Annotated in this window: 99 protein-coding genes and 1 pseudogene (2 of these 100 running past the window's edge); 42 read left to right on the plus strand and 58 right to left on the minus strand. The window is 62.2% G+C overall.

The genetic code is table 11. The features are described 5' to 3' along the window. A protein-coding gene (locus tag J3D60_RS01125; protein WP_253488877.1) for an alginate export family protein crosses the window boundary here: on the minus strand, window positions 1–243 show its start. Its footprint begins 1086 nt before the window's first position; only the first 243 of its 1329 coding nucleotides appear in the window; it begins with the start codon at window positions 241–243; its stop codon lies beyond the left edge, outside the window. A 291-nt stretch (window positions 244–534) separates the two neighbouring features. Between J3D60_RS01125 and J3D60_RS01130 the strand changes: the two genes are divergently transcribed. From J3D60_RS01130 to J3D60_RS01145, 4 genes are all read left to right on the plus strand, one after another. Further along, entirely contained in the window at window positions 535–2034 is a 1500-nt protein-coding gene (locus tag J3D60_RS01130; protein ID WP_253488880.1) for an APC family permease, read from the plus strand. After that, on the plus strand, window positions 1979–2599 hold the full coding sequence (locus tag J3D60_RS01135) for a DUF3156 family protein (protein ID WP_253488882.1): 621 nt from the start codon (window positions 1979–1981) through the stop codon (window positions 2597–2599). The genes J3D60_RS01130 and J3D60_RS01135 overlap by 56 nt, the downstream gene beginning before the upstream one ends. Window positions 2600–2715: 116 nt before the next feature. Further along, entirely contained in the window at window positions 2716–3678 is a 963-nt protein-coding gene (gene feaR / locus J3D60_RS01140; protein ID WP_065939648.1) for a transcriptional regulator FeaR, read from the plus strand. 15 nt (window positions 3679–3693) lie between these two features. Next, window positions 3694–4323, plus strand: a complete 630-nt coding sequence (locus tag J3D60_RS01145) for a TetR/AcrR family transcriptional regulator (RefSeq protein WP_253488885.1) — start codon at window positions 3694–3696, stop codon at window positions 4321–4323. A gap of 23 nt (window positions 4324–4346) precedes the next feature. Here J3D60_RS01145 and J3D60_RS01150 read toward each other — a convergent pair whose 3' ends face one another. The 6 genes from J3D60_RS01150 to J3D60_RS01175 form a co-directional block, all read right to left on the minus strand. Then, window positions 4347–5117 (minus strand): SDR family oxidoreductase, encoded by a 771-nt coding sequence (locus J3D60_RS01150; protein ID WP_253488901.1) that lies wholly within the window; start codon window positions 5115–5117, stop codon window positions 4347–4349. Beyond that, entirely contained in the window at window positions 5110–5910 is an 801-nt protein-coding gene (locus J3D60_RS01155; protein ID WP_253488904.1) for an SDR family NAD(P)-dependent oxidoreductase, read from the minus strand. The genes J3D60_RS01150 and J3D60_RS01155 overlap by 8 nt, the downstream gene beginning before the upstream one ends. After that, window positions 5903–6724 (minus strand): molybdenum cofactor biosynthesis F family protein, encoded by an 822-nt coding sequence (locus J3D60_RS01160; protein ID WP_065923951.1) that lies wholly within the window; start codon window positions 6722–6724, stop codon window positions 5903–5905. Before J3D60_RS01160 ends, J3D60_RS01155 begins: the two co-directional genes overlap by 8 nt. Before the next feature lie 85 nt (window positions 6725–6809). Further along, on the minus strand, window positions 6810–7469 hold the full coding sequence (locus tag J3D60_RS01165; RefSeq protein WP_027603484.1) for a LuxR C-terminal-related transcriptional regulator: 660 nt from the start codon (window positions 7467–7469) through the stop codon (window positions 6810–6812). A gap of 57 nt (window positions 7470–7526) precedes the next feature. Beyond that, the gene (locus J3D60_RS01170) at window positions 7527–7892 is read right to left on the minus strand and encodes a cupin domain-containing protein (protein ID WP_253488906.1); all 366 of its coding nucleotides are present in this window, start codon (window positions 7890–7892) and stop codon (window positions 7527–7529) included. Window positions 7893–7923: 31 nt separating this feature from the next. Then, entirely contained in the window at window positions 7924–9222 is a 1299-nt protein-coding gene (locus tag J3D60_RS01175) for an FAD-binding oxidoreductase (protein WP_027603486.1), read from the minus strand. Window positions 9223–9461: 239 nt separating this feature from the next. Here J3D60_RS01175 and hpaR (J3D60_RS01180) point away from each other — a divergent pair, with 239 nt between their 5' ends. Beyond that, entirely contained in the window at window positions 9462–9884 is a 423-nt protein-coding gene (hpaR, locus tag J3D60_RS01180) for a homoprotocatechuate degradation operon regulator HpaR (protein WP_027603487.1), read from the plus strand. A gap of 41 nt (window positions 9885–9925) precedes the next feature. Here hpaR (J3D60_RS01180) and hpaI read toward each other — a convergent pair whose 3' ends face one another. From hpaI to J3D60_RS01220, 8 genes are all read right to left on the minus strand, one after another. Further along, the gene (gene hpaI, locus J3D60_RS01185) at window positions 9926–10729 is read right to left on the minus strand and encodes a 4-hydroxy-2-oxoheptanedioate aldolase (protein WP_253488920.1); all 804 of its coding nucleotides are present in this window, start codon (window positions 10727–10729) and stop codon (window positions 9926–9928) included. Window positions 10730–10742: 13 nt separating this feature from the next. Then, entirely contained in the window at window positions 10743–11546 is an 804-nt protein-coding gene (gene hpaH, locus J3D60_RS01190) for a 2-oxo-hept-4-ene-1,7-dioate hydratase (protein WP_053139661.1), read from the minus strand. 12 nt (window positions 11547–11558) lie between these two features. After that, window positions 11559–12863, minus strand: a complete 1305-nt coding sequence (locus J3D60_RS01195; RefSeq protein ID WP_253488923.1) for an MFS transporter — start codon at window positions 12861–12863, stop codon at window positions 11559–11561. 51 nt (window positions 12864–12914) lie between these two features. Further along, complete coding sequence (locus tag J3D60_RS01200; RefSeq protein ID WP_253488926.1) at window positions 12915–13307, minus strand: 5-carboxymethyl-2-hydroxymuconate isomerase; 393 nt, start codon at window positions 13305–13307, stop codon at window positions 12915–12917. A 45-nt stretch (window positions 13308–13352) separates the two neighbouring features. Beyond that, the gene (gene hpaD, locus J3D60_RS01205; RefSeq protein WP_074845900.1) at window positions 13353–14210 is read right to left on the minus strand and encodes a 3,4-dihydroxyphenylacetate 2,3-dioxygenase; all 858 of its coding nucleotides are present in this window, start codon (window positions 14208–14210) and stop codon (window positions 13353–13355) included. A 148-nt stretch (window positions 14211–14358) separates the two neighbouring features. Beyond that, window positions 14359–15819 carry a 5-carboxymethyl-2-hydroxymuconate semialdehyde dehydrogenase gene (gene hpaE, locus J3D60_RS01210; protein WP_253488928.1) on the minus strand — a complete coding sequence of 487 codons (1461 nt, stop codon included), beginning with the start codon at window positions 15817–15819 and terminating at the stop codon, window positions 14359–14361. A gap of 5 nt (window positions 15820–15824) precedes the next feature. Further along, window positions 15825–16595: a fumarylacetoacetate hydrolase family protein gene (locus J3D60_RS01215; RefSeq protein ID WP_253488937.1), complete on the minus strand. Its 771-nt coding sequence runs from the start codon at window positions 16593–16595 to the stop codon at window positions 15825–15827. Next, on the minus strand, window positions 16592–17260 hold the full coding sequence (locus tag J3D60_RS01220) for a fumarylacetoacetate hydrolase family protein (protein WP_065939659.1): 669 nt from the start codon (window positions 17258–17260) through the stop codon (window positions 16592–16594). The genes J3D60_RS01215 and J3D60_RS01220 overlap by 4 nt, the downstream gene beginning before the upstream one ends. Before the next feature lie 161 nt (window positions 17261–17421). On the opposite strand from J3D60_RS01220, the gene hpaA reads away from it, so the two are divergent. The 6 genes from hpaA (at window position 17422) to J3D60_RS01250 (ending at window position 23780) form a co-directional block, all read left to right on the plus strand. Further along, on the plus strand, window positions 17422–18327 hold the full coding sequence (gene hpaA / locus J3D60_RS01225) for a 4-hydroxyphenylacetate catabolism regulatory protein HpaA (RefSeq protein ID WP_027603496.1): 906 nt from the start codon (window positions 17422–17424) through the stop codon (window positions 18325–18327). Window positions 18328–18500: 173 nt separating this feature from the next. Continuing rightward, on the plus strand, window positions 18501–18923 hold the full coding sequence (hpaR, locus tag J3D60_RS01230) for a homoprotocatechuate degradation operon regulator HpaR (protein WP_027603497.1): 423 nt from the start codon (window positions 18501–18503) through the stop codon (window positions 18921–18923). A 167-nt stretch (window positions 18924–19090) separates the two neighbouring features. Then, complete coding sequence (locus tag J3D60_RS01235) at window positions 19091–20071, plus strand: helix-turn-helix domain-containing protein (protein WP_065939661.1); 981 nt, start codon at window positions 19091–19093, stop codon at window positions 20069–20071. Between the two features lie 68 nt (window positions 20072–20139). Further along, window positions 20140–21072, plus strand: coding sequence for a transporter (locus J3D60_RS01240; protein ID WP_065939662.1), 933 nt, complete (start codon window positions 20140–20142; stop codon window positions 21070–21072). A gap of 10 nt (window positions 21073–21082) precedes the next feature. Then, window positions 21083–22315 (plus strand): MFS transporter, encoded by a 1233-nt coding sequence (locus tag J3D60_RS01245; RefSeq protein ID WP_098479849.1) that lies wholly within the window; start codon window positions 21083–21085, stop codon window positions 22313–22315. 16 nt (window positions 22316–22331) lie between these two features. Beyond that, a complete protein-coding gene (locus J3D60_RS01250; protein WP_065939664.1) occupies window positions 22332–23780 on the plus strand; it encodes an amidase in 1449 nt (482 codons plus the stop codon). A gap of 62 nt (window positions 23781–23842) precedes the next feature. Here J3D60_RS01250 and J3D60_RS01255 read toward each other — a convergent pair whose 3' ends face one another. Beyond that, the gene (locus tag J3D60_RS01255) at window positions 23843–24706 is read right to left on the minus strand and encodes a sensor domain-containing diguanylate cyclase (protein WP_253493933.1); all 864 of its coding nucleotides are present in this window, start codon (window positions 24704–24706) and stop codon (window positions 23843–23845) included. Window positions 24707–24926: 220 nt separating this feature from the next. Here J3D60_RS01255 and J3D60_RS01260 point away from each other — a divergent pair, with 220 nt between their 5' ends. Then, window positions 24927–25706: a FadR/GntR family transcriptional regulator gene (locus J3D60_RS01260; RefSeq protein WP_253488940.1), complete on the plus strand. Its 780-nt coding sequence runs from the start codon at window positions 24927–24929 to the stop codon at window positions 25704–25706. Here J3D60_RS01260 and J3D60_RS01265 read toward each other — a convergent pair. After that, the gene (locus J3D60_RS01265) at window positions 25646–26479 is read right to left on the minus strand and encodes an NAD(P)-dependent oxidoreductase (RefSeq protein WP_253488942.1); all 834 of its coding nucleotides are present in this window, start codon (window positions 26477–26479) and stop codon (window positions 25646–25648) included. The two genes, J3D60_RS01260 and J3D60_RS01265, sit on opposite strands and share 61 nt — an antisense overlap. An 81-nt stretch (window positions 26480–26560) precedes the next feature. Beyond that, window positions 26561–27286, minus strand: a complete 726-nt coding sequence (locus tag J3D60_RS01270; protein ID WP_065939666.1) for an oligogalacturonate-specific porin KdgM family protein — start codon at window positions 27284–27286, stop codon at window positions 26561–26563. Between the two features lie 359 nt (window positions 27287–27645). Here J3D60_RS01270 and J3D60_RS01275 point away from each other — a divergent pair, with 359 nt between their 5' ends. The 9 genes from J3D60_RS01275 to J3D60_RS01315 all read left to right on the plus strand — a co-directional run bounded on the left by J3D60_RS01275 (window position 27646) and on the right by J3D60_RS01315 (window position 38899). Then, window positions 27646–28800, plus strand: coding sequence for a mandelate racemase family protein (locus tag J3D60_RS01275; protein WP_253488946.1), 1155 nt, complete (start codon window positions 27646–27648; stop codon window positions 28798–28800). Between the two features lie 72 nt (window positions 28801–28872). Continuing rightward, a complete protein-coding gene (locus tag J3D60_RS01280) occupies window positions 28873–30483 on the plus strand; it encodes an ABC transporter substrate-binding protein (protein WP_253488950.1) in 1611 nt (536 codons plus the stop codon). A gap of 20 nt (window positions 30484–30503) precedes the next feature. After that, entirely contained in the window at window positions 30504–31541 is a 1038-nt protein-coding gene (locus tag J3D60_RS01285) for an ABC transporter permease (RefSeq protein ID WP_027603508.1), read from the plus strand. A gap of 45 nt (window positions 31542–31586) precedes the next feature. Continuing rightward, window positions 31587–33197, plus strand: a complete 1611-nt coding sequence (locus tag J3D60_RS01290; RefSeq protein WP_253488960.1) for an ABC transporter substrate-binding protein — start codon at window positions 31587–31589, stop codon at window positions 33195–33197. Window positions 33198–33239: 42 nt separating this feature from the next. Next, window positions 33240–34157, plus strand: a complete 918-nt coding sequence (locus J3D60_RS01295; protein ID WP_027603510.1) for an ABC transporter permease — start codon at window positions 33240–33242, stop codon at window positions 34155–34157. Window positions 34158–34171: 14 nt separating this feature from the next. Beyond that, window positions 34172–35011 (plus strand): ABC transporter ATP-binding protein, encoded by an 840-nt coding sequence (locus J3D60_RS01300; protein ID WP_253488963.1) that lies wholly within the window; start codon window positions 34172–34174, stop codon window positions 35009–35011. Between the two features lie 11 nt (window positions 35012–35022). Beyond that, window positions 35023–35799 (plus strand): ABC transporter ATP-binding protein, encoded by a 777-nt coding sequence (locus J3D60_RS01305; RefSeq protein WP_065939670.1) that lies wholly within the window; start codon window positions 35023–35025, stop codon window positions 35797–35799. Between the two features lie 197 nt (window positions 35800–35996). Then, complete coding sequence (gene kdgD / locus J3D60_RS01310) at window positions 35997–36908, plus strand: 5-dehydro-4-deoxyglucarate dehydratase (protein ID WP_146477549.1); 912 nt, start codon at window positions 35997–35999, stop codon at window positions 36906–36908. Between the two features lie 191 nt (window positions 36909–37099). Further along, entirely contained in the window at window positions 37100–38899 is a 1800-nt protein-coding gene (locus tag J3D60_RS01315) for a glycosyl hydrolase family 28 protein (protein ID WP_253488965.1), read from the plus strand. 1254 nt (window positions 38900–40153) lie between these two features. Here J3D60_RS01315 and ppk2 read toward each other — a convergent pair. Then, window positions 40154–41071 (minus strand): polyphosphate kinase 2, encoded by a 918-nt coding sequence (gene ppk2, locus J3D60_RS01320; RefSeq protein WP_065928085.1) that lies wholly within the window; start codon window positions 41069–41071, stop codon window positions 40154–40156. Between the two features lie 188 nt (window positions 41072–41259). On the opposite strand from ppk2, the gene pstS reads away from it, so the two are divergent. The 6 genes from pstS (at window position 41260) to J3D60_RS01350 (ending at window position 46439) form a co-directional block, all read left to right on the plus strand. Continuing rightward, on the plus strand, window positions 41260–42288 hold the full coding sequence (pstS, locus tag J3D60_RS01325) for a phosphate ABC transporter substrate-binding protein PstS (protein WP_027603516.1): 1029 nt from the start codon (window positions 41260–41262) through the stop codon (window positions 42286–42288). A 74-nt stretch (window positions 42289–42362) separates the two neighbouring features. After that, window positions 42363–43328 carry a phosphate ABC transporter permease subunit PstC gene (gene pstC / locus J3D60_RS01330; RefSeq protein WP_027603517.1) on the plus strand — a complete coding sequence of 322 codons (966 nt, stop codon included), beginning with the start codon at window positions 42363–42365 and terminating at the stop codon, window positions 43326–43328. Further along, a complete protein-coding gene (gene pstA, locus J3D60_RS01335) occupies window positions 43328–44239 on the plus strand; it encodes a phosphate ABC transporter permease PstA (RefSeq protein ID WP_027603518.1) in 912 nt (303 codons plus the stop codon). The genes pstC and pstA overlap by 1 nt, the downstream gene beginning before the upstream one ends. 76 nt (window positions 44240–44315) lie before the next feature. After that, window positions 44316–45077: a phosphate ABC transporter ATP-binding protein PstB gene (gene pstB, locus J3D60_RS01340; RefSeq protein WP_010210300.1), complete on the plus strand. Its 762-nt coding sequence runs from the start codon at window positions 44316–44318 to the stop codon at window positions 45075–45077. Between the two features lie 55 nt (window positions 45078–45132). Continuing rightward, window positions 45133–45831: a hypothetical protein gene (locus tag J3D60_RS01345; protein WP_253488968.1), complete on the plus strand. Its 699-nt coding sequence runs from the start codon at window positions 45133–45135 to the stop codon at window positions 45829–45831. Beyond that, window positions 45831–46439: a hypothetical protein gene (locus J3D60_RS01350; protein WP_253488971.1), complete on the plus strand. Its 609-nt coding sequence runs from the start codon at window positions 45831–45833 to the stop codon at window positions 46437–46439. The genes J3D60_RS01345 and J3D60_RS01350 overlap by 1 nt, the downstream gene beginning before the upstream one ends. Before the next feature lie 72 nt (window positions 46440–46511). On the opposite strand, the gene J3D60_RS01355 is transcribed toward J3D60_RS01350, so the two are convergent. After that, complete coding sequence (locus tag J3D60_RS01355) at window positions 46512–46763, minus strand: hypothetical protein (RefSeq protein ID WP_141157346.1); 252 nt, start codon at window positions 46761–46763, stop codon at window positions 46512–46514. A gap of 173 nt (window positions 46764–46936) precedes the next feature. On the opposite strand from J3D60_RS01355, the pseudogene J3D60_RS01360 reads away from it, so the two are divergent. Further along, a pseudogene (locus J3D60_RS01360) lies at window positions 46937–47092 on the plus strand (C4-dicarboxylate transporter DctA); the annotation flags it as partial. A gap of 41 nt (window positions 47093–47133) precedes the next feature. Here the strand turns inward: J3D60_RS01360 and J3D60_RS01365 are convergent. The 5 genes from J3D60_RS01365 to J3D60_RS01385 form a co-directional block, all read right to left on the minus strand. Beyond that, on the minus strand, window positions 47134–47481 hold the full coding sequence (locus J3D60_RS01365) for a BrnA antitoxin family protein (protein ID WP_027603523.1): 348 nt from the start codon (window positions 47479–47481) through the stop codon (window positions 47134–47136). A 3-nt stretch (window positions 47482–47484) separates the two neighbouring features. Further along, window positions 47485–47766 (minus strand): BrnT family toxin, encoded by a 282-nt coding sequence (locus tag J3D60_RS01370; RefSeq protein ID WP_027603524.1) that lies wholly within the window; start codon window positions 47764–47766, stop codon window positions 47485–47487. 339 nt (window positions 47767–48105) lie between these two features. Next, window positions 48106–49446: a cytochrome c gene (locus J3D60_RS01375; RefSeq protein ID WP_253488973.1), complete on the minus strand. Its 1341-nt coding sequence runs from the start codon at window positions 49444–49446 to the stop codon at window positions 48106–48108. A gap of 16 nt (window positions 49447–49462) precedes the next feature. Beyond that, window positions 49463–51694 (minus strand): molybdopterin cofactor-binding domain-containing protein, encoded by a 2232-nt coding sequence (locus J3D60_RS01380; RefSeq protein ID WP_253488975.1) that lies wholly within the window; start codon window positions 51692–51694, stop codon window positions 49463–49465. Next, complete coding sequence (locus tag J3D60_RS01385) at window positions 51694–52152, minus strand: (2Fe-2S)-binding protein (protein ID WP_092488307.1); 459 nt, start codon at window positions 52150–52152, stop codon at window positions 51694–51696. Before J3D60_RS01385 ends, J3D60_RS01380 begins: the two co-directional genes overlap by 1 nt. Before the next feature lie 357 nt (window positions 52153–52509). Between J3D60_RS01385 and J3D60_RS01390 the strand changes: the two genes are divergently transcribed. Beyond that, window positions 52510–54471, plus strand: coding sequence for a methyl-accepting chemotaxis protein (locus J3D60_RS01390; protein ID WP_253488985.1), 1962 nt, complete (start codon window positions 52510–52512; stop codon window positions 54469–54471). A gap of 146 nt (window positions 54472–54617) precedes the next feature. Here the strand turns inward: J3D60_RS01390 and J3D60_RS01395 are convergent, their stop codons facing one another. Continuing rightward, complete coding sequence (locus J3D60_RS01395; RefSeq protein ID WP_027603529.1) at window positions 54618–55520, minus strand: LysR family transcriptional regulator; 903 nt, start codon at window positions 55518–55520, stop codon at window positions 54618–54620. 107 nt (window positions 55521–55627) lie between these two features. Here J3D60_RS01395 and J3D60_RS01400 point away from each other — a divergent pair, with 107 nt between their 5' ends. Together J3D60_RS01400 and J3D60_RS01405 are read left to right on the plus strand one after the other, a co-directional pair. After that, the gene (locus J3D60_RS01400; RefSeq protein WP_065939758.1) at window positions 55628–56995 is read left to right on the plus strand and encodes an MFS transporter; all 1368 of its coding nucleotides are present in this window, start codon (window positions 55628–55630) and stop codon (window positions 56993–56995) included. Next, window positions 56992–58266: a glucarate dehydratase family protein gene (locus J3D60_RS01405; protein WP_253488987.1), complete on the plus strand. Its 1275-nt coding sequence runs from the start codon at window positions 56992–56994 to the stop codon at window positions 58264–58266. Before J3D60_RS01400 ends, J3D60_RS01405 begins: the two co-directional genes overlap by 4 nt. Window positions 58267–58313: 47 nt before the next feature. On the opposite strand, the gene J3D60_RS01410 is transcribed toward J3D60_RS01405, so the two are convergent. Continuing rightward, window positions 58314–59996 carry an AMP-binding protein gene (locus J3D60_RS01410; RefSeq protein WP_253488989.1) on the minus strand — a complete coding sequence of 561 codons (1683 nt, stop codon included), beginning with the start codon at window positions 59994–59996 and terminating at the stop codon, window positions 58314–58316. 264 nt (window positions 59997–60260) lie between these two features. On the opposite strand from J3D60_RS01410, the gene J3D60_RS01415 reads away from it, so the two are divergent. Further along, window positions 60261–61037 (plus strand): ABC transporter substrate-binding protein, encoded by a 777-nt coding sequence (locus J3D60_RS01415; protein ID WP_253488991.1) that lies wholly within the window; start codon window positions 60261–60263, stop codon window positions 61035–61037. Between the two features lie 55 nt (window positions 61038–61092). On the opposite strand, the gene J3D60_RS01420 is transcribed toward J3D60_RS01415, so the two are convergent. The 6 genes from J3D60_RS01420 to J3D60_RS01445 all read right to left on the minus strand — a co-directional run bounded on the left by J3D60_RS01420 (window position 61093) and on the right by J3D60_RS01445 (window position 69741). After that, window positions 61093–61719: a transcriptional regulator gene (locus J3D60_RS01420; RefSeq protein ID WP_027603534.1), complete on the minus strand. Its 627-nt coding sequence runs from the start codon at window positions 61717–61719 to the stop codon at window positions 61093–61095. Further along, window positions 61719–62852, minus strand: coding sequence for an FAD-binding oxidoreductase (locus J3D60_RS01425; RefSeq protein ID WP_253489002.1), 1134 nt, complete (start codon window positions 62850–62852; stop codon window positions 61719–61721). Before J3D60_RS01425 ends, J3D60_RS01420 begins: the two co-directional genes overlap by 1 nt. Next, on the minus strand, window positions 62849–63784 hold the full coding sequence (locus J3D60_RS01430) for an ornithine cyclodeaminase family protein (RefSeq protein WP_253489004.1): 936 nt from the start codon (window positions 63782–63784) through the stop codon (window positions 62849–62851). Before J3D60_RS01430 ends, J3D60_RS01425 begins: the two co-directional genes overlap by 4 nt. 112 nt (window positions 63785–63896) lie before the next feature. Further along, window positions 63897–65348 carry an AdeC/AdeK/OprM family multidrug efflux complex outer membrane factor gene (gene adeC / locus J3D60_RS01435; RefSeq protein ID WP_065939687.1) on the minus strand — a complete coding sequence of 484 codons (1452 nt, stop codon included), beginning with the start codon at window positions 65346–65348 and terminating at the stop codon, window positions 63897–63899. Between the two features lies 1 nt (window position 65349). Continuing rightward, window positions 65350–68511, minus strand: coding sequence for an efflux RND transporter permease subunit (locus J3D60_RS01440; RefSeq protein ID WP_253489015.1), 3162 nt, complete (start codon window positions 68509–68511; stop codon window positions 65350–65352). An 18-nt stretch (window positions 68512–68529) separates the two neighbouring features. Then, a complete protein-coding gene (locus J3D60_RS01445) occupies window positions 68530–69741 on the minus strand; it encodes an efflux RND transporter periplasmic adaptor subunit (protein WP_253489018.1) in 1212 nt (403 codons plus the stop codon). Window positions 69742–69891: 150 nt separating this feature from the next. Between J3D60_RS01445 and J3D60_RS01450 the strand changes: the two genes are divergently transcribed. Continuing rightward, window positions 69892–70515, plus strand: a complete 624-nt coding sequence (locus J3D60_RS01450) for a TetR/AcrR family transcriptional regulator (RefSeq protein WP_253489021.1) — start codon at window positions 69892–69894, stop codon at window positions 70513–70515. 16 nt (window positions 70516–70531) lie between these two features. Here J3D60_RS01450 and J3D60_RS01455 read toward each other — a convergent pair whose 3' ends face one another. The 10 genes from J3D60_RS01455 to J3D60_RS01500 all read right to left on the minus strand — a co-directional run bounded on the left by J3D60_RS01455 (window position 70532) and on the right by J3D60_RS01500 (window position 82280). After that, complete coding sequence (locus J3D60_RS01455) at window positions 70532–71512, minus strand: helix-turn-helix domain-containing protein (RefSeq protein ID WP_253489024.1); 981 nt, start codon at window positions 71510–71512, stop codon at window positions 70532–70534. Between the two features lie 58 nt (window positions 71513–71570). Further along, window positions 71571–73049 (minus strand): aldehyde dehydrogenase family protein, encoded by a 1479-nt coding sequence (locus J3D60_RS01460; RefSeq protein WP_098479826.1) that lies wholly within the window; start codon window positions 73047–73049, stop codon window positions 71571–71573. Window positions 73050–73098: 49 nt separating this feature from the next. Beyond that, entirely contained in the window at window positions 73099–73947 is an 849-nt protein-coding gene (locus J3D60_RS01465) for a VOC family protein (protein WP_131698813.1), read from the minus strand. Then, entirely contained in the window at window positions 73944–75605 is a 1662-nt protein-coding gene (locus tag J3D60_RS01470; RefSeq protein WP_253489027.1) for a bifunctional 3-(3-hydroxy-phenyl)propionate/3-hydroxycinnamic acid hydroxylase, read from the minus strand. The genes J3D60_RS01465 and J3D60_RS01470 overlap by 4 nt, the downstream gene beginning before the upstream one ends. Before the next feature lie 21 nt (window positions 75606–75626). Beyond that, complete coding sequence (locus J3D60_RS01475) at window positions 75627–76454, minus strand: IclR family transcriptional regulator (RefSeq protein ID WP_253489029.1); 828 nt, start codon at window positions 76452–76454, stop codon at window positions 75627–75629. A gap of 3 nt (window positions 76455–76457) precedes the next feature. After that, the gene (locus J3D60_RS01480; RefSeq protein WP_027603546.1) at window positions 76458–77309 is read right to left on the minus strand and encodes a fumarylacetoacetate hydrolase family protein; all 852 of its coding nucleotides are present in this window, start codon (window positions 77307–77309) and stop codon (window positions 76458–76460) included. 191 nt (window positions 77310–77500) lie between these two features. After that, entirely contained in the window at window positions 77501–78946 is a 1446-nt protein-coding gene (locus J3D60_RS01485) for a carotenoid oxygenase family protein (RefSeq protein ID WP_253489033.1), read from the minus strand. A gap of 25 nt (window positions 78947–78971) precedes the next feature. After that, window positions 78972–80168 carry an MFS transporter gene (locus tag J3D60_RS01490; RefSeq protein ID WP_253489035.1) on the minus strand — a complete coding sequence of 399 codons (1197 nt, stop codon included), beginning with the start codon at window positions 80166–80168 and terminating at the stop codon, window positions 78972–78974. A gap of 39 nt (window positions 80169–80207) precedes the next feature. Beyond that, window positions 80208–81200 (minus strand): transporter, encoded by a 993-nt coding sequence (locus J3D60_RS01495; protein WP_065939694.1) that lies wholly within the window; start codon window positions 81198–81200, stop codon window positions 80208–80210. 141 nt (window positions 81201–81341) lie between these two features. Continuing rightward, on the minus strand, window positions 81342–82280 hold the full coding sequence (locus tag J3D60_RS01500; RefSeq protein ID WP_253489038.1) for a LysR family transcriptional regulator: 939 nt from the start codon (window positions 82278–82280) through the stop codon (window positions 81342–81344). A 109-nt stretch (window positions 82281–82389) separates the two neighbouring features. On the opposite strand from J3D60_RS01500, the gene J3D60_RS01505 reads away from it, so the two are divergent. The 5 genes from J3D60_RS01505 (at window position 82390) to J3D60_RS01525 (ending at window position 89781) form a co-directional block, all read left to right on the plus strand. Further along, on the plus strand, window positions 82390–83889 hold the full coding sequence (locus J3D60_RS01505; RefSeq protein ID WP_253489041.1) for a CoA-acylating methylmalonate-semialdehyde dehydrogenase: 1500 nt from the start codon (window positions 82390–82392) through the stop codon (window positions 83887–83889). 242 nt (window positions 83890–84131) lie between these two features. Next, complete coding sequence (locus J3D60_RS01510; protein WP_253489044.1) at window positions 84132–85070, plus strand: pectate lyase; 939 nt, start codon at window positions 84132–84134, stop codon at window positions 85068–85070. 251 nt (window positions 85071–85321) lie between these two features. Beyond that, window positions 85322–86572 carry a glycoside hydrolase family 68 protein gene (locus J3D60_RS01515; protein ID WP_253489047.1) on the plus strand — a complete coding sequence of 417 codons (1251 nt, stop codon included), beginning with the start codon at window positions 85322–85324 and terminating at the stop codon, window positions 86570–86572. 285 nt (window positions 86573–86857) lie between these two features. Continuing rightward, a complete protein-coding gene (locus J3D60_RS01520) occupies window positions 86858–88843 on the plus strand; it encodes a methyl-accepting chemotaxis protein (protein ID WP_253489049.1) in 1986 nt (661 codons plus the stop codon). Window positions 88844–88860: 17 nt separating this feature from the next. Then, on the plus strand, window positions 88861–89781 hold the full coding sequence (locus J3D60_RS01525) for a substrate-binding domain-containing protein (RefSeq protein ID WP_027603555.1): 921 nt from the start codon (window positions 88861–88863) through the stop codon (window positions 89779–89781). Window positions 89782–89854: 73 nt separating this feature from the next. Here J3D60_RS01525 and J3D60_RS01530 read toward each other — a convergent pair whose 3' ends face one another. Then, window positions 89855–91273 carry an MFS transporter gene (locus J3D60_RS01530; RefSeq protein WP_253489052.1) on the minus strand — a complete coding sequence of 473 codons (1419 nt, stop codon included), beginning with the start codon at window positions 91271–91273 and terminating at the stop codon, window positions 89855–89857. Window positions 91274–91361: 88 nt separating this feature from the next. Here J3D60_RS01530 and soxR point away from each other — a divergent pair, with 88 nt between their 5' ends. Continuing rightward, complete coding sequence (gene soxR, locus J3D60_RS01535; protein WP_065939702.1) at window positions 91362–91814, plus strand: redox-sensitive transcriptional activator SoxR; 453 nt, start codon at window positions 91362–91364, stop codon at window positions 91812–91814. A gap of 5 nt (window positions 91815–91819) precedes the next feature. Here the strand turns inward: soxR and J3D60_RS01540 are convergent, their stop codons facing one another. The 4 genes from J3D60_RS01540 to xylA all read right to left on the minus strand — a co-directional run bounded on the left by J3D60_RS01540 (window position 91820) and on the right by xylA (window position 97208). Then, window positions 91820–92956 (minus strand): sugar ABC transporter permease, encoded by a 1137-nt coding sequence (locus J3D60_RS01540; protein WP_253489054.1) that lies wholly within the window; start codon window positions 92954–92956, stop codon window positions 91820–91822. Continuing rightward, window positions 92957–94501, minus strand: a complete 1545-nt coding sequence (gene xylG, locus J3D60_RS01545; protein ID WP_253489056.1) for a D-xylose ABC transporter ATP-binding protein — start codon at window positions 94499–94501, stop codon at window positions 92957–92959. 5 nt (window positions 94502–94506) lie between these two features. Beyond that, window positions 94507–95508: a D-xylose ABC transporter substrate-binding protein gene (gene xylF / locus J3D60_RS01550; RefSeq protein ID WP_092488287.1), complete on the minus strand. Its 1002-nt coding sequence runs from the start codon at window positions 95506–95508 to the stop codon at window positions 94507–94509. Window positions 95509–95891: 383 nt separating this feature from the next. After that, window positions 95892–97208 (minus strand): xylose isomerase, encoded by a 1317-nt coding sequence (xylA, locus tag J3D60_RS01555; RefSeq protein ID WP_253489058.1) that lies wholly within the window; start codon window positions 97206–97208, stop codon window positions 95892–95894. A gap of 139 nt (window positions 97209–97347) precedes the next feature. On the opposite strand from xylA, the gene J3D60_RS01560 reads away from it, so the two are divergent. After that, window positions 97348–98517 carry a XylR family transcriptional regulator gene (locus J3D60_RS01560; RefSeq protein ID WP_253489060.1) on the plus strand — a complete coding sequence of 390 codons (1170 nt, stop codon included), beginning with the start codon at window positions 97348–97350 and terminating at the stop codon, window positions 98515–98517. A gap of 74 nt (window positions 98518–98591) precedes the next feature. On the opposite strand, the gene J3D60_RS01565 is transcribed toward J3D60_RS01560, so the two are convergent. Both J3D60_RS01565 and J3D60_RS01570 read right to left on the minus strand, forming a co-directional pair. Further along, entirely contained in the window at window positions 98592–99857 is a 1266-nt protein-coding gene (locus J3D60_RS01565; protein WP_253489062.1) for a carbohydrate porin, read from the minus strand. Window positions 99858–99911: 54 nt separating this feature from the next. Beyond that, window positions 99912–102320 carry a glucose/quinate/shikimate family membrane-bound PQQ-dependent dehydrogenase gene (locus J3D60_RS01570; RefSeq protein ID WP_253489065.1) on the minus strand — a complete coding sequence of 803 codons (2409 nt, stop codon included), beginning with the start codon at window positions 102318–102320 and terminating at the stop codon, window positions 99912–99914. Window positions 102321–102562: 242 nt separating this feature from the next. Here J3D60_RS01570 and J3D60_RS01575 point away from each other — a divergent pair, with 242 nt between their 5' ends. Then, window positions 102563–103864 (plus strand): Nramp family divalent metal transporter, encoded by a 1302-nt coding sequence (locus J3D60_RS01575; RefSeq protein WP_065925518.1) that lies wholly within the window; start codon window positions 102563–102565, stop codon window positions 103862–103864. Window positions 103865–103914: 50 nt separating this feature from the next. On the opposite strand, the gene J3D60_RS01580 is transcribed toward J3D60_RS01575, so the two are convergent. Continuing rightward, window positions 103915–104958, minus strand: coding sequence for an LLM class flavin-dependent oxidoreductase (locus tag J3D60_RS01580; protein ID WP_092488280.1), 1044 nt, complete (start codon window positions 104956–104958; stop codon window positions 103915–103917). Between the two features lie 194 nt (window positions 104959–105152). Beyond that, entirely contained in the window at window positions 105153–105638 is a 486-nt protein-coding gene (locus tag J3D60_RS01585) for a flavin reductase family protein (RefSeq protein ID WP_092359108.1), read from the minus strand. A gap of 322 nt (window positions 105639–105960) precedes the next feature. On the opposite strand from J3D60_RS01585, the gene J3D60_RS01590 reads away from it, so the two are divergent. Then, window positions 105961–107367 (plus strand): cytosine permease, encoded by a 1407-nt coding sequence (locus J3D60_RS01590; protein ID WP_092488279.1) that lies wholly within the window; start codon window positions 105961–105963, stop codon window positions 107365–107367. Here the strand turns inward: J3D60_RS01590 and J3D60_RS01595 are convergent. The 6 genes in view from J3D60_RS01595 to purU are tightly spaced (at most 13 nt apart) and all read right to left on the minus strand, a layout consistent with a single transcriptional unit that may run on beyond the window. Next, window positions 107355–107921, minus strand: coding sequence for a sarcosine oxidase subunit gamma (locus tag J3D60_RS01595; RefSeq protein WP_065939713.1), 567 nt, complete (start codon window positions 107919–107921; stop codon window positions 107355–107357). The genes J3D60_RS01590 and J3D60_RS01595 overlap by 13 nt on opposite strands. Window positions 107922–107924: 3 nt before the next feature. Next, window positions 107925–110822 carry a 2Fe-2S iron-sulfur cluster-binding protein gene (locus J3D60_RS01600; protein ID WP_253489068.1) on the minus strand — a complete coding sequence of 966 codons (2898 nt, stop codon included), beginning with the start codon at window positions 110820–110822 and terminating at the stop codon, window positions 107925–107927. After that, the gene (locus tag J3D60_RS01605) at window positions 110819–111118 is read right to left on the minus strand and encodes a sarcosine oxidase subunit delta (protein WP_012723544.1); all 300 of its coding nucleotides are present in this window, start codon (window positions 111116–111118) and stop codon (window positions 110819–110821) included. The genes J3D60_RS01600 and J3D60_RS01605 overlap by 4 nt, the downstream gene beginning before the upstream one ends. A 13-nt stretch (window positions 111119–111131) precedes the next feature. Next, window positions 111132–112373 carry an FAD-dependent oxidoreductase gene (locus J3D60_RS01610; protein ID WP_065925511.1) on the minus strand — a complete coding sequence of 414 codons (1242 nt, stop codon included), beginning with the start codon at window positions 112371–112373 and terminating at the stop codon, window positions 111132–111134. Then, window positions 112355–113260: a bifunctional methylenetetrahydrofolate dehydrogenase/methenyltetrahydrofolate cyclohydrolase FolD gene (gene folD, locus J3D60_RS01615; RefSeq protein WP_253489071.1), complete on the minus strand. Its 906-nt coding sequence runs from the start codon at window positions 113258–113260 to the stop codon at window positions 112355–112357. Before folD ends, J3D60_RS01610 begins: the two co-directional genes overlap by 19 nt. Continuing rightward, a protein-coding gene (purU, locus tag J3D60_RS01620; protein WP_027603576.1) for a formyltetrahydrofolate deformylase crosses the window boundary here: on the minus strand, window positions 113257–113518 show its 3' portion. It continues 605 nt past the right edge of the window; 262 of the gene's 867 nt are visible here — the last part of the coding sequence; the start codon falls outside the window, past its right edge; the stop codon is at window positions 113257–113259. The genes folD and purU overlap by 4 nt, the downstream gene beginning before the upstream one ends.

Here is a 113518-nt window from a genome sequence, read left to right on the forward strand (position 1 = left end):
CAGGCCCTGGTCGCCGCTCACCCCGTACTTGATGAAACCCTCGCGCCAGGTCGAGCCGCCCGCTGTGCCGTCGTAGTTGTGACGGCTGTTGAACAGGCCGTAGACCGCCAGGAAGTCCGCATTCAGGTGGGTGTCCTCGTCGGCGTACAGCTCATAGGCCTGGGCCGGTGAATGGCCGATCAACAGCGCGATACCCAGGCCGACGGCCAAGGATTGCGTGCGTATTTTCAAGGTGTGCTCCATTGTTATAGTCCCCAGCTTGGTTAAGTCGAGGGCGCATTAAGATGACCTCAGGCGGAGGAAGTCTTTCACCTGCCTGCCACGCAATTGATCCTGCCCGCCAAGCCGCATGCCTTGGCAGGCAGCAACAAAAGCCACGGCAGACATGGGCAAGACGCTCGGTGCTCGGGAAGTGCACAGTGATTTTGCGCACGATGCCGTTTCGATCAGGGACTGGCTGGGGAGGGCTTTATCGCCGGCTCCTTGAACGGCTCGATGCATCCACTCAGAAATCCGCTTTCGAGGATCCGCACCATGTCGATCAATGACCGGCTCACACAGCATTTGAAACGCGGCAGCGTCGGGTTTCCGACCGCGCTGGCCAGCACCATTGGCCTGATCATGGCCAGCCCGGTGATTCTCACCGCGACCATGGGCTTCGGTATCGGCGGCAGCGCCTTCGCGGTGGCCATGCTGATTGCGGTGGTAATGATGCTGGCCCAGGCGACCACCTTCGCCGAGGCCGCCTCGATCCTGCCGACCACCGGCTCGGTCTACGACTACATCAATTGCGGCATGGGCCGTTTCTTTGCGATCACCGGCACCCTGTCGGCGTACCTGATCGTGCACGTGTTCGCCGGCACGGCCGAGACGATTCTGTCCGGGGTCATGGCCCTGGTGAACTTCGAACACCTCAATACCCTGGCGGAGTCCGCCGGTGGCTCCTGGTTGCTGGGGGTGGGGTTTGTCGTGGTGTTCGGCATTCTCAATGCCTTTGGCGTCAGCGCCTTCGGCAGGGCCGAGATCATCCTGACTTTCGGCATGTGGACCACCCTGATGGTGTTCGGCGTGCTCGGCCTGATCGCCGCACCGGCGGTGCAGCTGGAGGGCTGGTTCGGCGTATCGCTGGTGGGTACCGACCTGGTCACCATTCTGTCGCTGGTGGGCATGGCCATGTTCATGTTCGTCGGTTGCGAGTTCGTCACGCCGTTGGCCCCGGACCTGCGCAATTCGGCCAAGGTCATGCCCAAGGCCATGATTTTCGGCTTGATGAGCGTGGCGACCTGCATGTTTATCTACGGCGCGGCGATGAAGCGCCAGGTGGAAAACGTGGTGCTGGATGCCGCCACCGGCGTGCACCTGCTCGACACGCCCATGGCAATCCCACGCTTTGCCCAGCAGGTCATGGGGGATATTGGCCCGTTGTGGCTGGGGATCGGCTTCCTGTTCGCCGGTGCCGCCACCATCAATACGCTGATGGCGGGCGTGCCGAGGATTCTCTACGGCATGGCGGTGGACGGCGCGTTGCCCAAGGTCTTCACTTATTTGCACCCGCGCTTCAAGACGCCGCTGCTGTGCATCCTGGTGGCGATGCTGATTCCGTGCCTGTATGCCCTGTGGTTGGGCGGTAACACTGACAACATCATGCATCTGGTGCTGGCGGCGGTGTGTGCGTGGAGTTTCTCTTACCTGCTGGTGACGCTGTCGGTGGTGATCCTGCGCATTCGTCGTCCGGACCTGCCACGGGCCTATCGCTCGCCGTTCTTCCCGTTGCCACAGATTCTTTCCAGCGTCGGCATCTTGCTGGGCATGTGGTTCATTACCCCGCCGGGCATGAACCCTGCGGACATCTATGTGCCGTTCGGGGTGATGCTCGGGATCACGGCTTCATACGCGCTGTTCTGGACACTGGTGGTACAGAAGGTCAATCCATTCAAGCCGGCTTCGGTAGAAGAAGTGCTGGCCAAGGAGTTTTCCCATGAGCCTGGCAACCCTCACGACCCTTATCTCGAGCAGGCTGCAAAAGCTGTCTGAGCTGTTCAGCGCCCAACGGGCCCCGTCCGGTTACCGGCCTGGGGTCACGCTTGAGTACGTGCGGCGCAACCTCGGGCTGGCGAGTTTCACCTCGACGGGGCCCGCCCAGGCAAGATTTTGCCTGGATGATATCGGCCTTCAGGTGGACGTGGCCGAGCGCACCGAAGCGCAATTGCTGATGCACCTGGTCATGACCGAATTCAGGTTCACGGTGCCTGCCTCAGAGCAGGGCAGTGCGCGCTTTGAACTGCACCACAGCGGGTCGATCCGGCGCACGGGACTGGCCTGCCGGCAACGGGCGGGCGCGCCGGATTTACGGGCCAGGCTCCAGGCGGCCTTGAACGATGACCCCGACCTGCATCAAGCGTTGATGGGGCTGGACTTCAAGCGCCTGCACCTCGATTTGAGCGAGCAGCAATGGCACGTACGGCTTGAACACATGGGCGGCAGCGAGGTGGTCAACCGCATGCCGGCGTTCCGGCGCTACATCCCCTTGAGCGGCGCGCAACGTGCTGGGCTGTTGACGGTGCTGGCGGGTTTGCAGCGGGTATTGGGCGCGCTCTGAGTCGAGGAATTGGCATCATTAGTGCTTCTACAGTCGGTATCACGGACTTGTTGCGCCTATATAGATAACATGTTAACTATTAGCCAACAAAAACAAGAAACCATTGTGGAGATGCCATGAGCACCTATCAGTCTGCGCACTATGGGTTGGAAACCTGGACTCGGGATCTGCGAGCGGCCTGCGGCCATTTCGACACGGAACTGGCCTTCAACCGCTCACTGTTCATCGGTGAGGTGTCCAAGCACTCCCGGGGCGGCCTGTCACTGGCCAACCTGCGCACCAACGCCGGCCTGATCAAACGCGAGCGGCCCAATGCCGATCACGATATGGACCAGCATTGCTTCCTGGTCAGCCAGCGCAGTGGCTATTGCCAGATCACCCAGAACGGCCAGGTCATTCAGTTGGCCCCCGGCGATATGTTGCTGATGGACTCCACGGGTTCGATCGAGATCAGCCCCTTTGGCCTTATCGAACATGCCTCGCTGTCACTCTCGCGCAACGAAGTGTGCAAGCAACTGGGCAGCGCCTCGAAAACCTTCGGCAAGATCTCTTCGAGCAAGGCCTGCGGGCGCATGCTCCACGTGTTGATGGACCAGCTGTGCCGCGAGGGCCTGGAGGGGCAGGATTCGATTGAAGAGGCCGAGGCGCTGCAAGCGGCGTTTGTTTCCCTGCTCGGTTCAGCCTTTGAACTGCATGACGCTCCAGGCGACAGCGCCACATCCTTGCACGGCAGTAACCTGCGCAGTTATGTACAGAAAGTCATCGACGAGTCCCTGACCCAACCCGGCCTGAGTCCGGTGGGCCTGGCCAGCCGCCTGAACATCTCGGTGCGGCATTTGTACCGTTTGTTTGAAGAGCAGGACGACAGCGTCTGCCGCTACATCCAGCGTGCGCGGCTTAAGCGCAGCGCGGACGATCTGACCAACCCGTTCCTCAAGAGCGAGTCGATCACCTCGATTGCCTACAAGTGGGGCTTCACCGATTCCGCGCACTTCAGCCGCTCGTTCAAGAAGCAATTCGAACTGTCGCCCAAGGATTTTCGTTCCACTCATCTGCAGCAAGCGGTCGGTGCGGCGTAGGGTATCGATGGATCAATGAAACCGCTCACCCTGTCGGCCCATAACATTTGCGCAGTTGCGGTCGAACACTTTGCCGCTTATGGCTACGACGCTTCATCGCTGAACGAAATCGCGGTCGGGGCGGGCATGCGCAAGGCCTCGCTGTACGCGCACTTTGTCAGTAAGGACGCGCTGTTTCAGACAGTCTTCGAGATTGCCCTGGCCCATGAACACCAGTACATCGCGCAGTGCTTCAAGGAAGAGGCCGGGCACCCCGGCGTGCCTGGGCAATTACACCTTGAGCGATTGCGCGGGCGCTATGCAGGGTCGGCGCACCTGCGCTTCCTGTTGCGCACGGCCTACTTTCCGCCGGCGGATATTCGCAGGGTCATTACGGCAGGATTTGAGGGGTACCTGGCGAGCATTCGCGAGGATTTCCGGCGTGCCGCGCAAGGGCGGTACAGGATGGTACGGCCCGAGGCGCTTGAGGTGTTTTGTGACGCTTACCTGGGTATCGTCGACAGCCTGCATGTGGAGCTGATCTATTCGACGCCCCAGGGTTACGTCAAACGGCTTGCAGCGTTGTCGCGGGTGTTCAGTGATTCACTGTCGCTGCTTGAAGGGGCGAGCGCTATTCAACGGATACACCGCCCCTCCCAGATTTGATCCGGTTTACATCCCGACAGAGGTCATTTCACCTCAGGCAGCGTCGACCCGCCGTCCACCACGATGGTCTGCCCGGTGATGTAGGTCGCCAGGTCGGAGGCCAGGAACAGCATGGCCCCGGCAATATCCTGAGCGGCACCGAGGCGTCCCAGGGGCACGCGGCTGGCGATGTCGGCATTGACCTGGCTGTCGCCCAGGTTATCCATGGCCGGCGTGGCAATCATCCCTGGCTCGACGCCGTTGACGCGCACCTGGTAAGTCGCCAGCTCCAGCGCGGCATTGCGGATAAAACCGTTGACCCCGGCCTTGGACGCCGCGTAGTGGCTGAGCCCCGCATAGGCGACCCGTGGCCCGGTGACCGATGAGGTGACCAGCACGCAGCCACCGCCCTGGCGTTGAAACATCGGCAAGGCGGCCTGGGTCAGCCAGAACAGGGCCGAGAGATTCACCGCCAGCGTGCGTTCAAGCATGGCCGGGGTGATCTGCGCGAACGCTGTCAACGGAAAGTAGCCGGCGTTGTGCACCAGGATATCCAGGCGGCCCCAGGCCAGCTCTATGCCCTTGATGCCTTCGAACACCGCCGTCGCCTCGGCCAGGTCCAGCGCGATGGCCTCGACCCGGCAGCCGCGCGCACGCAAGCCCTCGGCCAATGCCTGGGCTTGTGCCAGGCGCAGGTCGGCGATCATGACGCGGGCGCCACGCCAGGCGAACGCCTCGACGATGGCCTGGCCGATACCCTGGGCGCCGCCGGTGACCAGCACGGTCTTGCCGCTGAAATCCAAGTCTTCAGGCATGTGCACGCTCCATATGGACGTAAGCCAGCGTGGGTACATCGACAATGCTCGAACCGCCATCGGCGACCACGCTGGCGCCGGTGATGATCGCGGCATCCGGGCTGGCCAGGAAGCGGCACACCTTGGCGATTTCCTCGGCGCTGGCGGGGCGCCGTAACGGCACGTCGGCGCATACGCGGGCATAGGCTTGCGGCAGGGTGTCGCCATGGAAGCTCATCAACGGCTGCATTTCCACGTCGGCCATGGGCGTGGTAACCCAGCCGGGACACACCGCGTTCACGCGCACGCCGCGTGGGCCGTAATCCCGCGCCAGGGAGCGATTGAGCCCGAGCAGCGCATGCTTGGCGGTGGTGTAGCCGCATACGTCGGGCCCGGCGGCCAGCGAGGCGATGGAGCCGAGCAGCACGATATTGCCGGCGCTTTCGATCAGCAGCGGCAGGCAGGCGCGGGCGCTGTAGAACGCACTGTCCAGATTGCTGCGCAAGGCCGCCTCCCAGGTGTGCGGGCTGGTCTGGGTGGCGCTGCCCACGCCATGCCCGCCGGCGCAGGCCAGCAGCACATCGAGGCGGCCGTAGCGCTCACCGATCTGCGCAACGAAACCCTCCCAGGTGGCCGGGCAGGCCGCATCGCCGACCAGCATCAGGCCGCCGGTGTCTTGCGCAACCTGCTCCAGCGGCTCGCGGCGACGGCCGATGAGCACCAGGTTGGCGCCTTCGGCGGCGTATAAGCGCGCGCAGGCGGCACCGATGCCCGTGCCGGCACCGGTGATGACAACGGTGCGTGGATCAGGCATCGGGATACTCCGTGCGGTTGAGCACTTGGCAGTAGGAGCTGACTGGAAAGTTCGACAGCTCATCGAACGACGCGCCGGCATAGCCGAAGATCTTGCCGTCGCTGCGGTGCTGTTGCAGGTCGATCAGCACCAGGCCGAGGGTCGGGATGATTTTTTCGCGCCAGACGAACAGGTACAGCTGATCGGCGATCTTGTAGTAGTGGCAGCGATCTGTATCGCACAGGCCTTGCTCCACGCCCTTGAGGCATTGCCAGGCATAGAACTGATCGTTCAGGTAGATGTGCTCGTAGACTTCGCTGGGGCTGTAGCGATACAGGTTGCGCAGGCCGGTCAGTTCCTGGGTGGGCGCGTGCGGGCATTGGCCCGGCTGCCAGGGTTGATCCAGGCTGCCGTGCAGGAAGTCCACGTCCACCGAGGTCAGGGCCTTGCCGGCCAGGGCGCGGCTGTAGAGGCCTTGCTCGGTTTGTTCGCGGTCCGGCATGCGCCCGATCACGGCGGTGAACGACGACGTGGTGGTGTCCAGCACCAGGCTGATCGACCAAGCCTGGCCGGCTTCATGCTTGATGAAGTCGACCAGGTACAGGCCCGGGCGGACCGAGGTGGCGCGGTAGGCGGCCGAACCGCTGGAGTGACCGTCGGCGGCGTGCCAGTGCAACTGCTCGGTGTCGAAGCGATGCTCGATCTGCCAGCCGTTGGCGAAGTGCAGGGTGAAGGCCTTGCCGTTGAGGTCGGCAAGGTTGGGCAGGATAAACGCGTCGGGGGCAAACCCGTCGGCGAGAGCGCCTACGGTGATCCAGTCGGATGAAGTGGTCATTGCATGGCTCCGGTTGAGGGAATGGACACCCCGGATCATGCGGTTGGCAACCTGGCGTGCCTATCAACCAAAGGGTTGAGGCAACTTAAAGAAACAGCGCGGCGACCAGTTCGGTACGGCTGCTCACACCGGTTTTGCGAAACAGGTGGATCAAGTGCGTCTTGATGGTCGGCAGGCCGACATCCAGCTCCAGGGCCAGTTGCTTGTTGCTCGCACCCTGGCGTAATAACCAGGCAATCTCGCGCTCTTTGGGCGTGAGCCCGGCCAATGCATCGTCGCAGGGCTGCATATTGGCCACGGCCATTTGCAGCAACGCCTGCAAGGCATTGAGCTGAGCCAGTTGGTCGGGGGTAAACACCCCTTGCTCCGCCGTGCGCAGCAAGGAGATGGCCGCCTGGGGCTGGTCGGCGCGATGGGCGACGATCTCCACCACATCGACCACACCATAGCGTTGCAGGAAGTCTTGATAGCGGCGGCTGTCACGCAGGGGCTGGCGGGCCATGGCGAACCCCAGCGGCACCACCGCCAGCCCGCTGGACAGGCAATTGCGCGGTTGCAACGGGTCGAATTGGCGGTAGTTGTCGAGGTAGTCGCGGTGCATCTCACCGCTCATGCCTTGCAGCCTGAAATCACGGGCCTGCAACTGGCGGTCGACACAATAGAACGCTGCCTGGCTGGCGGGCACCAGTTGAGTGAAAGCCTGCAGGCAATGGCCGGCGACTTCCTGAGCGGGGATGGCGTGCATGGTCAGTCACCTGCGCCGGAACAAACGCTGCCGGCCGAAGCCGGCAGAGGGGAGCGATCAGACTACCGCGAAATAGTGCTTCACAAAACTCTCGCTTACCACCTCCCACAGCACCGGCGTGCCCTGGGTCACGAACCAGCTGTCGCCGGCTTTGTAGCGGGTACTCTGGCCAGTACTTTCGTCGGTCAGCACCACTTCACCGGTGACCACCGTGGCCTGTTCGGCGAACGGGTAGACCATGCGGAACTTGCCTTGGGTGGTGCCGAAATAGGCGCTGCTGATGGCGTCGGTCGGGGCGCCGAAGGTCATTTTGCCAAAGGCTTTGACTTCGCCCTCGAGGATCTCGGAACCGAGGTCGGCAACGGTGCCCCAGGCATCGAGGTCCGATAATTGGATGTCTTTCTTCAGGGTGGTAACGGGCATGGCAGTTCTCCTGTGAATGAAACAGCGGGGCTCAACGGCGACCGTTGAAGTAGCCCGAAAGTTGATGAAGGCTTTTGCCGGCCGTGAGCAGCAGCGGGCGGATATGGTCCTTGCCCAGGATCTGCGCATGCTTGACCGCGCTGATCAGGTCGTAGCGCGACGAGCCTTCGCTCATGCCTTCGGCCAGGACCTTGCAGATGATGTGGCTGGGCGTGACCCCGAAGCCGGCGTAGCCCTGCACATAAAAGGCATTCGGGCGCCCGCTGAGCGTGCCGATCTGCGGGAACAGGTTGGCCCCGGTCGCCATCGGCCCGCCCCACGCCAGGTCGATCTTCACGTCCTTGAGGTAGGGGAAAATCTTCAGCATCAGGTTGCGGTTCCAGGCCTTGAGGTCCAGCGGGATGTGCTCGACGAAAGGCGTGGCGGCACCGAACAGCAAACGGTTTTCGTTGGTGACCCGGTAGTAGTCGATCACCGGGCGGATATCGCTGTAGGCGCCGCGTATCGGGCTGATGCGGTTGATCAGCTCGTCGGATAGCGGTTCGGTCATCAACTGAAAGGCGTAGGTATTGACCGTGGTCTTGTGCAGTTCCGGTTCCAGCTTGTTGAGAAAACTGTCGCAGGCCCACAGCAACTTGGAGGCTTTGACCGAGCCTCGGCCGGTGCGCACGGTGATGCGTTCGCCATAACTGACTTCCAGGGCCGGGCTGTGCTCAAAAATGCGCACGCCGTGGCCGGCCAGGGCCTTGGCTTCGCCCAGCAGCAGGTTCAGCGAGTGCACGTGCCCGCCGCCCATGTGCAGCAGCGCGCTGGTGTAGGCGTCGGAACCGATGATCTGCTTGACCTCGGACCCCGCCATAAAGCGGATTTCGTCCTTGGTGTTGATTGACTTGAAGTCCTTCTCCCAGGCGCGCAGGGTTTTTTCCTGGCGGGCGTTGAAGCCCATGTAGCCGTAGCCGTGGCAGAAGTCGGCGTCGATCGCGTACTTGGCGATGCGATCCTTGATGATGCCGGCGCCCAGCTCGCTGATTTCAAAGATCTGGCGCAGGCCTTCGTCGCCGACCTGGTTCTTGATTTTCTCCAGGTCATGGCCGATCCCCGCCATGATCTGCCCGCCATTGCGGCCCGTGCCGCCGAAGCCCAGGTAGCGCGCTTCGAGCACCACAATATTGGTGATGCCTTTTTCGGCGAGTTCCAGTGCGGTGTTGATGCCGGAGAAACCGCCGCCAATCACCACCACATCGGCTTCCACGTCCTGTTCGAGGGTGGGGAAGCTGAGGTTGTATTTCTTGGTTGCCGAGTAGTAGGTCGGCGTTTCGATATTGATCATGGCGCAGCCTGGAAAAGTGAAGGGAAACTCACTGCAGAGCCGACACGAAGCTCTGTGCCTGTTGGGGTGTATTAGGTGCCTTCCGAGCGGTAGGTGTCTTGATTCTGTGTGCCGCCGCTCTTGACCGTGGCTGCCAATCATCAACCTTGAATCCGGCCGCGCGGTAAAGCCGCACACGGGCAACAATCGCCAATGCTAGAATGTTGTTAATCTGTTAACCAATTGCGACGCCGCCATCCATGTCCAAACCGCGCCAATCCCTGACCCTCACTTTGCTCCATGCGCGTGAAGCCGCCATGGGGTTTTTTCGCCCTTCGCTCAATCAACACGGACTGACCGAGCAGCAATGGCGGGTCATTCGGATCCTCAGCCAGCATGAGGAGCTTGAGATCAATCGCCTGGCCGAGCTGGCGTGCATCCTCAAGCCGAGCATGACCGGAGTGCTGGTGCGCATGGAAGCGGCAGGCATGGTTGAGCGGCGCAAGGCGCAACAGGACCAACGCCGCGTGCTGGTGCGGCTGGCCGAGAAGGGCCAAGCCTGTTTCGACTCCATGAGCCAGAGCATGGAAGCCAATTACCAGCGCTTGCAGGCGGGGTTTGGCGAAGAGAAGTTGCAGACCTTGCTGACCTTGCTCAACGAACTGAAAACCCTCAAGCGCTAGTTAAGCTAGCCCCACAGCTGCCGCGCGCAAGCGAGGCTGCGTCAGTAGACGCCGCCGGCCGCGCTGGCAGGCGCCGGTGAGTCCTTGAAGGCCGCCGCCAGGCTTTGCAGCCCGCGCATCAGCACCGTGGTGTCCACGCCCACCGCCACGAACGCCGCGCCCAGTTCGATGTAGCGCCGCGCCAGTGCCTGGTCGGCGCTGAGAATGCCGGCGGCTTTGCCGGCGTTGCGGATGCGCGCGATGGCGTCTTCGATGGCGGCCTGCACCTCGGGGTGGCCGGGGTTGCCGCGATGGCCCATCGACGCGCTCAGGTCCGCCGGCCCGATAAACACCCCGTCGACGCCTTCCACCGCCGCAATCGCCTCCAGGTTGGCCAGGCCCTCGCGGTTTTCGATCTGCACCAGCAGGCACATCTGCTCATCGGCGTGGTCGAGGTAACCGGCAATGCTGTTCCAGCGTGAAGCCCTGGCCAGCGCACTGCCGACGCCGCGCACGCCCTTGGGCGGATAATGGATGGCTTTCACCAGCGTACGCGCCTGTTCTGCGCTCTCCACCATGGGCACCAGCAAGGTCTGTACGCCAATGTCGAGGACTTGCTTGATCAACGCGGTGTCGCCGATCACCGGGCGAATCACCGGCTGGCTGGGGTAGGGCGCCACGGCCTGGAGCTGGCCGAGCAGGCCGCGCAGGTCGTTGGGCGCATGTTCGCCGTCGATCAGCAGCCAATCGAAACCGGCGTTGGCGGCCAGTTCCGCGCAATAGGCATCGGCCAGGCCCAGCCACAGGCCGATCTGGGTTTCACCGCTGCGCAGGCGATGTTTGAAGGTGTTGACAGGCATGTCCATGAGCACTCTCCCGTTAAACGAATCGGCAGGCAATCGAACCCAGCATGTCGTAGTCGACATGGAAGGTATCGCCAGGGTTGGCCGCCACCGGGCGGGTGAAGGAGCCACCCAGGATGATTTGCCCGGGTTGCAGGGTGACGTCATAGGCGGCCAGTTTATTCGCGAGCCAGGCCACGCCCTTGGCCGGGTGATTGAGCACGGCGGCGGAGACGCCGGACTCTTCGATCACACCATTGCGGTAAAGCACCGCCGGCACCTTGCGCAAGTCGATCTCGGTGGGCCGCACGGCCCGCCCGCCCATGACCACGCCGGCGTTGGCGGCGTTGTCGGAGATGGTGTCGAACACCTTGCGGGTCGCCTTGGTGTGCGGGTCGACCTGCTGGATGCGCGCATCGATGATCTCCAGCGCCGGGATCACCCATTCGGTGGCGTCGAGTACGTCGAACACCGTCACGTTCGGGCCTTTCAGCGGTTTGCCCAGGATAAACGCCAGCTCCACCTCGACGCGCGGCACGATAAAGCGCTCGAAGGGGATGTCGGTGCCTTCATCGAAGAACATGTCGTCCAGCAACGCGCCGTAATCCGGCTCGGTGATATTGGACGAGACCTGCATGGCCCGGGAGGTCAGGCCGATCTTGTGGCCGACCAGCTTGCGCCCGTCCTTGATTTTTTGCGCGACCCAGGCGCGCTGGATGGCATAGGCGTCGTCGAGGGTGATCGCCGGGTGATCGAGGGAAAACTGACGCACCTGTTCGCGTGAACGTTCGGCCTGGTCGAGGCGCGCGGCGGCTTGCAAAATGAGCGATTGATCAAGCATGGCAAGAGTCTCTTATTGAGGGTTGACGATGGCCGCCCGGGTGCGCAGCACCAGCAGGCCGCCGAGAGCAATCAGCAGCGCCAGGACGTACAGGGCCAGGCTGGCGCTCTGGGTGGTGTCGCGCATCCAGCCGATCAGGTAGGGCGCGAAGAATGACGCGATGCTGCCGAACGAGCTGATCAGGGCGATCCCGGCGGCCTGGGTGTTATTGGAGAGGAACGCGGGAGGCAGTTGCCAGAACATCGGCAACGCCGCGCTGGCGCCCATGCCGGCGACGATCAGGCCGCCCAGCACCACGGCCGGGTTGGCGGGGGCGAGCCCGGCGATGGCAATGCCGGCGGCCGACATCAGCAAGGGCACGCACAGGTGCCAGCGGCGTTCACGCTGGCGGTCGGATGAACGCCCGCAGCCGATCATGAAAAAACACCCGGCCAGGTACGGCACCGCACTCAGCAGGCCGACCTTGCCGTCGCTGCCGATGCCGGCGCCGTGGATCAGCGTCGGCATCCAGAACGCCAGGGTGTTGACCGCCAGCATCACCGCGAAGTACACCGCCACCAGCAGCCACACCTGTGGGTTGCTGAGAATGGCGGAAAACGAGGTGATCGATTTGCGGTGTTCTTCCCGGTGCAGTTGCTCGCGCAGGTGTTGCTTCTGTTCCGGCGCCAGCCACTTGACCGTCTCGAAGCTGTCCGGCAGGCACTTGAGCACCACCAGCCCGAGCAGAATCACGGGGGCGCCTTCGATGACGAACATCCATTGCCAGCCGCGCAGGCCGCCCAGGTCGTGGAAGTGTTCAAGGATGCCGCCGGAAAGCGGGCCGCCGATCACCCCGGCCATCGGCACTGCGATGGCAAACAGGGCGGTGACTTGCGCGCGACGCCCGGCCGGGTACCAGCGGTTCAGAAACACCAGGATGCCCGGGAAGAAACCGGCCTCGGCCACCCCCAGCAAAAAGCGCAGCACATAGAAGCCCATGGCGCTGTCGATCAGGAACATGCAGGTCGACAGCACGCCCCACACCACCATCAGCGTGGCAATCCAACGTCTTGGGCCGACACGGTCCAGGGCCATGTTGCTGGGCACGCCGAACAGCGCGTAGGCCACGAAGAACAGGCCGGCGCCGAAGCCATAGACCGTGTCGCTGAAGTTCAAGTCCGCGCTCATCTGCATCTTGGCGAAGCCGATGTTGATGCGGTCGAGATGGGCGAAGAGGTAGCAGATCAGCAACAACGGCATCAGCCGCCAGGTGATGGTGCTGTGGGTACGGTCGCGTGCGACCTGGCCGAGGTTGTCGGCGGTATGGGCTGTGCTCATGGTTTTATACTTTTTATCTGAGAGGCCGAGGGTGTGAACGGGCAGGGTGCTTTAGCCGACCTGCGCCTTGAGGAACGCATGCACGTTGTTCTGCTTGAAATTGAGCTGCTCGTGCAGTTCGAGCATTTCAAACGACAAGGCCAGCAGGCGCCGGGCCTGAAGCGCGGCGAAGTGCTGGGTGATGACCTCGAACAGGCGCTCGGCGACTTGCTGGCGTGTGGTCAGGTCGCGGCCATGGCCGACCTTCAACGTCATGTGCACGAACGCGTAGTCATGCTTGCCATCGGCCATGCGCCAGGTGTCCAGGCGCACGCCACGGCTGCGGATGCCGCCCAGGGGAAACACGCCGCTGTCGCCCAGGCTGGCGTGGACTTTTTCAAACAGGCCCGGCAGGTCTGCCTGCTGTTCGATGTTGTCGGTGTATTCAGCGATGAAGTGGGGCATGAACGGCTCCTTCAGGCCGCGCGGGGATGCCGCGCGGCCATGCGGTCAAACAGGGAAAATGGCGTTGATCTGCCCGGTGCCCGAGCTGCCGAAGGGTTCGGTGATGATCTCGGCCGGCTTGTCGTAGTCCGGCCCGCCGAGCAAACCGAGAAGCATGGCGGTGTCGTGCATCTTGCCTTCGCCAAAGCAATGCTCGGCGTAGTCCGGGAGCATGGCGCAGAACTCTTTCCAGCGGCCCTGGCGCCACAGTTCCACCACATGCAGGTCGACCTGCTTGTCGAATTCACGGGTCCAGTTATGAATATTGGCTTCGGCATTGCGGTCGTCGGAGAAGCGGTGCGACAGCGACCCCGAGGCCAGCACCACGACTTTGCGATCGCTCTTCTCGATGGCCCGGCGCACGGCGGCGCCGAAGGTGAAGCTGTCTTGCAGGCGATGCCAGGCACACCAGGCGGCAATCGAAACGACGTTGAAGGTCTGCTCGTCCGGTACGCCCATGTGCATGTAGCGCATCGGCACCAGGGTGCCGTACTCCAGCTCCAGGCTCGGGATGTTGTGGGCCAGGGTGCGCACGTCGGCGGCGTTGGCCTCGGCGGCGATCAGCTCGCCCAGCTCCGGGCAGCCGGGGTATTCGTAGGCCATGTTCTTGATGAAGTGCGGCAGTTCGTTACTGGTGTAGATGCCCTTGAAGTGCTCGCCGCTGTTGACGTGATAGGCGCTGTTGACCAGCCAGTGCACGTCGAACACCACGGCGGTATCGGCGCCCAGCTCGCGGGCGCGCCGACCGATTTCCTTGTGCCCGGCAATCGCCGCTTCGCGGCAGCCATGGTGCTTGCCAGGCAGCTCCGACAAGTACATCGAGGGTACGTGGCAGATCTTTGCTGCCAGAACTACTTCGCCCATGATCATTCTCCTGAGTATTTATTCTTTTGTAGGAGCGAGCTTGCTCGCGAAAAACATCAACGATAACGCAGCATTTCCGTTAGCCGGCGGCGCCTGCGGATTCTTCGCGAGCAAGCTCGCTCCTACAGGACGCGTTGTTGTGTCCGGCTTACACGCCCCAGCGCGGGATGTGATGACTTCCCATGGAAATGCACACGTTCTTGATCTCGGCGAACACTTCGAAGCTGTACTGGCCGCCTTCACGGCCGGTGCCGGAGCCCTTCACGCCGCCGAACGGTTGGCGCAGGTCGCGCACGTTCTGGCTGTTGATGAACACCATGCCCGCTTCGATGCCATAGGCCAGACGATGCGCCTTGCCGATGTCCTGGGTCCAGATGTAAGACGCCAGGCCGTATTCGGTATCGTTGGCCAGTTTCAAGGCTTCGGCTTCGTCCTTGAACGGAATCAGGCACACCACCGGGCCGAAGATTTCTTCCTGGGCGATACGCATATTGTTGTTCACGTCAGCGAACACCGTGGGCTGGATGAACTGGCCCTTGCTCAGGTGCGCCGCCAGGTTGGCCGGGCGCTCCAGGCCACCGGCGAGGAGGGTGGCGCCTTCTTCCATACCGATCTTGATGTAGCCGGTGACCTTGTCGTAGTGGGCCTGGGTGATCATCGAGCCGACCTGGGTTTTCGGGTCTTGTGGGTCGCCGACGATCAGGCGCTTGGCGCGCGCGGCAAACTCGGCGACGAACTGCGGGTACACGCTTTCCTGGATAAAGATCCGGCTGCCGGCGGTGCAGCGTTCGCCGTTGAGCGAGAAGATGGTGAACAGCGCGGCGTCGAGGGCGCGTTCCAGGTCGGCATCTTCGAAGATCAGCACCGGCGACTTGCCGCCCAGTTCCATGGAGTACTTTTTCAGCCCGGCGGTCTGCATGATTTTCTTGCCGGTGGCGGTGCCGCCGGTGAAGGAAATCGCGCGGACATCGGGGTGACGCACCAGGGCATCGCCAGCGGTGGCGCCGTAACCCTGGATGACATTGAGCACGCCCTTTGGAATCCCGGCCTCCACCGCCAGGCGCCCCAGTTCGTTGGCGGTCAGCGGCGACAGCTCGGACATTTTCAGCACCGCGGTATTGCCCAGGGCCAGGCACGGCGCGGTCTTCCAGGTGGCCGTCATGAACGGCACGTTCCACGGCGACACCAGCGCGCAGACACCCACCGGCTGGTACAGGGTGTAGTTGAGCATCTGGTCATCGACCGGGTAGCTATGGCCGTCCATGCGCGTGCAGACTTCGGCGAAAAAGTCGAAGTTGTGCGAGGCGCGGGGAATCAATACGTTTTTGGTCTGGTGAATCGGCAGGCCGGTGTCGAGGGTTTCCAGTTCGGCCAGGTGCGGCACGTTCTGTTCGATCAGTTCGCCGAGCTTGCGCATCAAGCGCGCCCGTTCCTTGGCCGGGGTGCCCGCCCATTTCGGGAAGGCTTCCTTGGCCGCCGCCACGGCTTGCGCGACTTCCTCGGCGCCGCCGCTGGCGACTTCACCGATGGCTTCGCCGGTGGCCGGGTTGTAGTTGACGAACACGTCTTTGCTTTCGACCTCACGGCCATTGATCCAATGTTTGATCATGCTGCTCAAGCCTCTTTACGGGCGTTGAAGAACGCCGCTTCGCTGACAATTCGGTTAACCAGGCGGCCTACGCCTTCGACTTCCACAATCACTTCATCGCCCGGCACGACGTCGGCCAGGCCTTCGGGCGTGCCGGTGGCGATCATGTCGCCGGGTTGCAGGGTCATGAAGCTGGACAGGTATTCGATCAGGTAGGGAATGTCGAAAATCATGTCCCTGGTGCTGCCTTCCTGGCGCAACTCGCCGTTGATCCAGGTGCGCAGTTTCAGGTTGCTCGGGTCCGGCACATCGGCCACATCGACGATCCATGGGCCGACGGGCGTGGTGGCGTCGCGGTTCTTCACGCGCAGGTTGGGGCGGTAGTAGTTTTCCAGGTAGTCGCGAATCGCGTAGTCGTTGCACACCGTGTAGCCCGCCAGGTAATCCAGGGCGTCTTCGCGCTTGACGTTGCGCGCCGGCTTGCCGATGACGGCCACCAGTTCGCACTCGTAGTGCATGTAGGCGACGTTATCCGGGCGCCAGGTCACCTGGTTGTGGCCGGTGTAGGTGCCCACGGACTTGATAAACGCCAGGGGTTCGGTCGGCGGCTTGAACGCCAGTTCAGCGGCGTGGTCGGCATAGTTCAGGCCCAGGGCGAACATGCTGCCGGTGGCCGGTGGCAGCCATTGCACCTGGTCTTCGGCCAACAGGCGACCGTCGGCCAGGCGCACGGCGTTTTCAGCTTCGACCTGTACCGAATGGACTTCACCTTCAAAGCGAATACGGGCGTGTTTCATGGGAGCTCCTCTGCCTTGATGTGGTTGACCAGGCGGCCGAGGCCGCTGATCTCGACCTCCACGGTGTCGCCGGGCTGCACATCCACCCGGCCTTCAGGCGTGCCGGTGATCAGCACGTCGCCTGCGTGCAGGGTCATGAATTCGCTGATCTCGGCGATCAACAATGGAATGTTGCGCACGAAGTTGGCCGTGGTGTTGTGCTGGCGAACCTCGCCGTTGACGTACAGCGTGATCGCGAGATTGTGCGGGTTCGAGACCTGTGCGGTGGGTATCAGCTCGGGCCCGATGGCACAGAACCCATCGCGGCATTTGGCTTTGACGGCGGGGCGGTAGTAGCTGTCTTCCGGCAGGCTGAACTCATTGACCAGGGTGTAGCCGGCCACGTAGTCGAGGGCTTCGGCCGCGCTGACGCGACTGGCGCTCTTGCCCATCACCACCCCCAATGCCGGCCCAGGTTGCAGGCGCTCGCCCTGGCCGGGATGCACCACCTCGGCGCCGTGCTGGTTGCGGGTGTTGGGCGTCTTGATGAACAGCACCGGCTTGACCGGCGGTTTCTGGTACGGCGGCTGTTCGAATTCGGCGAGGCGCTGCTTGAGCAACCCCTGGTAGTTCAGCGCGACACCGAAAAGGGTGCCGGTCGCGATGTCATGCAAGGCACGGCTCATGGGTTCTCCTGGCAGGGCCATGGCGGCCTTGCATTTAGTTAATGTGTTAACAGTTATAATTAAGATGTTAACTATCGTCAAGGGTGTAGACTGTCCACGGGGTGCTTGCAGGGTGAGCACCGCTGCATCAGGGCAATCACAATAAAAACGAGTAGCGTGCGATGAGCGACCGTCAACCCATCCCGAACATCAACATTGGCCAGGTGTACGACCAGCGCTACAGCGACGCCGAAGTCCATTACGACAAGCTGGCCAACCTGGCGGATTTCTTCGGGCGCAACATGCCCGTTCACCGGCATGACCGGTTCTTCCAGGTTCACTACGTAAAAAGCGGCACCGTGCGCGTGTACCTGGACGACCAGCAATACGTCGAGTCCGGGCCGATGTTCTTCCTCACGCCACCCACGGTGCCGCACTCGTTTGTGACCGAGGCCGACAGTGACGGGCATGTGCTCACGGTGCGTCAGCAATTGGTGTGGCAACTGATCGAAGCCGACGCCAGCCTGGCGCCGGCCGGTGTGCAATTGCCGGCCGCGTGTGTCGCCCTGACGCAGTTGGCGCCGCAATACGCGGGCGATATCCGCCGCCTGGATTATCTGTTCGAGGAACTGCGCGAAGAGGTAAAAGCCCAGCGTTCCGGGCGCAGCGCAGCCCTGGACAGCCTGACGCGGTTGATCATGATCAGCCTGTTGCGGCTGTGTTCGAACTCGTTGAAAGCCACGCCCGCCCGTCACGAAGACTTGAAAATCTTCCACCGCTTCAACGAGCTGATCGAAGCGCACTACCAGCAACACTGGCCGTTGTCGCGGTATGCCCAGGGCATTGGGGTGACAGAAGCACGGCTCAACGACGTGTGCCGGCGTATTGCCGACCTGCCGTCCAAGCGCCTGATCCTGGAGCGCCTGATGCAGGAAGCCAAGCGCCTGCTGCTGTTTACCGGCAGCTCGGCCAACGAGATCTGCTATCAGCTGGGGTTCAAGGACCCGGCCTATTTCAGTCGTTTTTTCCAGCGTTACGCCCAGCTCACTCCGGGGGAGTACCGCCAGCGCCAATCGGGATTGCGTTGAGCCAGGCATAAGGGGGGTCTTGTTGATCTTGTGCGGATCATCATGAGCATCGCCACGGTGCAACAGAATGGCTTTTACGCCGAACCGATTGTACTTTTCACAGCCCCCAGGCCGCTTGCAGCGGTTGGCCGGCGACACTAAGCTGCCGACTCGCCCATCCAATTGGTGCCGATATGGCCAACCCCAGACCTTCGCTGACCCTGACCCTGCTGCAAGCCCGTGAAGCCGCAATGGCGTTCTTCCGCCCGGCACTGAACAAGCATGCACTGACCGAGCAACAGTGGCGGGTCATTCGGATCCTGCGCCAGCAGGGCGAACTCGAAAGCCATCAACTCGCCCAGCAGGCCTGCATCCTGAAACCGAGCATGACCGGAGTGTTGACCCGCCTGGAGCGCGACGGCCTGGTGCGCCGGCAGAAGTCCAGCCAGGATCAGCGCCGGGTGTTCGTGGGCCTCACCGAGCGCGGCCAGCAGTGTTTCGTCTCCATGAGCGAGGGCATGGAAAGCAACTACCAGAAAATCGAAGCGCAGTTTGGCGCGGAGAAAATGCAGCAGTTGCTGGACTTGCTCAATGAGCTGAAAAACATCAAGCCTTGAAGGTGAAAAAATTCATTAACAGGTGAACGTTTTTGCCCGAGGCTGGCATCGCGGGCGCACATCCTCACTATCCATTTTCGGCACACATGCACGCGCTGCCCCGGGTTCGGAATGGAACTTGCGTGCGATACGACCTGTAAGCCTTGCAACTGAAAAAGGTTAGGTCAATGAACAATAATAATGTGCAGATGCCTGCGGCCTCGGTGGTGCTTCCACCGGCGTTACCCCTCCAGCGTTTCCTGACCAGCGACATCGACGAGCACGCTCGCAATATGGGCGGCTGGCAGGTTCGCTACGATCAGTTGTCACCCGGCTCCTTTGCCGGTGAGTTGCTGGAGTTCCGCTCGGACTGGATGCAACTGGTGCGCGACCGCTCTAATCAGGCCATGGTCAAGAGTGGTGTGGCCTGGAAAGGTGCGATCACCTTCAGCATTCCCTTGAGTGCCGACGGCCCGGTGTATTGCTCGGGGCATCCGATCCACGAGCCCAGCCTGTTGGTGGCCCACGGTGAAAACCTGCCCGAGCTGCACACTCCACAGCACCTGGACCTGCTCGGCGTGGCCATCGAAGAGCACGCCCTGGAACATGTGCTGGAGTGCCAGGGCATTCAATTTCGAATTACCGATCTTCCCAGGTGTTACCGCTTGGGTGATTCATCCGTGCAACGTGACCTCGCGGCGTTGTTCGACGAGCTGGCGGGCTGTGATGCCGTGCTCGGGCATGACTCGATCCGCCGCGGCATCCGCGATGCGGTGATGCTGCATATGCTGGAGTTGATCGCCCCGGACCAGGCGCCACCCCTCAACCCCACGGCGCGCAAAAGGATGGTCGATCGCGCCCGCGAATATGCGTTGAGTCACCTCGACGAGCCGCTGTCGATCCTCGACCTGTGCAACCACATCGGCGCCAGCCGGCGCAAACTCCAGTACTGTTTTCAGGAGACCCTGGGCATCAACCCGGTGGCCTATCTGCGGGCACTGCGCCTCAATGCGGTGCGCCGCGAACTGCGAACCAGCACCCAAGCCCACGGCGTACAGGAAGTCGCGGCGCGCTGGGGCTTCTGGCATTTGAGCCGGTTCGCAAGCGATTACCGCACCATGTTTGGCGAAAGCCCTTCCCAGACCCTGCGTCGCACACAACTCTGCTGAAAACGGATAACCGCCGCACTCTGCGCGTTACTAGGATGGCCCACACCACTTGATGGGAGGGGCATTCGATGATTCACCACAATAATGCAAGCGCCACACGCATGACGCTGTTCACCCTGGGGCTGCTGGGTTGCTGCGCCAGTGTCCAGGCCACCGAGAACGGTGCGCCGACCACCGCTGTCGGCGTTTACGATTTCGGCGCGGGGATGATGCCGCCGGCCACGCCGTTCGGGACCGTAGGGCTGCGCACGGCGTTTTACTCGGCCAATGTGCAGAAGGACCGTAACGGTCGCTCCGTCGACAACCGCTTCTCACTGGATGTGTTGTCCATCGGCGTCGCCTACATGCGCATGACCGATCACACGGTGCTGGGCGCCAACTATGGTTTCGGCGTGGTGGTACCGTTCTTCAAGATGGACGCTTCCGTCAAGGTACCGACCCCGGCCGGCCCGCTGAGCCTGGAGGCCGATCCGTTTCGAATGGCCGACATGCAGTTTCTGCCGGTGATCCTGCAATGGAACCTGTCGCCGAACCTGTTTATCAACACGCAGTTGCAGATCCAGGCGCCCACCGGTGACTACGACAAGAATCGTTTGATCTCCCCAGGGCTCAATCACTGGACGTTCTCGCCGATCGTCAACGCCACCTACATCACCGACGGTGGCTTCGAGGTTTCCTCAAGCGTTGAGGTGGACGTCAATACCCGCAACCCCGCGACCGACTACAAGAACGGTGTCGAGTACCGCCACGAATTTGCCGTGGGCCAGCATGTAGGGCCGTGGACCCTGGGCCTGGGGGGTTACTACTACCGCCAGTTCAGCGATGACGACGCGCCCGGCCTGCAATCGGGCAACCGGGCGCGGGTGCTGGCTGTCGGGCCGGCCGTGAGTTACTTCAAGCCCGGTCTGCCGCCCATTTGGCTGCACGCCTACAAGGAAACCGATGCCCGCAACCGTGCCGAGGGTTACACCGTGGCACTGCGCATTTCTCAAAGTTTCTAAGGGGCTGGCCATGAACTCATCACATTCCGATTCCCCCTCGCCGCGGCAAGCCACCGGGCGCCGTGAAGGGCTGGTGCTGATGCTGGGCAGCAGCCTGACCATCATGGGCGCGGCCATGGTCGCGCCGATCCTGCCCAAGCTGGGAGCCGAGTTCGGTGCGCTGGAACCGCGCGCCGCCCTGCTGGTGCCCTTGGCGGTCACCGGGCCGGCACTCGCGATTGCGCTGTGCGCCCCCCTGGCCGGCTGGTTGGCCGACCGGGTCGGGCGCAAGGCGTTGCTGGTAATCGCCACGCTGTTGTATGCCGTGCTCGGGGCCATCCCGGCGCTGCTGGATAACTTGCCCGCCATCGTCGGTGTACGCCTGCTGTTCGGCGCGGCGGAGGCGGCGGTGATGACCTGTTGCGCGACGCTGATTGCCGACTATTGGCACGGCGAGGAACGGCTGCGCTACATCAATCGGCAAGTGGTCACCATCGGTTTGGTCGGCTCGCTGTTCTATGTCGTGGGCGGCGCGTTGGGCGAACACTCCTGGCGCCTGCCATTCCTGCTGTACCTGCTGCCACTGCTGTTGGTGCCGATGATGATCAAGGTGCTGTGGGAACCCGCCGCCGCCCGCCAGCCCGTCGAGGTGGCTGAACAGGGCAGGGTGGCCGTGCTGCCGTTGGTGCTCGGTTATCTGCTGATCCTCAGTGGGATGGTGCTGAGTTTTATCGTGCCGATCCAGGCGCCGGTTTTACTCGTCAGCCTCGGCATCACTTCAAGCACGATGATCGGGCTGTCGGCGGGGGGCAGTCTGCTGGCGACCCTGGGCGGTTCGTTAGCCTGGCCGCTGCTGCGCCGGCGCATCGGCATCCCCGGTTGCAATGCGCTGTTGCTGAGCCTGCTGGGCTTGGGGTTGTGGCTGCTGATGCGCGCACCGAGCTACAGCATGGTGCTGGTGGCCGTGCTGATCCATGGCCTGGGCGCCGGGCTGCTGGTGCCCAACGCGATGGCGCCGGTGATGAATGCCCTGAGCGCGAAAACCCGCGGGCGCGGCTTGGGTGGGTTCACGGCGTTTCTGTATTTCGGTCAATTTGTCAGCCCGCTGGTGGTGGCCGTGCTCAGCGTTTACTCGGGTGACGTGCGTCGTTCAATCCTGTGGCTGGCCTGTGCCAGTTTTGCCTCGGCCCTGGCCTGGGCACTGGCAGGCCTGCAAGCACGGCGCAAAGCGCTGACCCAGGCATTCGGATCAAGTCATTCGTAATCAAGAGGAGATAAGCATGGACATCCACAACCTGCTGGACAGCGAAGACGCCACCGGTTTGGCCGAATGGGTCAGGCGCGGTGAGGTGCAGCCCGGCGAGCTGCTGGAAGCGGTGATCGAGCGTATCGAACGGGTCGAACCGCAGCTGAATGCGGTGGCCGAGCGGCTTTACGATTCGGCCCGCCACTCGGTGCGCGCGTCGCGCCCCGGCCACGCTGTGTTTGCCGGGGTGCCGACCCTGATCAAGGACCTGTTTTCGCCGGTCAACGGCGCGGCGATGACCAATGGCTCGCAGGCGTTGGGAGGCGCTCGCGCTGACGTTGAAGCCGAACACGTCAGCCGTATCCGCCGTGCCGGGTGCGTGATTGTCGGTACCAGCACCTCACCCGAATTCGGCACCTCGTATTCCACCGAGTCCAACCGCTTTGGCGCCACGCGCAACCCCTGGAACATCGCCCACAGTGCCGGCGGCTCCAGTGGCGGCGCGGCAGCCTTGGTGGCGGCGCGCGTCGTACCGTTTGCCCATGGCAACGATGGCGGCGGTTCCTTGCGTGTGCCGGCGTCCTGCTGTGGGGTGTTCGGCCTCAAGCCCAGCCGTGGGCTGTTGCCTTCCGGGCCGATGATCGGCGAGGGCTGGGCCGGGATGGGCAGCCCCCATGCGATTACCTTGTCGGTACGTGACAGCGCCGCGCTGCTGGATGCCACGGCCGGGATCGACCTGGGCGCACCCTATGCCGCGCCGCTGCAGGCGCAGCCCTATGTCACCGCGCTGCAGCAGGACCCTCGGCCGCTGCGGATCGCCCTGGTCGAGCAGCTCGGGCCTTGGCCGACCTCCGGCGAAAGTGTGCAAGCCGTACGCCAGGCCGCCAGGTTGTGCGAATCCCTGGGCCACCGCGTTGAACCGGTCAATTTGCCGGTGGCGCTGCCGGCATTTCTCGATCAGGTCTTCACCATCATCGGTGCGAGCACGCGTCACTACGTCGATGTGTTGGGGCAGATGCGCGGTTCCGCCGTGCAGCCTGAGGAGCTGGAAGCCCGCACCCGCATTATCCTGCGCTGCAAAGGGGCTGTCAGCGGTGCGCAGTACGCCGGTGCCGTGGAATGGATTCATGCCTTGGGCCGGCAGTTGGCGGTATTCATGCAGGATTACGACCTGATCCTCACGCCGACCCTGGCCCGCGAGCCGGTACCGATCGGGGAGCTGGACCTGCAAGACGACCGCTTGAGCCTGGAGGAACTGATCGAACGGTTCCACAGCTACTCACCGTTCACGGCGCTGTTCAATGCCAGCGGGCAACCGGCGATGTCGGTACCGTTGTACTGGAGCGCTGCCGGCCTGCCGATGGGCGCCCACTTCGCCGCGCGCTTTGGCGAAGAAAGTACCCTGCTGGCCCTTGCGGGGCAGTTGGAGCGGGCCCAGCCCTGGCGCGGTCGGGTTCCGCCGGTCAACGCCTGTCGGTTGTGAGCGTCTGAGGGCTTCTGCATCGGGCGGGTGGACCGACCTGCCTGATGCAAAACGCCTTCTGGTCATTCAGCCGCGAATCGCTGCCTTTTTATCCGGTACATATCACCGTCCGCATGGCTGAGCAGGGTATCGGCATCTTCCCCGTCCTGGGGATAAACCGCCACGCCGATGCTGCAGGACGGCATCCTTACCCCACCAAACTCGGGCCCCAGCGGCTCGGCCATGACCGCGAGTATCTGCACCACCCTGGCAGAAATAGCCTCCCGCGACGGGATGTCGGTCAACAGCACCGTGAACTCATCACCGCCCATCCGCGCCACCAGGTCGCTGTCGAGTACGCAGCGTTCCAGGCGTCGGGCGATCGCACACAGCACGCGATCGCCCATGGCATGGCCATGTACATCGTTGATGCCCTTGAAGTCATTGATGTCCAGGAACAGCAACGCCAGGCCGCGGTTGTGGGACTGCGCACTGTGCAGGGCCTGGTCCAGCCGATCATTGAACAGTGAGCGGTTGGTCAGGCCCGTCAGCGGATCATGGTGGGCAAGGAAGCGCAGTTCTTCTTCGGCCTGGGTAAGCGCCGTCACGTCCCGTGCGACGCCGATTCGTGCGCCCACCTCTTTGGACCAGAAGGCCGCCCACAGGATGTGCACCACACTGCCGTCCTTGCGTAGATAGCGGTTGCGGAAGTCGACATGGGATTGGCCATTCATGACCCGCACAATCGAGGCTCGGGTGCGCGCCAGGTCTTCCGGGTGCATGTAGTGGGTGATCAGGGTGCCGACCAGTTCGTCGGCCCGGTAGCCGAGCAGGGCCTCGCAGCCATCGCTGACGAAGACAATCTGGCTGTCGCCGTCGACGACAAATACCGTATCCAGCATCAGGTGGATCAGTTTCGGGTACAGCGCTTGCAGGTCAACGGGCATGGGGTATCGGGCGTCCGGTTCATATCGGTCGATCATAGCCCGATCATGAGCAGGGGCGTCGAGCAATCCTGCACATTTTTAGTCCGCTCGGCAGCCGCTGAGAGCGGCCTGGCAGAGGCTTTTCGCGTAGGGGGAGGCGCTGGGAGCCACAGGGAGGGTTGTCGTACAACCGAATGCGCTATGATGCGCGTTCCTCCGCCAACCGAGATACACGTTCTTGATGGACAACCCGAACGTCCAGCCCACCGTTCGCCGCCGGCACCGCAGCCTGGCCGAAGAACTGGTCACCGAGCTTTCCCGGCGCATCTGTTCCGGTGAGCTGCCGCGTGCCACCAAGCTGCCCACCGAATCCGAAGTGATGGCCGAACATGGGGTGAGCCGCACGGTGGTGCGCGAGGCCATTTCGCGCCTGCAGGCCTCGGGCCTGGTGGAAACCCGGCACGGCGTCGGCACCTTTGTGAAGGATATCCCGAGCCCCAGCGGGTTTCGCATCGACCCGGACAGCATCGTGACCTTGCAGGATGTGCTGGCCGTGCTGGAATTGCGCATCAGCCTGGAGGTGGAGGCTGCCGGCCTGGCGTGCGTGGGGCGCACCGATGAGCAATTGCAGGTGATGCGCGACTCGCTGGATGCGCTCAACTCACGGGCGGTGAGTGCCGACTACGCGGTGTCGGCAGACTTTCAGTTCCATCAGCAGATCGCGCTGGCCACGGGCAATCGCTATTTCACCGACATCATGTTGCACCTGGGGCTCAACATCCTGCCGCGTACACGCCTGCACTCCAAACGTCTGGCCAAGGACAACAAGGAGCCCTTCCTGGAGCGCTTGAGCCGTGAGCATGAGGACATCTACAAAGCCATCCTGCGCCGTGACGCCGATGCGGCTCGGGCGGCGATGCGCCTGCACCTGTCCAACAGCCGCGAGCGCATGCGCCAGGCCTATGAAGCCGCCGCCGCCGAATTGTCGAACGGCCCGGCCGCGGTGAACGCGCCGCCCTGAAGCCGGCTGCCCGGTTCATCGGCCGCCGCTGGCGGTTGCTGCTCGACCTTGGCGCGAAACGCTTCCGAACTGTCCTTGGGCGCAAAGCCCAGGTGCTCGGTGTGCCGGGTGCTCCACCAGCGATCGCGATTGGCCGAGACGCCATACACCACACTGTGTCCCACATCCTTGGCCAGCAGGGCGCGCGCCACCAGGTGGTCCAGGTCGGCGTAACTCAGCCAGGTCGACAGCATCCGCCGGTTGCGCGGCTCGGGGAACGACGAGCCGATGCGCAAGCTCACGGTTTCAATCCCATAGCGATGAAAGTAGAACGCCGCCAGGTCTTCGCCGTAGGCCTTGGAGAGGGCGTAGTAGCCATCCGGACGGCGCGGTGAGTGCACGTCCAGTTCAACGTCCTGGGGATAGAAACCGGTGACGTGGTTGGAGCTGGCAAACACAATCCGCTTGACCCCCTGCTGTCGCGCCGCCTCATAAATGTGGAACGTGCCGCGAATATTGGCGTCGAGAATCTCCTCGAACGGCCGCTCCACGGAAATCCCGCCCAGGTGAACGATGGCGTCGACGCCGTTGACCAGCGCCGCCACGGCGGCCTTGTCGGCCAGGTTGCAGGTGATCACTTCGTCATGCTCTCCACGGCTGGGGGCCATGGGGCTGATGTCCGAGGCGCGGACGCTGTCGGCATGGGCGTGCAAGGTGTTCCGCAGGATTTGCCCCAGGCCGCCGGCGGCGCCGGTGAGCAAGATGCGCGTGAAGGGTTTGGGTGGTGTGGTCATGGTCAGGTCTTCCATTGAACGCTGGATGCAGGTGGCTTGCCTGTCGAGCGATGCGCACTCGCCAGGCAAGTCGTGGGTGCTTTACATGAAGTTGTACTGGATGCCCAGGCGCCACCGCGCCTGGCGGTCTTCGGACGTGGCGTTGACCTTCACATCGCCAATCTCCATGAACGGGGCCCATTCCTTGGTGAGCTTGTATTTGACGATCAGGTTCTGTTCGTAATCGCTCTTCTTGTTGTCGTAGCGGATGTAGTCAGTCTTGAAGTAGATGAACTGATATTCGTACGCCCACTTACTGGCCGGCGTGTAGCCGAGCCAGCCCTCGAAACGATGGGTGGTCTGGTCATCCTTGATGTGGTCGGGCAAGTCCTCGTCGACCTGGTCGCGGTCCAGCTTCTTGGCGTCCAGGCGATAGCGCGTGGCGGCGTAGAAGGCGTCGTTGATCTTGTAGTTGTACTTGAGGCCGAACTTGTAGGTGGTCGAGTCTTTCGAGCTGTCCATCTGGAACGCCGGGGTCAACGTCGATTGCGCGCTGAGTTTGTAGTTGTAGCTCACGGTGAACTCGTGCCCGTTGTTGACCATGTTGTCGTAGGCGACGTCTTCACGGTCGCCGGCGGTGCGGTATTTCATTTCCGCTTCAAATCCCAGGCCACTGTCCAGGCGGTAGTTGAGCTTGATTCGGTCAGCGTGGGCGCTGTCCTCCTCGGTGAACTGGTGGCGGTAGTTGATGCTGGCAGAGTCAGCGCTGACATACAGCGGCAGGCCGAGGGTCAGGGCAGTAACGAGCGTGCGTAGGGTGGTGTTCATACGGTCTTCTTTTTTGTTTTTGTTAGGGTCGTTTGACGGTTGCTACGGCAGTGGGTTGTTGCGTATGGCTCTCATCTAAGGTGCCGATATACGTTATCGTACGACAAGATGACTCGTCTATGGGTTATCGGTGGTTTTGAAACATCTTGAAATATATGTGCCCAGTGAATAGGGCTTTACAGCAATCCAGGTTATTCCTTGGTTGTCTTTAAAAATAAGGGTTTTGTCGGGATTTATTGAAAATGCATGCAGAAGAGGGGCGGGTTATTGGGTCTTTTCAAGTGTTGTACGATGACCTATGATCGGTCGCAACAGACGACACTTCCGTCACAAATCCAATAAGAAGGCTTACGACGTCCATGAGAATCACAGCAGTCAACGTCCAGGTATTTTCCTACCCGACCCGCCGCGCAGTGGACAGTGCCGGCCATGCGCACCCCGGTGATGTCAGCCAGGCGCAGATGGCTTTGCTGCGCATCCAGACCGAAGACGGCCACGAGGGTTATGCCTTCGGCGCCCCTGAACTGATTCGCCCGTATGTACTCGATGGTTTCGTGCGCAAAGTGCTGGTGGGGCAGAACGCTTTCGATCGCGAAAAGATCTGGCACGACCTCGCGCACTGGCAGCGCGGCAGTGCCAGTCAGTTGACCGACCGCGCCCTGGCGCTGGTGGAGCAGGCCCTGTGGGATTGGGCCGGGCGCAAACTGGGTGTGCCGGTGCACAAGTTGATTGGCGGTTTCCGCGACAAGGTGCCGGCCTACGGCTCCACCATGTGTGGCGACGAACTGCCCGGAGGCCTGGCGACCCCGGAAGACTACGGGCGTTTTGCCGAGACCCTGGTGCAGCGTGGCTACAAGGCTATCAAGCTGCACACCTGGATGCCGCCGGTGTCCTTCGCCCCGAGCCCGCGCATCGACGTGCAGGCTTGTGCGGCGGTACGCGAAGCGGTCGGCCCGGACATCGCCCTGATGCTGGACGGTTATCACTGGTACAGCCGCACCGAAGCGCTGTACATCGGGCGTGAGCTGGAGAAGCTCGACTTCGCCTGGTTCGAAGAGCCGATGATGGAAGAGTCCGCCGAGTCCTATGCCTGGCTGGCGGGGCAATTGGACATTCCGGTGCTGGGCCCGGAAACCCTGTCCGGCAAACACCTGAGCCGCGCCAGTTGGGTCAAGCACGATGTGTGCGATATCTTGCGCGCCGGTGTGGCGGGCGTCGGCGGCATTGCGCCGTGCCTGAAGGTTGCGCACCTGGCTGAATCCTTCGGCATGGATTGCGAGATTCATGGCAACGGTGCGGCCAACCTTGCCGTGGTCGGCGCGATCAAGAACTGCACCTGGTATGAGCGTGGCCTGTTGCACCCGTACCTGGATTACGACGAAGTACCGGCCTACCTCAAGCGTCTGGTAGACCCGATGGACAACGACGGTTTTGTGCACCTGTCCGACTTGCCGGGCCTGGGTGAAGACATCGATTTCAACTTCATCGAGACCCATACGCTTAAAAGCTTCTGACGTGTACAGGATCAGCCCGGCATCCGTCGGGCTGATCAAGAGCCCTATAAATATAAAAAAGGCACTCTTGTTATGAGCATTTTCCCTTCGCTGTGGGCGCGGGTGTTCGTCGCCGCGCTGGCTGTCACCGCTGTACCTGCAAGTTTCGCAAAAACCCCGGCCGATCAATTGATCGTCGGCATGAGCATGATCAATCTGCTGTCCCTCGACCCGGCGGCGGCCACCGGCCTGGACGTGTCGGAGATCAACGCCAACCTCTATGACATGTTGCTGGTGCAGGATGTCGCCCAGCCGGATCGCCTGGTACCGGCGCTGGCCGAGCGTTGGCAGGTCAGTGATGACCGCAAGACCCTGACCTTCAACCTGCGCACCGGCGTGAAGTTCCAGTCCGGCAATGACCTGAGTGCCGAAGACGTTGCCTGGTCGTTGCAGCGCGTGCTCAAGCTCAACCTCGCACTGGCCTCCACCTGGAAGGCCTACGGCTTTACCGCCGAGAACGTCGAGCGCTACATGCGTGCCACGGATGCCACGACCTTCGTGATCGAGCTGCCCCGGCCCACCGACCCGCTGCTGGTGCTCAACACCCTGGCGACCTCGCCGAGTGCCTTTATCCTCGATCGCAAGAAAGTCCTCGAACACCAGAAAAACAACGACATGGGCGCCGCCTGGCTGGTGACTCACGCCGCCGGCAGCGGTGCGTTTGTGCTCAATGACTGGCGCGCCAACGACGTGATCCTGATGAGCCGCTTCGACGGGTACTGGGGCGGCCCGGCCAAGCTCAAGCGCATCGTCATGCGCAACATGACCGAGTCGCAGTCGTTGCGCCTGATGATCGAGCGCGGCGACCTGGACATCGCCAAAGGCATGTCTGCGCCGGACATCGAAGCCCTGCAGAAAAGCGCCAAGGTCCGCACCCAGACCTTGCAGCGCGGCACCCTCTACTACGTCGCCCTGAGTGTGAAGCAACCGATGTTCGCCGATGCGCGTGTGCGCAAGGCCGTGCGTGCGCTGATCGATTACCAGGGCATCAACCAGACCGTCATGCCCCATTACGGCGTGATCAATCAACGGCCGCTGCCCCTGGGCCTGGCCGCGCGCCTGCCGGATCCCGGCTACACGCTCAACGTCGAGCAGGCCAAGGCCTGGCTGGCCGAGGCCGGTTACCCGAACGGTTTCAAGACCACCATTCGCGTGCTCGCCGAACCGCCGTTTATCAACATTGCCTCCAACCTGCAGTCGACCCTGGCCCAGGCCGGTATCGACGCCAGCATCATCACCGGCACGGGCAACCAGATCTACGGTGCGATGCGTGAGCGCAGCTTCGACATCATCGTCGGCCGCGGCGGTGGCGGGGCGGAACGGCATCCGCACTCCAGCCTGCGCACGCTGGTGTACAACCCGGATAACCGCGATGAGGCCAAGCTCACCAATTTCCAGGGCTGGCGCACATCCTTCTACAGCCCTGAGCTGAACCAGCTGATCGAGCGCGCGGAAGTCGAGCCTGACACAGGCAAGCAACTGGCCCAATACCGCGACATCCAGGAGCAGGTCGACCGGCAGGTCGGGGCCATTTTGCCGGTCTCGCAAATGACCGACACCGTGGTGGTGTACGAAGACGTGGCCGACTTCCAGGGCCATACCGCCGCGACCACGCGCTACAAAGACGTCTACAAGAAGCGCTGACCGATTATCAGGAGCTCACTATGTTTGTTATGACTGCCTCTGTCATGGGCGCTCGCGCGTCCAACACGGCCCGGCGCGCGGGTACGGTGCTGGTGACCTTGCTCGGCCTGCTGGCCCTGACGTTCATCATCGGCCGGGTCATGCCGCTCGACCCCGTGCTGGCGGTCGTCGGGCCGGATGCCGACAGTTCCACCTACGATCAGGTGTACCGGTCGATGGGCCTGGACAAGCCGATCTGGACCCAATTCGGTCTTTACCTCAATGACCTGCTCCACGGTGACTTCGGCAATGCGCTGTTGACCGGCCACCCGGTACTGGACGACATCCTGCGCGTCTTCCCCGCGACGATCGAACTGGCCACCCTGGCGATCCTGTTCGGCGTGCTGATCGGTTTGCCCCTGGGCGTCTGTGCCGCCAGCAACCAGGGGCGCCTCGGCGATCACGTGGCGCGGGTGATCACCTTGTTCGGCTACTCCACGCCGATTTTCTGGCTGGGCATGATGGGGTTGCTGGTGTTCTACGCCTGGCTCGGCTGGGCCGGTGGAGCGGGGCGCATCGACCTGGCCTATGACGGCATGGTGCCCGAGGTCACCGGCCTGCTGCTGATCGACTCGACCCTGGCACGTGACTGGGATGCCTTCGCCAGCGCCCTGCGCCACATCGTGTTGCCGGCGCTGATCCTCGGCCTGAACTCGGTGGCGTATATCAGCCGCATGACCCGCAGCTTCATGCTCGAGCAGCTGTCCCAGGAGTACATCATCACCGCGCGGGTCAAGGGCCTTTCCCGGCGCCAGGTGGTGTGGGGGCATGCGTTTCGCAACATCCTCGTGCAGTTGCTGACGGTGGTTGCGCTGGCCTACGGCTCGTTGCTGGAGGGCGCGGTGCTGATCGAAACCGTGTTTGCCTGGCCGGGGTTCGGCCAGTACCTGACCAGCAGCCTGATGCTCGGCGACATGAACGCGGTGATGGGCTGCGTGTTGGTGATCGGCTTGATTTTCGTTGCGCTCAACCTGATCAGCGACGCCTTGTACAAGGTGTTCGACCCCCGTACCCGTTAACGCACGGCGCCGTACCGATAAAACTATAAAAAGAAGGAATTTTGCATGAAGACGGTATTTTCAACACTGCACCTTGGCTTGTTGACGGCGATGCTCGCCCTTGGGCCGATGACAACGGCCAGCGCCAAGACCCCCGCCGATCAATTGATCGTCGGCATGAGCATGGTCAACCTGTTTTCCATCGACCCGGCCAATGCGCCCGGCCTGGATGCCTCCGGCGTCAACGCCAACCTCTACGACACCCTGATCAAGCGTGACCAGGGCAACCCGGAAAAACACCTGCCGCAATTGGCCGAACGCTGGGACATCAGCGAAGACGGCAAGCAGGTGACCTTTCATCTGCGCCAGGATGTGAAATTCCATTCGGGCAACCCGCTGACCGCCGAGGACGTGGCGTGGTCGCTGTACCGGGTGATGAAGCTCAATTTCGGCCTGGCCACCACCTGGAAGGCCTACGGCTACAGCGTCGAGAATATCCAGTCGCTGATCCGCGCCACGGACGCCCACACCCTGGTCGTCGACCTGCCGCAGACCGTGGACCCGCTGCTGCTGGTGGACTCCCTGGCGATCTCGCCGAGCGCTGTGGTAGTGGACCGCAAGACGGCCCTGGCCCATGAGAAAAACGGCGACCTCGGCGCCGGCTGGCTGGTGACCAACGAGGCCGGCAGTGGCCCCTTCGTGCTGACCAAGTGGAGCGCCAACGATTCGCTGCTGCTGACCCGTTTCGACGGCTACTGGGGCGGGGCGGCGAAGCTCAAGCGCGTGGTGGTGCGGCACATGACCGAATCCCAATCCTTGCGCCTGATGCTCGAACGCGGCGACCTCGACCTGGCCTACGGCATGGCGGCGCCGGACATTCGCGCCATCGACGGCTCGGACAAAATCCAAGTGCAGTCATTGCCACGCGGCACTATGTACTACGTGGCAATGAGCATGAAGCAACCCGAGTTTGCCAAGACTCAGGTGCGTGAAGCCGTGCGCAACCTGATCGACTACAAGGGCCTGGATGAACAGGTGATGCCGTATTACGGCAAGCTCAATCAGCAGCCGATGCAGTTGGGGCTGGAAGCGCGCTTGCCGGATCCGGGTTATCACATGGACGTGGCCAAGGCGAAAAAGCTGCTGGCCGAGGCGGGTTACCCCGACGGTTTCAACACCACCATTCGTACATTGTCGGAGCCGCCGTTCATTGACATCGCCGCGCGCCTGCAAGCGACCCTGGCCGAAGGCGGGATCAAGGCCAGCATCGTCACCGGCACCGGCAACCAGGTCTACGGCGCCATGCGCGCGCGCAATTTCGAGATCATCGTGGCTCGTGGCGCCGAGCGCTATCCCCATCCGTATTTCAGCCTGCGCACCTTCGCCTACAACCCCGACAACAGCGATGACGCCGGCTTGCCGAACTTCCAGGGCTGGCGCGCTTCATTCTTCAATCCGCAGCTCAACAGCCTGATCGACCAGGCGGGCGTGACGCGCGATTCGGCACAGCGGGTCAGCCTGTATCACCAGGCGCAGACGCTCTATGACCAGCAGGTGGGGCCGATCCTGATGATCTCGCAGATGACCGACACCGTGGTCAGCGCTGCCGACGTCAAGGGTTTCAGTGGTGACGATGCCGAGGCCACCCGTTACCTGGGTGTCTACAAGCAGCGTTGAGTAGGGCTGCGGCCCTTCAGAATTCACACAGAGAAGATGCTTATGAATGCCAATCTGTCTTCCATCGACACGGCGGCGAAGCGGCCGGTGGATCGCTCGCCGGGCTCCAGCTTCGATGCCTTCTGCAAGAGCGGCCTGCGGGTGCTGCGTCACCTGTTGCGCAACCCCATGACCCTGGCGGGCCTGCTGGTTGCGTTGCTATTGGTGGTGGTCGCGGCCTTTGCGCCATGGATCGCCACCCATGACCCGGTCGCGCAAAACCTTGCCACAGCCTTGCAGGCGCCGGGTTCGGCGCACTGGTTCGGTACCGACGAATACGGTCGGGATATTTTCAGTCGGCTGGTCTATGGCTCGCGGATCACGCTGTACATCATTGCCCTGGTAACCGTGATCGTCGGTCCCATCGGGCTGTTTATCGGCACCGTCTCGGGCTACTTCGGCGGGGCGGTCGACACTGTGTTCATGCGCCTGACCGATATCTTTATTTCCTTTCCCAGCCTGGTCCTGGCACTGGCCTTTATCGCCGCCCTGGGCCCTGGCCTGGAGCATGCGGTGGTGGCGATTGCCTTGACCTCATGGCCACCGATTGCGCGGCTCGCGCGGGCTGAAACCCTGTCCCTGCGCAACGCCGACTTTGTCGTCGCCGTGGAGCTGCAAGGCGCGTCGCCGGCGCGGATTATCCTGCGCCATATCGTGCCGATGTGCCTGTCCTCGGTGATCATCCGCCTGACCATGAACATGGCCGGGATCATCCTCACCGCCGCTGCTTTGGGCTTTCTCGGCCTGGGTGCCCAGGCGCCGCTGCCGGAGTGGGGCGCGATGATTTCCACCGGGCGCCGCTACATGCTCGAGTGCTGGTGGCTGGTGGCGGTTCCCGGGGCGGCGATCATGTTGGTCAGCCTGGCCTTCAACCTGTTGGGCGATGGCCTGCGGGACATCCTTGATCCGCGCAGCGAATAATCGGAGAACTCCTTATGTCTGCCATCAAGCTGAATGTCGAAGGGCTGAATGTGCGCTTCGTCAGTGGCCAGAAAGAAACCCACGCCGTGCGCGATGTGTCCTTTACCTTGGGGCGGGAGAAGCTGGCGATTGTCGGTGAGTCCGGCTCAGGCAAGTCCACCGTCGGGCGCAGCCTGCTCAAGCTGCATCCGCCCAGCGCCAGAATCACCGCCAAGGCCATGGCGTTTGGCGAGGTCGACCTGCTCTCGGCCACTGAAAAAGCGATGCAGAAGATTCGCGGCCAGCGCATCTCGATGATCATGCAAGACCCCAAATACTCGCTGAACCCGGTGGTCAAGGTGGGCGACCAGATTGCCGAAGCCTACCTGGCCCACCACAAGGCCAGTCGCAGTGATGCGCGCGAACGAGTCATGCAGATGCTCGAGCAGGTGCATATCCGCGATCCGAAGCGGGTCTACAACCTGTACCCCCACGAGGTGTCCGGCGGTATGGGCCAGCGCATCATGATCGCGATGATGGTGATCACGCGTCCGGAAGTGATCATTGCCGATGAGCCTACGTCGGCGCTGGATGTCTCGGTGCGCCAGCAAGTGCTCAGCGTGCTGGAAGAACTGGTCGACCAGCAGCAGATGGGGCTGATTTTTGTCAGTCACGACCTCAACCTGGTGCGCAACTACTGTGACCGCGTGCTGGTGATGTACGCCGGGCGCGTGGTCGAATCCCTGGCTGCCTGCGACCTGCAATACGCCGAGCATCCCTACACCCGTGGCCTGCTGGCCGCGCTGCCGAGCATGGATAACCGTCGCGTGCACCTGCCGGTGCTCAAGCGCGATCCACTCTGGCTGACTCAATAAGGAACCTGACCATGCCCATGATCCAAGCGCACGCCTTGAACCTGAGTTTCGGCACCGGCGCTGCCATCAACCAGGTGCTGCACGATGTGAGCCTGAGTGTCGCCGACGGCGAATCGTTCGGCCTGGTGGGGGAGTCCGGCTCGGGCAAGACCACCGTGCTGCGCTGCCTGGCCGGGCAATACCGGCATTGGAATGGCGAGCTGAGCATCGCCGGCGCGCCGTTGCAGCACAAGATTCCCAAGGAGCACTTTCGCAAAGTGCAGATGGTCTTCCAGGACCCCTACGGCTCCCTGCACCCCAGGCACACCATCGACACCGCCCTGCGCGAACCGCTGATTATCCACGGGGTAGGGGACAAGGACGACCGGATCAACGAGATCCTGCTTAAGGTCGGCCTGAACGACAGCTTCCGCTTTCGCTATCCCCATCAGCTGTCCGGTGGGCAGCGCCAACGGGTGGCGATTGCGCGCGCGTTGATCCTTGAGCCCCGCGTGCTGTTGCTGGATGAACCGACCTCGGCCCTGGATGTGTCGGTCCAGGCCGAGATCCTCAACCTGCTGGCGGACCTGCGCCAGCGCGAGAAACTCACCTATCTGCTGGTCACCCATGACCTGGGGGTGGTCACTCACTTGTGCGACCGGGTGGCGGTGATGCAGCACGGCCGGATCGTCGAGTTGCTCGACTGCCAGGCTTTGAGCCAGGACCAGGCCGTGCACGACTACACGCGAATGCTGGTGCAGGCCAGTCGTGACTTCAGCCAGGAGTCTGAACGACGGCGGGTCGGGTGATTTCTGTGGTCATCGTATGACTATGCTTGATTGGTAATGCGCTAATTCCTATGAAGTGCAATTAATATGCTGTTTTTATTGAATTAAATCTAAAGGTGCGAACAAAGGTACTTAGGGCTAGCTAACAATCATTTGTAGTTGTACGATGACGTACCTCTTAAGGTATCCCTTTATTTTTTGATTTGAGGTTTGCGAACATGACGCCACAAGAACTAAAAACAGTCCTGTCTTCCGGCTTGCTCTCGTTCCCGGTTACCGACTTTGACGCGGCCGGTGACTTCCGTGCCGACACCTATGCCCGCCGCCTGGAATGGCTGGCACCCTACGGCGCCAGCGCGTTGTTCGCGGCCGGGGGCACCGGGGAATTCTTCTCCCTGGAAGCCAAGGAATACACGCAGATCATCAAGACTGCGGTGGACACCTGCAAAGGCCAGGTGCCCATCCTCGCCGGGGCAGGGGGCCCGACTCGTCAGGCCATCGCCTACGCCCAGGAGGCCGAGCGCCTCGGTGCCGCCGGTATTCTGCTGATGCCTCACTACCTCACCGAAGCCAGTCAGAAAGGCCTGGTGGCCCACGTTGAGCAGGTGTGCAATTCGGTGGATTTCGGCGTGGTGGTGTACAACCGCAACCTGTGCCGTCTCAATGCCGACAGCCTCGAGCAGTTGGCCGAGCGCTGCCCGAACCTGATCGGCTTCAAGGATGGCATTGGTGAAGTCGAATCGATGGTGTCGATCCGCCGTCGCCTCGGCGACCGCCTGACCTACCTCGGCGGGCTGCCGACCGCCGAAGTCTATGCCGCGGCCTACAAGGCCCTGGGCGTGCCGGTGTATTCCTCGGCGGTGTTCAACTTCATCCCGAAAACCGCGATGGATTTCTACCGCGCCGTGGCCGCCGACGACCACCCCACCGTGGGCCGCTTGATCGATGATTTCTTCCTGCCGTACCTGGCGATCCGCAACCGCTGCGAAGGTTATGGCGTGAGTATCGTCAAGGCCGGTGCACGCCTGGTCGGCCACGACGCCGGCCCGGTGCGCGCGCCGTTGACCGACTTGCTGCCTCAAGAAGTGGAGCAGTTGGACGTGCTGATCAAGGCATTGGGCGCCCAGTAAGCCCCTTGTAGGAGCGAGCTTGCTCGCGAAAAAACCACAGACGACTCGGGCCACCCGGTAACGCGTGTGTTCGTTGACGCGTTTCGCGGGCAAGCCCGCTCCTGCAACCGCCTTATCAACTACCTCGAAAAAACCGGGCGGCAGATGTAGCGCCCCTCGGTGTGAATACCGGCAAAAACAAGGAGAACAACATGCCGTATCAACCCTCGAAAAAAAGACCGGTGCGTTGCGCGCTGGCCCTGGTGGTCCTCGGTTGCAGCCCGCTGTCATGGGCGCTGCAAGCCCCGTCAAAACTGCAGGTACCGACGCTGGCCTTTGATGACCGGCAAATCATCCTGGTATGGGAAAAACCTGCCGAGCATGCCGGCATCAAGGATTACCGGGTCTACGCCAACGGCACGCTGCTGGGCAGCGCGAATGCCAACAATGATCAGGTGTCACCGGCCAAACCCTACATCGACCAGTTTTATCGGCAAGACACCGCCAACTTTCATCATCGCATCGGCATTCACAGCTTCACCGCCCAGGGCCTGAAGCCTGACACGGCGTACCGCTTCACTGTGCGTTCGGTGGACGGCAACGGCAAAGAGTCCGCCGACAGCGCCCCGGTGCTGCAACGCACCACCCCGGTTGCGGCGGTATTTGACGTGAAAAAATACGGCGCCAAAGGCGACGGCAGCCATCTCGATACCCTGGCGATCCAGAACGCCATCGATGCCTGCACCGTCGGTTGCAAAGTCTTGCTGCCTGAAGGCACCTACAAAAGCGGCGCGCTCTACCTCAAGAGCAACATGACCCTGGAGATCGCCGAAGGCGCGACCCTGCTCGGCTCCGAGCGCGCCGAAGATTACCCGCTGGCCGGCTACATCCAGTACCCGTATTCCACCACTGTGCGCCCGGCCTCGCTGATCAACGCGTTGCCCCGCGATCCACGCCAGCATCAGTCATTCGAAAACATCCGCATCGTCGGCCAGGGCACCCTCGATGGCAATGGCTGGAAGCGCAACGCCGATGTCGTCGACGAACGTGGCCAGGCACTGCCGTTCTACCTGCCCAGTGACAATACCCGCTATGCCCGGGACGGCATCCTCGCCAAGGCGCAGGTGGAACAGGCCGTGGCACGCGGCATGAACGTCAAGGACGCCTACGGGCAGATGCGCTCCTCGCTGATTACCCTGCGCAATGTGAAGAACGTCTTCTACGGCGGCTTCACCGTGGTCAACCCGGCATTCCACGGCATCATGAACCTGGAGACCGAAAACGTGGTGCTGGCCAACACCACCCACACGACCTACGACGCCAACAACGGCGACGGCATCGAGTTCGCCAACAGCAAGGGTGCGATGGTGTTCAACAACTTCTTCGACACCGGCGATGACTGCGTGAATTTTGCGGCGGGCACCGGTGCCGACGCCGTGCACCAGCCGCCGCAGGAAGACGCGTGGATCTTCAACAACTACTTCCGCAAGGGCCATGGCATGGTGGTCGCCGGCAGCCACACCGGCGCCTGGATCCAGAACATCCTGGCCGAAGACAACGTGTCGGACGGCACCGATGCCGGGCTGCGCATGAAAAGCACCAACTTCATGGGCGGCGGCGCGCGCAACGTCACATTCCGCGACTCGGCGATCCGCAATACCGTCAAGCAGGCGTTCATTTTTACCCTCGACTACAACGACCCGAACGCCAAGCTCGACTATCAGCGCTCAACCATCGCGGGGCAGTTCAAGGATATCCGCGTCAGCGACGTGAGCGTCGAGAATGCCCAGGGGGCTGCGATTGAGGTCAAGGGTGATGCCTTGCACAACGCCTACCATCAGGGCCTGGTGTTCGAGCGCGTGCGCTTTCGCGGCGCGGCCAAGGCGCGTATCGATGGACTGAAAGACTCACGCTTCGACCACGTGGTCTTCAGCCAGACCGGCGCTGCCAACCCATGGCAGGTCAGCGATAGCCAAGGGCTGGTGTTCAAGGAGGTGGAGCCGGCACCGTAAGCGCAAACGTTATGGCGAATGGACCCTTGTAGTGAGCGGGCTTGCCCCGCGCCGGGCTGCGCAGCAGCCCCAAAACACAGCCCGGACTGTCTGGCACACTGCGGCGTTCTTATTGGGGCTGCTACGCAGCCCAGCGCGGGGCAAGCCCGCTCACCACAAGTACGGTGTTCGCTCTTAACTACCCCTGGGTGATAGCCAAGGGCTGGTGTTCAAGGAGGTGGAGCCGGCACCGTAAGCGCAAACGTTATGGCGAATGGACCCTCGTAGTGAGCGGGCTTGCCCCGCGCTGGGCTGCGCAGCAGCCCCAAAACAACAGCCCCGGAACTGTCTGGCACACTGCAGCGTTCTTATTGGGGCTGCTACGCGGCCCAGCGCGGGGCAAGCCCGCTCACCACAAGTACGGTGTTCGCTCTTAACTACCCCTGGGTGATAGCCAAGGGCTGGTGTTCAAGGAGGTGGAGCCGGCACCGTAAGCGCAAACGTTCTGGCGAATGGACCCTTGTAGTGAGCGGGCTTGCCCCGCGCTGGGCTGCGCAGCAGCCCCAAAACAACAGCCCCGGAACTGTCTGGCACACTGCAGCGTTCTTATTGGGGCTGCTACGCAGCCCAGCGCGGGGCAAGCCCGCTCACCACAAGTACGGTGTTCGCTCTTAACTACCCCTGGGGAATTTATTGCGTCCTGCGTTAATAGACCTGCGGCACGATGATAGCCAAGGGTTGGTGTTCAAGGATGTGGAGTCGGCACCGTAAGTGCAAACGTTATGGCGAATGGACCCTTGTAGTGAGCGGGCTTGCCCCGCGCTGGGCTGCGCAGCAGCCCCAAAACACAGCCCGGACTGTCTGGCACACTGCGGCGTTCTTATTGGGGCTGCTGCGCAGCCCAGCGCGGGGCAAGCCCGCTCACCACAAGTACGGTGTTCGCTCTTAACTACCCCTGGGGAATTTATTGCGTCCTGCGTTAATAGACCTGTGGCACGATGATAGCCAAGGGCTGGTGTTCAAGGAGGTGGAGCCGGCACCGTAAGCGCAAACGTTATGGCGAATGGGCCGTTGCACTGTAGGAGCGAGCTTGCTCGCGAAAAACGTCCAGGCAACGCGTTCATTCTCGATAAGCGCGGTGGCCCTGAGTTCTTCGCGAGCAAGCTCGCTCCTACAAAAAGCTTTAGTTCCCTCGCCACAGGTCGGTCGGACTGCCCATAAAGTTGGGTAGATGCCCATGCCCGCTCACCACTGGGGAATCTATTGCGTCCTGCGTTAATAGACCTGAGGCACGATGATTTCCACCGGCGTCGGATTGCGCGAGTAGTCCTCCTGCCTGACCCGTTGCGGCAGCTCGATCACCGGCAGTTCCACTTCCTCATAAGGCATCTGCCCGAGCAGGTGGTGGATGCAGTTGAGGCGGGCTTTCTTTTTGTCGTCGGCCTGCACCACCCACCATGGCGCTTCGGCGATGTGGGTGCGCTCGAGCATGACTTCCTTGGCCTTGGTGTACGCCTCCCAGCGCCGGCGCGACTCCAGGTCCATGGGGCTGAGTTTCCACTGTTTGAGCGGATCGTGAATGCGGCTGAGAAAGCGCAGGTGCTGTTCCTGATCGGAAATGGAGAACCAGTATTTGATCAACTGGATGCCGGAGCGGGCGAGCATGCGTTCGAACTCCGGTACGGTGCGGAAGAATTCCTCGTACTGGTCTTCGTTGCAAAAGCCCATGACTTGTTCGACACCCGCGCGGTTGTACCAGCTGCGGTCGAACAGCACGATTTCACCCGCGGCCGGCAGGTGCGAGACATAACGCTGGAAGTACCACTGCGTCTGTTCGCGGTCGTTGGGGGCGGGCAGGGCGGCGACGCGGCAGACCCGCGGGTTGAGGCGCTGGGTAATGCGCTTGATCACACCGCCTTTGCCGGCGGCATCGCGCCCCTCGAACAGGATCACCACCTTGGCGCCGGTCTTGACCACCCAGCTTTGCAGCTTCACCAGTTCACCTTGCAGGCGGAACAGTTCGCTGAAGTAAATCCTGCGCGCGGCCTTCTCGGGGCTTTCCTCGACGTGCTCGTCGAACAGTGCGTTGAGATCGTGCCCGTCTTCGGATAATTCCAGTTCCAGCTCTTCGTCACTGTGATCCAGGAGCTCTCGGTGGATGCGCTGGATCAAGGCGTCGTCTACTGCAGACATGGGAGGCACTCGCGTCGTGGGGGAGATGGCAAAGTCTTAGTCGCATTTTGTTACCAACCAATTACATCGAAATACGTGGCTGTGGCGGAAAGACGGGACGAAATAGCGGTTTGCCACCCAATTTTCATAAAAGCGTAACAAAGCTGCTGCAAAGTTCCGGGAGCCCGTAATCACAAGGATTTCCCTGAATGAAACGTCTGATGAAGTCAGCTGCACTCGCCGTTGCGGTTTCTCTAAGTGCCACCTCGGTATTTGCTGCCGAGAACGTCCGTCTGACAGGTTCTGGCGCCAGTTTCCCAGCGCCGATCTACCTCACCTGGTTCAAGGATTTCAGCAAGAAGACCGAAGGCGTCACGGTTGACTACCAGTCCAAAGGCAGTGGCGCGGGTGTACAGGACTTCCTGAACAAAACCGTGGACTTCGCCGCCAGTGACTCGGCCATGAAGGACGAAGACATCGCCAAGGTCGCCGAAGGCGTGCAGCTGCTGCCGATGACCGCAGGCGAAATCGTCCTGGCGTTCAACCTGCCGGGCAATCCTAAAGAGCTGAAGTTGCCACGGGATGTGTACTCCAACATCTTCCTGGGCAAGATCACCAAGTGGAACGATCCGCAGATCGTCGCCGCCAACCCTGGCCTGAAACTGCCGGACATGCCGATCACCGTGGTCGTGCGTGCAGACTCCAGCGGCACCACGGCCGTATTCACCAAGCACTTGGCGGCCATCAACCCGCAATTCCAGAAAGACTTGGGTGAAGGCAACACCGTCAACTGGCCGGCCAGCGACAAATTCATCAAGTCGCCGAAGAACGATGGTGTGACCGCCACCGTACGCCAGACCCCAGGCGCGATTGGCTACATCGAATACGGCTTCGCCAAGCTGGCCAAGGTTGACTTTGCCCAGCTGCAGAACAAGGCCGGCAAGTACGTGGTACCTAACGCCGAAAGCGGTGCCGAAGCCCTGGCCGCGGTGAAAATGCCGGAAAGCCTGGTGGCCTGGCTGCCGGACCCGGACGGCGCCAAGTCCTACCCGATCACGTCCTACACCTGGATGATCTTCCGCAAGGACAACGGCAACCCGGCCAAGGCCAAGGCCATGCGTGAAATGGTCGAGTACAGCCTGACCGAAGGGCAGAAAATCGCCGATTCGATGGGCTATATCCCGCTGCCGAAGTCGGTGGTCGATCAGGTTCGTAAAGCGTCCGCCAACATTCAGTAACGCTTGTGAGGCCTCTCTCGGCGGGCGCTGTCAGCCCGGCCGGGAGGGTTACCCCCCTGTTCCGGAATCAGCCAATGAACACACCGTTTGTCGTACCGGGTAACCCGGATTCTGCCTGCCAGCCACCTTCTGCGAAGGATTTCCTGGTTGACCGCACCTTCCGTGCGCTTGCACGAATAGGCGTGGTTCTGGTGCTGGCGTTGGTGTTTGCCCTGGTGTTCGAAGTCGGGCGCAAGGCCCTTCCAGGCATGGAAAAGCACGGGTTTGACGTGCTGCTGGGCAGCGTCTGGGATGTCAACCAAGGCAAGTACGGCATTCTGCCGGCCATCTGGGGCACGCTCTACAGTGCCTTTATCGCGTTGCTGATCGCAGGTGTTTTCGGCGTCAGCATGGCGATTTTCCTCACCCAGGATTTTTTGCCGGCGAAGCTGGCGGCGGTGTTTCGTACCATCGTCGAACTGCTCGCGGCCATCCCCAGCGTCGTTTACGGCCTCTGGGGCATTTACGTGGTCATCCCGGCGATCCGGCCGTTGACCGCATGGTTGAACACTGAACTTGGCTGGATCCCCTTTTTCGGCACGTCCCTGAGCGGGCCGGGGTTGCTCCCGGCGGCGCTGGTACTGGCCATCATGATTTTGCCGACCATCGCCGCCGTGTCGCAGGATGCGCTCACCGCCGTGCCGATGAAAACCAAGCAGGCCGCCTACGGCATGGGGACCACCCACTGGGAAGCGATTCTCAAGGTGATGGTGCCGTCCGCCGCCACCGGCATCTTCGGTTCCCTGGTCTTGGGCCTGGGCCGCGCACTCGGTGAAACCATGGCCCTGGCCATGCTGGTGGGCAACGCCAACAACATCTCGCTGTCGCTGTTCGCCCCGGCCAACACCCTGGCAGCCTTGCTGGCGCTGAACTTCCCCGAAGCCGGGCCGAACGAGATCGAAGTATTGATGTACGCCGCACTGGTGCTGATGTTGATCACGCTGATCGTCAACATCTTCGGCTCCATGATCATGATGTACGCCCAACGGGGTAATAAGTGATGACTGACCTCACTGCTGCAACCGACCTGACGTCCCCCGCAGGCGCAATGCCCAGCCTGCAGCGCCGGTTCGAAGGCCGTGCCCTGCGAAGCCTGGTGTTGACGACCCTGGTCTGGGCGGGCGCGCTGCTGGCCAGCGTACCGCTGATTTCCGTGCTCTACATGCTCATCACCCGCGGCGGTGCGCGCCTGAGCCTTGAAGTGTTCACTGAGCTGCCACCCACCGGTTTCGAGACCGGCGGCGGTTTCGGCAACGCGATGGCCGGTACCTTCGTGATGGTCGGCATTGCCGCTGCCATCGCCGTGCCGGTCGGCATCATGGCGGCGATCTTCCTCGCCGAACTGGGCCCGGACAGCAAGCTGGCGAACGCCGCGCGTTTTGCCGCGAAGATGCTCACCGGCCTGCCTTCCATCCTGGCGGGTGTATTCGCCTACGCCCTGGTGGTGATGACCACCGGCACCTACTCGGCCCCGGCCGGTGGCGTGGCACTGGCGGTGCTGATGCTGCCGATCGTGGTGCTGACGGCTGAAGAGTCGATGCGCATGGTGCCCAAGATCATGAAGGACGCCGCCTACGGCATGGGTTGCACCCGCTCCCAGGTGATCTGGAAAATCGTCCTGCCCACCGGCCTGCCGGCAATCCTTACCGGCGTGATGCTCGCCGTGGCCCGCGCCGCCGGCGAAACCGCGCCGTTGTTGTTTACCGCGCTGTTCAGCAACTACTGGATCTACCACGACGGCAGCCTGGCGGTGATGAACCCGACGGCCTCCCTGGCCGTGCTGATCTACAACTTCTCCGGCATGCCCTTCGACAACCAGCTTGAACTCGCATGGGCGGCGTCGCTGGTACTGGTAATGATCGTGCTGGTCGTGAATATCGTGAGCCGTATCTTCGGCAAGCCAAAGTATTGAAAACGGGAGCACCTGAATCTTGAACGTATCAACTGCGCAAATAGCCGCTCCGTTTGTCACCCAGGCGCCTGTGGTCATGGACTGCAAGCTGGACAAGATCTTCTACGGCAACTTCATGGCCGTGCGTGACAGCCATGTGCCGATCGAAAAGAACAAGATCACCGGCTTCATCGGCCCTTCCGGCTGCGGTAAAAGTACCGTGCTGCGTAGCCTCAACCGCATGAACGACCTGGTCAAGGGCTTCCGTTTCGAGGGCCATGTGCACTTCCTCGGCCAGGACGTCTACGGCAAGGGCGTGGACCCGGTGGTCGTGCGCCGCTACATCGGCATGGTGTTCCAGCAGCCGAACCCGTTCTCGATGAGCATCTTCGACAACGTCGCCTTCGGCCTGCGCCTGAACCGCTACAAGGGCGACCTGGGCGACCGCGTCAAGCACGCCCTGCAAGGCGCCGCGCTGTGGGATGAGGTCAAGGACAAGCTCAAGGTCAGCGGCCTGTCGCTGTCCGGTGGCCAGCAGCAACGCCTGTGCATCGCCCGCGCCATCGCCACCGAGCCGGAAGTGCTGTTGCTCGACGAGCCGTGCTCGGCGCTGGACCCGATCGCCACCCGCCGGGTCGAGGAGCTGATGGTCGAGTTGAAGAAGGACTACACCATCGCCCTGGTGACCCACAACATGCAGCAGGCCATCCGCGTGGCCGACACCACGGCGTTTTTCTCGGTGGATATTTCCCAGGGCACGCGCACCGGCTACCTGGTGGAGATGGGCCCGACGGCGCAGATCTTCGAGAACCCGCGTGAACAAATGACCGGGGACTACATCAGCGGCAAGTTCAGCTGATGCCCCTGCGGGAGCTGGGATGCTCCCGTATTTTCAACTGCTTATGGGAATGCCGATGCCTGCAACACGACGCCTTGATTTGCCCGCGATTGAACGCGCACTGCGTGAGGTGCAACAGCGCTTTGCCGAGCTCAGCCGGGACTTTACCGAGCCGCGCGACCCGTTGACCGACGAAGTGCTGCACAACGTGCTTGAAGGCTACGCGCTGATTGACGACTATGTGGCGCGGGGCGTCGACCTGTTCGACCTGCAGCAACTGGACCTGATGCTGGAGATCAACGCCACCGTGCTCTGTGGCAGCGACCCGGCACGGCGCCTGGAATACGCACACCACCTGGCGGCGACCGAAGAACACTTCTTCAACAATGTCGAAGGTGGCATCAAGGACTTGTACAACTGGTACTGCGCGTACCGCAGTGAATCAGTCTGGAAGCGCGCCGCCGGGGTGTATGTACGCATCCTCAGCAAGCCGCAGCTGTTCATTGAAGGCAACAACCGCAGCGGTTCGCTGATCGTCAGCTATTTGCTGATGCGTGCAGGCCTGCCGCCGTTCGTGCTGACGCTGGAGAACGCCGAGGGCTACTTCAACCCTTCGTCGGTGATCCGCAACTCAGCCAAACATGGAGTCAAGGCGTTGTACGAATTGCCCAAGATCAAGAAAAAATACGCCGCCTTCCTGGAAGAACAGGCGCCGGATCCGAACAAGTTTTTTCTCAAGGATCCGGGCCAAGCCGTTTTTCAAGGAGGCTATTGATGAGCGGTTCTCCCCTATTCGCCAGGGCAGGGCGGGCCCTCCAGCGCATCCTGCCGATGCAGCAGCGTCCGCGCATCCGCATTTCCTTCGATATCGATGACACCCTGGCCTGCCAGCTCCACCACTGCGACGTCGAGCCGAGCCGGCTGCCGGCCTGCGTGCATCGTTGGCTGGGTGAGCCCTTGCGGATCGGCACGCGTTCCCTGACCCGCGAACTACGCCGCCAGGGCTGCAGCATCTGGGTCTACACCTCGTCCGGTCGCACGCCGTCGTATATCCGCCGCTGGCTGATGCTCTACGGCATCCGCGTCGACGGCGTGGTCAACAGCGTGCTGCACAACCATGCCCTGACGGCACGCGGGCTGTCGAACGCACCCTCGAAATTCCCCCCGGCCTTCGACATCGACCTGCATGTGGATGACTCCGAAGGTGTGCGCAGTGAAGGCCATGACCATGGTTTTCGCGTGGTAGTGGTGGACCCTCAGGACGAAAACTGGGCGCAGCGGGTGTTGGAGGCCGTAGCACAGGTCCAGGCGCAGTTGGCTTGGCAGCAGCCGCTCCGGTACAAAAAGACAACACGGCAGCGCGCGGAGGTTTTTTCTTCCTGAGGCGCTGTGAAAATCCAGAAAAGCCACTCGAACGAGTAGTTTTTTTGTCTTGCCGCAGCGCCCCGAGCGGCCTCAGTCGGAGCGCGCAGCCTCCATGCCGCGCCGGATCCGCATCAGGTCCTGATACGCCTCGGTGCGCTTTGCATCGGCTATCTGTTTCGCTTCGGTAAAGCGCAGCCAGTCACCGGCGTCGGCCAGGCTGCTGCCTATGATGGCGTAGGCCTGTGTTTCCAGGCGGTCGGCCTCGTAGAAGAGTTCGGTGTTTGTGGCCAGCTCAATTTCCCAGCCGGCTTGTTTCGACGCGTCACGCATATTCGCTGCCATGGCCTTCACCCCAAGGTCGTCATGTGCGAGCGAAGAGAGCAGGGGCCTGGTCGAGGCCGCCGGGTTCGTAGCTCGCGTAGGAGCGACACGAGCCGTTCTCGTGTCTGATAGGTCCTTCAGTGTTGATGGATAAACGTGGGGGTTCGTTCAAATTAGTTCGGGGTGCGGGCCGCACCCTCGGCTCGATCTATGTGATACCGGCAGCAGGTTTGGTGCTGGTACTGGGCGTCTACCGGTTTATCTCCGAAGGCGGCGCACTGATCAATGTGATCGGCAACGGCGTGGCCACTCTGTTCATTGCCCGCTGGGATGGGGAGCTGGACCGTTAGCCACTCAAGCGGGAGTTGGGGTAGGTCGCAGAAAACCTTGGTCAATCGGCCGGTTTGGCTGTGCCCAGCACGCGATTCAACTCGCCAGCGACGGCGATGAGTTGTTGTTCCAGTGCTTCAACCTCAGAAAGGCTAATGCCATTGTTGATAACTTGCAGGGTTTTAGCCCGCTTCTTTGGGGCGGGCGCCAGATTGTGTGCTTGTTGCGAAATCAACGCCTGACGCAACAGATTGTTGATCACGGTTTGATAGCCCGTACCGGCGCTTTCTGCGCGTTCACGGGCGGCATCGATTACCGCATCGTCAAGCATGATGGTGATGCGGGTCTTGCCTTTGTTGCTGGCGACAGCACCGCGTTTGCTGTGGGTGAAATCGTATTCGTCTTTCATTGTTCAAGCCTCCAGATAACGGCGCCGTTCATTTTTTGATGCGAGCCTGGCGCTGATAACGCGTACGAAATTCGGATCGCGGTAAGTGTATGTCACTACCAAAATTCGTCCCCTCGCGTCAGTGCCCATGGTCACCCAGCGCTCTTCATCGTGATCGTGGTCTTGTATCGTCAGGGCGATCTCATCGTTGAACACCGGCTCTGCCTCCGCCAGGCTTATGCCCTTGTGCTTCTGCTGATTGGCGATGTTTTTTGCCTCATCGTATTGAATCCTGAACGTCTTCATTATGCATACTTTATATGTATGAAAAAGCGGTTGAAGGAACCGTCAGTCAGGAAGATGGCCAGCCATAAATAGCGGTAGTATGAATTTGCCATGTTCCGCTCGGTCAGTTGGGTCTCGATCTTGCTGAGGTTGCCAACATATTTCCGTGCGTAATGGTTAATCCGTTACGTAGAAGGATTCTGTTTTGATTGTCGGAAGAGGCGAGCTTGAACAGGTGAGTAATCGGACAGATCAACGTTCGCGGGGCCGGATCAATACTAAGTTTGTTCACATCAACCCTTATTCCCCCGGCATGCTCATTTCACTGCCCACGCCGGGGAAAAGGTCGGGACGCTACCTTCAACGCATATGCAAAATAATCGGACTGCTGCTGGCCGGGTCGGTATGCCCGCGCAGCTTGCCGACTGCCTTGGCGTCGACCGCCTCCCCGTGGTTGCCCCAGGTGCTGCGCACGTAGGTCAGCACCTGGGCGATTTCCGCATCGGACAGTTGCTCACGAAACGCCGGCATGCGGTAGGCGTCCGGTACGCCGGCGGCGACTACTCGCTGCGAGCCGTTGAGGGTGATGTTGATCGCCGAGGCGCTTTCCTTGGCCAATGCCGAGGTGGCGCCGGCCAGGGGTGGCATCCATTCGGGCTGGCCCTTGCCGTCAAGGCCATGGCAGGAGGCGCAGCGGGTCGCGTAGGTGTAGGCGCCGGGGACGTCCTGGCGTGTATCGGCGGCTACGTATTGCCAGGGCGTGCCGTCACGCTGTGGGTCGCCGGGCAGTGACTTGAGGTAACGGGCGATGGCGGCCAGGTCGGCGTCTTCCATGAACTGCGTGGAGTTGTTGAAGGCTTCGGTCATCGAGCCATAGACCACCGCATGGGCGTTGCGCCCGGTCTTGAGGAATTGCACGATCTGCGGCTCGCTCCAGCGCCCCAGGCCGGTGTTGGGGTCCTGGCGCAGGCTCGGAGCGTACCAGCCGTCGAGCAGGGCGCCGGCGAGGAACGGCTTGCCGGACTCGTCCAGGGCTTTTTCGTTGAAGGCCAGGCCGCGCGGCGTGTGGCAGCTGCCGCAGTGACCAGGGCCTTGGACGATGTAGGCGCCACGGTTCCACAGTGCGTCCTGGTCGGGTTTGGCGGCGTAAGTGGCGGTCGGCGCGAAGAGGCCGTTCCACAAGGCGATGGGCCAGCGCAGATTGAGCGGCCAGGGAATATCGCTGGGGATGTTGGGCTCGTTGGCCGGTTGTACGCCTTGCGTGAAGAACGCATACATCGCGCGGATATCGTCGTCGCTGAGCTTGGCGTAAGACGGGTAGGGCATCGCCGGGTAGAGCCGGCGGCCGCCCGGTGCAACGCCGTGGCGCACTGCACGGTCGAAGTCGGCGAGGCTGTAGGTGCCGATGCCGTGGGTGCGGTCCGGGGTGATGTTGGTGGCGTGAATGGCGCCCAGCGGCGTGGCCATTTCCAGGCCCCCGGCGAAGGGCGCCTTGCCCGGCAGGCTGTGGCAGGCGACGCAGTCACTGAGGCGGGCGACATACTCGCCGCGACTGACCTGTGCGGGGTCGACGCTGGCGGCCTGTTCCTGCTCAAACGGTGTGGCGGGCTGGCGGGTGACGTACCAGGCCAGCAGGCCGGCGGCGACCAGGCAGGGCAGCACCAGCCAGCCTGCGGTTCTTGCGAATCGACGGTTGTTCATGGGCGGTCTCGCTCGGTTAGCTGAAGGTGTGTCGGCTTAATGGCAGGCTGCGAACACGCTGGCCGGTCAACTGCGCTACCGCATTGACCACGGCTGGCGCCACAGCGGGGAGCGGAGGCTCACCGATGCCGCCCATCTTCTCGCCACTCTCGACGATCTTTACGTGCACCTGCGCCATCCGTGAGGGCGGCAGGATCGGGTAAAGGTCGTAGTTGCGTGCCCGTGGCTTACCGTCCACGTACACCGCTTCCTCCAGCAATGTCTGCGATAAGCCCAAGGCCACCGCGCCATTGACCTGAGCTTGCACAATCGCCGGGTTGACGATGCTGCCGGGGTCGATGGCTTCCCAGATGTGGTGAACCTTGACCTGGCCGTTTTCAAGCGACACTTCGGCGATCACCGCCGCGTGGGAGCCGAACGGCGAAGCCATGGCCACGCCACGGGCGCGCCGGGTGCCGTCTTCGGCAGTGTAGGGGCCCCGTTTCCAGCCACCGGACAACTCGCCCACGGCCTTGAGCAGGGTGGTCAGCCGTGGGTTGTCGCGCAGCAGGTGCAGGCGCAGCTCATAGGGATCGCGGCCGCCTTTGTCCGCCAGCTCATCAAGGAACGCTTCGTAGAAGAAGTCATTCAGCGAATTGCCCACAGAACGCCAGTAGCCGAGCATGGCCGGGCCCTTGACGTAGATCTGCGCGATGCGTTTGTTGGGGATGGCGTAGCTCTTGCCCGACAACCCTTCGAGGGCGGTGGGGTCGAGTTTTTCGCCCTGCTTGCCGGCGATGGCCTCGGTAGGGCCTTCGGTGGCGCTCACCGCTTCGATCGCCACCGGCAGTCCGTCGGCGTCCAGCGCGGCGCGGAACTTGACCACCGCCACCGGGCGCAACACGTCGCGCAGGAACTCTTCCTCACGGCTCCAGATCAACTTGACCGGACGGCCCACCGCCTTGGCCAATGCAATCGCCTGGGGGTAGGGGCTGGCCGAGTCATACAGGAAGTGCCGGCCGAAAAAACCGCCCAGCAGCGGCGAGTGCAGGGTCACCTGCGTGGGGTCGAGCCCGGCGCGCTTGGCGATGTCGGCGCGGAACAGATCGGGCGCCTGGTTGGGCAGCCAGATCTCCAGCGAGCCGTCGGGGTTGAAGCGCGCCAGGGCTGACGGTGGCTCCAGTTGCCCATGGTTGAGGTACTGGTTGTGGTAGGTGGCTTCGACCTGGGTCTTGGCGTTTTTCAACGCGCCGGCCACATCGCCTTCGTTCTCGTCGTCACGCGCCGGGCCTTGCTGGGCCGCGAGGAAATCGCGAAAGCCGTCGCTGGAAAAATCAGCGGGCATGCCACGCACTTTTGAGTCGGCCGTCGGTTCCTGCCAGTCGACCTGGATCGCCTCCACCGCACGCTTGGCGTGCCACCAGCGTTCGGCCACCACGGCCACAGCGCCGGGCAGCACGTGCACGGAGTGCACGCCTTTCATGGCTTCGACCTGGGATTGGTTACGCAGGCTGCCTACGGTCATGCCCAGGCGCGGTGCGTGCTGCACGGCGGCGTGGAGCATGCCGTCGACCTTGATGTCGATGCTGTACTGCGCCTTGCCGGTGGATTTGTCATAGGCATCCAGGCGCTTGACCGGCTTGCCGATCCAGCGGAACTGGCTCGGGTCGCGCAGGGTGATGCCGGCCGGGTCGGGCACCGGCATGTCCAGGGCGCGGCCGGCCAACTCGCCGTAGCCCAGGGAGCGCCCGGAGGCGGTGTGCACCACGCGGCCGGGTTGGGTGGTCAGTTGGGCCACCGGCACACCGAGCTGCTCGGCGCCGGCCTGCAACAGCATGGCGCGGGCTAGGGCGCCCAGGCGGCGCATGACCGGGTAGCTCATGCGCACCGACATGCTGCCGCCGGTTATGCGCATGCCGTTCTCCATCACCACGTAGGCCTCACCGGGTGGTGCGGCTTCGACGATAAAGGTGGCGGGGTCGGCATCCAGCTCTTCGCCGACGATCTGCGCCATGGCGGTGTGGGTACCTTGGCCGCCTTCCATAAAGGGGCTGAGCAGGCGCACCGTACCGTCCGGGCGAATCTCCAGGAACGCCGGCACCTGGGTGCCGCGTTCTGTGGCGGCAGCGGCCTGCACCCGGGCCGAACCCAGTGGCAGGCCAAAACCGATGACCAGTGCACCCACCGCCGTGCTAGCGAGGAAGCGGCGACGCGACAGGTTGATCGGCTCGCCCAGGGTGAGGCCGGGGATGACGGATGGCGTGTTCATCAGGCGCTCTCCTTCCCGGCGGCCAGGTCATGCATGGCGGCATGGATGGCGTTGTAGGTGCCGCAGCGGCACAGGTTGACCATGGCCGCGTCGATCTGCGCAGTGGTCGGCGCGGGGGTGTGCTTGAGCAGCGCGGTGGCTGCCACCACCTGCCCGGACTGGCAGTAACCGCATTGCGCCACCTGATGTTCGACCCAGGCACTGACCACCCGCTTGCCCACTGCATCGGCTTCGATGGCCTCGATGGTAGTGATCTCACGCCCGACCACCCCGGCCACCGGCGTGACGCACGAACGCACGACATTGCCGTCCACCAGCACCGAGCAGGCGCCGCATTGGGCCAGGCCGCAGCCGTACTTGGTGCCGGTCAGCCCCAGGTCATCGCGGATCACCCACAGCAGCGGCGTGTCGGCGTCGGCGTCGACCTGATAGGTCTTTTGATTGATGCGTAATTCCATGGCTGGCTCACCTGCTGATCATCGGTCGGGATAGCGTGTTTCTTATAAGAAAGGCGATGGGCGCCCATTGTCGAACTCTAGATCAGGGCACAAGGGCCATCTACGAAAAAACCGAACATTCGGAGGATCAGGCAAGTATTCGAGAGGATTGAGTCAGTCAGGCAAGGTGCTCGATCAACACAGGGGCCGGCAGCCGATTGGTTTGTGAGGGTTTATTGATCTGGGTCAGTACAACCCCCTATTGGCTCCAGATGGCCGTCCGAGAGCGGTAGCGCCGTTTTCATGGATGATATTATGGCGCCACTATCTTGGCGTGACAGGCGCCAGTCTGATCCATGGACATGAGGCTTTAGGGAAATGCTTAAGAACGCTCCGCTGCGTCTGAAACTGTTGTTGATTCTGCTGCTGCCCATGCTCGGGTTCCTGACCCTGGCCGGCGTGTTTGTGGTGGACAACTACAAAACGCTGCGTGACATGAACACCACGGTGATGGCCAGTGCCACTGCGCAGAAGTTGAGCCAATTGATTACCACCTTGCAGCGCGAGCGCGGTGCCAGTGGCGTGTTCCTCGGCAGTGGCGGCAAGTCCATGGGCGAGCGGATGGTGCAGATGCGCAGGGACTCCAGCGCGGCCGTCGAGGTGGTGCGCGGTTTGTCCACCTCCGGTGGTGCGAACCTGGACAACGTCCTGCGGGCCCTGGACCAGTTGCCGGCGATGCGTGGGCAGGTCGATAAGCTGAGTATCAACAGCACCGAATCCGGCGCACGGTATACCGAGATCATTCAAGTGCTGACCGGTTACACCCATTCCCTGGAAGCGAGCGTCAACAACGCGACCATCGTCTACGCCCTGGGGGCCCTGAATCAATTTATCGAAATGAAAGAGCGGGCCGGGCGCGAGCGCGTGGTGCTGGGCCTGGTCTTCGCCCAGGGGCATTTCGATGAAGCGCTGTTGTCGCGCTTCAGCCGCAACCTGGGCGAGTTCGGCGCCTATTACGATGCATTCCGGCGCAAGGCACCCGCGGCGTCGCTTGCGCAGTTCGATACGCAAATGCAGCAACCTGCCGCCGTCGAAGTCGCCAAGTTGCAGCGCCTGGCGTTTGAGGTGCCGATGGGGCAGGCGCTGGGGATCAAACCCGAAGCCTGGTTTGAAACCTCTACCCAACGCATTGACCTGATGAGCCAAGTGGAGGAAGCCCTGGGCCAAAGTGTCAGCAGCCTGGCGATGCACGAGCGGGATGACGCCCGCCGCGCCCTGTGGCTGACAGTTGGCGCGGTGATCGTGTCCCTGCTGGCGGTGGCGGTGTTGTCCTGGCTGATCATCCGCATGATCGATTCGGCGGTGCGCGACCTCAACCGCGTGCTCAATGACCTGGCACAGCGCGATCTCAGCGCGCGGGCGACTTATGACAGCAAGGATGAATTCGGTCAGATCTCTCGCAACCTCAACCGCATGGCGCAAGAGATCAGTGGCGTGGTGCAGGAAATCGGCAACGCCACCGCACAGGTTGCAACGGCGGCGGAGGAGTCTTCCACGGTGACGATGCAGACCAGCCAAAGCGTCGAGCAGCAGCGCCAAAGCACTGAACTGGTGGCCACGGCGATCAACCAGATGAGCGCCACCGTGCGCGAGGTGGCGCACAGCACCAACGATGCGGCGCAACTGTCGCAACGGGTCAATACCAGCACCACCCAAGGACGTGCCGAGATCGAAGGCACCATCACCCTGATCCGCCAGCTCTCCGGGCAGGCCGAGGACACCGCGCTGATCATTGGCGAGCTCAAACAGGAGAGCGATGGGATCTCCTCCGTGCTCGACGTCATTCGCGGCATTGCCGAGCAAACCAACCTGCTGGCCTTGAACGCGGCCATCGAAGCGGCGCGGGCAGGGGATCATGGGCGCGGATTTGCCGTGGTGGCGTCCGAGGTACGGGTACTTGCGCAGAAGACCCAGGAGTCCACGGGGAATATTCAGCAGATGATCAGCAATCTGCAAAGTGGTTCCGATCGGGCGAGTTCGTCCATGCAGGAGACCTTGGGCAAGGCCCAGGACGGCGCGCGCAAGGTCGAGCGTGCGGGTGAATTGTTGTTGGAGATCGCCGAAGGTGTGGCCAGTATCAGTGATCGCAACCTGCAGATCGCCTCGGCGGCTGAAGAGCAGAGTGCGGTTTCAGAAGACATCAACCGTAACGTCAACGAGATCAACGACCTGGTCATCCAGGTCAGTGCCGGCGCCGAGCAAACCGCAATCACCAGCCAGGAACTGGCACGCCTGGCCGAGCACCAGCAGCGGCTGGTCAATCGGTTCAAGGTGGCGTGAGGCGAGGGCGGCCTGCTCCGACGGCGGTGGGTCAGTCGACCTCTACAGTGACTGACACTCCGCTATCGGAAGCAAGCCCACAGTTGTTTGGTGGCGATGGGTGGATTGCAGCAAGGCCTTGATGTCGTCCAAGCCTGCTCCTGCAGTCAGTCCGCCCAGCCGTCACGCACCGCACTGCGAATCCCCTCCAGCAACATCGCGAACGCCGGGTTGTCATTGTTCTCGCGCCAGATCAGGTGCAGTTCACTCTGTGCGCCTTCGCCCAGGTCGATATCGCGAAACACCACGTTCTTGAACACCACGCTGCTGGCGCAACGCGGTACCAGCGCCAAGCCCATGCCCGCGTTGACCAGGGCCAGGATGGTCAGGGACGAGCCCAGCCACTGTACGTATTCGGGGGCGACACGGGCCGAGCGCAGCAGGCCGGTGAGCAGTTCATTGAACGGCGGGTAGGCCGCATGGGCATACATCAGGAACGGCTGGGCGTCGAGGTCGTGGACGCTGACGCTGTCGGCACTGGCCAGTCGATGGCTGCTCGGTACCGCCAGCACAAAGGGCTCGCGCACCAGGCATTCGGTGGCATAACCGGGTTCCAGCAAGGGCGCGCGGACGATACCCAGGTCGATGCGCCGCGCACGCAGGGCTTCGTATTGCTGGTAGGTGTTCATCTCCGAGAGGTCGATCCTGACCTGGGGCTGCTTGAGCCGTGCCTCGGCGATGACCCTGGGCAAAAACTCATACACCGCGCTGCCGACGAAGCTGATATTCACCGTGCCGATATCGCCCTCGGCAAAACGCCGTGCGGTCACGGCTGCCTGCTGGGCGCGCTCCAGCAGGTTCTGGGCCTCGATGAAAAATGCGCGCCCGGCGGCGGTGAGGGCCACGCTGCGGGTGGTGCGGGTAAACAGCTCCACGCCCAGGTGATGTTCGAGCAATTGGATCTGCCGGCTGAGGGGCGGCTGGGTCATGTTCAGGCGTTCGGCGGCGCGGCGAAAATTCAGCTCGGTGGCCACGGTTGTGAAGCAGCGCAGTTGCGTCAGTTCGAACATTGATCTAATCCAGGTATCAATCGAATGCCAAGTTAGATTAGACGGGAACAATCCCCGGCGTCCATCATCGGTGCGTCCCTAAAAAAAACAATGAGTGGGAGTTGCCCTTGGATACCGTCCAGAATCCGCCCGACCCGAGCGTGCTCGCCCGCGCAGCCGCCAAGGTCAAGCGCCATGTACTGCCGTTGTTCGTGGTGATGTTCATCGTCAATTACATCGACCGGGTCAATATCGGCTTTGTGCGCAGCCATATGGAGACCGACCTGGGCATTGGCGCCGCCGCCTATGGTTTGGGCGCCGGGCTGTTCTTCATCGGTTACGCGATCTTCGAAGTACCGTCCAACCTGTTGCTGCAGCGCTACGGCGCACGAGCCTGGTTGACGCGCATCATGTTCACCTGGGGCGCGGCCGCGATGGCCATGGCCTTTGTCCAAGGCGAAACCAGCTTCTATATCCTGCGCTTCGTGCTCGGCGCGGCCGAAGCCGGTTTTTTCCCCGGCATCATCTACTACTTCACCCAATGGTTGCCGGCCGCCGAGCGCGGCAAGGCGATGGCGATTTTCCTCAGCGGTTCGGCCATCGCCTCGGTGATTTCCGGGCCGGTGTCGGGGGCGTTGCTCAACGTCAGCGGCTTGAGCCTGCATGGCTGGCAGTGGATGTTCCTGATCGAGGGCTTTGCCTCCATCCTGTTGTGCGGGTTTGTGTGGTTCTGGTTGCAGTCCCATCCCCATCAGGCCAAGTGGCTCAGCGCCGAAGAAAAACACGCGCTGGTGACGGCCATCGCGCTTGAGCAAACGGCCCGCGAAGCCACCCGGAGCGTGCGGCCGTCGATGTTCAAGCTGCTGGCCGACAAACAGATCGCGCTGTTCTGCTTTATCTACTTTTCCATCGCCCTGACCATCTACGGCGCCACGTTCTGGCTGCCGAGCATGATCAAGAAAATGGGCAACCTGGGCGACTTCCAGGTGGGGTTGTTCAACTCGATCCCGTGGTTGATTTCCATCGTCGCCATGTATGGGTTCGCTGCCCTGGCGAGCAAGTGGAAACACCAGCAGGCGTGGGTGGCGCTGATGCTGGTGATCGCCGCCGTCGGCATGTTCATGTCCACCACCGGCGGGCCGGTGTTTGCGTTTGTCGCCATCTGTTTTGCCGCGATTGGCTTCAAGGCCGCCTCGGCGCTGTTCTGGCCGATCCCCCAGGGTTACCTGGATGCGCGCATCGCCGCGGCGGTGATTGCCTTGATCAATTCGGTCGGCAACCTCGGCGGTTTTGTTGCACCCACCACCTTCGGCCTGCTGGAGCAGACCACCGGTTCGATTGAAGGCGGGCTGTACGGCCTGGCCGCGACCTCGCTGGTGGCCGCGGTGGTGGTGTTCTTTGCGCGCACCGCACCACGGCCCGGTGTGCCGCCCACCTCCAAACCGACTACTCATCATCACGCCTTGCGTCCAGGCCCACAGGGAGCCGCCTCTTGAAAATCGTCCGCGTCACCGTCACCCCCATCGCGTTTCGCGACCCGCCGCTGCTCAACGCCAGCGGTATCCACGAAGCCTTTGCGCTGCGCTCGATCATCGAAATCGAGAGCGACACCGGCTACATCGGCCTTGGCGAGAGCTACGGCGATGCCCCGGCGCTGGCGATCCAGCAACAGGTCAAGGACCAACTGATCGGCCTCGATCCGTTCAACCTCAACCACCTGCGCGCCATCGTGCAGGCCACCGTGGCGGCGCACAAACCCGCAAGCATTGCCGGCGCCGAACTGGCCCCCGGTTCCCATGCGAGCAAGGCGGTGAGCAATGCCTATTCGGCGTTTGAGGTGGCGTTTCTCGACCTGCAGGCGCACTCATTGAATGTGCCGCTGGTGGACCTGCTGGGCGGCGCGATCCGCGACCGGATCCCGTTCAGCGCCTACCTGTTCTTCAAGTATGCCGAGCACATCGACTCGCCCTATAAACCCGACAGTTGGGGCGAAGCCCTCAACGAAGTACAGATCGTCGCCCAGGCGCGGCGGATGATCGACACCTATGGTTTCAAAAGCATCAAGCTCAAGGCCGGTGCGCTGGACCCTGAGCATGAAGTGGCATGCATCAAGGCCTTGAAAAAGGCCTTCCCCGGTGTGCCGCTGCGCATTGACCCGAATGGCAACTGGTCCCTGGAAACCTCGATTCGCATGGCCGAACTGCTCGGCGATGACCTGCAGTATTACGAAGACCCGACCCCCGGCCTGGAAGGCATGGCCGAGCTGCACACACGCACCGGCCTGCCCCTGGCGACCAACATGGTGGTCACCGATTTTGACGAGTTCCGCCGCAGCGTGGCCCTGGACAGCGTGCAGATCGTGCTCGCCGACCATCATTACTGGGGCGGCCTGCGCGACACCCAGGTATTGGCGAAGATGTGCCAGACCTTTGGCCTGGGTGTGTCGATGCACTCCAACTCACACCTGGGCATCAGCCTGATGGCCATGGCCCACGTGGCCGCGTCGGTGCCCAACCTCGACTATGCCTGCGACACCCACTACCCCTGGCAAGAACCGGACGAAGAAGTGATCAAGGGCGGCAAACTGCCAATCGTCGACGGCTGCGTGAAGATCATCCGCGCACCGGGGCTGGGCCTGGAGCTGGACCCTGATCAACTGGGCAAGCTGCATGACCAATACCTCAGCTGCGGCATTCGCCAGCGCGACGACGTGAAGCAGATGCAGCGCTACCAACCGGATTGGAAGACCGTCAAACCGCGTTTCTGAAGCTGGTCGCTTCGTTTTGCCCGGTGATTTGCGTCACCGGGCTTTTTTTAGCTGAAATCTTCTTCGAAGTGCTCCTGTTCACCCCGTGTGCCGCTCTGGCGCCGCACCACCTCCATCTGTCGCAACTCCACCCGGCGGATTTTGCCGGAAATGGTCTTGGGCAATTCGCTGACAAACTCGATCCGCCGCACCCGCTTGTAGGGCGCCAGATGCTCGCGGGCGAACTCAAGGATGTGGCGTGCCAGCGCGGCACTGCCCGGGGCGTCATGGGCCAGGATCAGGAACGCCTTGGGCACCGCCAGGCGCAACGGATCTGGGCTGGGTACCACGGCCACTTCCATCACTGCCGGGTGTTCGATCAGTGCGCTTTCCAGCTCGAAGGGACTGATCCGGTAGTCGGAGGCCTTGAACACGTCGTCGGCGCGCCCCACGAAGGTGATGTAGCCGTCGGCGTCGATCTGCGCGGTGTCGCCGGTGCGGTAGTAACCGTCGCGCATCACCTCGGCGGTTTTCTCCGGACTGTCTTCGTAGCAGAGCATCAGGCCCAGTGGGCGTATATCCAGGGGCAGGGCGACTTCACCCTCGGTGCCCGGCACGCCGTCGGCGTCCAGCAGAGCCACCTGGTAGCCCGGCAACGGGCGGCCCATGGAGCCTGGCTTGAGCAACTGGCCCGGCGTATTGCCGACCAGGGCGGTGGTTTCCGACTGGCCGAAGCCGTCGCGCAGGGGCAGGCCCCAGGCCTGTTGGATCTGCTCGATGATCTCCGGGTTCAGCGGTTCACCGGCGCCCACCAGTTCGCGCAGGTTCAGGCGCGATTTGTAGCTGGCCAGGTCTTCCTGGATCAACATGCGCCACACCGTGGGCGGCGCGCACAGGCTGGTCACCCGGTACTGCTCCAGCGCGCCGAGCAACGCCTGGGCACTGAACCGCGCGACGTTATGGATAAAGATGCAGGCGCCGGCATTCCACGGTGCGAACAGGCAGCTCCAGGCATGCTTGGCCCAGCCCGGCGAGGAGATGTTCAGGTGCAGGTCGCCGGGTTGCAGGCCGATCCAGTACATGGTCGACAGATGGCCGACCGGGTAGCTCTGGTGGCTGTGCAGCACCATCTTCGGTTTTGAAGTGGTGCCGGAGGTGAAATACAGCAGCATTGGGTCGGTGGCCAAGGTACGGCCCTCGACCTCGAACCGCTCGGGGTATTCGAAGGCGGCGCTGTGCGCGACCCAGCCAGTCGGCGCCGCCCCCACGCATACGCGGCTGCAACCCTCGCCCAGGCCCTCGAACTTGCCGACATGCGCCGCGCCGACCACCAGGTGGCGGACCTGGCCCCGCTCGATGCGGTCGTGCAGGTCGACGGGGTTGAGCAGGGCGGTGGCGGGGATCACCACGGCGCCGAGCTTGAAGGCCGCCAGCATGGTTTCCCACAGCGCCACATCGTTGCCGAGCATCAGCAGCACGCGCTCGCCACGCCGCACACCGAGGGCGCGCAGGTGGTTGGCCACCTGGTTGGAACGCGCGGCCAGTTGCTGGAAGCTGTAGCGCTGCTCGCTGCCGTCCTCTTCGACGATCCACAGCGCGTCGGCGGCATTGCCCTCGGCCATGGCGTCGAAGTAGTCCAGGGCCCAATTGAATTCGCTCAGCTGTGGCCAACGAAAATCCCGGGCGGCGGTGGCGTAGTCGGTGCGGTGCGCGAGCAGGAAATCCCGGGCAGCCAGGAAGGACTGGGTCATGGTCGGTGTCCTTAATTATTGTTGTGGGGACTGACCCCTCGGGTGCATCGAGAGGCTGGACCGAGTATAGGCACGCATAAATAAGAGCAAAACGCTCAAAAACACCGGAGCGTTGTGCAAAAAAATCATGGGCGATAAGGGCTGGCGAGTGGTGATTGACGGGTGATACGTAAAAGTCCAGTATGGACTTATAAGTACAAAAGATCCCGTTCCAGCTTTTTCTTCACGCTTGCCAAAACCAATAACAACTCGCGAGACACGACCATGAAGAAACTCCCTCTCATCACCGCCCTGGCCTTGGGCCTGATCGCCTCCAGCCCCCTGCTGGCCGCCGAGAAAACCCTGCGCATCGGCATCGAAGCGGCTTACCCACCGTTTGCGTCCAAGACCGAAGAGGGCAAGATCGTCGGCTTCGACTACGACATCGGCAATGCGCTGTGTGCGCAGATGAAGGTCAAGTGTGTGTGGGTCGAAGGTGAATTCGACGGTCTGATTCCTTCCCTCAAGGTGAAGAAAATCGACATGGCGTTGTCGTCCATGACCATCAATGACGATCGCAGGAAGTCGGTGGATTTCTCCCGCAAGTACTACTTCACCTCGTCGCGCCTGGTGATGAAGGACGGTGCCGTGGTGGATGACCAGTACGCCAGCCTCAAGGGCAAGACCGTGGGTGTGCAGCGCGCCACCACCACCGACCGTTACGCCACCGAGGTGTTCGAACCCAAGGGCATCAACGTCAAGCGCTACAGCAATAACGAAGAGATCTACATGGACCTGGCGGCAGGCCGGCTGGACGCGATCTTCGCCGACACCATTCCCTTGAATGACTTTTTGCAGATGCCTCGGGGCAAGGGCTATGGGTTTGTCGGCCCGGAACTCAAGGACCCGAAATACGTGGGCGAGGGCGCCGGGATCGCGGTGCGCAAAGGCAATACTGCGCTGGTCAGCGAACTGAACAGCGCCATCGACGGCATTCGTGCCAGTGGGGAATACCAGAAGATTTCACAGCAGTACTTCAAGGCCGACATCTACGGCGATTGAGCGTCCTGCGCGGGCAAAATGTGGTGGGAGAGGGCAAGCCCCCTCCCACATTTGATCAGCCCTTGAGCTCCTTCAAATGCTTGTAGACCGTGGCCCGCCCCATGCCCAGCACATTGGCCACATAGTTCGAGGCGCTCTTGCCCTTGAATGCGCCTTCGGCATGCAGCGCCAGTACCAGCTCACGCTTGTGGTCACGGGTGAGCAGGTTCAGGCTCAGCTGGCGCTCGCGCATCCAGGCATGCAGGAACGTGTTGATACGCTCCTGCCAGTCATCGCGAAACAGCGAGTCCGGTTGCGGGATCAGCTTGCTCGGCGACAGGAACAGGTCCAGCGCGGCCTTGGCGTTTTCGAACAGTGAGATATTCAGGTTGATGCACAGCACCGCCAGCCGCCGACCTGTGTGGTCATGCAGCACGGTGCTCAGGCTGCGGATTTTCTGGCCATCCCAATTGAGCTTTTCGTAGGGGCCGATATTCACGTCGCTGACGTCGGCGCTGAGCATGTCCTCCAGCGCCGAGTCGTCGCCAATGCCTCGTTTGGACAGGTTATTGGCGATGTAATCGACTTTTTGCGTGCGCAGGTCATGCAGCACCACTTCGGCGTGGGGGAAGAACAACGTGGCGATTGCATCGGCAATCGCACGGAAATTCTGCAGGACTTTTTCGTGTTCGGCGCTGTTCATCAATGGGGCTCCAGGCGGGCGAGGGAGAGCATACCAGCGTCCAGGCCGAACCGTGTCAGTGCCTCCGGCAACGCTTCACCGCGCACCAGCGCCGCACTGGCCTGGCCCATGGCGGGGGAGGTCTGGATCCCATAACCGCCTTGCGCCGCGACCCAGAACAGGCCGGGCACCAGCGGGTCGAAGCCGCTGAGCAAATCACCATCGTGCACAAAGCTGCGCAGGCCGGCCCAGGTGCGCGTCGGGCGGCGGATGCTCAGGGTGGTGGCTTCTTCGATCTGGTAGATGCCCATGGCGATGTCCAGCTCTTCGGGCTGTACATCCTGGGGCTCCACCGGGTCGGCATTCGCCGGCGAGCCGAGGAACATGCCGGCGTCGGGCTTCATGTAGAAGGCTTCGTCGAGGGCCACCAGCATCGGCCAGGCATGGCTGTCCACGCCTTCGGGGCCGGCGAAGATAAATGCCGAGCGCCGCTTGGGTTGCAGGCCGATGGACGCGGCGCCCGCCAGCCCGCCGATATGATCGGCCCAGGCGCCGGCGGCGTTGATGATGATCGGCGCGGTGTAGGTCCCGTCCTGGGTGTTTACGTGCCAGAGTCCCGCGCTGTCACGGCTCAAGCCCAGTACATGGCTGTCGGTGCGCACTTCGCCCTGATTGCGTCGGATACCGCGCAGATAGCCCTGGTGCAGGGCGTCGGTGTCGATGTCGCTGGCGGTCGGGTCATACAGCGCGCCATGGACTTTTTCCCGGCGCAGGATCGGCAGGCGCGCGCAGGCTTCATCCGCCGTAAGCCGTTCGACCTGGGGCACCGTGGCCTTGGCGCTCAGGTACTGGGCCTGCAATTCGGCAGCGTCGCCGTTGAAGTCCACGGTCATTTCGCCGCGCGGCGTCAGCAGGGGATGCTCGCAGAAACCTGGCGGCGGGTTATCGAAAAACGCGCGGCTGGCCTGGGTCAACGCACGCACCTGCGGGGTGCCATACGCCGCCGTGTAGAGCGCGGCCGAGCGTCCGGTGGAGTGATAGGCCGGGTGGGATTCACGCTCCAGTACCAGCACCTTGGCATGGGGCGACAACCAGAAACCCGTGGACGCGCCGGCAATGCCGCCGCCGATGATGATGAAGTCGGCATGGCTCATAACAGTCTCCAGAGGGCATTGGCCAGGGCGATGTCTTCCAGGCCCAGGCCGATGGAACGGAAAAATACGTGGCGGTCACAGGCCGGGCGCTGTACCTGCTCACTGAGCAGTTCGGGCAGGTCGCCGACGATCGCGTTCTTGTCCCAGCCGTGCTGTTCAGCGGCAATCAGCATCTCGCCGGCCGAGCCGGGGGTGGTCTGGCGATAGTCGCAGAACACCTGCATGGCGTTGAGGCTCTGGGGCGGCACTTCATGGGCACGCGGGGCGTTGGTGCTGATCGAGGTGATCAGCGCCGGCTTGCTCAAGCGCGACGGGTCGATCACCGGGCCGGCCGATGAGGTGCACAGCAGGATCACATCGGCGTCGGCCACCGCCGCATCGCAGCTGTCGGCGACGCTCAAGCGTGGATCCAGGCGTTTGATGGCGTCGGTATTGGCAGTGGCCAGGCTGGGCGAAAACACATTGATGCTCTGCCAGTCCCGCAGGTTTTTCACGTAGTGCAGATGCGCCTGGGCCACCTTGCCGTTGCCGATGATCGCCAGGCGCCGTGCCGCCTGCGGGGCCAACGCCTCCACCGCCAGCGCAGTGGTCGCGGCGGTGCGCGCGGTGGTCAACTCGGCGGCATCGCACAGCAACAGGGGCTCGCCGGTTTGCATCGACATCAACAGCGTCCAGGCCGTTACCAGCGGCCCTTGCTCGCGCACGATATACGGCGAGGTCTTGACCCCGTACACCCCCTCTTCAGCCAGCACGCCGAGGTAATTGATGAAGTCGCCCGCGCCGTGGGGGAACGCCACTAACTGCTGCGCCGGTTGCACCGCATGCCCGGCGGCCAGGGCGCGGAACAGCGTGCGCAGGATCTGCGGTACATCGACTTGGGCGAGCAATTCGCGGGCCTGGGCCTGGTTGATGACAAAAGGGGGGCTGGACATGGAGAACTTCCAAATTAAACTAATTTGTCCATTATGGACTTTTAGTTTTATTGGGCAACCACTGGGCGCAAAAAATCTGCAGACCTTCCCCCTACGTTAGAAGCAACGGTGGTCAGTTTGTCACTGAACTCACCTTGGCGACCACGGCCCCGCGAGTTTCGACCCATCCTCCTCCAAGCACTTTGTAGAAGGTCACCAGGTTGGTCAGGCGCGACAACTGCGTGCCGATCAGGTCCTGTTGCGCGGTGTAGAGCGAACGTTGCGAGTCCAATACCGTGAGGTAACTGTCGATCCCCTGACTGAAGCGCGCCTGTGACAGCCGATAGCTTCTGGCGGTCGCCTCTACCAGCGCTTGCTGTGCATCAAGCTGGCGCCCCAGTGTGCCGCGTTGCGCGAGCGCATCGCTGACTTCGCGAAACGCCGTTTGAATCGCCTTCTCGTAGTCCGCTACATAGATGTCTCGATCCGCTGTGGCGCTGGCCAGGTTGGCTTGGTTGGTACCGCCATCGAAGATCGGCAGCGAGAGTTGCGGCGCGAAACTCCAGGTTCCCGAACCGCCTTTGAACATGTTCGATAAACTCGCGCTTGAAGTCCCCGCCGAAGCCGTGAGGGTAATGCTTGGGTAAAACGCCGCACGGGCGGCGCCGATGTAGGCATTGGCGGCCTTCAGGTCGCGCTCGGCCTTGAGTATGTCGGGGCGGCGTTGCAGAAGGTCCGAGGTCAAGCCGGGCGGGATGTTGGCCAAAGGGCTCGCTTCGGCTGTCGAGCGTTCGGGCAGGGTCTTGGGCAGCAGCGCGGCTGGCAGATCGGCACCGACCACCAGGCGCAGTGCGTTCAGGTCCTCGGCGACTTGAGCGGTATATTTTTCCACATCGACGCGTGCCGTTTCGACGCTGGTCTGTGCCTGGCTCAGGGTGAGGGCGGAAGAGGAACCCAGGTCGAACATGCGCTGGTCGAGTGCATAGCTGTCTTGCTGGCTGGTGAGCGTATCGTGCGCCAGCTTGAGCCGGTCCTGGTCGGACGCCAGGGTGAGGTAGTCCGTGGCGACTTCCGCGATCAGGCTGATTTGAGTGCTTCGGCGATTCTCAGCCGTGGAGAAGAATTGCTCGAGTGCCTGCGCGCTGAGGCTGCGCAAGCGACCAAACAGGTCCAGTTCGTAGGCACTGAAGCCCAGCGTCGCGCTGTAGCTGTGCGTGACCATGGCCTGGCCGGTCTGGGATTGATCGGCCGGTGTGCGGCTGGCGCTGGAGCTGCCGCTGGCATCGACGCTGGGAAATAACGCTGCGTCTTGAACGCGGTAGGTGGCGCGAGCCTTTTCGATATTGAGCACCGCCACCCTCAGATCGCGGTTGTTGGCCAGGGCCAGCTCGATGACTTTTTGCAGGGACGGGTCGGTGAACACATCGCGCCAGCCCAGGTCAGCGACCGGCACGGTGGGCACTACGCCCTGGTCTTCGGGAAACGTCGCCGGGACGGGCGAGGGTGGAGGCTGGTAGGCCGGCATCAGGCTGCAACCGCTCAACAGAGCCCCCACTACCAGTACAGAACGTGTAAACCGTTGCATATCAGAGACCTTGTGCAGGGGCTGGTTGGGCAGGGGATTGCGTGGATGTCGGCGCAACGGTTTTTGGGTTGAACAGGCGCATCACCAGTACAAAAAACAGTGGAACAAAGACAATCGCCAGGAGCGTGCCGGAGAGCATGCCGCCGATCACTGCGCTGCCCAACGCATGCTGTGCACCGGCCCCCGCGCCGCTGCCCAATACCATCGGTAACACGCCAAGAATGAATGCCAGGGACGTCATGAGTACCGGACGCAAGCGCATGCGCGCGGCTTCGAGTGCTGAATCCACCAGGCTCTTACCGCCGGCGTAGAGGTCTTTGGCGAACTCCACGATCAGGATGGCGTTTTTCGAGGCGAGGCCAATGGTGGTCAATATCCCGACCTGGAAGTACACGTCGTTCATTTTCCACGTCAGGATTGCGCCGACCAGGGCCCCCAGCACCCCCAGCGGTACCACCAGCACCACTGACAATGGAATCGCCCAGCTCTCATACAGTGCGGCCAGGCACAGGAACACGAACAGGATCGACAGGCTGTACAGCAAGCCGGTCTGGCCGGTCGAGGCTTTTTCCTGGCGCGACAGGCCAGTCCATTCGTAGCCGATGCCGGTCGGCAACTTGGCAACGGCGTCTTGCACGATCGCCAGTGCTTCGCCGCTGGACGCGGCTCCAGGCATGGCCATGCCCAATATCTCTACGGACGGGACGCCGTTATAGCGTTCAAGCCGTGGCGACCCCGAGGCCCACACCGCCTTTGAAAAGGCAGAGAAGGGCACCATGCCGCTGTCACTGTTGCGGATGTACCAGCGATTGATGTCATCGGGGAGCATGCGGTAGGTGGCATCCGCCTGCAGCATGACCTTTTTGACCCGGCCCTTGTCGATGAAGTCATTGATGTAACTGCTGCCCCAGGCAGCCGAGAAGTTGTCATTGATATCGGCGATCGACACACCCAATGCCTGGGCCTTGTCCGGGTCAATCTCGAGCTGCAGTTCAGGCGTGTCTTCCTGGCCGTTGGGCCGCACCGCCACCAGGCGCTTGTCTTTTGCGAGCTCGGCGAGCAGTTGGTTACGCGCACTCATCAAGGCTGCGTGGCCAAGGTTGGCGCGGTCTTGCAGCATCAGGTCGAAGCCGGTGGCATTGCCCAACTCCGCCACGGCCGGCGGGGCGAACGCAAATACCCGTGCGTCCCTGAGCGTCGAAAAGTAAGCCATGGCTTTGCTGGACACACCAGACACACTGAGCGCGTCACCCTTGCGCTCATCCCAGGGCCTGAGTTTGACGAACGCCAGGCCGGTGTTCTGGCCACTGCCGGCAAAGCTGAAGCCGGACACTGTGAACACGCCGGAGACCGCATCTTTCTGATCGACCAGGAAGTGTTGCTCGACCTGATGAATGACTTCATCGGTACGCGCGCCTGTCGCACCGGGTGGCAATTGCACCAGTACGAACAGGGTGCCCTGGTCTTCATCGGGCAGGAAGCCGACCGGCAACTTCATGAAGCCGAAGACCACCGCGCCCAGCACCACGGCGTACACCAGCATGTACCGCCAACCCTTGCCCACGATGTGGCGCACGATGCCTTGGTAGCCAAGGTTGCCTCGGTCAAACGAACGGTTGAACCAGCCGAAGAAACCGGTGGTAGCAGCGCCATGGCCTTGCTCAATGGGTTTGAGTAACGTTGCGCACAGGGCGGGTGTGAGCACCAGCGCTACCAGTACCGACAGCGTCATGGCCGAGACGATGGTGATGGAAAACTGTCGGTAGATCACGCCGCTGGAACCACTGAAAAACGCCATCGGCACAAATACGGCGGCCAGCACCAGGGCGACGCCCACCAAGGCTCCGGTGATCTGGCCCATTGACTTGCGAGTGGCCTCCTTCGGCGATAGCCCTTCCTGGGCCATGATCCGTTCGACGTTTTCCACCACGACAATGGCATCGTCCACCAGCAGACCGATGGCCAGTACCATGGCAAACATGGTCAGCGTATTGATCGTGAAACCGAACGTCGCGAGCACGCCGAAGGTGCCGAGCAGCACCACAGGTACAGCTATCGTCGGAATCAGCGTGGCCCTGAAGTTTTGCAGGAACAGGTACATCACCAGGAAAACCAGTGCCACGGCTTCAACCAGGGTGCGTACGACCTCCTCGATCGAAATACGCACGAAGGGCGTGGTGTCATAGGGCTTTTGCACGGCCATGCCGGGCGGGAAGAATTGCTCAAGCTCTGCCACCCGGGCGTCTATCGCCTTGACGGTGTCCAGGGCGTTGGCACCCGCGGCGAGCTTGATAGCCAGGCCCGCAGCGGGTTTGGCGTTGTAACGTCCGGCACTGGTGTAGCTTTCACTGCCCAGTTCTATGCGCGCAACGTCACGCAGGCGCACTTGAGAGCCATCAGTCTGGGTGCGCAGCAGGATGTCCTCGAATTCTTTCGCCGTTCTCAGGCGTGTCTGCGAGGTGATCGTCGCGTTGATCTGCTGGTTGCTGGTAGCGGGGAGAGCGCCCAACTGCCCGGCGGAGACCTGGACGTTCTGCGCCTGGATCGCCGTTTTCACATCGGTTGGCGTAAGGCTGAAGTTGGCCAACTGGTCGGGGTTGAGCCAGATGCGCATGGCGTACTGTGAGCCAAACAGCGTGGTGTCGCCTACCCCTTCAACCCGACTGATTGCATCCTGCACGTTGGCGGCCACGTAGTCCGAGAGGTCGGAGCCGCTCATGCTGCCGTCCTCGGAAGTAAACGCCAGGACATTGAGGAAGTTCGTCGCCGACTTTGTCACCGTCAGGCCCTGGTTCTGCACCTCTTGCGGCAACAGCGGTGTCGCCAGCGCGAGCTTGTTCTGAACCTGCACCTGCGCGGTATCGGGGTTGGTGCCGTTCTCGAACGTGAGTGTGATGGTGGCCGAACCGGAGGACTCACTGGTGGATGACATGTAGCTCAACCGGTCCAGCCCCTTCATCTTCTGCTCGATGATCTGGGTGACCGTGTCTTCCAGTGTCTTGGCCGACGCGCCGGGATAGGTGGCAGTAATTGCCACGGCGGGAGGCGCGATATCCGGGTACTGCGCGATCGGCAGCGTGAGGATCGAAAGGATGCCGGCCAGCATCACGAGAATAGCCAGCACCCATGCGAACACCGGGCGATCAATAAAAAAACGTGCCATGAGTAGCTCTCTCGCAGGTCAGTTTGACGCGGTGGCCTTGATGGCTGGCGCAGGGGGGGCAACGTGGGAGGCGTCGTCAGCCGGTTTGGTTACCCACGGTGTGACATTCACCTCCAGGCCCGGCGCGGCGTTTTGCTGGCCATCGACTACAAGCTGGTCCCCCGGCTCAAGTCCGGCCTGCACCAACCACTGATCGCCTACTGCCCGCTCGGTCTGTAGTGGTCGACGCTGCAGTTTTTTCTCGCTGTCGACGACATAGGCGAACGGCTTGCCGGCACCATCCCTGGAGACCGCTTGCTGGGGCACCAACAGGGCGTTTTCCTTGACGGCCTCCTGCAGTACCGCACGCACATACATGCCGGGCAGCAGGTCGCCGTCGGGGTTGGGAAATACCGCCCGCAAGGTGATCGTGCCGGTGTTCTGGTCCACGGTGACATCCGAGAATTCCAGGGTGCCCTCGTGCGGATAAGCGCTGCCATCTTCAAGCAGCAATTGCACCTTCGCCGAGTTGGCGCCGCTCTTTTGCAGTTCGCCTCGGGCCATCGCGTGTTTGAGTTGCAGCAGCGCGGTGCTGGATTGGGAGAGGTCGACGTACAGGGGATCCAGCTGTTGGACCGTCGCCAGTTCCGTGGTCTGGCTGGCGGTCACCAGTGTGCCGGGGGTGACGCTCGACTTGCCGATGCGCCCGGAGATCGGTGAATCCACGCGGGCGTAGGACAGATTGATACGGCTGCTTTCAACGTCAGCCTTGGCTGATGCTACTTGGGCTTCGTCCTCGCCGAGGGAGGCGCTTGCATCATCGTAGTCCTGTTGGCTGACCGCCTGGACGGCCAGCAATTGCTTGTAGCGTTCGGCCTTGAGCCGCGCGGTCTTGAGGGTGGCTTGTGCTTTGGCGAGCGCGGCAAGGTTGCTGTCGTGGGTGGCCTTGTAGGTGGCCGGGTCGATTTGGTACAGCGCCTGGCCTGCAGTGACATCGCTGCCTTCCTTGAACAGGCGTGTCTTGATGATCCCGGCAACTTGCGGGCGTACCTGCGCGACCAGGTACGCTGAGGTGCGGCCGGGGAGTTGTGTCGTCAGCGCCAGATGCCGGGGTTGCACGGTGATCACCCCCACGGTCGGTTTGCCCTGTGCGGGCGGAGGACCACCCGGCGGCTTGCCGCAGGCGGTGAGAAAGCAAGCAGCAGTACAGGCTGCGAAGAAGCTTAAGAAGTAAGTCAGGGGCGGGCGCAAGGCATTCTCCAGGGCGGGAAGGAGGAAGCGGATTAGTTATTTAAATACCGTACCGTACGGTAATGTATTGAGGTAAATTTGCGCCGTCAACCGGGATGAACGCCCCTGGGGTATCATCCGGGCGTTTGTGGAAGCAGTGGAGCAAGGGTTATGCGAGTCAAGACTGAAGCCAAACGCGAGTCCATCGTCGAGGCTGCAGCGCAGGTTTTTCTGGAGTTCGGCTTTGATGGTGCGTCCATGACGCAGATCGCCACGCGAGTGGGCGGATCAAAGGGGACGTTGTACGGGTACTTCAGCAGTAAGGAGGAGTTGTTTGTCGAGGTCATGCATGGCATGGCCAAGCGTTTCCTGGAGCCCATCTTCGAAGCGTTGCAGAAGGACCATGATGACTTGCGGCATGCATTGCAGCAGTTCGGCGAGCGCACCCTGGCCGTGTTGTGCCTGGAAGCTTCCATTCAGGCACGCCGCGCGATCATCGCGCAGTCGGGTCGCAGTGACATCGGCTTGCGGTTCTACGAGCGGGGCCCGAAAAAAGGCATGCGCGAAGTGGCCAGTTTCCTGACACGCCGGATCGAGGCGGGCCAGCTCAGGCCGTGCGACCCGGAGGTCGCAGCCTGCCACCTGATGGCACTGTTGGATTCGGAGACCGTCACTCCTTGTCTGTTGGGCGTCAACCGCAAGCCTTCGACCGCCCATATACGAGCAGCGGTAAGTCGTGCGCTGGATACCTTTCTGGCGGGCTATGCGCTCGGGCCTCACAGAGTTGTCCCCTAGGGAAACGCGGCCTGGCTCATTGGGCGGCGCTGGCCGTTTCACGGTAGAGCCTGGGCGGCATGCCGAATGCTGCCTTGAAATGGCGACTGAAGTGAGCGCTGCTGCCATAGCCCCAGGCGTAAGCAATGTCGGTGAGCGAGCGATGGCTGAGGTCACGGTTGCGTAGGTCTTGCGCGCAGCGCGCCACGCGGCGTTGCCAGATGTACTCGCTGACGCTGCAACCGAATTCGTCCTGGAATGCCCGATGCAGACTGCGCACGGAGCAGTGTTCGGCAAACGCGATGCGCTCGATGCTCAGGTCGCGGTCGGCCAGGTGAAGTTCGATATAGCGCTTGAGGCGGTTCTGCTTGTAGTGACGGAAGTCGTGTTCGAGCTTCTTCTCTTCCTGCTTGTTGCCCAGCGCATTGTTCAAAAGCCCGACGATACTGTCGCCGACCAGCGCCGCCGACTGGCTGTTCAGCAACGGATATTGGCTGTAGGCGTCAACGATCAGGTGCATCAACATCCGCCCAAGCCCGTTGCGTGCGCTGATATGCAGGTCGTCAGCGTCCAGTGCCTGCCCGGCGCCTTCGTTGAACAACAGGATGAAGTGCTCACAGCCTTGTGGGCTGCTGACGTTGAATGGTTGGGCGCAGTCAACCACCAGCAACTCGTCGGGCGCCAAGGCGTTGCTGTGCTTGCCTTGCTGGAAATGACTGACGCCGGCGGTTTGCAGAATCAACATGCGTGACGTATCGGGTGCCTCGACTGCTTTGCTCAGGTGACGGGAGTAGCGGTGCGCGCTGGCGGTCATGCGGCAAAAACGCAGTTTTCCAAGATCGCCGTATTCCAGGCGGCCCTGGAAATCGGCATCGTGCAAAGGTTCGATGTAGGTGGACTCGAGGCGCTTGATGTACTCCGGCGTGCGGCCGAGGTTGTCACTCATAAACTCCTTCCACTTCATCAGGCGGTCGGAGCGCATCACTTGATCGGTAGAAACGCAGGCTAGATTGCTCATGGTTCGCCTCTTTTTATTGTGATGGGGTGGGCCACACCGGGTGGGCCCACCCTGTTTCCTAGAAGGGGTAGTGGTGGCTCCCGGCTTGCCAGGTCACCCAGTGCGCACGTGTGAATTCATCCAGGGCATAGTGACCGTTGAAGCGTCCCAGCCCGGAGTTCTTTTCGCCACCGAACGGGGCATTGGGCTGGTCGTCCACAGTGATGTCGTTAATGTGCGTCATCCCAGCCACGATGCCACGGGAAAAATTCAGCGCGCGGGCCATATCTTTACTGAACACGGCGCTGGACAGCCCATATTCGCTGGCGTTGGCCAGGGTCAGGGCATGTGCCTCATTGTCGGCGATCAATATTGGCAGCAAGGGCCCGAAGGTTTCATCGTGCGCCAGTTCGTGGTCGAAAGGGACATCCCCGTATACATGGGGCGGCAGCACCAGCCCGGACGCCGGGCCACCGTGCAGTTTCTTCAGGCTCGCGCTGTCGGCGGCATTGACCTTGCGCAGCAGGCCGTCCAACTGGCTGCGGTTGATCACCGGGCCAATCACTGTATCGGCGAGGTTAGGGTTGCCGGTTTTCAAGTTGCGCACGCGCTCCACCACCAACGCGCTGAAGTCGGCGTAGAGCGAACGGTCCACAATCACCCGGTTGACGCTCATGCAGATCTGGCCCTGATGCAGGAAGCGTCCGACCACTGCTGCATGCGCGGCAAGGTCGATATCCGCATCATCGAGCACCACCAGCGGCGCGTTGCCGCCAAGCTCCAGGGCGACCCGCTTGATGTACTGGCCGCCGGTGGCGATGCGCCCGACATTGCGCCCGACATCGGTAGACCCGGTAAATGAGATCAGGCTGGGAACGGGGTGCCCCACAAAGGCATCGCCGATTTCCGAGCCGGCGCCGACCACTACATTGAGCGTGCCCTCGGGAAAACCCGCTTCTTCGAACAGGTGCGCAATCAGCAGGCCGCCGGTCACGGCCGTGTCGCTGGCCGGTTTAAGGACCACCGTATTGCCCAGTGCCAACGCCGGAACCACCGAACGCATGCTCAAGTACAGGGGGAAGTTCCAGGGGCTGATGACCCCAATCACCCCGAGCGGCTCACGGAACACGAAGCTTTGTTCGCCGGGCTTGTAGCTGCTCAGGATGCGCCCCTCCACCTGCATGGGCAGCGCAATGCATTCACGCACCAGGTTCAGGGTGAATTGCCACTCCATGGTCGCCTTGATACGGGTACTGCCGGACTCGCGAATCAGCCAGTCGATGATCTCTTCGCGGCGTTGCTGGATGACGTGAGCGAGCTTTTCCAGCTGGGCGCCGCGTGTGGTTGGATGCAACTGCGCCCACGGGGTTTGTGCACGTTGGGCTGCTGCGTAGGCCGCGTCGAGGTCGGCAACGCTGGCCAGGGGCATTTCGAGCAATGTCTCGCCGTTGAAAGGATTGCGATCGTCCAGCCGTGCTGAGGAACGACCGGTGTGCCAGGTGCCGTCGATGAACTGGTCGCCATTGAGGGCGTAAGGGGTTGGGCGTTGGGCAGTCATGGTTTTACCTTTGGGTCAGTGGGGCGCGTGGTTTCAGAGCAAGACGGGCTCAGGTTCTGATCCACGCGCGGCCCCAGGAGTTGAGGGTGTGTTCTTCTTGCGGCCAAGTGCCAGGAGGGTCGCTCGCTTCGGTGATTTGCAGCTCCGCCGAGAACTCCAGCCGGTTGCGATCGGCATCCACTACCATGAAGAACAGGTTGTCGCCCGGCCCATGACGGCCGGGGCCAAAGAAAATGCTGATGCGCTCCTTGGCAAAGCGATCACCCCAGTCTCGAATGTCATTCCATTCATTGGTTTCGTAACAGTGATGATCCCACTCGTTTTTCGAGCCGCGGAAGAACGCCAGCGAATGGTGCTCATCGTCCGAACGCAGGAAGCACACCATCAACAGGCCGCTCTGTTGGTCGACCACGCTGTCGGACACCGTGAAGCCAACGGTGTTGACGTAGAACTCAATCATCGCTTCCAGCTCGGTGGTCTGGAACACCACATGCTGCAGGCGGCCGGGCATGCCGGGTGGGGTGGCATGGGTGTGTGCCTGGGATACGCCAAAAATCGTCTGGCGACCTTGAGGATCGCGTATTGCAAAGGCGCCCGGGGCGAGCAGTGGCGAGCTGATGTCTTCGGTGGTGCAGTTGCGCTCGCGCAGGCGACGGTGCAGCGTGGCAAGTTTCTCTGGGCTCGCCAGGTCATACGCCGCCGCCAGCAGGCCGCTGTGCTCGGCCGGGGAGAGCAGCATGGCGCGATTAGGCCCCCTGAGTAGCCAGTGGCCGTCGGCTTGAGGCTGGCCCTGCATGTCCATCATGCGTTGATAGAAGTCGATCTGCCGTTGCGGGTCTTTGCTCGCCAGGTGCAAGTAGCACAGGCGAGCCGGGGTGGACGTTTGCAATGTGTTCATACGCACCTCTCGAGCGTGACGGGTGTTGTGATGGACGGTCGGGGCGCGCGATCGCCCGCGGGCACGGCACCCAGCAAGGACTGCAAGGCCTCGGCAGTGATTGTCTCGGTGGCGCTGTGGAAAATCGCGGCGATGTAGCGATCAGGCCGCAGCAGGAAGAAGCTGGCGCTGGCGCCGAGCAATGCCTCGAGCGCCCCGGCGTGATCGTGCAATACCGTGCAGCCCGGCAGGGCAGGCGGCTTGCTGACGGAACCTGGCAGGATCAGAATCCGCTTCACCTCCAAGTGCGCCCAGAGCGGGTGCTGCAATTGATCCAGGCGTTCGCGGTGAGGGGCGCCGTATTGGATCAGGGCGAAACCTGCGCCGATGTAATCGTCGAGCAGGCGTTCAGTGCCCTGGCTGTCGGTGAGGCTGGGCTGGGGGAACATTTGCCCGCTGGACACGCTGCCCGCGGCACCGGCGGTGAGCACCAGGCCTTGGCGCAGCCGTGGTTTTGGCTTGAAGCGCATCTGCAGGAAGTAGTCACGCAGCGGCGGTACCCGCCCGATCAGCGAGAATGCACCACTGATCAATCGCGCCCGCAGCACGGTAGCGGGCGCCATCACCACCCCGAGGTTCAGCGCGAGCTTGATCAATGCCCACGCGTGATCGCGGCGCTCGCTTTCGTAGGTGAGCAAAACGGCCGGGGCCATTTTCCCGGTCAGTACGCCGATCAGTTTCCAGGCCAGGTTATGGGCATCGCGCACGCCGCTGTTCATGCCTTGTCCGGCATAGGGCGGCGTGAGGTGTGCCGCGTCACCGGCGAGCAACACACGGTTGACTTGCCAGCGTTCGGCGATGCGGGCGTGAAAGGTGTACACGGTTTTACGCACGATGGAGAGCGGTGCATCGCCCTTGAACGGGCGTAGCAAAGCTTGCAATCGCGCTTGGCTGAGCATCTGCGCGTCGCTTTCGCCGTCCTTGAGCATGAACTCGAAGCGCCGCGTGCGATGCGGGCCGGGGACCTCGACGATCGGGCGGCGCGCATTGCAGTACACGCGGGTTTGCCAGAACGGGTCATCGTCCTGATCGGTGTCCACCACCAGCCAGCGCGAGGCGAAGCTGGAGCCGACCATATTGATCCCAAGCTGTTTACGCACCGGACTGCGCCCACCATCACAGGCGATCAGGTAGTCGGCCTGCACTTCCAGCAGTTCCTTGTTGGCGTCCACGACCAGCGCGCGCACGCCGTGCTCGTCCTGGGTGAACTCCAGCAGTTCGTGGCTGAAGCGTGCAGTCAGGCAAGCGAAACGCTGCAGGCCGGCCCTCAACGTGCTTTCGAACAGCGGTTGGCGGAACGCATTGCGCTTGGGAAAACCATACAGCTTGCCGCTGGGTTCGACCTTGCCGAAGCACCGCCCGCCAGGGCGCGTAAAGTAATGCACGCCATAGCCGGCCACCACGTCCGCCAGCACCGCCTGGCTCAATCCCATGGCCTGCATGGTGCGCAACGACTCATCGTCGATCGAGACCGCGCGAGGCTCGGTGACGGTGCCCGGTTTGCTGTCGATAATCCAGGCATCCACGCCGGCCTGGCCCAGCAGGTTGGCCAGGGTCAGCCCGGTAGGGCCGGCACCGACGATCAGGACACGGGTATTGATACTGTTCAGGGTTGTCATTGTTGTTCCCCTACGACTGCATCAGTCCAATGGCTTGGAGGATGGGTTGGCGCTGTGGGTCAGCGCGAGCATGTGCCGCGAGAGGGTGTGGGCCAGCGCGACCATCTGCTCACCCTGTTCCTGCTCCAGCGCCTTGTGCCGCTCGGCTGCCGGGCGCACGCAACTGAGGCTGCCCACCACCTTGCCGTCGCCGTCGAATATCGGTGCGGCCAGGCCGTACACGCCGGGGTCGACTTCGCCTGCACTGGCCACATAGCCCTGGCGCCGCAAGCGTTGCAGCGAGCGGCGGAAGTCTTCCCAGGTGGCGCCCAGGTTGCTGGCGCGCACCTCGTCAGGGTGCTCGAGAAACAGCTGGCTGTGCTGGCGGGCGTTCATGTGCGCAAGGATGGCTTTTGAGGTCGCGCCCATGAACAACGGCCGTGGCGAACCACGGGAATAGCTGACGGTGCTGGCCAATTCACCGCACTGGTGAACACACACCACTTGGTCCTTGAACAACCGGCAGATCAGCCAGACTTGTTGCTCACTCCAGCCTGGCAGGTTGGCCTCCAGCTGCTGAGCGGCGCGTACCAGCGGGTCGCTGAGCCGCAGTTGACGGTCCCAGGTAATGATCCTGGCTCCCAGTGCATAGCGCCCGGCCTCGACCTGGAACAACAGATTGGTCTCGGCCAGTTCACGCACGTAGCGGTAGGCGGTGGAGCGGGTAAACCCCAGCGCGCTGACCATGTCGTCGACCGCCCAGATCGGCTGCGTCTCGGTAAACAGATCCAGCACGCGCAGCATGCGCTCCAGGCTGGAACCCTTGGTGTCGCGCTCTGGCGGTTGGGATGATTCATCGATCAGGGTCATGGTTTATTGCTCGTCGACGATGGTGTTACGCAGGGTGCCGATGCGCGAGATCTCCACTTCCACCACATCACCGGGCTGCATCCACACCGGCGGCTCGCGGAAGGCTCCAACCCCGCCGGTGGTGCCGCTGACAATCACGTCACCGGGGGCGAGTTCGGTAAAGGTGGAGCAGTATTCGATCAGTGCGCCGACGTCGAAGATCATGTCGCGCGTGGACGTGTGCTGCATGACCTCGCCGTTGAGCCGGGTGGTCAATTCGAGGTTCTGCGGGTCGCTGATTTCGTCACGGGTGACCAGCCACGGGCCAAACCCGCCGGTGCTCGGGAAGTTCTTGCCGGGGACGAATTGAAGGGTGTGCTTTTGCCAATCGCGCACGCTGCCATCGTTGTAGCAGGCGTAGCCGGCGACGTAATCGAGGGCGTCGGCTTTGCGGATGTGGCGCGCGGTCTTGCCAATGATGATGGCGAGTTCGCCCTCGAAATCCAGCTTGTGCGAGACCGTCGGCCGCACGATGGGTTGCAGGTGAGCGGTCTGGCTGTCGGCAAATCGCGTGAAAATCATTGGGTAAACCGGCATGTCACGCCCGGTTTCGCGCACGTGGGTCGCGTAGTTGATGCCGATGCACAGCACCTTGCCGGGGTTTGGAATGACCGGCAGCAGCGTCACGCCGGCCAGTGCCCGGCGCGGCAGGCTCGACACCTGCTCATCGCTCACCGACCCCAGGCGGCCGAGGGCAAGCGCCTGCTTGAGATCCGCGCCGAGGGTATTTTTCATCGATTCCAGATCAGCCACCTGGTCGCCTTCGACGATGCCATAGGTGGGACGGCCTTCAACGGTGAAGCTTGCAAGTTTCATTCGATAGTCCTTGTTGGCGAGGGAAGCGTGGACAGAATTTCACTCTATTCGCGCTTAAAAATCCTGTAAAGCGGGATTTTTCTTAAATCCCAAATTGCAGGAAAAATGTATATTTTTTGCCTTCGCGCAGCCGCGTGCCTGCCTTCGGGAGCAGGCCATTCGGTGTGCTGGCGGTCGGGTCTAGCCCAGGGTTATCCCTGTGCCCAGCAGCCGTGCAGGGACATGCGCATCCGTAACGGAACCTTGATCCGCGCAATGGGCCCGCTGGCCATGTCTCGCGAATCCAGGATCACCAGTTCGCTGCGCGCCTGGTCCAGCACATTCAGCAGTGCGACCACGTAACCGTCGGCCTCTTCGGCATCCGCGGAACGAGGGATGAATATGGGCTCCTGGAAACAACTGTTGTCCCCTGGGAACCAGGCGTCGGTGCTGCCCGTCTTGAGGTTCAGATGGGCCAACTGGTTGAAAAACTGAAAGGGCATGGGGCCGTTTGCGGGGTTATAGGGCAGTGTCGGATCAAAGGCGAGCACAAAGCCGTGCTCGTACGGGCGACCCAGATAGCGCTCATCGCAGCGGGGAAACTCACACATGTAGTCGGTCAACGGTTGCGGCTCGACGTCATCCCGCGCGTCGTTCAGATCAAACGTCCAGCGCATCAGGCTCGAAGGCAGGTCCTCGGGGGCAGGCACCGCACCGTCCGCCTGGGGGAAGAAATAAAACACGTTGCCGCCAGTAACCGGCATGTCCACGTACACTTTGCCGTCTTGATCAAAGGCATTGAGGGTGTGGCCTTGAAAGCTGTCCTTGGGGCCTTTGAACCAGCGGATAGCCTGCGCGTTGCCATTGCGCGGCAGCACGGCAAACAACTGCGGCAGATCAGGTTGCCACTGAAAATGCGGCCCGCCGTTTTTCATGCGTTCTACATCGACGGTCAGCGGAATCAGTGGGAACACGACGTAGTGCTCGGTGACCGCAAAGTCATGCACCATCGCCGCATAAGGTGCCTGGAACCAGATCTCTTTGAGCAGATTGCCGTCGGGTGAGAGTTCGAAATACGCCATATCCGGCGTGCCGTCACCTTTGGCTTCATAACTGAAGGCCAGCAGGTTGCCGGTGACGGGGTCGATCTTGGGGTGGGCGGTAAAGGTCGCCGACTTGATTTGCCCGGCAAAATCCCATTCGCCCAGGGTTTCCAGGGTTTGCAGGTCCATGGCCCAGGGCAGGGCGTCCTCCTTGAGTGCGAGCAGCCTGCCGTTGTGAGGGATCACCGACGTATTGGCGGTGGTGTTGTTTTTGGCCGCCAGTGGGTCATTGGTGTACGCGTTTCGATAGACGCCATTGAGGGAACGGCCTTCACGGCGCTGCGCGAGCAAGCGATCGGTCTGCACGTAACGTCGTCGCAGGGACACCTTGCCGTCAGCAAAATAGAAACCGCTGACCATCCCGTCACCGTTGAAAAACATATCGCTGCCCAGCATGGGCGGGTATTGCGGGTCGGGGGCCACCTGATAGAAGACGCCTAGGATGGACGCGGGAAGGGTGCCTTCGACCTCAAGGTCCAGCACCTCGGCTTCGACACGACTGGGGCTATACAGCGCCCCGGAAAATTCAGGGGTTTGCGGGAATCGGGTACTCATGGCTACGACCTCATGTGTGCAGTATTTATTTATCGAGCAGGCCGGCGGGCAGCGCAGGCGCGTCGGGTGTTGAAGGGCCGGACGCGCGGCGAAAACGGGCAACCATCCAGCAGGATATGACCAGGGCGACGATATACGCCGAGGCCGCCAGCCAGCCGACCGCACGGAAGTGTCCGTCACCGACGACCAGGGCCGCGCCAAACGGGCCGAGGCCCTGGCCCACGAAGATCGCAGCATTGCCCAGGCCTGCGAGTCGACCGCTCGCGTCCAACTCGGCTGCCATCGAGAGCAGGTAGGGGAGGCTGAAGAACCAGACCATATGGATCAGGCATGCCGTGGTGGCGAACGCCATGGGGCTGTCGCCGTAGACCATGATCAGCGTGGCCATCACCGCCGTGCCGAACCCCATCAACTGCGGAAACAGCAGCCCCAGGCGTCGCCCGATAAGGCCCGCCAGTGCAGCACCGAGTGCCCCGGCAAGAATACTGCCACCCAGGATGGCGCCGATCTGCTGGGGCTCCAGGTCGATACTTTTGCCGATGCGTTCCTGATACACCCACAGCGCAGAATGGCCAAAAAACAACAGCGCAAACAGCCCGATCAACAAGAGTGACGTCAGGCCGAACGGCTGGGCCAGCTGCGCCGGCGTACCGTCGGCGGGGGTGTACTGCGCAGGCACGCGCCCGCAGCCGAGCAGGGCCAAGGCACTGGCGCCGGCCAGCAGGTAAAACGCGCCGTTGACGCCAAAGGCCATGAGCACCGCTGGCATCGAGGTCACCAGCAACATGCCCCAGAACAGATTGCCGATATTGATCACCGCGAACGTCGCGTCCTTGGATGTGCGCAGTGCCGCCGAGGCATACACCACCGCCATCACCGCGCCGCCGCTGGCGCCAGAGACGATGCGGCACAGCAGCAGCGATGTTTCGCTGTGGAACCGGGTACTCGCCAGATTGGCGCAGACCAGCACCAGCAAGGCGAGCTGCGCCACCCAGCGGCGATTGACGCGGGTCATCAACAGGGCAAACACCCCGCAGGTGAGCGCCATGGCAATCAGTTCGCCTGCGAAAATCCTACCGATGGCATTGAGCGGGATACCGAGCTGATCGATAAAAGCCCCGCCCAGAATCGGTTGAATCTGCAAGGTGCCAAGGGACGTGACCATCATCAGGCAAATAGCCGCCAGGGATGTTTTGCTGTCGATGCCAGCGGATGCATTCATGAATGCAGTACCTCGATAGGGTGAGCGAGCGCTTGTCGGTCAGAAGGTGTGGGCGTAACGAACCTGCACGGCATAGTCCTGCCGGGAGCGGTTCTCGACACCGGTTTCCTTGTAAGTGTTGAGCCAGAAGCCTTGGCCTTCACTGATTTTCCAGAACATGCCGGGGCCTATGCCCAGCACTTTTTCCCGCGAGTCGCTCAGCCGGTCGCCGTTGATCTGGTCGTCGGTGATCTGCCGGAAGTAATAGCCGTTGATCCCCACCGACACGTTGGGGATGACTTCATAGGACGCCGTGAAGTTGGCCCAGGCCGACTGCCCGGCGCGGCTGTCGCTCACCGGTTTGCCCTCGAAGGAATCCTGCGAGCTGCTGGCCGGATCGCGGTTCTTGAAGTTGTACAGGTAATGCAGGCGCCAACTGACTTCCCAGCGCGGTGCCGGCATCCAGGTTGCGGCCCAGTAGGGGTTCAGGGAGTAATAGTTCGACCCTGGGTTGAGGTCTTTGTGTTTGTCGTATTTACCGGTCGGCAGGATCGTGTCAAAGGCCACCCGCTGCACAAACACCGGGCGCCCGTGCGCATCGACGATAGGATCGAATTGGATCTGCGGCCCGACGGTGACATCGCCAAGCCCCGTGGCGTTGTCTTGCAGCGCCGGTCCATTACTGCCAAAGGTGGCATCCAGTGACACGACGGGCACCAGCAAGCTCCAGCCCAGGTGGGCCCCGCCGCCAATGGTGTCGGGCGAGTAGTAGCTGAGTTGGTTGATCAGCGTGATCACGTTGATTTTGGGATTGTCGAAGGCGCCGTTGGCCTTGCCGCTGTTGGTCCTGACACTGCTGGCGGTGCTGAACTTCAAGTAGGTGAGATGGGACAGGCCGGGCGGCCCGGCAAAACCATCGTAGAAACTGGTGCCGCCGAGGTTGATGCCACTGGGCTCGGTCACCGAGGGCGCTGGCGGCCCATCGGCGGCGAATACAATTGACGAGGCGAAGCTGAGCACCAGGCACGCTGGCAAGTATTTGAGTGGGCTCATTGACGTGGCTCTATTATTGGAATTGTGAGCAGAGGGAACTCCCTCGCACAATCACCCTAAGCCAAACCCCGCCGGCGTACTTGCGCGGTACCGCCAGAGTTGACTGATAGCGCCACGGGGCTCGTTTTAACGCCGGCGCTGTCAGCCCTCGTAGCGAAACCCACCCGACAACGTGCCCTTCAAATACCCCACCAACGCACTCACCGACTTCGGCACATGGGGCGAATATGGCCTGATCAGGTAGATCTCATCGGCAAACGCGCCCTTGAGTGTCCAGCCCTTGAGCACCTGCACCAGCTTGCCGCTGGCCAGCGCGGCTTGGGCGCTGAAGTCCGGGAGCAGGGCGATGCCCAAGTGGTTGAGCGCCGAATCACGCAGGGCTTCGCTGTTGTTGGTGGCGAAGCTGCCGGCGATGGGCACGGTGAGGCGTTCGGCCTTTTTGCCGCCGCGTTCGAAGGTCCATGCGGGCTGGTCGCTGCCGCGCGGGTAGAACAGGCAGTTGTGGGCGGACAGGTCGCCGGGTTCGCGGGGGTCGCCGTGGCGTTGCAGGTAATCGCGGCTGGCGACCAGCACCGAACCGGTGTCGCACAGTTTCCACGCCACATGGGTTTCCGGCACCTGGAAGCCGTGGCGCACAGCGAGGTCGTAGCCTTCGGCCGCCAGCGAACTCAGGGCATCCGACACATCCAGCTGGATACGCACCTGCGGGTACTGCTGCAGGAATTCCGCCAAGTGCGGCACCAGCTGTTGTCGGGCGAATGCCACGGGAGCGGTCAAGCGCACCAGGCCACGAATCTCCCCGGCGGAATCGCGCACCGACGAGAAGCTGCGCGCGATTTGCTCATAGGCACCGCGCACTTCACGGGTCAGCGACAACCCGGCATCGGTCAAGCGCACGCTGCGCGTGGTGCGGGTCACCAGCCGTGTGCCGGTGGCTTTCTCGAGGTCGGAAATGCGCTGGCTGACCGCGGATTTACTCACCCCCAGGCGCGCGGCGGCGGCGGTGTAGGTGCCGTGTTCCTCCAGCACTGAGAGCCAGTGAATGTGGGTCCACAGCCCTTCGATCTCGGATTTTTCCATGGGTTTATTGTTCGCTTGTGAGGACAATCAGTTCTTGATTCTGCTCTGGTTTGGAACAAACCGAAAGCCTATCGTGTGTCCCAACGCAACCCACCTGGGATCTACTGCCATGACTGCAACCATCGAGCACTACATCAACGACCAGCGCGTCAGCCGCGATGATCGCTATCAGGACGTCTACAACCCGGCCACCGGCGAAATCACCGGCCGCGTTGCCCTGGCCAGCAGCCAGACCGTGTCGGAAGCCGTCGCCGCTGCCCAGGCCGCTTTTGCCGGTTGGGCCGACACCCCGCCCATCCGCCGTGCCCGCGTGCTGTTCGAATACCTGCACCTGCTGCGTGAGCGCAAGGACGACCTGGCGCGCATCATCGTCGCCGAACACGGCAAGGTCTTCACCGATGCCCAGGGCGAAGTCGACCGTGGCATCGACATTCTCGAATTCGCCTGCGGCATCCCCAACCTGCTCAAGGGCGAACACTCCGACCAGGTCTCCCGTGGCATGGACAACTGGACGATGCGCCAACCCCTGGGCGTCGTGGCCGGCGTCACGCCGTTCAACTTCCCGGTGATGGTACCGATGTGGATGTACCCGATCGCCATCGCGGCGGGCAACACCTTCATCCTCAAGCCAAGCCCGACCGATCCAAGTGCTTCGCTGTTCATGGCCGAACTGCTGCGTGAAGCCGGCCTGCCCAAGGGCGTGTTCAACGTGGTGCAGGGCGACAAGGAATCGGTGGACGCGCTGATCGCGCACCCGGACGTCAAGGCTGTGAGCTTCGTAGGCTCCACGCCGATTGCGCAGTACATCTACGAAACCGGTGCGCGCAACGGCAAGCGTGTGCAAGGCCTGGGCGGCGCGAAGAACCATATGGTGGTGATGCCCGACGCGGATATCGAAAAAACCGTCGATGCCTTGATGGGCGCCGCCTACGGCAGTGCCGGCGAACGCTGCATGGCCATTTCCGTAGCGGTGCTGGTCGGCGATGTCGGTGACAAGGTCATCGCCGCCCTGACCGAACGCGCCAGGCACCTGCGCATCACCGACGGCCGCGACCTCAAGGCCGAGATGGGCCCGATTGTGTCCCGTGCCGCACTGGAGCGCATCAGCGGCTACATCGAGCAAGGCGTGCAGGCCGGCGCGCAACTGCTGCTCGACGGACGTGACTATGTACCCACCGAGGCTGGCCTGGAAAACGGCTTCTGGCTCGGCGCGACCCTGTTCGACCACGTGACCCAGGAGATGAGCATCTACCGCGAAGAAATCTTCGGCCCGGTACTGGCCTGCGTGCGCGTGAATGACTTCGCCGAGGCGGTGAAGCTGGTCAACGACCACGAATTCGGCAACGGCGTCAGCTGCTTTACCCGCGACGGCAACATTGCCCGCGAGTTTGCCCGGCGTATCGAAGTGGGCATGGTCGGTATCAACGTGCCGATCCCGGTGCCGATGGCCTGGCACGGGTTCGGTGGCTGGAAGAAGAGCCTGTTCGGCGACATGCATGCCTACGGCACTGAGGGTGTGCGCTTCTACACCAAGCAGAAATCGATCATGCAGCGCTGGTCGGAGAGCATCGAGCAGGGCGCGGAGTTTGCGATGCCGGTGTCCAAATAACGTTGGAAGAACACCGTAGGGCAAAAGTGGGAGGGGGTTAGCCCCCTCCCACTTTTGGTTGTTTTTCACTTGAGGGTTGACGGCCAGGCGAATGACGAATACTGTACATAAACACAGTGTTTAAGCGCTGATCAACCAGGATGGCAACATCAGCCACGCCAAACACTGTGTGCAAGTTAATGGATTAACTTAATGCACAGGCTCGTTATACCGAGCCGTTTTTATTGATAGAGAGGGAACTCATGTCCTATCCAGAAAGCAAACTCACCGGCTTGACCGGTTTCGCCCTCGCGGCAAAAGTCACTGGCGGCTGGTCCGGCCCTGTGGTCAGCATTACCAGCCTGGATCAACTCAAGGCTAATATCGGCGACACCACCCCACGGGTATTGGTGATCAACGGTAATATCTCGGCGTCGAGCCTGACCAAAGTCAACTTGGGTGCCAACAAGACCCTGATCGGTTCGTTCCAGAACCGCACGTTGGAGAATATTCACCTGCGTGCAACCGCGCAGTCGCAGAACATCATTCTGCAGAATATTATCTTCAAACATTCGGCGAGCATTAAGGCCAATGACGATATTCAGGTGTACCTGAACTACGGCAGCAAATACTGGATTGACCATTGCTCGTTTGTCGGGCACAGCTGGTCCACCACTGACGGCAGTGAAGACAAACTGCTGTATATCGGTGAAAAAGCCGATTATGCCACCATCAGCAACTGCTTCTTTGGCAGCCACAAGTATGGGCTGATCTTCGGTCACCCGGCGGATGATAATAAGGCAGAGTTCAACGGTTATCCGCGCCTGACGTTGTGCCATAACCGCTTCGACAACATGGAAGTGCGTGCGCCTGGCTTGATGCGCTACGGTTACTTTCATGTGTACAACAACTACATCAATAACTTCCACCTCGGTTTTACCCTGGCACAGAACGCCAATATCCTGTCTGAAAGCAACTATTTTGGCGAAGGCAGCCAGAATAAAGGCATGTTGGATGACAAAGGCACCGGGACGTTCACTGATATAAACAGTGTGCCGCCGATCACCAACCAGAAGTCGCCCAAAGCACAATGGACGGCCAGTTCCAACTACGCCTATACCTTGAAGACCGCGGCGCAAGCCAAGGACTTCACCCAGAAGAATGCCGGTGCCCAGGCTGCGGCGCTGGTATTTGGTAGTTGATTAGCTAGCGTTCTACTGAGCTGTCATTTATTGCAAGTGCCACTGTATTTATATCAAGGATATAAACACAGTGATGGCCTTTGTAATATAAATAATTCTTCATGTTGCGATAAGCAAGTGCCCATGTTAAACCTTGGTGCGCACTTGCAGAGCCAACTATCTCTTGCTCTTTCAGTCAGTATTAAGTTGCTGGCTGTCAGGTGCTATTTAATCTTCGCTTGTCATTTAAGCGTCAGCAAAAGGACATCATCATGAAACATGCGAATCACGCACCCACTCGCTGGACACGGGCCGATGCGCTGAAAGTTAATGAAAATGACCCGACGACGACACAGCCGTTAGTGAGTCCTGACTTTCCTGTCATGAGTGACACGGTCTTTATCTGGGACACCATGCCCTTGCGTGAACTCGATGGCACGGTGGTATCGGTGGATGGCTGGTCGGTGATCTTCACCCTGACCGCCGACCGTCGCCCCCATGATCCACAATTCATCAATGCCGATGGCCGTTACGACATCAAGCGCGATTGGGAAGACCGCCATGGTCATGCGCGGATCTGCTACTGGTATTCGCGTACCGGCAAGGACTGGATCTTCGGCGGCCGGGTCATGGCCGAAGGGGTTTCACCGACCACCCGTGAATGGGCGGGTACGCCGATCCTGCTGAACAACAACGGCGATATCGACCTGTACTACACCTGTGTCACGCCGGGCGCCACGATTGCCAAAGTCCGGGGCCAGGTCATTACGTCCGACACCGGTGTCACTCTCCAGGGCTTTGATCAGGTCAAGTCGTTGTTCGACGCCGACGGCACCTATTATCAAACCGAAGCGCAGAATGCGACCTGGAACTTTCGCGATCCCAGCCCCTTTATCGATCCCGTCGATGGCAAGTTGTACATGGTGTTCGAAGGCAATGTGGCCGGCGAGCGCGGGACTCACGAAGTGGGCCCGAACGAGCTGGGCCTGGTGCCGCCGGGGCACGAGGACGTGGGCGGTGCCCGCTACCAGGTGGGCTGCATCGGCATCGCCGTGGCCAAGGACCTCAACGGTGACGAGTGGGAAATCCTGCCGCCCCTGGTCACGGCCGTTGGCGTGAACGACCAGACCGAACGGCCGCACTATGTGTTCCAGGACAACAAATACTACCTGTTCACCATCAGCCACAAGTTCACCTATGCCGATGGCGTGACGGGGCCGGATGGCGTCTATGGGTTTGTCAGCGATCATCTGTTCGGGCCTTATACGCCGATGAACGCGTCCGGGCTGGTCCTCGGCAATCCGCCGTCGCAGCCGTTCCAGACGTATTCCCACTGCGTGATGCCCAACGGCCTGGTGACGTCGTTTATCGACAGCGTGCCCACCACCGGCGATGACTACCGCATCGGCGGCACCGAAGCGCCGACGGTCAGGATCGTGTTGAAGGGCGATCGTTCGTTTGTGCAGGAGGCTTATGACTATGGCTATATTTCGGCGATGCGGGATGTGGTGTTGAGCCAGTGACCGCAGTGCAAAACCCAGCCTGATTCACCAGGTGTAAACCGATCCAAATGTGGGAGGGGGCTTACCCCGATGGCGGAGTGTCAGTCACCGTAGATGTCGACTGACCCACCGCTATCGGGAGCAAGCCCCCTCCCACTTTTTTTGATCGCGTTTCAGGCCATCTTTAACGCTCAAGTCCCCGCTCTGAAGGCCGATACAGGCACTAGCACCACGAGTGATCCCGAACTCGTAGGTGCACGCCTGGTCGTCGCTCAGGTCAACGAATAAAAATCAAAAGGGGTGGCCATGACCATATTGCAGCGTGTGATCGGCGGGTTTGCGGTGTTGGTGCTGTTACTGCTAGTCATGGCGGGGATCAGTTATCAGAACACCCAGTCCATCAGCAGTCGCTTGAACATTATCACCGGCGAGTCGGCACCCTTGAGCCGGGCCGCCAGTGAGCTATACGTGCACATTCTGCGCGCCAACCAGGCGTTGCTGGCCATTCAGATCAGCACCGACCCCAAGCAGATCGAGGACGGCAAGCGACCGTTCACCGAGAGCATCGCCCAGTTCAATCAATTGCTCGACAGCACCGTTGCCTATACGGGCGAGCATGAGGCGCTGCGCGCGAACCTGGCGCAGCAGCGCCAACAGGTAGCGGCCTACGCCAAACAGGCGCAGGCGCTGATGGCGTCCCACGTGCAACACGTGCAGCAATTGGCGCTGACGCGGCAACTGCAAGGCTACAGCAGTGCGCAGGCGATACAGCTGACCAGCTATCTGCGCGATTACATTGCCCATGCACGCAGTGTCGGCGAACCGCAACAGGTGGCCGCAGCGGAAAAGCTGCTGTTGGAAGTCAACAAGTCCTACGATGGCTTCGCGGCTCATACCGTCACGCCGGCCATTGATAAATTACAGCGTGTGCTCAATCTCCAGGACGAAGTGATCAGCACCCGGGCCCAGGCCCTGGCGGCGATTGACCCCAGGGTCGGGCGGATTGCCGGCGTCATGGTCAATCGCCTGCTGACTGACCTGACCGCCCCTGACGGCCTGTTCCAGGCTTATCAGGTGGAGGCAAAACTGGCCGCGCAGGTGCAGCAGCAACGCAGTGCGGTTGACGCGGCGCTGAAAGCCACCCTGGACAGGATTGGCGAGTTCGGCAGCCAGTCCCTGGAGGTCGCCAACCAGGCCAGCCAGTCTGCCAATGCGACCATCGGCACCAGCCGCAGCTTGCTGTTGATCGCGTGTGTGCTGGCGGTGCTGGCCGCGGTGGCGATTGGTACCTGGGTCGCCTTCAGTCTGCGGCGTCCGCTGGCGGCGTTTCGCGAAGTCCTCAAGACGCTTACTGCGGGAGACATGCGGGTCAGTTTCGATGTCAGCCGTAAAGACGAGTTCGGTGAGTTGGGCGGTTACCTGAACGAACTGACCACGGCCCTGCGCAAAACCTTTCGTGAATTGATCGGCTCTGCCGATGCGCTGGCGGTTACCGCGGGCAGCAACGCCTTGAACAGCGAGCAGACCACCCGGGTGGTGGATGAGCAGAAGGATCGCTTGCAATCGGCGGCTTCGGCCATGACGCAGATGGAAAGCACGGTCGAAGAGGTGGCCCGGCGTGCGCAGGACACCCGCCAGGCCGTGGACGACACAAGTGAGCTCACGCACAAGGTGCAGGCGCGTGTGGCCGAGACCATCGTCAACATCCGCCAGCAGGCCGACCAGGTGAACAAGGCCACGCAGGTGACCGATGAGTTGCAGAAGTACGGGCAGAATATCGAAGGCATTGTTGTCGCCATTCGCACCATTGCCGAACAGACCAACCTGCTCGCCCTGAATGCGGCCATCGAAGCGGCCCGTGCCGGCGAGCAGGGACGCGGTTTTGCGGTGGTGGCCGATGAAGTGCGCTCCCTGGCCAGCCGTACCCAGACCTCGACCAGCGAAATCCAGGACATGATCGGGCTCATGCAGGAAAAGATTCACTCGGTGGTGCACGTGATGAACGAAAGCCAGGCGCAGTCCACCCAATGCGTGTCCCTGGCCTCGGGCGCGGGTGACTTGCTGCTGTCGATGAGCGACTCGGTCGACAGTATCCGCGACATGAATATCCAGATCGCCGCCGCCACCGAGGAGCAGAGCGCTACGGTGCAGGAAACCAGTCGGATGGTCATCCAGATCAACGATTCGGCCCAGCAGACGGCAGACGGCGCCGAGCAGTCCGCCATCAGCAGCCACGAGCTGGCGGACATGGCCAAGGTGCAGCGCGAGCTGCTCCATCATTTCAGCGTTTGAGCCGCGGGAGTCAGAACATGAAAGCATGGTTAATCCTCGCCTTGGGGGCGACGCTGTTCATTCCGGGCCCGGCCCAGGCCGCCACGCCCTTGCTGGGTGTGGGCATGGCAAAGTACGACGATAACTTCCAGACCCTGCTGCGCAACGGGGTGCAGCAACAGGCCAGCGTCATGAACGCCGACATCTTTATGGAGAACGGGCAGGACAGCGTCGATCTGCAGATGCGTCAATTCCGCAACCTGGTCAACTCCAAGGTGGATGCGATCATCGTCGCGATGGTCGACGGCAAAAGTGCGGCGCAGATGATGCAGCTGGCTTCGGACGCAAAGATCCCGCTGGTGTTCGTCAACCGCAACCCGAACCCGCAAACGTGGCCGGCGCAGACCGCGTTTGTCGGCTCCAACGAGCTGGAGTCGGGTACTTTGCAGATGGAAGAGCTGGCGCGCCGTGCCGGTTACAAGGGCAACGTGGTGATTCTGGTGGGCGACCCGGCCAACGCGTCCTCCTTGATGCGCACCGAGGATGTGGAAAAAGTCGTCGCCAAATACCCCGGTATGAAAGTCGTACAGAAAAAAGTCGGCAACTGGGAGCGTAGCCAGGCCGCCACGATTGTCATTGACTGGGTCAAGCAGGGCGTCGATTTCTCGATCATTGCGGCCAATAACGATGAAATGGCGATTGGCGCGATCATGGGCCTGGAAAAGGCCGGCAAGCAGGCCAAGGACTATTGGGTCGGCGGCATCGACGGCACACCGGACGGCTTGAAGTTGATGGCTGAGGGCAAGATGGCGGTCAGCGTGTTCCAGGATGCCGCTGGCCAGGCCGGCGGCGCAGTGGACACCGCACTGCGCCTGGTACGCGGCGAGGTGCTGGAGTCGGCGGTGGTCTGGGTGCCGTTCAAGTTGATCACGCCCGAGAATCGCCAGGCGTTTGAATAGCACTGAGCACCTCGATCCAACCTTGGAATGCAGTCAAATGTGCTCAGGCAGGGGGATTGGTGAGCTTGGCATGCTACTGACCGATCATGCGAACCACCCGCCTGGCAATCAGAACACCCACCACGGGCGCCAGTGCAAACACCCCAAACAGCCACACCGCAGCGCTTGCGGTGCCTTCGACACCGCCGGGCTCACTGAGGCCGGCGACGTTTGCGACCATGCCCGCCAGTGCCGCGCCAAACGCGGTAGCGAACAGCTGCACGGTGGTAATCGACGCGCTCGCGAGGTCCTGCTCACCCGCCGGCGCCACCTGGAACACCCGGGTCAGCAAGTGCGGCCATGCCAGCCCCACGCCCAACCCAATCAGGATAAGCGCCAGGCAGATCGGTGTGAGTGTCTGCGCGCTGCCGTTGCTTTCGACGGGCATCAAGATGGCCAGCGCCACCATGCCCACCACGCCCAGGATCGGCCCGGCCAGGATCGCCCGTCGAATGTTGCTGCCCGTCACGCCCGCGCTGGCGATTGACCCCAGCGTCCAGCCAGCCGCCATCAATGCCGCCAGATAACCGGCCACCAGCGGCGACTGGTGGTGCAGGACTTGAAGAAACAACGGCACGAAGATTTCGCCACTGGTCACCGCCACCGCCAGCAGTGACATCGTCGCGTACAGCGCGCCGAGTGCCGTGGTGATCCGAAACGCTCCGGCGGGCAACAGTCGATGGCGGGCGCGGCTTTCCGTGACGATCAGCAGCGCGGTAAACACCGCCGCCACGGCCAGCCCCAGCAGGTTCAGGGGCAGGGTGGACGAGACACTGCCGGCCGACACCGCCAGTACCGCCGCCGTCAGCAGTACCAGTTGGGCGAGTGGCAGCGGTGTCGGCTCAACACTATCGGTGCCGCGCTTGGGCAGGACCGCCGCCGCCAGCACCGCGAACAACCCGGCCACCGGAATCAACGACCAGAACGCCGCGCGCCATATACCCAGCTCGGCAAACACTCCGCCCACCGCTGGCCCGACCAGCGTCGCCACGCCCCACATCCCCGACACCAACGCCATCGCGCGCGGCCACAGGCTTTCATCGAACACCAACCGAATCATCGCGTAGGACAGCGCGAACAAGAACCCACCGCCCAATCCCTGCACCAACCGCCCCACGAGCATCACCGGCATGGACGGCGCAAACGCACAGGCCAAGGCCCCGCCGGCGAACACCAGGCTGGCGACCAGGTACGCCGCACGCGGCCCGAGGCTGCCAAGCAGGCGCGCCGACAATGCCGAGCCGAGGATCGAGGCGGCGACAAATAACGTGGTGTTCCATGCGTAGTAGTCGATGCCGCCGATGTCCTGGACCACTGACGGCAGAATCGTGGTGGCGATGTACACGTTGATCGCATGCAGCACCACGCCGCCTGCCAGTGCGAGCGAACGTACGCCGTTGGCACCGGACAACAGCGCGGCCCAGTTGGAGGGGGAGGGTTGAGGTGTGTCCATGCAGGCTCCGATTCAAAGGACTGAAGGCTTGCCAAGGCAAGCCGACACCCTTTATAAAACCTCATGTTTAGATGAGGTCAAGAGCTGGATGGAAGCGAAAATCGATGTGCGCATCCCCCTCGGCGTGGGCGAATTGGCCCGGCGCAGCGGCGTGACCGTGGCCACGGTGCATTTCTACGAAGCCAAGGGGTTGATTCACGCACAACGCAGCGCGGGCAATCAGCGTCGTTATCAGCGTGACGTACTGCGCCGGATCGCGGTGATCAAGGTCGCGCAGCGCGCGGGCATTCCGTTGGCGACTATCAAGGACGCGTTGGACGAACTGCCTTCAGGACGGCCGTTGACGGCCAAGGACTGGACCCAACTCTCCACGCACTGGCGCGACCTGTTGAGTGAGCGTATCAACAGCCTCACTCAACTGCGCGACCAACTCGATGGCTGTATCGGCTGTGGTTGCCTGTCCCTGGATGATTGCCCGTTGCGCAATCCGGGGGATCAGTTGGGACGGCTGGGGGATGGGGCCGTGTTGCTCGGAAAGTGAGGCAGTCAGCGCCGACCCGTGCGTGTACTCACATCCACCCACACCGCCAATACCAGGATGCTGCCCTTCACAATCATCTGCCAGTAACTGTCCACGTCCAGCATCGACATGCCGTTATCCAGGCTGGTAATCACCAGTGCCCCGAGCAACGCGCCATACACCGTGCCCGAGCCGCCGCGCATCGACGTGCCGCCGATGAAGCACGCCGCGATAGCGTCGAGCTCACCCATGTTGCCTGCTGACGGTGAGCCGGCAGCCAAGCGTGCGGTATTGACCAGGCCGGCGAGGGCGCACATCACGCCCATGATCCCGAAGATACACAGTTTCACCGCCTGCACGTTGATGCCCGACAGGCGCGTGGCTTCCATATTGCTGCCCACCGCGTACACGCGGCGGCCGAACACGGTCTGGCTGGTGACGTAGCTGAACACGCCGAGCAGCACCAGCAACAGCAGCACCGGCACGGGGATGCCGTCGTAGCTGTTGAGGGTGGTGACGAACCCGGCGAGCACCGCGCCGATCACCCCCACGCGCAGCACATCGCGCATCAGGGCGTGCGGCGCCAAGCCATGCAGCGCGCGGTTGCGCCGTTGTTTCCAGGTCAAAAACAGAGTCAGGGCAAACAGCAAGACCCCAAGGCCAACCCCCACCGAATGCGGCAAATACCCCTGGCCTACATACACCAGCGACGGCGACACCGGCGCGATGGTGGTGCCGCCGGTGATCCCCAGCAGGATCCCGCGAAACGCGAGCATGCCGCCGAGGCCAACGATAAACGACGGAATGCGCAGGTAAGCGGTCATGTAGCCGTTGGCCAAACCGATCATCAAGCCGCACAACGCCACCAGGCTGAGGTTGGCCAGCAGCGGAATGTGATAGACCACATCCAGGATCGCCGCGAGCCCGCCCAACAGTCCCAGCAACGAACCCACCGACAAATCGATCTCGCCGCTGATGATCACCAGCACCATGCCGCACGCCAGGATGCCGGTGATCGACATCTGCCGCAGCAGGTTGGACAGGTTGCGCGGGGTGAGGAAGCCGCCCTCGGTCTGCCAGCTGAAAAACAGCCAGATAAACGCCACGGCGATCACCAGGGCGAGCATTTTGTAGCGAGTGAACAGCTGTTTGACCTGATTCATCTACGCGGTTTTCCGATTGTTATTGTTTTGGCTGAGCGCGGCGGCGAGCACCTCTTCCTGGGTGAGCCCCTCGTTGATGAAGTCGCCACGCAACTGGCCGTCGCCGATCACCAGCACGCGGTTGGACACGCCGAGCACTTCGGCCAATTCCGAGGAAACCATGATGATCGACACGCCTTCGGCCGCCAGCGCGCCCATCAGTTTGTAGATCTCATACTTGGCGCCCACATCCACCCCGCGCGTGGGTTCGTCGAGGATCAGCACCTTGGGCTTGGTCATCAGCATTTTCGCCAGCACGGCCTTTTGCTGGTTGCCGCCGGACAGGCTGGTGATCGGCAGGAACGGGCTGGCGGTCTTGAGGTGCATGCGCGCGATCTGCTGGTCGATGCTGCCCAGTTCGGCCTCGGCATCGATGCGAGTCAGGTGGGCATAGCTGTCGAGCACCGCCAGGGTGATGTTCTGGCCCACGCCCAGGTCAGGGATGATGCCCTGGCGCTTGCGGTCCTCGGGCACCATGCACAGTCCGGCGCGGATCGATTTGAGCGGCGTGCGCGTGTCGATCACCTGGCCGTCGAGCCACACCTCGGCGCTGTAGCGGCCGGGGTAGGCGCCGAACAACGCCGACACCAACTCCGTACGCCCGGCGCCCACCAGCCCGGCAATCCCGAGGATTTCGCCGCGCTTGAGCACGAAGGAAACATCGTCGACGCGCTTGCGCCTGGGGTTGTCGACGTCATAGCAGGTGACGTTGCGCGCTTCGAAAATCACCTCGCCGATGGCGTGGGGCTCGGTGGGGTAGAGGTTGCTCATTTCGCGGCCGACCATCTGCGTGATGATCTGCGGGATGTCCATGTCGGCCATGGCCGTGGTCGCGATGTGCTTGCCATCGCGAATCACCGTGATGGTGTCGCACACGGCCGCCACTTCATCGAGCTTGTGGGAGATGTACACGCAGGCCACGCCCTTGGCCTTGAGGCCGCGGATGATGTCCAGCAGCACTTCGATTTCCGAGCGGGTCAGGGCCGAGGAGGGTTCGTCGAGAATCAGCAGGCGCGCCTGTTTGTTCAGGGCCTTGGCGATTTCCACCAGTTGCTGGTAGCCGCCGCCGTACTGCGACACCGGCAGCGCGACGTTCATGTCCGGCACCTTGAGCTCGCGCATCAACGCTTCGGCGCGATGGAGCATCGCCGGGTAGTTCATGCGCCCGCCGGGCAACGTCAGCTCGTGGCCCATGAAGATGTTCTCGGCCACCGACAGGTCGGGCACCAGTGTCAGTTCCTGGTGAATGATGACGATGCCGGCGGCCTCGGTTTCGCTGATGGACTGGGCCCTGAGCGGTTGCCCGTCCCAGAGGATTTCCCCCTCCCAGGTGCCATGGGGGTAGACCGCCGACAGCACCTTCATCAGGGTGGATTTACCGGCACCGTTCTCGCCGCACAGGCCGACACATTCCCCCGGCCGTACCTTGATGTCGATGCCGTTCAGCGCGTGGACCCCGCCAAAGGTTTTGACGATGCCGTTCATTTGCAGCAGGTAGTCGGCCATGGCGGTCACTGCCCGCCGATCTGCTCTTTGGTATAGAACCCGTCCTTCTCCAACAGGTCGATATTGGCCTTGGTCAGCGGGGTCGGGGTGAGCAGGATGGTGTCGACTTTCTTGCTGCCATTGTCGTACTGCGAGCTGTAGGTGGGCTTCTCGTTACGCGCCAGTTGCACCGAGAGCTTGGCGGCTTCGGTGGCGATCAGCTTGAGCGGCTTGTATACGGTCATGGTCTGGGTACCGTCGATCACGCGCTTGACGGCGGCGAGGTCGGCGTCCTGGCCGGAGATCGGTACCTTGCCCGCCAGCTTCTGGGCGGCCAGGGCCTGGATCGCACCGCCGGCGGTGGCGTCATTGGAGGCGACGATGGCGTCGATCTTGTTGCTGTTGCGGGTCAGAGCGTTCTCGACGATGCTCAGGGCTTCGGTGGGGTTCCATTCCTTGACCCACTGCTGGCCGACAATCTTGATGTCGCCCTTGTCGATGGCCGGTTGCAGCACCTTCATCTGGCCTTCGCGCAGTACCTTGGCGTTGTTGTCGGTGGGCGCGCCGCCGAGCAGGAAGTAATTGCCCTTGGGCGCCGCCTGCAGCACGCCGTTGGCCTGCATCTCACCGACTTTTTCGTTATCGAAGGAGATGTAGGCATCGATGTCCGCGTTGAGAATCAGGCGGTCGTATGACACCACCTTGATCCCGGCTTTCTTGGCTTCGGCGACCGCGTTGGTCAGCACCGTGGCGTTGAACGGCACGATCACGATCACATCGACACCCCGGGAGATCAGGTTTTCGATCTGCGAAATCTGCTTCTGCTCGTTGGCATCGGCGGACTGCACAAAGACCTTGGCATCGAGTTTTTCTGCGGCGGCGACGAAGTAGTCACGGTCACGGGACCAGCGTTCCAGGCGCAGGTCGTCGATGGAAAAACCGATTTTCGGGTGGGCGGAATCGGCCATCACCGGCAGTGCGAACAGGGCCAGGGCGGTGGCGAGCAGGGTACGTTTGAATGACTTCATGGTGGTGCGTCCTTTTATTGTTGTTGGAAAGACACTGGGTGAAGACTCTAGGCGAACACTGTAGGTGTGGCTAACCGGCGTGTTGTGGCAAGCCGGGCTTTTGTGGTGAACAGGACTTTTGTGGTGAATGGGCTTGTCGTGGTGAATGGGTTTAGTGTGGTGAGCGGGCTTATTGTGGTGAATGGGTTTGGTGTGGTGAGCAGGCTTATTGTGGTGAGCGGGCTTGCCCCGCGCTGGGCTGCGAAGCAGCCCCAAACCCAGGCACCTCGGTGTGTCAGCTAAAAACACATCGCCTGCAATGGGGCCGCTTCGCGCCCCAGCGCGGGGCAAGCCCGCTCACCACACCAACCCCGCTCATCACAACAAACCCGCTCACCACGCTGTCACCGATAAATAAACCGGTTGACCACCCCCTCCAGCATCTCCTGCCGACCACTCACGGCCTGCGGGTTCAGTTCGTGGGTAAACGCGTGTTCGGCCAGGGACTCCAGGCTGAACTCACCGGCCAGCACGGCCTGGCCCAGCGGCTGCTGCCAGCCGGCATAGCGCTGGTCCTTGAACTGCTGCAACTGGTCGTTCTGCACCATGGCCGCCGCACGTTCCAACGCCAGGGCGAGTACATCCATGGCGGCGACATGGCCGTGGAACAGGTCGACCTCGTCCAGGCTCTGGCGGCGTACCTTGGAGTCGAAATTGTAGCCGCCATTCTTGAAGCCACCGGCCTTGAGGATTTCATAGGTGGCGAGGGTCATCTCCTCGACGCTGTTGGGGAATTGGTCGGTGTCCCAGCCGTTCTGCGGGTCGCCCCGGTTGGCGTCGATGCTGCCGAAGATGCCCAACGACACGGCTGTGGCAATCTCGTGATGGAAGCTGTGCCCGGCCAGGGTGGCGTGGTTGGCCTCGATATTCACCTTGATCTCATGCTCCAGGCCGTACTCATGCAAAAAGCCGAACACCGTGGCGCTGTCGTAATCGTACTGGTGCTTGGTCGGCTCCTGGGGCTTGGGCTCGATCAGCAGGTCGCCCTTGAAGCCGATCTTGTGCTTGTGCTCCACCACCATGCGCATAAAACGCCCGAGCTGTTCGCGCTCGCGCTTGAGGTCGGTGTTGAGCAGGGTTTCATAGCCTTCACGGCCGCCCCACAACACATAGTTGGCGCCCTTGAGCCGCAGCGTGGCGTTCATCGCGCTGAACACCTGGGCAGCGGCGTAGGCAAACACCTCCGGGTCCGGGTTACTGGCGGCACCGGCGGCAAAACGCGGGTTGCTGAAGCAGTTGGCGGTGCCCCACAGCAACTTGATGCCGGTCTGTTCCTGATGGCGCTCCAGGTGGTCGACCATCTGCGCAAAGTGGTTGCGGTACTCCTTGAGCGAACTGCCTTCCGGCGCCACATCGGTGTCGTGAAAACTGTAGTAGTCGATACCCAGCTTGGAAAAAAACTCGAAGGCCGCCTCTGCCTTGCCGATGGCCACGTCCATCGGCTCGCCACTGCGCTGCCACGGGCGCTTGAAGGTGCCCATGCCGAACATATCGGCGCCGGGCCACACGAAGGTGTGCCAGTAACACGCGGCCATGCGCAGGTGCTCGCGCATCGGTTTGCCGAGGATCAGCTTGTTGGCGTCGTAATGGCGAAAGGCGAGGGGGGCATCGCTGCTGGGACCTTCGAAGCGAACCTTGTCGACACCGGGGAAGTACGGCATGGCGTTTTCCTTATTGTTCTTGGCGGTGTCTGGATACTAGCAACGGCACCGGGCCCGCTGATTATGAAAATCACCAAGGGGTGGTGCGATTTTGAGTGGTGGGGGCTAGTCTGTTGCCACAGGCCCCAGGATAAAAACAATGAAAACCCTACCGCCCGTCCACCGCATCGCCCTGTTGTTCAACGGCAGCAAAATCTACGACCGCGGCATCATCGCCGGCATCGGCAATTACTTGAGCAGCACCCGCGCGTCTTGGGACTTGTTCCTGGAAGAGGACTTTCTATGCCGGCTCAAAGGCATCGAGCGCTGGCAGGGCGACGGCATCATTGCCGACTTCGACGACCCGCTGATCGGCGAAGCGTTGGCCGACAGCACGTTGCCGGTGGTGGCGGTGGGTGGCTCCTATGAAGACGCGCGCGCCTATCCCAAGGGCATTCCCTATGTGGCGACCGATAACCACGCATTGATGAAGTTGGCTTACGAACACTTGATCGAAGCTGGCCTGACTCGGTTCGCCTGTTTCAGCCTGCCCGAGGCCCAAGCCAATCGCTGGGCCCAGGAGCGTGAAAAAGCCTTTCGCCACCTGCTGCAACGGGATGGTTTGCACGTCGAGGTGTATCGCGGCCTGGGCACCAGTGCGCCGTTGTGGGACAGCGCGGTGGAACAGCAGATTGCCTGGCTGCACAGCCTGCCCAAGCCTATCGGCATCATCGCCGTCACCGACGCCCGCGCCCGGCAATTGCTGCAAGCCTGCCTGACTGCCGGCATCGCCGTGCCGGAGCAAGTGGCGTTGATCGGCATCGACAACGACCCCCTGACCCGCACCCTCACGCGGGTGCCGCTGAGTTCGGTGATCCAGGGCACGGAAACCATGGGACGCACCGCCGCCGCCTTGCTGCACCAGATGCTGCACGGCAAACCGTGCGTGGGCACGCAGGTCCTGGTGCCGCCGGAGGCCATCAACGTTCAGGCCTCCAGCCTGCATCAACCCTTGGGTAACCCTTACGTGATGCAGGCGCTGCTGTTTATCCGCCAGTACGCCTGCCAGGGCATCAAGACCGCGCAGGTGGCGGCCTATGTCGGCGTGTCGCGTTCATCCCTGGAAGCGCACTTTCGCAAGGTGCGCGGCTGCAGCGTGCATGACGAGATCCTGCGCTTCAAACTCGCCGCCGCCGCCAAGGGCCTGGAAAGCCACGAGCTGGCGATTGCCGATATTGCCGCCAAGTGCGGGTTCAAATCGGCGCAGTACCTGCATACGGTGTTTCGCCGCGAGTTTGGTTGCACGCCCCGCGAGTATCAGCAGGGCTAAAAGAGTCATCCCAGCAAGGAGGCTTTGACGGCAGCTGGGTTTTGTTGTTGGCCTGGCGTTTGCGCACGGGCGAGTCAGAACGTCGCCTTAACCTGCAATCCCAGCACCAGCGCATTGTCGATGTTATCTCCCGAAAACGCCCCCGGCTCGACGATGTATTGCACATCCGGGCGCAGGTTCAGCCACGGCGTGGCCTGGTAGCCGTAGCTGAGTTCGATCAGTTGTTCGGCGTTGTCGAGGTTGGGGTAGGTCGAGCCGGCGTTGAAGGCGGCCAGTTCCTGCACGTCACGGCTGCGCGGGTTGGGCACGGCGCGCCCGTACCCCAGGGACAGGGTGTCGCGCGGCCGGCCTTCGAAGGGTTTGTACAACACCACGCCTGCGCCGTACCACTTGCTGAACGGCGAGGCCGCTTCGCTGGCAGCGGAGTATTGGCCGAAGGCATGCAGGCTGCGACCGGCGGATGCGTCGGAAGCCCATACGGCCTGGTCGATCAGCAGGTAGTGGCCGCCGCGACCGCTGACCTTGTCATCGCTGCCGATGCGCTTGACGTCGGAGCTGTCGTAGTAATAGCCCAGTTTGTATTCACCCGGCAGGGGGCCTGCGTGTTTGTACACCAACTCGATCGGCACCACGGTGCCGGTGGTGTGCTTGGGGCTCAGCTTCCAGGCGCGGCTGGAATCGCCATTGCTGTCGGGGTCGACATTGAAGGCGGCCACGCGCAGTTGCCAGGCAGGTGACAAGTCGTATTTCACCCGGGCGCCCAGGCGTGCGTTCGGGTAGTTGGTCCAGCCGCTGCCGCCGGACATGTTCAGCGGATGCCCGCAGAACCCGGCGTTCATGAAGGTGCACAGGATGCCGCTGTCCAGTCCGCCGAGGTCATTGCCCATGGCCATATAGCCAAGCTTGAGGTTCAGCGCCGGGGTGAACAACGTGCGCTCGTAGCTCAGCTCGGTGAGACGGGTGTAGAGGCCGCCGTAGTTTTCCTGGATCGGCAGGCGGTTGCCCACCAGGTCTTCGGAGGCGCTGTTGCCGCGGCGGTCGTTGAGGGTCAGTTGGATGCGGTCGCCATTGTTGAAACCGTAGAGTTTGCCCAGGTCGAACTGCACGCCCAGCTTGAGGTTTTGCGAGTAGCGCGCCGAACGGTGCTGGCCGCCGTGGGCGTTATAGGCGGTCTCGCCGCTGTAGTCGCCGGTAAAGCGGATGCCTTGCTCGTCGAGCTCGCGGCGCAGGCCGCCCCAGTCGCCGGTCAGGGTGGTGTCGTCGGCTTGAGCGGGCAGGGCGGCGCCCAGGGCCAGGCCGAGCAACAGACGCCCAAGGGAAAGATGAGAAGAGGGGGTCATGCGGAGTCTTCCAAAGCAGAAGGCGCGGTACCGGGGCACCGCGCCAGGAGGGGGTTATGGCAGGGCGTAGGCGATCACGTAGTCGCCACGGTCGGTGGACTGGCGCGCACCGCCGGCGGTGATCACGATGTACTGCTTGCCGGTTTTCGGCGACACGTAGGTCATCGGGCCACCCTGGCTGCCGACGGGCAGGCGGGCCTTCCAGATTTCATCGCCGTTGCCGCTGTTGAAGGCGCGCAGGTAGAAGTCCTGGGTGCCGGCGATAAAGATCAGGCCGCCCTGGGTCGACAGCGTGCCGCCGAGGGTCGGCAGGCCGATCTTGATCGGCAGGTGCATGCGGATGCCCAGGGGGCCGGTGTCTTCAACGGTGCCGACCGGCACTTGCCACGCGACTTTCTGGGTCTTCATGTCGATGGCGGTGAGGGTGCCGAACGGCGGCGCCTGGCACGGGATGCCGGCCACCGACAGGAAGCGGTTTTTGTTCACCGCATACGGCGTGCCCTTGAGCGGGACCGCGCCCATGCCGGTGTTCAGCGCTTCGCCACCGGACGAAGACTGGGCCTTGTTCTGCGACGGCAGCATCTGGATCCACAGGCCCAGGCGCATGTCGTTGACGAAGATAAAGCCATGCACCGGGTCGGTGGAAATACTGCCCCAGTTCATGCCGCCCAGGGAGCCGGGGAAACTCAGGGATTTATCCGTGCCTGGCGCGGTGTACAGGCCGTCGTAGCGCATGCCCTTGAAGTCGATGCGGCACAGCAACTGGTCGTACGGGGTGGCGCCCCACATGTCCGACTCGCTCAGGGTTTGCGCGCCGATCTGCGGCATGCCCACGGACTTGGGCTGGGTCGGCGAATAAGGCTCGTTCGGAATGTTGGCGGCCTTGACCGGTACTTCCTTGACCTCTGTCAGCGGCGTGCCGGTGGCGCGGTCGAGTACATAGATCTGCCCGGCCTTGGTGCCGATCACCACCGCCGGTACCGCCTTGTCGCTGCCCGGTGGGGTGAAGTCGATCAGGCTCGGCTGCATCGGCAGGTCGAAGTCCCACAGGTCATTGTGGACGGTCTGGTACACCCACTTTTCAGCCCCGGTCGAGGCATCCAGCGCCAGCACGGACGCGCCGTATTTATGGTTGAGCGGGGTGCGTTCCACGCCGTAGATGTCGGTGGACGAGCTGCCCATCGGCAGGAAGACCGTGTTCATCAACGGGTCGTAGGACATCGGCGCCCAGCTGTTGGGCGTGCTGCGCACGTAGGTGCTGCCGGCGGCTGGTGCTTGTTTGTCTTCAGGGTTGCCCGGGTCGAAGGCCCAGCGCATTTGCCCGCTGATCACATCGAAGCCACGGATCACACCGCCGGGCATATCGGTCTGGACGTTATCCGCGACGCGGCCGCCCACCACCACGGTAGTCCCGGCGATCAACGGCGCGGAAGACAGTTGGTAGTAGCTGTCCGGCACATTGCCCAGGCCGGCTTTCAGGTCCACCTGGCCATGGATGCCGAAGTCTTCGCAGAATTTGCCGGTGTCGGCATCCACGGCGATCAGGCGCGCATCGATGGTGTTGGTCAGCAAGCGACGCTGGCACTGCGCACCGGCGGGAACACTGGCGGCGATGATCGGCGAGCTGTTGGGCTGGGTCGGTTGGGCAATCGGCGCGGTGGCGTCGAAATACGCCATGCCCCGGCAACGCTGCCACACCGCCGACTTGGCGTTGACTTCGTTCTTCCACAGCTCTTTGCCGGTGTCGGCGTCGAGGGCGATCAGGTTGTTGTGGGGCGTGCAGATAAACACCTTGTTGCCGATCTGCAGGGGCGTGAGCTGGTCTTCGGCGCCGTTGCCGTCGCTGAGGGCCACGTCACCGGTGTGATACGTCCAGGCCACCTTGAGCTTGTCGACAGTGTCGCGGTTGATCTGGTCCAGCGCGGCGAAGCGGCTGCCCCCTTCGGTGTTGCCGTAGTGGGCCCAGTCCTTCTGCGCGTCGGCTGCGGCCACGGGCGTGATGCCTGGGCCCGCACCGGTCGGCGCGACGCTGGGATGGGCGACAAACATATTGCCCGCCGCCACCGCCACGCCCACCGCCAACACGGCGGCGACGCCATAGGCACCGCGCGCAGGTCGGCCCGCCAACAGCGGATACACCAGCGCCACCACCAGGCCGATAACCGCGAACATGAACAGCCGCGAGAACAGCGGCCAGAACACCAGGCCCACATCCGCCACCGCCCAGATGGCCGTGCCGATCAGGAACGCCGCGAACAACCATGCACCGGCGGTGTTGCGCCGGGCAATCAACAGGCCGGAAACCGCCATGGCCACGCCGCCGACCAGGAAGTACCAGGAACCACCAAGGCTGACCAGTTTGGCGCCGCCAACGGCCAGCGCGAGGCCGAGCAGGGCGATGATTACGCCCAGGCCCAAGAGTAGGAATCTAGAGACGCCAGTGGCGCGCGATGCTCGTTTCATGTCGAAAGGACTCGAGTGAGAGAGGGCAAAGACGCGATTTTAGCAAGATAAGTAACCAGGTAGTACATTTTGCCGTGTGCACAGCGATCCAATCCTCTTTCTGTCCGGTCAATCAGCACTCAAGGGGGCGCCCGCCAGGAAACATTTATTAATACATACCCACCCTGATTGGTTATACGACGTCATATCAATTGTGTTCGACTATCCCCGCTCTCACAAAAAAAACAACGGAGACTTCCCCTATGACCGATTTCCCTTCAATAGAAGGCAAGTCTGCCGCACCCGTAAGCGGCCATGTTGTACGACTACTCAAGTTATTAGGCCCAGGCGTGATCGCCGTTCTGTCTTGGCTGGGGGCAGGCGATTTGATTACTTCCTCCGTTGCCGGCGCCAATTACGGCTACGCCATGATGTGGGTGCTGGCAGTTTCTCTGCTGCTCAGGTACCTGATCGTCAACATCATTGCGCGCTTTCAGCTGTGCAATAACCAAGGCATGACGATCCTTCAGGGTTATGCCCAGTTGAACCCGTTCTTCGCCTGGTTCCTGCTGGTGTATGCGCTGCTGATGGGGCATTTGATGAATGCCTATATGATTAAGGGTGCGGGTGAAGCTTTGGCCATGCTGTTCAAGACCGACTACGCGCTGCTGTGTTCGGTGGCGGTGGTGCTGGCGGTGTGGCTGCTGGTGGGGCGCAATATCTATTCGATGATCGAAGGCGTGATGAAAGGCCTGCTGGCAATCATGACCCTGGCGTTCATTGCCTTGGCGGTGATGTCCGGGCCGGATATGGCAGGCATTGTCAAAGGGACTATCGGTTTCAGCATTCCGCCGGATGAGGGCGTACACGGGGCGTTGCTGGTGGCGGTCTCGGTGATCGGCGCGGTGGCGGGCTCGATTGCCAACTTCGTGCACCCTTATGTCATGCGCCAGAAAGGCTGGGTCGGCCCACAGCACAAGCGCATCCAGCGTAACGACCTGCTATTCGCCGTGTTCGTCGGCATTGTGATCAATCTGGCGATCTGGATTGTGGGCGCCGAGATCCTGCGGCCCAACGGTATTGAAGTGAAGACCTTGGGCGACCTGGGCAAGGCGCTCGAAATCTTCTTTGGGCCGATCGGCTGGTACATTTTCTTTATCGGTGTATTCGCTACGCTGTTTGCCAGCATCTCCGGCAAAACCACGGCCTTTCCGATGCTGATCACCGATGCCTTCCAGCACGTACGGCCTGGACGCCGGGAGCGTTACGGCAAAGAGTTCCACCATGACCCGATGCACAAGTGGTTCATGTTGTTCATCCTGGTGACTCCGCTGATGTGGTCGCTGCCGGGCATGCCGGACTTTGTCACGCTGACCATCGGCGTCAGCGCGTTGAACATCATTGGCTTGCCGGTAATTTCCCTCGGCTTGCTGATTATGTCCAACCAGAAGTCGCTGCTGAGCAAGGAATACCGCAATAACCTGTTCGAAAATATCGCGCTGCTTTTCGCCACGGGGCTGGCGCTGTGGGTCGCGTTCCAATTGGGTGTCGAACTGTTCAGTTGATGACCGGGCGGGCAGGCGTCGCACTTGTTTGGTGCGACGCCTGCAAGCAATCAACGAAACGCCGGCACCACCTGCTCGATAAACAGCGCCAACGACTTCTTCTTCTCGGCATGGGGCAGGCTGTTGTCGCACCAGAAGCTGAACTCATCCACCCCCAGTTCCTGGTAGTAGCGGATGCGCGGGATGATTTCTTCGGCGGTGCCGATCATCGCGGTCTTGTGCAGGCTGTCCAGTTCGAACTCCGGGCGGGCGGCGAATTTTTCTTCCGGGCTCGGTGCCAGGAAGCCATTCACCGGCACCTCTTTATTACCGAACCAGGCATCGAAGGTGCGATAGAACTTCGAGATCGCCTTGGCCCCGACTTTCCAGCCGTCCGGATCATCGGCGGCATGCACATGGGTGTGGCGCAGCACCATCAGTTGCGGGCGTGGTACGCCGGGGTTGTTGTCGAGGGCGGCCTGGAATTTGTTTTTCAGGTCGAGGACTTCCTCGTCGCCCTTCATCAGCGGCGTGACCATCACGTTGCAGCCGTTGGCCACCGCAAAGTTGTGCGAGTCCGGGTCGCGGGCGGCAATCCACATCGGCGGATTAGGCTGCTGGATCGGCTTGGGCACGCTGGTGGAGGTGGGGAATTTCCAGATGTCGCCGTCGTGGGCGTAGTCGCCTTTCCACAACGCACGCACCACCGGCACCATCTCGCGCAGCGCCTGGCCGCCGCTGGAAGCGGGCATGCCGCCGGCCATGCGGTCGAACTCCACCTGGTAAGCGCCACGGGCCAGGCCGACTTCCATGCGCCCGTTGCTGATCACGTCGAGCAAGGCGCATTCGCCCGCCACCCGCAACGGGTGCCAGAACGGCGCGATGATGGTGCCGGCGCCCAGGCGAATGGTGGTGGTCTTGGCCGCGAGGTAAGCCAGCAGCGGCATCGGGCTTGGCGAGATGGTGTATTCCATGGCGTGGTGTTCGCCAATCCATACGGTGCTGAAACCGCCAGCCTCGGCCATCAGGGTCAGTTCAGTCAGGTCTTCGAACAACTGACGGTGGCTGACACTTTCGTCCCAACGTTCCATGTGTACGAACAGGGAAAACTTCATGACGCTTACCTCGGATCTATTGTGATCGGCCTGTCGACTGCGGGCCCTTAAGTGCTCTCGCCAATGTGAAGCCTGCCAGTGATGACGGCTGTTCGGCGGATTGATTGTTGGTATACCATAATACTGAATGTCCGCAAAATTTTTCTCTCAACCGGTTACCGGGCTGACACCCGCAATCAAACTGTGGGAGGGGCTCAGGCCGGCAGCGGCAGGGCGCCCATCTTGCCGTGGCAATACACCAGTGGCCCGGCGTTCTGCCGGGGCACGATCAGGTTCTTCACTGCGCCGACCATGATCGCGTGATCGCCGCCTTCGTATTCGCGCCACAACTCGCACTCGATCACCGCCGTGGCATTCGCCAGGATCGGGTTGCCCAACTCACTGAGGGTCCATTCAATGCCCTGGGCCTTGTCCTTGCCCTTGCGCGCAAAGGCATAGGCTTCTGTTTGCTGCCCACCGGAAAGCACATGAATGGCAAAGCGTTTGTTCTTGATCAACACCGGGTACGAGTCGGAGCTGTAGTTGGGGCAGAACAGCACCAGCGCCGGGTCCATGGACAACGAGCTGAAGGCACTGGCGGTCAACCCGACGATTTGCCCGTCGTCATCGAGCGTGGTGATCACGGTGACCCCGGACGGAAACGAACCCATCACTTGTTTGTAGATAGCGGCATCGATCATGGGGCGGTCCTCTGCGGGTAAAGCGGTTTTTATGGGTTTGTAGGTCTGATGGTATACCGTAATACAATCGATGCAACCGCTTTTTCAGTCGCCCGATGAACGTCAAGGCTGGGTCTTACAGCCAATAAATACGGGCACCATGGCAGGAAACAACAGATTGCGCTGTGGCACACTTGCGGATCAGATGGGCGCTGAAACTAAGGATCAGTCTTGTGAAAATGTTGGAATACCATAATATGGTGTTCATCTGAGGGGCGGCCAGAGAGCTCCCCCGGTTTGGCGTCAAACAACTATAAGATCAGACAAACGCGAGTTCATTTCCATGCCCCAGATGTCCCGGCAAGACCCCCTGATCGAGCATCACACGGTCGATTACGTCCCCCTCGCAGAGCGCCATGGAAAGGCCCGCGACCTGTTCACCTTATGGTTCAGCACCAACATCGCACCGCTGCCGATCGTCACCGGTGCCATGGTGGCCCAGGTGTTCCATCTCAATCTGGCGTGGGGGCTGCTGGCGATTGCCCTCGGGCATCTGCTCGGTGGCATCGTGATTGCCCTCGCTTCGGCCCAGGGCCCGCGCATGGGCATACCGCAGATGGTGCAGAGTCGTGGCCAGTTCGGCCGTTACGGCGCGTTGCTGATCGTGTTCTTCGCCGCACTGATCTACATCGGCTTTTTCATCTCCAATATCGTCCTGGCCGGCAAGTCCATCGTTGGCATTGTGCCGTCGGTGCCGGTGCCGGCGAGCATCCTGATCGGCGCCCTCAGCGCCACCGCCATCGGCGTGATCGGCTACCGCTTTATCCATAGCCTCAACCGCATCGGCACCTGGGTGATGGGCAGCGCGTTGCTGGCCGGTTTTATCTACATCTTCGCCCATGACCTGCCGGCAGATTTCCTGACCCGTGGCGGCTTCAACGCCGCTGGCTGGTTGGCCACCGTGTCGCTGGGGGTGATCTGGCAGATCAGTTTTTCGCCCTACACCAGCGACTACTCGCGCTACCTGCCGGCGGATATCGGCATCACCCGGCCGTTCATTGCGACCTACCTGGGCGCCACCCTCGGCACCATCCTGTCCTTCGCCTTTGGCCTGGTAGCCGCACTGGCCACGCCCGAAGGCACCGAGGCCATGGTCGCGGTCAAGCAAGCCACCGGCTGGCTGGGGCCGATCCTGATGGTGCTGTTCCTGCTCAATATCATCAGCCACAACGCCTTGAATCTGTACGGCGCGGTGCTGTCGATCATCACCTCGGTGCAGACCTTCGCCAGCCACTGGACCCCGAGCATCAAGGTGCGCGTGCTGCTGTCGGGCGTGGTCCTGGCCGGTTGCTGCGTGGTGGCGTTGGGCGCCTCGGCGGACTTCATCTCGCAATTTATCGGCCTGATCCTCGCGCTGTTGCTGGTGCTGGTGCCGTGGGCGTCGATCAACCTGATCGACTTCTACATCATCAAGCGCGGGGTCTATGACATTGCCTCGATCTTCCGGGCGGATGGCGGGGTGTATGGGCGTTTCAACCTGCATGCGATCGTGGCGTACTTCATCGGCATCATCGTGCAACTGCCGTTTGCCAATACGTCGCTGTATGTGGGGCCGTGGGCCAACCTGGTGGAAGGCGCGGACCTGTCGTGGCTGGTGGGACTGGTGGTGACGTGCCCGTTGTATTACTGCCTGGCGACACGTCAACACACCCGGAAGATCAGGGCGGCGCGGTTGGGCTACACCGACTGAGCCACTCCGCCGAACTCCTCCAACGCATCCCGCAACGCGCCTTCGAAGTATTCCTTCGAGGCGCGATCCCAGAGGATATGAAACGCCGGCAGCTCCACACTCCCTGTGTGGATGACAATCGCATTGACCCGCGCCACCGACGTCTGCGCCACCATCCCGGGCTTGAACGCCGGGTCGCTCAAGTCAACCCCGCACAGCTTGGCCATCACCTGCGCAATCACGCCCCCGCTGAGTCGCACACAGGCATGGCTGTCCTGGCGCGGCAGCAGGTAATTGGCGCGGTGGTCCAGTTCCCAACGCGCTTCTTCATCGGCAATGCGCTGCCCCTGATCCTGCGGGCTGCCCAGCACCAGGTATTCGTTCTGCGACAGGCGCGCCACCCAACTGCCGTCCGCTTGCGCGCTGGCTTGGTTGGGCGCGCCCGGCAATGTGAAGCCGCGCGCCGTGAGGTACTCGGCGCTTTGTGCGCCGCGAAAGCCGACCCGGGGCAGGTCGGTCTGGTCCTGCAGCTGGCAGGGCGGCGTAAACAATTCGTGGGCTTTCAGACTGGTCATGGCTTAACCCTCCTGGCGTTGGTGGGTGGGGTCGAAGAACGGCAGTTGCACCACCTCGGCCTGGACGACGATGCCGCCCTCGACGCGAATCGGAATGCGCTGCCCCGGTGTGCTCTGGTCGATCCCGGCGTAGGCCAGGCCGATGATGCGGCCCAGGCTGGTGGAGTATTCGCAGGAGGTGACGTTGCCGCTGATGTCCGCGCCGTTGAGCACCAGGTGGCCTTCCAGCGGTTGCACGCTGCCCTTGGGCAGGGTGAAGCCCACCAGTTTGCGTTTCAGCGGCTGGGCTTCGAGGATGTCCACCGAGCGGCGACCGACGAAGAACGGCTTGTTGCGGCTGACCGCCCAGCCCATGTCGATTTCTGCCGGGTGAGTCATGCCGTCGGTGTCCTGGCTGATGATCACGTGGCCTTTTTCCAGGCGCAGCAGGCGTTGGGTTTCGACGCCGAAGGGGCGAATGTCAAAGGCCTTGCCGGCCGTCATCAACGCGTCCCACAACGCCAGTCCGTGGCGTGCCGGTACGTGGATTTCATAGCCCAGTTCGCCGACGAACCCGACCCGCAGCAAGCGCGCCTTGATCCCGGCCACCGTGCCCTGGCGCACGCCCAGGTAGGGGAAGCCTTCGGCACTGAGGTCGAGGTCGTTGCACACCTGCTCCAGCACCTTGCGCGAATCCGGCCCGGCCACGTTCACCGCACAGATCGCTGCCGTGACGTTGGTCACGTCCACGTCCAGGCGCCACTGTGCGTTCCACTTGAGCATCTGCTGGTAGATGCGGTCGACGCCGCTGGTGGTGGCGGTGACGTAGAAATGCTTGTCGGCCAGCCGCGCGCACACGCCGTCGTCGATCACCACGCCGTGTTCGTTGGTCATCAGCGCATAACGCGAACGGCCCACCGGCTGCTTGAGGAACGCGAAGGTGTACATACGGTTGAGCAATTCGGCGGCGTCCGGGCCGCGCACGTCCAGGCCACCGAGTGTGGACACATCGATCAGCCCGACCTTGTTGCGCACGTGCAGCGCTTCGGCCTGCATGCACGCTTCGCGGTCCTGGGGCTTGCCGTAATAGGCCGGGCGCTGCCAGATACCGGCGGGCATCATCTTCGCCCCGGCTTGCACATGGCGCGCGTGCATCGGCGTTTGGCGGTAGGGGTCGAAGGCCCGTCCGGCGACATGCGCAAGTTTCTCCGCCACGAACGGCGGCCGTGCGGTGGTGACCCCGGTTCCGCTGATCGTGCGCTGGGTCGCCCAGGCCACCAGCCGTGCGGTCGGCAGCGCCGAGTGGCGTCCCTGGGACGGGCCCATGCCGACCGTGGAGTAACGCTTGACCAACTGCACATCGCGGTAGCCGATGCGGGTGGCGTTGACGATGTCTGCCACTTGCAGGTCTTCGTCGAAGTCGATGAAGTCCTTGCCCTTGGGGTGCGGGAAGATCGGCCAGTGGAAGTTGACCTGGGCTTCGCTGCGCAGCGCTGCAGGCGGGCTCGGGCTGTTCAAACCGAGGGCGCGCAGGCTGTTGGCGGCGGCGTTGGTCCCATCCGCCAGCACATTGTCCAGTTGATGCCGACCGTGTACGGAACCGGCCACGCCCAGGTTGCGCGGCAGGCCACTGAGGCTGAACTCCGCCCGCGAGTCGTCATAGGCCAGCTTGCCACCGGCCTGGCATAGCAATTGATAGACCGGCATATAGCCGGCCGACATGCACAGCAGGTCGCAGTCGATCACCTGCCCGCTGGCGCTGACCTGGCCCTGGCCGGTGATCTGGCGCACGTCGACGCCCTTCACATGGCGCAGGCCTTTTTCATGCAGGGCCTCGAATACAGTGCTGTTGCTCAGGCACGGGATCTTGCGCTGGGCCAGCGCGCCCGGCAGGGCTTTGTCCGCCGGGGCATTACGCAGGTCGATCACGGCGGCCACGTCCACGCCCTGGTCATGCAGGTCGAGGGCGGCGAGGTAGCCGTCATCGTTGCCGGTGAGCACCACCGCGCGCTTGCCGGGCTTGACCGCATACAGCTTCATCAGGCGTTGCGCCGCGCTGGTGAGCATCACCCCCGGCAGGTCATTGTTACGGAAGACCACCGGTTGGTCGAACGAACCGCTGCACACCAGGCACTGCTGCGCGCGCACTTTGTACAGGCGCTTGCCCTGGATCACCGGCAGGTAGTTGTCGGTGAACCAGGCATTGCAGGTGGCGTCGGTGAGTACCTGGATATTCGCGTGTTGCTGCACCGCGCCCAGCAACTCGCGGCGCAAGGTGTCGGCACGGGTGCCGGCAATATCGAAGCGCGCGTAGGTCAGCGACCCGCCGAGGATCGGTTGCTGCTCGATCAGCAGCACCTTGGCGCCGGCATTCGCGGCGGTCAGCGCGGCCTGCAAGCCAGCGGGGCCGGCGCCGATCACCGCGAGGTCGGTAAACAGGTAGGCCTTGTCGTAGTACTCGGGTTGGAACGTCAGGTCGAGCACGCCCAGGCCGGCCTTTTTGCGGATGATCGGTTCCCAGACTTTCCACATGCCCTTGGGCTTGTAGAACGAACGGTAGTAGAAACCTACCGGCATGAACCTGGAGAACTTGCCCAGGTAGGCGTCCTTGTCGTTGTCCAGCGAGCCGTTGACGTTCTGCGCCGTCACCGCCAGGCCGGCGGACAGCGCGTGGGCATCGGCCAATACGTTGGGTTCGCGGGGCAGTTGCACCAGGCTGTTGGCGTCATGGCCGGCCATGGTCAGCGGGCCGCGTGGGCGGTGGTACTTGAACGAACGCGACATCAGGAAGCGCCCGTTGGCGAGCAGCGCGCTGGCGATGCTGTCGCCCTGCAAACCTTGGTAGGGCAGGCCGTCGAAACTGAAATCGAGTGGCTGGTCACGCTGGATCAGCAAACCCATGGGGGCGGGGAGGCGGTTCATCCGGCGATCTCCTTGGCGGTGGTGAAGTCGACGCGGGTGGTGAACACTTCGCGCGGATCGAAGGTGCGCACGATCTCGTCGGTGACCGTGTGGCGCTCGGCGAGGAACCAGTAACTGGACGGCGTGTGCATCCACCATTCGCGCACCACACCGGCGAGGTTATCGGTGTTGAACACGTAGTCGGCCCATTCGGCATCGCTGCAGGTCAGCGGATCGGGCATCGGTTTGAATTCACCGCCGTAGGTGAACTCGCTGATATTGCGCGGCCCGTTGAGCGGGCAAATCATGATTTTCATCGTCTGCTCTCCGTCAGTGGCTGGCCGCTGTGGCGCCCATTTCGTTGACTTGCTGGAAGGTCGAAAAGCGCTCGAGGCCGAAGGGCTTGATCAAGTCCGGCACCTTGCCGCCGCTGGCGACCAGCTCGGCCATGGTCTTGCCGCAGATCGGCGTGGCCTTGAAGCCCCAGGTGCCCCAGCCGGCGTCGAGGTAATAATTCTTCAGCGGCGACAGGCCCATGATCGGGCTGTAGTCGGGAGTCATGTCGGTGATCCCGGCCCACTGGCGCATCAACTTGGCGTTGGCCAGGAACGGAAACATCTCGATGGCATGGGCCAACAGGCTTTCCTTGAGGTCCAGAGTCGAGCGCGTGTTGAACAGCGGGTACGGGTCGGAACCGCCACCGAACACCACTTCGCCACGGCTGGTTTGCTGCACGTAGCAGTGCAGGGCCGAGGAACTCACCAACGGGTCGAGGAACGGCTTGAACGGCTGGGTGACCATGGCCTGCAACGGGAAGGTCTGGATCGGCGAACGGATACCGGCCTTGGCCATCAGCAGCGAGCTGTGCCCGGCAATCGCCTGCACCGCGCAGCCGCATCGGATGGTGCCGCGATTGGTTTTCACCGCGGTGATGGCGCCGTTCTCGATCACCAGGTCCTGCACTTCAGTGAGCTGATGGATTTCCACGCCGCGCTTGGCCGCCTGCTTGGCGTAGCCCCAGGCCACGGCATCGTGACGCGCGGTGGCGCCGTCGATATGCCAGAGCCCGGCGATTACCGGCAAGTGGCCGGGGTCGAGGTTGAGGCTGGGCACCAGCTCGCGGATCTGCTGGCGGTCGATCATCTCGGTACGCCCGCCGAAGTGCTTGTTGACCTCGGCGCGCTGGCGGAACGAACGCACGGTGGCGTCGGTATGGGCCAGGGTCAGTTGGCCGCGCTCGGAGTACATGATGTTGAAATCGAATTCGTTGGACAGCGACTGGAACATCTTCACCGACTCGGCGTAGAAACGAACGCCTTCGCTGGTGAGGTAGTTGGAGCGGATCACCGCCGTATTGCGCGCGGTATTGCCGCCGCCCAGGTAGGCCTTTTCCAGCACCGCGATATTGGTGATGCCGTGGTACTTGGCCAGGTAGTAGGCCGTCGCCAGGCCATGGCCACCGGCGCCGATGATCACCACGTCGTAACTCGACTTGAGTTCCTTGGGCGGTGGCAGGTCCACCTCCACCGGGTACTCCGAACTCAGCCCGTATTTCAATAGATTGAATGGCATACGGCCTCCGATTGGCTGCGTAGGGCGTGGTGTTGCGCCAGGGCGGCGGCCACGGTGTTTTTCATCAGGAAGGCAATGGTCATCGGCCCGACACCGCCGGGCACCGGGGTGATGGCGGCGACATGGGGCAGGGCGCTGTCGAAGTCGACATCACCCACCAGGCGGCTGCGGCCGTCGTCGTCGATGCGGTTGATGCCGACATCGATCACCACCGCGCCGGGCTTCAACCAGCTCGCGTCAATCAAGCGGGCGCGGCCCACGGCGGCGATCACGATATCGGCCTGGCGACACAGGGCCTGGGCGTCGTGGCTGCGTGAATGCAGCACGGTCACCGTGCAATCCGCCTTGAGCAGCAGCGCTGCCATGGGCTTGCCGACGATGTTCGAACGGCCGATCACCACCGCGTGTTTGCCACGCAGGTCGCCGCAGGTTTGCTCCAACAGATACAGGCAACCGCTCGGGGTGCACGGCGTGAGCACTGCGCGGCCCTGGCTGAGGCCGCCGACGTTCTGGCTGTGAAACCCGTCGACGTCCTTCTCCGGCGCGATGGCCTCCAGGGCGCGCAGTTCGTCCATCTGCGCCGGCAACGGCAATTGCAGGAGGATGCCGTGGATCGCCGGGTCGGCATTCAATTGGCCGATCAGGATCAACAAGTGTTCGGTGCTGGTATCGCTGGGCAGGCGATGCTCCACGGAGCGGATGCCCACCTCTTCGGCGCGCAGGATCTTGTTGCGCACATAGACCTGGCTGGCCGGGTCGCTGCCCACCAGGATCACCGCCAGCGCCGGTTGAATAGCCTGCCCATGCAGCCGCGCCACGTCCTCGCGCACTTGCAGCAGCACGCGCGCCGCGGCGGCTTTGCCGTCGATCAGCTTATGCGCGCTCACCGGAACACCACCGTTCTGTCCTGATTGAGGAAGACCCGGTGCTCCAGGTGGTACTTGACCGCCTTGGACAGGGCCACGGTTTCGGTGTCGCGGCCGATGGCGACCAGATCGTCGGGCTTGTACACGTGGTCGACGCGCTGCACTTCCTGCTCGATGATCGGGCCCTCATCCAGGTCGCTGGTCACATAGTGCGCGGTGGCACCGATCAACTTCACGCCGCGTTGATACGCCTGGTGATAGGGCTTGGCACCCTTGAAA

The sequence above is a fragment of the Pseudomonas sp. S3E17 genome (assembly GCF_024168685.1).
GTDB lineage: Bacteria > Pseudomonadota > Gammaproteobacteria > Pseudomonadales > Pseudomonadaceae > Aquipseudomonas > Aquipseudomonas marginalis.

What these genes read in the sequence shown, in the direction of transcription:
- J3D60_RS01315 (WP_253488965.1), top strand. Translation starts at nt 37,100, where the DNA reads ATGCCGTATCAACCCTCGAAAAAAAGACCGGTGCGTTGCGCGCTGGCC.
- xylF (WP_092488287.1), bottom strand. Translation starts at nt 95,508, where the DNA reads ATGAAGTCATTCAAACGTACCCTGCTCGCCACCGCCCTGGCCCTGTTC.
- J3D60_RS01165 (WP_027603484.1), bottom strand. Translation starts at nt 7,469, where the DNA reads ATGCACGCCATCCCCGCTCAGGAAGTCGCCGGCCATTGCCTGCAGGCT.
- J3D60_RS01505 (WP_253489041.1), top strand. Translation starts at nt 82,390, where the DNA reads ATGACTGCAACCATCGAGCACTACATCAACGACCAGCGCGTCAGCCGC.
- J3D60_RS01520 (WP_253489049.1), top strand. Translation starts at nt 86,858, where the DNA reads ATGACCATATTGCAGCGTGTGATCGGCGGGTTTGCGGTGTTGGTGCTG.
- J3D60_RS01275 (WP_253488946.1), top strand. Translation starts at nt 27,646, where the DNA reads ATGAGAATCACAGCAGTCAACGTCCAGGTATTTTCCTACCCGACCCGC.
- J3D60_RS01215 (WP_253488937.1), bottom strand. Translation starts at nt 16,595, where the DNA reads ATGAAACACGCCCGTATTCGCTTTGAAGGTGAAGTCCATTCGGTACAG.
- J3D60_RS01475 (WP_253489029.1), bottom strand. Translation starts at nt 76,454, where the DNA reads ATGACCCTGATCGATGAATCATCCCAACCGCCAGAGCGCGACACCAAG.
- feaR (WP_065939648.1), top strand. Translation starts at nt 2,716, where the DNA reads ATGAGCACCTATCAGTCTGCGCACTATGGGTTGGAAACCTGGACTCGG.
- hpaI (WP_253488920.1), bottom strand. Translation starts at nt 10,729, where the DNA reads ATGGACATGCCTGTCAACACCTTCAAACATCGCCTGCGCAGCGGTGAA.
- J3D60_RS01355 (WP_141157346.1), bottom strand. Translation starts at nt 46,763, where the DNA reads ATGGCAGCGAATATGCGTGACGCGTCGAAACAAGCCGGCTGGGAAATT.
- J3D60_RS01295 (WP_027603510.1), top strand. Translation starts at nt 33,240, where the DNA reads ATGAATGCCAATCTGTCTTCCATCGACACGGCGGCGAAGCGGCCGGTG.
- J3D60_RS01565 (WP_253489062.1), bottom strand. Translation starts at nt 99,857, where the DNA reads ATGACCCCCTCTTCTCATCTTTCCCTTGGGCGTCTGTTGCTCGGCCTG.
- J3D60_RS01380 (WP_253488975.1), bottom strand. Translation starts at nt 51,694, where the DNA reads ATGAACACGCCATCCGTCATCCCCGGCCTCACCCTGGGCGAGCCGATC.
- J3D60_RS01395 (WP_027603529.1), bottom strand. Translation starts at nt 55,520, where the DNA reads ATGTTCGAACTGACGCAACTGCGCTGCTTCACAACCGTGGCCACCGAG.
- J3D60_RS01195 (WP_253488923.1), bottom strand. Translation starts at nt 12,863, where the DNA reads ATGAGCACAGCCCATACCGCCGACAACCTCGGCCAGGTCGCACGCGAC.
- J3D60_RS01370 (WP_027603524.1), bottom strand. Translation starts at nt 47,766, where the DNA reads ATGAAGACGTTCAGGATTCAATACGATGAGGCAAAAAACATCGCCAAT.
- hpaD (WP_074845900.1), bottom strand. Translation starts at nt 14,210, where the DNA reads ATGGGCGAAGTAGTTCTGGCAGCAAAGATCTGCCACGTACCCTCGATG.
- soxR (WP_065939702.1), top strand. Translation starts at nt 91,362, where the DNA reads ATGGAAGCGAAAATCGATGTGCGCATCCCCCTCGGCGTGGGCGAATTG.
- J3D60_RS01345 (WP_253488968.1), top strand. Translation starts at nt 45,133, where the DNA reads ATGCCTGCAACACGACGCCTTGATTTGCCCGCGATTGAACGCGCACTG.
- J3D60_RS01510 (WP_253489044.1), top strand. Translation starts at nt 84,132, where the DNA reads ATGTCCTATCCAGAAAGCAAACTCACCGGCTTGACCGGTTTCGCCCTC.
- hpaE (WP_253488928.1), bottom strand. Translation starts at nt 15,819, where the DNA reads ATGATCAAACATTGGATCAATGGCCGTGAGGTCGAAAGCAAAGACGTG.
- hpaH (WP_053139661.1), bottom strand. Translation starts at nt 11,546, where the DNA reads ATGCTTGATCAATCGCTCATTTTGCAAGCCGCCGCGCGCCTCGACCAG.
- J3D60_RS01350 (WP_253488971.1), top strand. Translation starts at nt 45,831, where the DNA reads ATGAGCGGTTCTCCCCTATTCGCCAGGGCAGGGCGGGCCCTCCAGCGC.
- J3D60_RS01220 (WP_065939659.1), bottom strand. Translation starts at nt 17,260, where the DNA reads ATGAGCCGTGCCTTGCATGACATCGCGACCGGCACCCTTTTCGGTGTC.
- J3D60_RS01495 (WP_065939694.1), bottom strand. Translation starts at nt 81,200, where the DNA reads ATGAGCCCACTCAAATACTTGCCAGCGTGCCTGGTGCTCAGCTTCGCC.
- J3D60_RS01440 (WP_253489015.1), bottom strand. Translation starts at nt 68,511, where the DNA reads ATGGCACGTTTTTTTATTGATCGCCCGGTGTTCGCATGGGTGCTGGCT.
- J3D60_RS01255 (WP_253493933.1), bottom strand. Translation starts at nt 24,706, where the DNA reads ATGCCCGTTGACCTGCAAGCGCTGTACCCGAAACTGATCCACCTGATG.
- J3D60_RS01490 (WP_253489035.1), bottom strand. Translation starts at nt 80,168, where the DNA reads ATGAATGCATCCGCTGGCATCGACAGCAAAACATCCCTGGCGGCTATT.
- J3D60_RS01130 (WP_253488880.1), top strand. Translation starts at nt 535, where the DNA reads ATGTCGATCAATGACCGGCTCACACAGCATTTGAAACGCGGCAGCGTC.
- hpaR (WP_027603487.1), top strand. Translation starts at nt 9,462, where the DNA reads ATGTCCAAACCGCGCCAATCCCTGACCCTCACTTTGCTCCATGCGCGT.
- J3D60_RS01560 (WP_253489060.1), top strand. Translation starts at nt 97,348, where the DNA reads ATGAAAACCCTACCGCCCGTCCACCGCATCGCCCTGTTGTTCAACGGC.
- J3D60_RS01365 (WP_027603523.1), bottom strand. Translation starts at nt 47,481, where the DNA reads ATGAAAGACGAATACGATTTCACCCACAGCAAACGCGGTGCTGTCGCC.
- J3D60_RS01235 (WP_065939661.1), top strand. Translation starts at nt 19,091, where the DNA reads ATGAACAATAATAATGTGCAGATGCCTGCGGCCTCGGTGGTGCTTCCA.
- J3D60_RS01465 (WP_131698813.1), bottom strand. Translation starts at nt 73,947, where the DNA reads ATGAACACATTGCAAACGTCCACCCCGGCTCGCCTGTGCTACTTGCAC.
- pstA (WP_027603518.1), top strand. Translation starts at nt 43,328, where the DNA reads ATGACTGACCTCACTGCTGCAACCGACCTGACGTCCCCCGCAGGCGCA.
- J3D60_RS01600 (WP_253489068.1), bottom strand. Translation starts at nt 110,822, where the DNA reads ATGAACCGCCTCCCCGCCCCCATGGGTTTGCTGATCCAGCGTGACCAG.
- pstS (WP_027603516.1), top strand. Translation starts at nt 41,260, where the DNA reads ATGAAACGTCTGATGAAGTCAGCTGCACTCGCCGTTGCGGTTTCTCTA.
- J3D60_RS01250 (WP_065939664.1), top strand. Translation starts at nt 22,332, where the DNA reads ATGGACATCCACAACCTGCTGGACAGCGAAGACGCCACCGGTTTGGCC.
- J3D60_RS01285 (WP_027603508.1), top strand. Translation starts at nt 30,504, where the DNA reads ATGTTTGTTATGACTGCCTCTGTCATGGGCGCTCGCGCGTCCAACACG.
- hpaR (WP_027603497.1), top strand. Translation starts at nt 18,501, where the DNA reads ATGGCCAACCCCAGACCTTCGCTGACCCTGACCCTGCTGCAAGCCCGT.
- J3D60_RS01240 (WP_065939662.1), top strand. Translation starts at nt 20,140, where the DNA reads ATGATTCACCACAATAATGCAAGCGCCACACGCATGACGCTGTTCACC.
- J3D60_RS01410 (WP_253488989.1), bottom strand. Translation starts at nt 59,996, where the DNA reads ATGACCCAGTCCTTCCTGGCTGCCCGGGATTTCCTGCTCGCGCACCGC.
- J3D60_RS01570 (WP_253489065.1), bottom strand. Translation starts at nt 102,320, where the DNA reads ATGAAACGAGCATCGCGCGCCACTGGCGTCTCTAGATTCCTACTCTTG.
- J3D60_RS01575 (WP_065925518.1), top strand. Translation starts at nt 102,563, where the DNA reads ATGACCGATTTCCCTTCAATAGAAGGCAAGTCTGCCGCACCCGTAAGC.
- J3D60_RS01530 (WP_253489052.1), bottom strand. Translation starts at nt 91,273, where the DNA reads ATGGACACACCTCAACCCTCCCCCTCCAACTGGGCCGCGCTGTTGTCC.
- J3D60_RS01450 (WP_253489021.1), top strand. Translation starts at nt 69,892, where the DNA reads ATGCGAGTCAAGACTGAAGCCAAACGCGAGTCCATCGTCGAGGCTGCA.
- J3D60_RS01605 (WP_012723544.1), bottom strand. Translation starts at nt 111,118, where the DNA reads ATGAAAATCATGATTTGCCCGCTCAACGGGCCGCGCAATATCAGCGAG.
- J3D60_RS01150 (WP_253488901.1), bottom strand. Translation starts at nt 5,117, where the DNA reads ATGCCTGAAGACTTGGATTTCAGCGGCAAGACCGTGCTGGTCACCGGC.
- J3D60_RS01155 (WP_253488904.1), bottom strand. Translation starts at nt 5,910, where the DNA reads ATGCCTGATCCACGCACCGTTGTCATCACCGGTGCCGGCACGGGCATC.
- J3D60_RS01515 (WP_253489047.1), top strand. Translation starts at nt 85,322, where the DNA reads ATGAAACATGCGAATCACGCACCCACTCGCTGGACACGGGCCGATGCG.
- J3D60_RS01390 (WP_253488985.1), top strand. Translation starts at nt 52,510, where the DNA reads ATGCTTAAGAACGCTCCGCTGCGTCTGAAACTGTTGTTGATTCTGCTG.
- xylA (WP_253489058.1), bottom strand. Translation starts at nt 97,208, where the DNA reads ATGCCGTACTTCCCCGGTGTCGACAAGGTTCGCTTCGAAGGTCCCAGC.
- hpaA (WP_027603496.1), top strand. Translation starts at nt 17,422, where the DNA reads ATGAGCGACCGTCAACCCATCCCGAACATCAACATTGGCCAGGTGTAC.
- J3D60_RS01610 (WP_065925511.1), bottom strand. Translation starts at nt 112,373, where the DNA reads ATGCCATTCAATCTATTGAAATACGGGCTGAGTTCGGAGTACCCGGTG.
- J3D60_RS01280 (WP_253488950.1), top strand. Translation starts at nt 28,873, where the DNA reads ATGAGCATTTTCCCTTCGCTGTGGGCGCGGGTGTTCGTCGCCGCGCTG.
- adeC (WP_065939687.1), bottom strand. Translation starts at nt 65,348, where the DNA reads ATGCAACGGTTTACACGTTCTGTACTGGTAGTGGGGGCTCTGTTGAGC.
- pstB (WP_010210300.1), top strand. Translation starts at nt 44,316, where the DNA reads ATGGACTGCAAGCTGGACAAGATCTTCTACGGCAACTTCATGGCCGTG.
- pstC (WP_027603517.1), top strand. Translation starts at nt 42,363, where the DNA reads ATGAACACACCGTTTGTCGTACCGGGTAACCCGGATTCTGCCTGCCAG.
- J3D60_RS01260 (WP_253488940.1), top strand. Translation starts at nt 24,927, where the DNA reads ATGGACAACCCGAACGTCCAGCCCACCGTTCGCCGCCGGCACCGCAGC.
- J3D60_RS01480 (WP_027603546.1), bottom strand. Translation starts at nt 77,309, where the DNA reads ATGAAACTTGCAAGCTTCACCGTTGAAGGCCGTCCCACCTATGGCATC.
- J3D60_RS01135 (WP_253488882.1), top strand. Translation starts at nt 1,979, where the DNA reads ATGAGCCTGGCAACCCTCACGACCCTTATCTCGAGCAGGCTGCAAAAG.
- J3D60_RS01420 (WP_027603534.1), bottom strand. Translation starts at nt 61,719, where the DNA reads ATGAACAGCGCCGAACACGAAAAAGTCCTGCAGAATTTCCGTGCGATT.
- J3D60_RS01385 (WP_092488307.1), bottom strand. Translation starts at nt 52,152, where the DNA reads ATGGAATTACGCATCAATCAAAAGACCTATCAGGTCGACGCCGACGCC.
- J3D60_RS01270 (WP_065939666.1), bottom strand. Translation starts at nt 27,286, where the DNA reads ATGAACACCACCCTACGCACGCTCGTTACTGCCCTGACCCTCGGCCTG.
- J3D60_RS01540 (WP_253489054.1), bottom strand. Translation starts at nt 92,956, where the DNA reads ATGAATCAGGTCAAACAGCTGTTCACTCGCTACAAAATGCTCGCCCTG.
- J3D60_RS01485 (WP_253489033.1), bottom strand. Translation starts at nt 78,946, where the DNA reads ATGAGTACCCGATTCCCGCAAACCCCTGAATTTTCCGGGGCGCTGTAT.
- kdgD (WP_146477549.1), top strand. Translation starts at nt 35,997, where the DNA reads ATGACGCCACAAGAACTAAAAACAGTCCTGTCTTCCGGCTTGCTCTCG.
- J3D60_RS01170 (WP_253488906.1), bottom strand. Translation starts at nt 7,892, where the DNA reads ATGCCCGTTACCACCCTGAAGAAAGACATCCAATTATCGGACCTCGAT.
- J3D60_RS01500 (WP_253489038.1), bottom strand. Translation starts at nt 82,280, where the DNA reads ATGGAAAAATCCGAGATCGAAGGGCTGTGGACCCACATTCACTGGCTC.
- J3D60_RS01160 (WP_065923951.1), bottom strand. Translation starts at nt 6,724, where the DNA reads ATGACCACTTCATCCGACTGGATCACCGTAGGCGCTCTCGCCGACGGG.
- J3D60_RS01470 (WP_253489027.1), bottom strand. Translation starts at nt 75,605, where the DNA reads ATGACAACCCTGAACAGTATCAATACCCGTGTCCTGATCGTCGGTGCC.
- J3D60_RS01415 (WP_253488991.1), top strand. Translation starts at nt 60,261, where the DNA reads ATGAAGAAACTCCCTCTCATCACCGCCCTGGCCTTGGGCCTGATCGCC.
- J3D60_RS01245 (WP_098479849.1), top strand. Translation starts at nt 21,083, where the DNA reads ATGAACTCATCACATTCCGATTCCCCCTCGCCGCGGCAAGCCACCGGG.
- J3D60_RS01425 (WP_253489002.1), bottom strand. Translation starts at nt 62,852, where the DNA reads ATGAGCCATGCCGACTTCATCATCATCGGCGGCGGCATTGCCGGCGCG.
- J3D60_RS01375 (WP_253488973.1), bottom strand. Translation starts at nt 49,446, where the DNA reads ATGAACAACCGTCGATTCGCAAGAACCGCAGGCTGGCTGGTGCTGCCC.
- J3D60_RS01580 (WP_092488280.1), bottom strand. Translation starts at nt 104,958, where the DNA reads ATGAAGTTTTCCCTGTTCGTACACATGGAACGTTGGGACGAAAGTGTC.
- J3D60_RS01455 (WP_253489024.1), bottom strand. Translation starts at nt 71,512, where the DNA reads ATGAGCAATCTAGCCTGCGTTTCTACCGATCAAGTGATGCGCTCCGAC.
- J3D60_RS01595 (WP_065939713.1), bottom strand. Translation starts at nt 107,921, where the DNA reads ATGACCAGTCTGAAAGCCCACGAATTGTTTACGCCGCCCTGCCAGCTG.
- J3D60_RS01525 (WP_027603555.1), top strand. Translation starts at nt 88,861, where the DNA reads ATGAAAGCATGGTTAATCCTCGCCTTGGGGGCGACGCTGTTCATTCCG.
- J3D60_RS01200 (WP_253488926.1), bottom strand. Translation starts at nt 13,307, where the DNA reads ATGCCCCACTTCATCGCTGAATACACCGACAACATCGAACAGCAGGCA.
- J3D60_RS01265 (WP_253488942.1), bottom strand. Translation starts at nt 26,479, where the DNA reads ATGACCACACCACCCAAACCCTTCACGCGCATCTTGCTCACCGGCGCC.
- J3D60_RS01145 (WP_253488885.1), top strand. Translation starts at nt 3,694, where the DNA reads ATGAAACCGCTCACCCTGTCGGCCCATAACATTTGCGCAGTTGCGGTC.
- J3D60_RS01590 (WP_092488279.1), top strand. Translation starts at nt 105,961, where the DNA reads ATGCCCCAGATGTCCCGGCAAGACCCCCTGATCGAGCATCACACGGTC.
- J3D60_RS01175 (WP_027603486.1), bottom strand. Translation starts at nt 9,222, where the DNA reads ATGATCAATATCGAAACGCCGACCTACTACTCGGCAACCAAGAAATAC.
- ppk2 (WP_065928085.1), bottom strand. Translation starts at nt 41,071, where the DNA reads ATGTCTGCAGTAGACGACGCCTTGATCCAGCGCATCCACCGAGAGCTC.
- J3D60_RS01300 (WP_253488963.1), top strand. Translation starts at nt 34,172, where the DNA reads ATGTCTGCCATCAAGCTGAATGTCGAAGGGCTGAATGTGCGCTTCGTC.
- J3D60_RS01290 (WP_253488960.1), top strand. Translation starts at nt 31,587, where the DNA reads ATGAAGACGGTATTTTCAACACTGCACCTTGGCTTGTTGACGGCGATG.
- J3D60_RS01585 (WP_092359108.1), bottom strand. Translation starts at nt 105,638, where the DNA reads ATGATCGATGCCGCTATCTACAAACAAGTGATGGGTTCGTTTCCGTCC.
- J3D60_RS01460 (WP_098479826.1), bottom strand. Translation starts at nt 73,049, where the DNA reads ATGACTGCCCAACGCCCAACCCCTTACGCCCTCAATGGCGACCAGTTC.
- xylG (WP_253489056.1), bottom strand. Translation starts at nt 94,501, where the DNA reads ATGGCCGACTACCTGCTGCAAATGAACGGCATCGTCAAAACCTTTGGC.
- J3D60_RS01305 (WP_065939670.1), top strand. Translation starts at nt 35,023, where the DNA reads ATGCCCATGATCCAAGCGCACGCCTTGAACCTGAGTTTCGGCACCGGC.
- J3D60_RS01430 (WP_253489004.1), bottom strand. Translation starts at nt 63,784, where the DNA reads ATGTCCAGCCCCCCTTTTGTCATCAACCAGGCCCAGGCCCGCGAATTG.